The sequence below is a fragment of the Mesorhizobium sp. M0016 genome (assembly GCF_040324035.1).
Taxonomy (GTDB): domain Bacteria; phylum Pseudomonadota; class Alphaproteobacteria; order Rhizobiales; family Rhizobiaceae; genus Mesorhizobium.
Window position 1 is genome coordinate 221,227 of sequence record NZ_JAMYVM010000006.1, and the last position, 99,284, is coordinate 320,510.

The 99,284-nt window shown below is 63.0% G+C and carries 91 protein-coding genes, 3 tRNA genes and 2 pseudogenes (1 of these 96 running past the window's edge); 29 read left to right on the forward strand and 67 right to left on the reverse strand.

Translation table 11 applies throughout. The features are described 5' to 3' along the window. The 3 genes in view from NKJ88_RS11915 to NKJ88_RS11925 are tightly spaced (at most 13 nt apart) and all read left to right on the forward strand, a layout consistent with a single transcriptional unit that may run on beyond the window. Positions 1-6, forward strand: partial view of a cytochrome c oxidase subunit 3 gene (locus NKJ88_RS11915; protein WP_023688233.1) — the end only. It extends 699 nt beyond the left edge of the window; only the last 6 of its 705 coding nucleotides appear in the window; the start codon falls outside the window, past its left edge; its stop codon occupies positions 4-6. 13 nt (positions 7-19) lie between these two features. Then, entirely contained in the window at positions 20-742 is a 723-nt protein-coding gene (locus NKJ88_RS11920) for a heme-copper oxidase subunit III family protein (RefSeq protein ID WP_023667664.1), read from the forward strand. 9 nt (positions 743-751) lie between these two features. Further along, on the forward strand, positions 752-1,150 hold the full coding sequence (locus tag NKJ88_RS11925) for a cytochrome C oxidase subunit IV family protein (RefSeq protein WP_023729894.1): 399 nt from the start codon (positions 752-754) through the stop codon (positions 1,148-1,150). A 62-nt stretch (positions 1,151-1,212) separates the two neighbouring features. Here the strand turns inward: NKJ88_RS11925 and NKJ88_RS11930 are convergent, their stop codons facing one another. The 4 genes from NKJ88_RS11930 to tig all read right to left on the reverse strand — a co-directional run bounded on the left by NKJ88_RS11930 (position 1,213) and on the right by tig (position 5,413). Further along, the gene (locus tag NKJ88_RS11930) at positions 1,213-2,034 is read right to left on the reverse strand and encodes a DUF2189 domain-containing protein (RefSeq protein WP_023667666.1); all 822 of its coding nucleotides are present in this window, start codon (positions 2,032-2,034) and stop codon (positions 1,213-1,215) included. Positions 2,035-2,213: 179 nt separating this feature from the next. Next, positions 2,214-3,146 carry a heme o synthase gene (locus tag NKJ88_RS11935; protein WP_023667667.1) on the reverse strand — a complete coding sequence of 311 codons (933 nt, stop codon included), beginning with the start codon at positions 3,144-3,146 and terminating at the stop codon, positions 2,214-2,216. Between the two features lie 153 nt (positions 3,147-3,299). Then, positions 3,300-3,680, reverse strand: coding sequence for a c-type cytochrome (locus NKJ88_RS11940; RefSeq protein WP_023667668.1), 381 nt, complete (start codon positions 3,678-3,680; stop codon positions 3,300-3,302). A 260-nt stretch (positions 3,681-3,940) separates the two neighbouring features. Then, a complete protein-coding gene (gene tig / locus NKJ88_RS11945) occupies positions 3,941-5,413 on the reverse strand; it encodes a trigger factor (RefSeq protein ID WP_352444120.1) in 1,473 nt (490 codons plus the stop codon). A gap of 352 nt (positions 5,414-5,765) precedes the next feature. Between tig and NKJ88_RS11950 the strand changes: the two genes are divergently transcribed. Continuing rightward, a tRNA-Leu gene (locus tag NKJ88_RS11950) sits at positions 5,766-5,850 on the forward strand. A 101-nt stretch (positions 5,851-5,951) separates the two neighbouring features. Here NKJ88_RS11950 and NKJ88_RS11955 read toward each other — a convergent pair. The 3 genes from NKJ88_RS11955 to NKJ88_RS11965 form a co-directional block, all read right to left on the reverse strand. After that, positions 5,952-7,400 (reverse strand): aromatic amino acid lyase, encoded by a 1,449-nt coding sequence (locus NKJ88_RS11955; protein ID WP_352444121.1) that lies wholly within the window; start codon positions 7,398-7,400, stop codon positions 5,952-5,954. A gap of 75 nt (positions 7,401-7,475) precedes the next feature. Next, on the reverse strand, positions 7,476-8,057 hold the full coding sequence (locus NKJ88_RS11960) for a GDYXXLXY domain-containing protein (protein ID WP_031198171.1): 582 nt from the start codon (positions 8,055-8,057) through the stop codon (positions 7,476-7,478). Further along, positions 8,054-9,166, reverse strand: a complete 1,113-nt coding sequence (locus NKJ88_RS11965) for a DUF2157 domain-containing protein (RefSeq protein ID WP_352444122.1) — start codon at positions 9,164-9,166, stop codon at positions 8,054-8,056. Before NKJ88_RS11965 ends, NKJ88_RS11960 begins: the two co-directional genes overlap by 4 nt. A gap of 235 nt (positions 9,167-9,401) precedes the next feature. Between NKJ88_RS11965 and NKJ88_RS11970 the strand changes: the two genes are divergently transcribed. The 3 genes from NKJ88_RS11970 (at position 9,402) to trmFO (ending at position 11,641) form a co-directional block, all read left to right on the forward strand. Then, the gene (locus NKJ88_RS11970) at positions 9,402-9,542 is read left to right on the forward strand and encodes a DUF1127 domain-containing protein (protein WP_006335194.1); all 141 of its coding nucleotides are present in this window, start codon (positions 9,402-9,404) and stop codon (positions 9,540-9,542) included. 51 nt (positions 9,543-9,593) lie between these two features. Then, the gene (locus NKJ88_RS11975; protein WP_023667673.1) at positions 9,594-9,737 is read left to right on the forward strand and encodes a DUF1127 domain-containing protein; all 144 of its coding nucleotides are present in this window, start codon (positions 9,594-9,596) and stop codon (positions 9,735-9,737) included. Positions 9,738-10,228: 491 nt separating this feature from the next. Then, positions 10,229-11,641, forward strand: coding sequence for a methylenetetrahydrofolate--tRNA-(uracil(54)-C(5))-methyltransferase (FADH(2)-oxidizing) TrmFO (trmFO, locus tag NKJ88_RS11980; RefSeq protein ID WP_352444123.1), 1,413 nt, complete (start codon positions 10,229-10,231; stop codon positions 11,639-11,641). A 36-nt stretch (positions 11,642-11,677) separates the two neighbouring features. On the opposite strand, the gene NKJ88_RS11985 is transcribed toward trmFO, so the two are convergent. From NKJ88_RS11985 to yajC, 5 genes are all read right to left on the reverse strand, one after another. Continuing rightward, a complete protein-coding gene (locus tag NKJ88_RS11985; protein WP_023733694.1) occupies positions 11,678-12,496 on the reverse strand; it encodes a phytoene/squalene synthase family protein in 819 nt (272 codons plus the stop codon). Between the two features lie 25 nt (positions 12,497-12,521). Next, positions 12,522-12,911 (reverse strand): Mth938-like domain-containing protein, encoded by a 390-nt coding sequence (locus tag NKJ88_RS11990; RefSeq protein ID WP_023688226.1) that lies wholly within the window; start codon positions 12,909-12,911, stop codon positions 12,522-12,524. 11 nt (positions 12,912-12,922) lie between these two features. Beyond that, on the reverse strand, positions 12,923-15,475 hold the full coding sequence (secDF, locus tag NKJ88_RS11995) for a protein translocase subunit SecDF (protein ID WP_023667677.1): 2,553 nt from the start codon (positions 15,473-15,475) through the stop codon (positions 12,923-12,925). A gap of 217 nt (positions 15,476-15,692) precedes the next feature. Then, complete coding sequence (locus NKJ88_RS12000) at positions 15,693-16,688, reverse strand: SecDF P1 head subdomain-containing protein (RefSeq protein WP_023688225.1); 996 nt, start codon at positions 16,686-16,688, stop codon at positions 15,693-15,695. Positions 16,689-16,742: 54 nt separating this feature from the next. After that, positions 16,743-17,090: a preprotein translocase subunit YajC gene (gene yajC, locus NKJ88_RS12005; RefSeq protein ID WP_023667680.1), complete on the reverse strand. Its 348-nt coding sequence runs from the start codon at positions 17,088-17,090 to the stop codon at positions 16,743-16,745. A 271-nt stretch (positions 17,091-17,361) separates the two neighbouring features. Here yajC and NKJ88_RS12010 point away from each other — a divergent pair, with 271 nt between their 5' ends. Further along, on the forward strand, positions 17,362-18,237 hold the full coding sequence (locus tag NKJ88_RS12010; RefSeq protein ID WP_023706000.1) for an ATP-binding protein: 876 nt from the start codon (positions 17,362-17,364) through the stop codon (positions 18,235-18,237). Between the two features lie 100 nt (positions 18,238-18,337). Here NKJ88_RS12010 and NKJ88_RS12015 read toward each other — a convergent pair whose 3' ends face one another. The 13 genes from NKJ88_RS12015 to NKJ88_RS12075 form a co-directional block, all read right to left on the reverse strand. Next, positions 18,338-19,837 (reverse strand): peptidoglycan DD-metalloendopeptidase family protein, encoded by a 1,500-nt coding sequence (locus NKJ88_RS12015; protein WP_023753361.1) that lies wholly within the window; start codon positions 19,835-19,837, stop codon positions 18,338-18,340. Positions 19,838-20,161: 324 nt separating this feature from the next. Next, positions 20,162-20,815 carry a protein-L-isoaspartate(D-aspartate) O-methyltransferase gene (locus NKJ88_RS12020; protein ID WP_352444124.1) on the reverse strand — a complete coding sequence of 218 codons (654 nt, stop codon included), beginning with the start codon at positions 20,813-20,815 and terminating at the stop codon, positions 20,162-20,164. Positions 20,816-20,841: 26 nt separating this feature from the next. Then, positions 20,842-21,603 (reverse strand): 5'/3'-nucleotidase SurE, encoded by a 762-nt coding sequence (surE, locus tag NKJ88_RS12025; protein ID WP_023710683.1) that lies wholly within the window; start codon positions 21,601-21,603, stop codon positions 20,842-20,844. Next, the gene (gene serS / locus NKJ88_RS12030; protein ID WP_023706002.1) at positions 21,603-22,907 is read right to left on the reverse strand and encodes a serine--tRNA ligase; all 1,305 of its coding nucleotides are present in this window, start codon (positions 22,905-22,907) and stop codon (positions 21,603-21,605) included. Before serS ends, surE begins: the two co-directional genes overlap by 1 nt. A 109-nt stretch (positions 22,908-23,016) precedes the next feature. After that, positions 23,017-23,892 carry a twin-arginine translocase subunit TatC gene (gene tatC / locus NKJ88_RS12035; RefSeq protein WP_023688219.1) on the reverse strand — a complete coding sequence of 292 codons (876 nt, stop codon included), beginning with the start codon at positions 23,890-23,892 and terminating at the stop codon, positions 23,017-23,019. Beyond that, positions 23,889-24,626 carry a Sec-independent protein translocase protein TatB gene (gene tatB / locus NKJ88_RS12040; protein WP_027050340.1) on the reverse strand — a complete coding sequence of 246 codons (738 nt, stop codon included), beginning with the start codon at positions 24,624-24,626 and terminating at the stop codon, positions 23,889-23,891. The genes tatC and tatB overlap by 4 nt, the downstream gene beginning before the upstream one ends. Before the next feature lie 86 nt (positions 24,627-24,712). Then, the gene (locus tag NKJ88_RS12045) at positions 24,713-24,934 is read right to left on the reverse strand and encodes a twin-arginine translocase TatA/TatE family subunit (RefSeq protein ID WP_023667688.1); all 222 of its coding nucleotides are present in this window, start codon (positions 24,932-24,934) and stop codon (positions 24,713-24,715) included. A 180-nt stretch (positions 24,935-25,114) separates the two neighbouring features. Beyond that, the gene (gene scpB / locus NKJ88_RS12050; protein ID WP_023667689.1) at positions 25,115-25,882 is read right to left on the reverse strand and encodes an SMC-Scp complex subunit ScpB; all 768 of its coding nucleotides are present in this window, start codon (positions 25,880-25,882) and stop codon (positions 25,115-25,117) included. After that, complete coding sequence (locus NKJ88_RS12055) at positions 25,879-26,679, reverse strand: segregation and condensation protein A (protein ID WP_352444152.1); 801 nt, start codon at positions 26,677-26,679, stop codon at positions 25,879-25,881. The genes scpB and NKJ88_RS12055 overlap by 4 nt, the downstream gene beginning before the upstream one ends. Positions 26,680-26,853: 174 nt before the next feature. Further along, positions 26,854-27,873, reverse strand: a complete 1,020-nt coding sequence (gene nagZ, locus NKJ88_RS12060; RefSeq protein WP_023697621.1) for a beta-N-acetylhexosaminidase — start codon at positions 27,871-27,873, stop codon at positions 26,854-26,856. Between the two features lie 133 nt (positions 27,874-28,006). After that, positions 28,007-31,414 carry an SPOR domain-containing protein gene (locus NKJ88_RS12065; protein ID WP_023815401.1) on the reverse strand — a complete coding sequence of 1,136 codons (3,408 nt, stop codon included), beginning with the start codon at positions 31,412-31,414 and terminating at the stop codon, positions 28,007-28,009. 103 nt (positions 31,415-31,517) lie between these two features. Continuing rightward, positions 31,518-33,281, reverse strand: a complete 1,764-nt coding sequence (gene argS, locus NKJ88_RS12070) for an arginine--tRNA ligase (RefSeq protein ID WP_023667694.1) — start codon at positions 33,279-33,281, stop codon at positions 31,518-31,520. A gap of 62 nt (positions 33,282-33,343) precedes the next feature. Further along, on the reverse strand, positions 33,344-34,558 hold the full coding sequence (locus NKJ88_RS12075; RefSeq protein WP_023729964.1) for a deoxyguanosinetriphosphate triphosphohydrolase: 1,215 nt from the start codon (positions 34,556-34,558) through the stop codon (positions 33,344-33,346). Positions 34,559-34,634: 76 nt separating this feature from the next. Between NKJ88_RS12075 and erpA the strand changes: the two genes are divergently transcribed. The 4 genes from erpA (at position 34,635) to NKJ88_RS12095 (ending at position 36,553) form a co-directional block, all read left to right on the forward strand. Next, the gene (gene erpA, locus NKJ88_RS12080) at positions 34,635-34,982 is read left to right on the forward strand and encodes an iron-sulfur cluster insertion protein ErpA (protein ID WP_031199080.1); all 348 of its coding nucleotides are present in this window, start codon (positions 34,635-34,637) and stop codon (positions 34,980-34,982) included. Between the two features lie 4 nt (positions 34,983-34,986). Continuing rightward, positions 34,987-35,379 (forward strand): VOC family protein, encoded by a 393-nt coding sequence (locus NKJ88_RS12085; RefSeq protein WP_023691101.1) that lies wholly within the window; start codon positions 34,987-34,989, stop codon positions 35,377-35,379. Between the two features lie 8 nt (positions 35,380-35,387). Next, the gene (xth, locus tag NKJ88_RS12090) at positions 35,388-36,182 is read left to right on the forward strand and encodes an exodeoxyribonuclease III (protein WP_352444125.1); all 795 of its coding nucleotides are present in this window, start codon (positions 35,388-35,390) and stop codon (positions 36,180-36,182) included. Between the two features lie 116 nt (positions 36,183-36,298). Continuing rightward, positions 36,299-36,553 carry a hypothetical protein gene (locus NKJ88_RS12095; protein WP_245260192.1) on the forward strand — a complete coding sequence of 85 codons (255 nt, stop codon included), beginning with the start codon at positions 36,299-36,301 and terminating at the stop codon, positions 36,551-36,553. Positions 36,554-36,754: 201 nt separating this feature from the next. Here NKJ88_RS12095 and NKJ88_RS12100 read toward each other — a convergent pair whose 3' ends face one another. From NKJ88_RS12100 to NKJ88_RS12110, 3 genes are all read right to left on the reverse strand, one after another. Next, the gene (locus tag NKJ88_RS12100) at positions 36,755-37,579 is read right to left on the reverse strand and encodes a tetratricopeptide repeat protein (protein ID WP_023667701.1); all 825 of its coding nucleotides are present in this window, start codon (positions 37,577-37,579) and stop codon (positions 36,755-36,757) included. Beyond that, complete coding sequence (gene ilvD / locus NKJ88_RS12105) at positions 37,566-39,290, reverse strand: dihydroxy-acid dehydratase (RefSeq protein WP_023697625.1); 1,725 nt, start codon at positions 39,288-39,290, stop codon at positions 37,566-37,568. The genes NKJ88_RS12100 and ilvD overlap by 14 nt, the downstream gene beginning before the upstream one ends. A 292-nt stretch (positions 39,291-39,582) precedes the next feature. Beyond that, positions 39,583-40,803: an OmpP1/FadL family transporter gene (locus NKJ88_RS12110; protein ID WP_352444126.1), complete on the reverse strand. Its 1,221-nt coding sequence runs from the start codon at positions 40,801-40,803 to the stop codon at positions 39,583-39,585. Between the two features lie 148 nt (positions 40,804-40,951). Here NKJ88_RS12110 and NKJ88_RS12115 point away from each other — a divergent pair, with 148 nt between their 5' ends. Next, positions 40,952-41,212, forward strand: coding sequence for a hypothetical protein (locus NKJ88_RS12115; RefSeq protein ID WP_156937187.1), 261 nt, complete (start codon positions 40,952-40,954; stop codon positions 41,210-41,212). Here NKJ88_RS12115 and NKJ88_RS12120 read toward each other — a convergent pair. The 6 genes from NKJ88_RS12120 to NKJ88_RS12145 all read right to left on the reverse strand — a co-directional run bounded on the left by NKJ88_RS12120 (position 41,161) and on the right by NKJ88_RS12145 (position 48,455). After that, a complete protein-coding gene (locus NKJ88_RS12120; protein WP_352444127.1) occupies positions 41,161-43,944 on the reverse strand; it encodes a valine--tRNA ligase in 2,784 nt (927 codons plus the stop codon). The two genes, NKJ88_RS12115 and NKJ88_RS12120, sit on opposite strands and share 52 nt — an antisense overlap. A gap of 268 nt (positions 43,945-44,212) precedes the next feature. After that, positions 44,213-45,109, reverse strand: a complete 897-nt coding sequence (locus tag NKJ88_RS12125) for a PopZ family protein (RefSeq protein ID WP_352444128.1) — start codon at positions 45,107-45,109, stop codon at positions 44,213-44,215. A 327-nt stretch (positions 45,110-45,436) separates the two neighbouring features. Further along, positions 45,437-46,822, reverse strand: coding sequence for a TolC family outer membrane protein (locus NKJ88_RS12130; protein ID WP_023667706.1), 1,386 nt, complete (start codon positions 46,820-46,822; stop codon positions 45,437-45,439). Between the two features lie 185 nt (positions 46,823-47,007). Continuing rightward, positions 47,008-47,682, reverse strand: coding sequence for a protein-L-isoaspartate O-methyltransferase family protein (locus tag NKJ88_RS12135; protein WP_023667707.1), 675 nt, complete (start codon positions 47,680-47,682; stop codon positions 47,008-47,010). 103 nt (positions 47,683-47,785) lie between these two features. After that, positions 47,786-47,859 (reverse strand) — tRNA-Cys (locus tag NKJ88_RS12140). 335 nt (positions 47,860-48,194) lie between these two features. Further along, positions 48,195-48,455, reverse strand: coding sequence for a PGPGW domain-containing protein (locus NKJ88_RS12145; protein ID WP_023667708.1), 261 nt, complete (start codon positions 48,453-48,455; stop codon positions 48,195-48,197). A gap of 231 nt (positions 48,456-48,686) precedes the next feature. On the opposite strand from NKJ88_RS12145, the gene NKJ88_RS12150 reads away from it, so the two are divergent. The 3 genes from NKJ88_RS12150 (at position 48,687) to dhaL (ending at position 50,644) form a co-directional block, all read left to right on the forward strand. Further along, positions 48,687-48,761 (forward strand) — tRNA-Asn (locus NKJ88_RS12150). Between the two features lie 207 nt (positions 48,762-48,968). Then, a complete protein-coding gene (locus NKJ88_RS12155; protein ID WP_023688205.1) occupies positions 48,969-49,976 on the forward strand; it encodes a dihydroxyacetone kinase subunit DhaK in 1,008 nt (335 codons plus the stop codon). Between the two features lie 26 nt (positions 49,977-50,002). Beyond that, entirely contained in the window at positions 50,003-50,644 is a 642-nt protein-coding gene (gene dhaL / locus NKJ88_RS12160; RefSeq protein ID WP_023688204.1) for a dihydroxyacetone kinase subunit DhaL, read from the forward strand. A gap of 15 nt (positions 50,645-50,659) precedes the next feature. Here dhaL and derI read toward each other — a convergent pair whose 3' ends face one another. The 15 genes from derI to oiaX form a co-directional block, all read right to left on the reverse strand. Further along, positions 50,660-51,097, reverse strand: coding sequence for a D-erythrulose-4-phosphate isomerase (gene derI / locus NKJ88_RS12165; protein WP_023688203.1), 438 nt, complete (start codon positions 51,095-51,097; stop codon positions 50,660-50,662). A 26-nt stretch (positions 51,098-51,123) separates the two neighbouring features. Continuing rightward, positions 51,124-51,891: a triose-phosphate isomerase gene (locus tag NKJ88_RS12170; RefSeq protein ID WP_023688202.1), complete on the reverse strand. Its 768-nt coding sequence runs from the start codon at positions 51,889-51,891 to the stop codon at positions 51,124-51,126. Positions 51,892-51,961: 70 nt separating this feature from the next. After that, positions 51,962-52,900: a sugar phosphate isomerase/epimerase family protein gene (locus NKJ88_RS12175; protein WP_023691090.1), complete on the reverse strand. Its 939-nt coding sequence runs from the start codon at positions 52,898-52,900 to the stop codon at positions 51,962-51,964. Continuing rightward, the gene (locus NKJ88_RS12180) at positions 52,900-54,417 is read right to left on the reverse strand and encodes a glycerol-3-phosphate dehydrogenase (RefSeq protein WP_023691089.1); all 1,518 of its coding nucleotides are present in this window, start codon (positions 54,415-54,417) and stop codon (positions 52,900-52,902) included. The genes NKJ88_RS12175 and NKJ88_RS12180 overlap by 1 nt, the downstream gene beginning before the upstream one ends. Further along, a complete protein-coding gene (locus NKJ88_RS12185) occupies positions 54,414-55,973 on the reverse strand; it encodes an FGGY-family carbohydrate kinase (RefSeq protein WP_023735283.1) in 1,560 nt (519 codons plus the stop codon). Before NKJ88_RS12185 ends, NKJ88_RS12180 begins: the two co-directional genes overlap by 4 nt. 110 nt (positions 55,974-56,083) lie before the next feature. Beyond that, a complete protein-coding gene (locus tag NKJ88_RS12190; protein ID WP_084026169.1) occupies positions 56,084-57,025 on the reverse strand; it encodes a D-ribose ABC transporter substrate-binding protein in 942 nt (313 codons plus the stop codon). 38 nt (positions 57,026-57,063) lie between these two features. Further along, complete coding sequence (locus NKJ88_RS12195) at positions 57,064-58,197, reverse strand: ABC transporter permease (RefSeq protein WP_023697631.1); 1,134 nt, start codon at positions 58,195-58,197, stop codon at positions 57,064-57,066. A 25-nt stretch (positions 58,198-58,222) separates the two neighbouring features. Next, complete coding sequence (locus NKJ88_RS12200; protein WP_023697632.1) at positions 58,223-59,761, reverse strand: sugar ABC transporter ATP-binding protein; 1,539 nt, start codon at positions 59,759-59,761, stop codon at positions 58,223-58,225. Continuing rightward, entirely contained in the window at positions 59,758-60,405 is a 648-nt protein-coding gene (locus NKJ88_RS12205) for a DUF2291 domain-containing protein (RefSeq protein WP_023697633.1), read from the reverse strand. The genes NKJ88_RS12200 and NKJ88_RS12205 overlap by 4 nt, the downstream gene beginning before the upstream one ends. A 33-nt stretch (positions 60,406-60,438) precedes the next feature. Further along, positions 60,439-61,452, reverse strand: a complete 1,014-nt coding sequence (locus tag NKJ88_RS12210) for a sugar-binding transcriptional regulator (RefSeq protein WP_023697634.1) — start codon at positions 61,450-61,452, stop codon at positions 60,439-60,441. 325 nt (positions 61,453-61,777) lie between these two features. Continuing rightward, a complete protein-coding gene (locus tag NKJ88_RS12215) occupies positions 61,778-63,490 on the reverse strand; it encodes a glycerol-3-phosphate dehydrogenase/oxidase (protein ID WP_502904745.1) in 1,713 nt (570 codons plus the stop codon). Further along, on the reverse strand, positions 63,487-64,263 hold the full coding sequence (locus NKJ88_RS12220; protein WP_031249056.1) for a DeoR/GlpR family DNA-binding transcription regulator: 777 nt from the start codon (positions 64,261-64,263) through the stop codon (positions 63,487-63,489). Before NKJ88_RS12220 ends, NKJ88_RS12215 begins: the two co-directional genes overlap by 4 nt. Further along, complete coding sequence (locus tag NKJ88_RS12225; protein WP_352444134.1) at positions 64,260-65,783, reverse strand: FGGY-family carbohydrate kinase; 1,524 nt, start codon at positions 65,781-65,783, stop codon at positions 64,260-64,262. Before NKJ88_RS12225 ends, NKJ88_RS12220 begins: the two co-directional genes overlap by 4 nt. 236 nt (positions 65,784-66,019) lie before the next feature. Beyond that, a complete protein-coding gene (locus tag NKJ88_RS12230) occupies positions 66,020-67,354 on the reverse strand; it encodes a four-carbon acid sugar kinase family protein (protein ID WP_023823030.1) in 1,335 nt (444 codons plus the stop codon). A 4-nt stretch (positions 67,355-67,358) separates the two neighbouring features. Next, positions 67,359-68,609 (reverse strand): 3-oxo-isoapionate-4-phosphate decarboxylase OiaX, encoded by a 1,251-nt coding sequence (gene oiaX, locus NKJ88_RS12235; protein ID WP_023823031.1) that lies wholly within the window; start codon positions 68,607-68,609, stop codon positions 67,359-67,361. A gap of 187 nt (positions 68,610-68,796) precedes the next feature. On the opposite strand from oiaX, the gene NKJ88_RS12240 reads away from it, so the two are divergent. Continuing rightward, positions 68,797-69,510 carry a transcriptional regulator NanR gene (locus tag NKJ88_RS12240; RefSeq protein ID WP_023691079.1) on the forward strand — a complete coding sequence of 238 codons (714 nt, stop codon included), beginning with the start codon at positions 68,797-68,799 and terminating at the stop codon, positions 69,508-69,510. Between the two features lies 1 nt (position 69,511). On the opposite strand, the gene apnL is transcribed toward NKJ88_RS12240, so the two are convergent. The 9 genes from apnL to NKJ88_RS12285 all read right to left on the reverse strand — a co-directional run bounded on the left by apnL (position 69,512) and on the right by NKJ88_RS12285 (position 78,970). Further along, positions 69,512-71,350, reverse strand: a complete 1,839-nt coding sequence (apnL, locus tag NKJ88_RS12245; protein ID WP_023823032.1) for a D-apionate lactonase — start codon at positions 71,348-71,350, stop codon at positions 69,512-69,514. After that, positions 71,347-72,381, reverse strand: a complete 1,035-nt coding sequence (locus NKJ88_RS12250) for a Gfo/Idh/MocA family protein (protein ID WP_023823033.1) — start codon at positions 72,379-72,381, stop codon at positions 71,347-71,349. Before NKJ88_RS12250 ends, apnL begins: the two co-directional genes overlap by 4 nt. A 2-nt stretch (positions 72,382-72,383) precedes the next feature. Beyond that, positions 72,384-73,448 carry an ABC transporter permease gene (locus NKJ88_RS12255; protein WP_023823034.1) on the reverse strand — a complete coding sequence of 355 codons (1,065 nt, stop codon included), beginning with the start codon at positions 73,446-73,448 and terminating at the stop codon, positions 72,384-72,386. Next, on the reverse strand, positions 73,445-74,992 hold the full coding sequence (locus NKJ88_RS12260; protein WP_023823035.1) for a sugar ABC transporter ATP-binding protein: 1,548 nt from the start codon (positions 74,990-74,992) through the stop codon (positions 73,445-73,447). The genes NKJ88_RS12255 and NKJ88_RS12260 overlap by 4 nt, the downstream gene beginning before the upstream one ends. Then, positions 74,989-75,633: a DUF2291 family protein gene (locus NKJ88_RS12265; RefSeq protein ID WP_023823036.1), complete on the reverse strand. Its 645-nt coding sequence runs from the start codon at positions 75,631-75,633 to the stop codon at positions 74,989-74,991. Before NKJ88_RS12265 ends, NKJ88_RS12260 begins: the two co-directional genes overlap by 4 nt. Positions 75,634-75,724: 91 nt before the next feature. Further along, positions 75,725-76,666 carry a D-ribose ABC transporter substrate-binding protein gene (locus tag NKJ88_RS12270; protein WP_023823037.1) on the reverse strand — a complete coding sequence of 314 codons (942 nt, stop codon included), beginning with the start codon at positions 76,664-76,666 and terminating at the stop codon, positions 75,725-75,727. A 323-nt stretch (positions 76,667-76,989) separates the two neighbouring features. Beyond that, positions 76,990-77,817, reverse strand: coding sequence for a phosphogluconate dehydrogenase C-terminal domain-containing protein (locus NKJ88_RS12275; RefSeq protein WP_023823038.1), 828 nt, complete (start codon positions 77,815-77,817; stop codon positions 76,990-76,992). A 408-nt stretch (positions 77,818-78,225) separates the two neighbouring features. Further along, positions 78,226-78,606 (reverse strand): hypothetical protein, encoded by a 381-nt coding sequence (locus NKJ88_RS12280; RefSeq protein ID WP_023805419.1) that lies wholly within the window; start codon positions 78,604-78,606, stop codon positions 78,226-78,228. A 136-nt stretch (positions 78,607-78,742) separates the two neighbouring features. After that, positions 78,743-78,970: a KTSC domain-containing protein gene (locus NKJ88_RS12285; RefSeq protein ID WP_023691072.1), complete on the reverse strand. Its 228-nt coding sequence runs from the start codon at positions 78,968-78,970 to the stop codon at positions 78,743-78,745. A gap of 148 nt (positions 78,971-79,118) precedes the next feature. Here NKJ88_RS12285 and NKJ88_RS12290 point away from each other — a divergent pair, with 148 nt between their 5' ends. The 5 genes from NKJ88_RS12290 (at position 79,119) to NKJ88_RS12310 (ending at position 82,064) form a co-directional block, all read left to right on the forward strand. Next, positions 79,119-79,715 carry an alpha-ketoglutarate-dependent dioxygenase AlkB gene (locus NKJ88_RS12290; protein ID WP_023672616.1) on the forward strand — a complete coding sequence of 199 codons (597 nt, stop codon included), beginning with the start codon at positions 79,119-79,121 and terminating at the stop codon, positions 79,713-79,715. 64 nt (positions 79,716-79,779) lie between these two features. Beyond that, entirely contained in the window at positions 79,780-80,166 is a 387-nt protein-coding gene (locus NKJ88_RS12295; protein ID WP_023730737.1) for a hypothetical protein, read from the forward strand. Positions 80,167-80,243: 77 nt separating this feature from the next. Continuing rightward, the gene (locus tag NKJ88_RS12300) at positions 80,244-80,678 is read left to right on the forward strand and encodes a cupin domain-containing protein (RefSeq protein WP_023823039.1); all 435 of its coding nucleotides are present in this window, start codon (positions 80,244-80,246) and stop codon (positions 80,676-80,678) included. Between the two features lie 109 nt (positions 80,679-80,787). Further along, complete coding sequence (locus NKJ88_RS12305; protein WP_023735276.1) at positions 80,788-81,558, forward strand: copper homeostasis protein CutC; 771 nt, start codon at positions 80,788-80,790, stop codon at positions 81,556-81,558. Further along, positions 81,558-82,064, forward strand: coding sequence for a GNAT family N-acetyltransferase (locus NKJ88_RS12310; protein WP_352444157.1), 507 nt, complete (start codon positions 81,558-81,560; stop codon positions 82,062-82,064). Before NKJ88_RS12305 ends, NKJ88_RS12310 begins: the two co-directional genes overlap by 1 nt. 66 nt (positions 82,065-82,130) lie before the next feature. Here NKJ88_RS12310 and NKJ88_RS12315 read toward each other — a convergent pair whose 3' ends face one another. From NKJ88_RS12315 to NKJ88_RS12330, 4 genes are all read right to left on the reverse strand, one after another. Then, positions 82,131-83,153 (reverse strand): acyltransferase family protein, encoded by a 1,023-nt coding sequence (locus tag NKJ88_RS12315; RefSeq protein ID WP_023735274.1) that lies wholly within the window; start codon positions 83,151-83,153, stop codon positions 82,131-82,133. 288 nt (positions 83,154-83,441) lie between these two features. Further along, entirely contained in the window at positions 83,442-84,239 is a 798-nt protein-coding gene (locus tag NKJ88_RS12320; protein WP_023672622.1) for an FAD binding domain-containing protein, read from the reverse strand. A 105-nt stretch (positions 84,240-84,344) separates the two neighbouring features. Beyond that, positions 84,345-86,690, reverse strand: coding sequence for a xanthine dehydrogenase family protein molybdopterin-binding subunit (locus tag NKJ88_RS12325; protein ID WP_023707866.1), 2,346 nt, complete (start codon positions 86,688-86,690; stop codon positions 84,345-84,347). 123 nt (positions 86,691-86,813) lie between these two features. Then, positions 86,814-87,314: a (2Fe-2S)-binding protein gene (locus NKJ88_RS12330; protein WP_023681712.1), complete on the reverse strand. Its 501-nt coding sequence runs from the start codon at positions 87,312-87,314 to the stop codon at positions 86,814-86,816. A gap of 341 nt (positions 87,315-87,655) precedes the next feature. On the opposite strand from NKJ88_RS12330, the gene NKJ88_RS12335 reads away from it, so the two are divergent. Together NKJ88_RS12335 and NKJ88_RS12340 are read left to right on the forward strand one after the other, a co-directional pair. Continuing rightward, positions 87,656-88,747 carry an FIST signal transduction protein gene (locus tag NKJ88_RS12335; RefSeq protein ID WP_245260442.1) on the forward strand — a complete coding sequence of 364 codons (1,092 nt, stop codon included), beginning with the start codon at positions 87,656-87,658 and terminating at the stop codon, positions 88,745-88,747. Positions 88,748-88,750: 3 nt separating this feature from the next. Continuing rightward, positions 88,751-90,094, forward strand: a complete 1,344-nt coding sequence (locus NKJ88_RS12340; RefSeq protein ID WP_352444142.1) for a hybrid sensor histidine kinase/response regulator — start codon at positions 88,751-88,753, stop codon at positions 90,092-90,094. 123 nt (positions 90,095-90,217) lie between these two features. Here NKJ88_RS12340 and NKJ88_RS12345 read toward each other — a convergent pair whose 3' ends face one another. Further along, the gene (locus NKJ88_RS12345) at positions 90,218-90,901 is read right to left on the reverse strand and encodes a response regulator (RefSeq protein WP_023672627.1); all 684 of its coding nucleotides are present in this window, start codon (positions 90,899-90,901) and stop codon (positions 90,218-90,220) included. A 210-nt stretch (positions 90,902-91,111) separates the two neighbouring features. Between NKJ88_RS12345 and NKJ88_RS12350 the strand changes: the two genes are divergently transcribed. From NKJ88_RS12350 to NKJ88_RS12360, 3 genes are read left to right on the forward strand one after another with little or no spacing between them, the layout of a single operon-like run. Further along, positions 91,112-91,834 (forward strand): fumarylacetoacetate hydrolase family protein, encoded by a 723-nt coding sequence (locus tag NKJ88_RS12350; RefSeq protein ID WP_023746797.1) that lies wholly within the window; start codon positions 91,112-91,114, stop codon positions 91,832-91,834. Between the two features lie 4 nt (positions 91,835-91,838). After that, the gene (maiA, locus tag NKJ88_RS12355; RefSeq protein WP_023746798.1) at positions 91,839-92,489 is read left to right on the forward strand and encodes a maleylacetoacetate isomerase; all 651 of its coding nucleotides are present in this window, start codon (positions 91,839-91,841) and stop codon (positions 92,487-92,489) included. Positions 92,490-92,525: 36 nt separating this feature from the next. Continuing rightward, positions 92,526-93,566, forward strand: a complete 1,041-nt coding sequence (locus NKJ88_RS12360) for a zinc-dependent alcohol dehydrogenase family protein (protein WP_023823042.1) — start codon at positions 92,526-92,528, stop codon at positions 93,564-93,566. Between the two features lie 28 nt (positions 93,567-93,594). On the opposite strand, the gene NKJ88_RS12365 is transcribed toward NKJ88_RS12360, so the two are convergent. Further along, complete coding sequence (locus NKJ88_RS12365; protein ID WP_023823043.1) at positions 93,595-94,458, reverse strand: DMT family transporter; 864 nt, start codon at positions 94,456-94,458, stop codon at positions 93,595-93,597. A gap of 106 nt (positions 94,459-94,564) precedes the next feature. Here NKJ88_RS12365 and NKJ88_RS12370 point away from each other — a divergent pair, with 106 nt between their 5' ends. Further along, the gene (locus NKJ88_RS12370) at positions 94,565-95,983 is read left to right on the forward strand and encodes an aminotransferase-like domain-containing protein (RefSeq protein ID WP_352444146.1); all 1,419 of its coding nucleotides are present in this window, start codon (positions 94,565-94,567) and stop codon (positions 95,981-95,983) included. Positions 95,984-95,987: 4 nt separating this feature from the next. Here NKJ88_RS12370 and NKJ88_RS12375 read toward each other — a convergent pair whose 3' ends face one another. After that, positions 95,988-96,881, reverse strand: coding sequence for a LysR family transcriptional regulator (locus NKJ88_RS12375; RefSeq protein ID WP_023823045.1), 894 nt, complete (start codon positions 96,879-96,881; stop codon positions 95,988-95,990). 131 nt (positions 96,882-97,012) lie between these two features. On the opposite strand from NKJ88_RS12375, the pseudogene NKJ88_RS12380 reads away from it, so the two are divergent. Continuing rightward, positions 97,013-98,481 (forward strand): annotated as a pseudogene (locus NKJ88_RS12380) (MFS transporter). A gap of 15 nt (positions 98,482-98,496) precedes the next feature. Here the strand turns inward: NKJ88_RS12380 and NKJ88_RS12385 are convergent. Both NKJ88_RS12385 and NKJ88_RS12390 read right to left on the reverse strand, forming a co-directional pair. Beyond that, on the reverse strand, positions 98,497-98,994 hold the full coding sequence (locus NKJ88_RS12385) for a MaoC family dehydratase (protein ID WP_023681725.1): 498 nt from the start codon (positions 98,992-98,994) through the stop codon (positions 98,497-98,499). 160 nt (positions 98,995-99,154) lie between these two features. Next, a pseudogene (locus NKJ88_RS12390) lies at positions 99,155-99,284 on the reverse strand (phasin family protein); the annotation flags it as partial.

Here is a 99,284-nt window from a genome sequence, read left to right on the forward strand (position 1 = left end):
ACCTAGGAGGTCGAGGAGCATGGCAGAAACGACACTGACGCATACCGGCCAAACGGAGACGCGGCCCGCAGGCTGGCAAGGCATTGCCGCCGACTGGTCCTCGGATCAGCGCGCGTTCAAGAACGTGTCCTGGGGCAAGGCCATGATGTGGATCTTCCTGCTCAGCGACACCTTCATCTTCGGCTGCTTCCTGCTCTCCTACATGACCGCGCGCGTCTCCACACGTGTGCCGTGGCCCAATCCGAGCGAGGTCTTTGCGCTTCGCATCGGCGGTTCGGACATTCCACTGATCCTGATTGCCATCATGACCTTCGTGCTGATATCGAGCAGCGGAACGATGGCCATGGCGGTCAATTTCGGCTATCGCCGCGACCGCCGCAAAACCGCAATCCTCATGCTTCTGACGGCAGCGCTAGGAGCCACCTTCGTCGGCATGCAAGCCTTCGAATGGACCAAGTTGATCACCGAAGGGGTACGGCCGTGGGGCAATCCCTGGGGCGCGGCACAATTCGGCTCGACTTTCTTCATGATCACCGGCTTCCACGGCACGCATGTGACGATCGGGGTGATCTTCCTCATCATCGTGGCGCGAAAGGTCTGGCGTGGAGACTACGACGTCGGTCGTCCCGGCTTCTTCACCAGCCGCAGGGGTCGCTACGAGAACGTCGAAATCATGGGGCTCTACTGGCATTTCGTCGACCTGGTCTGGGTGTTCATTTTCGCATTCTTCTATCTTTGGTGAGAGGCTGACATGGCTGAAGCAACCGCAAACGGCCTCGGGCAACACGCGCTGCACTCTGATCATGCGCATGAAGGGCCATCGACCGGCGTCGCGGAGGTTCATCAGGAACATCCGATCAAGCTCTATCTGGTGGTCTGGGCATGGCTGTTCATCCTCAGCGCCTGCTCCTACATGGTCGATTATCTCGGCATCCACGGCTATCTCAGATGGTCTCTGATCCTGATCTTCATGATCCTCAAGGCCGGGCTGATCGTCGCCGTGTTCATGCACATGGCCTGGGAGCGGCTGGCCCTGACCTATGCGATCATCCTGCCGCCGCTTCTGATATTTGTGTTCGTGGCGATGATGCTCTTCGAAGCGGACTACACGCTTCTCACCCGGTTGTCCTTCTTCGGACCGGGGCCCTGACGCACAGCTTCATCTCCGGTCAAAGACCGGAGATGAAGCTTCCCATCAGCTGATCTGCAGGGTCAGAGGCCGACCCGCGTCGGGGACGATGGCGGCTCCACAACCTTTCGGTAGACATGCCAGGTGGCGTGACCCAGGATCGGCAGCACGACCGCCAGCCCGGCAAACACCGGCAGCGAGCCTATGATCAGGGCGACGGCGACAATCAGTCCCCAGACAGCCATGGGGATCGGGTTCGCCAGCACCGCTCGCACCGATGTGTGGATGGCTTCGTAGGCGCCGACGTCGCGGTCGAGCAGCAATGGGAAGGCGACAACCGTCGTGCACAACACCACCGCGGCGAAGACGAAGCCGATGGCGTGCCCCAGGACAATCAGAGACCAGCCGCGTCCGGTGGCAAATATTTCATTGATGAAGCCCGAAATCGATACAGGCGGAGCCGGGCCGAAGAGATATTCGTAGAACACCTGCGCCGCCAAAAGCCAGGCGATGAAGATTGCAACCAGCATGATCCCGACTGCGGCGATGGCTGGCAGGGCCGGAGAATTCCTGACCTCGAAAGCGTGCGTCCAGGAGGTGTCGAGCCCGGCTTCTCGTCTGCGGCTGATCTCATAGAGGCCGATCGCCGCGAATGGACCTATCAGCGCAAAGCCGGACACCAGCGGAAACAACATCGGCAACGCATTGGCGCCCGAAGTCCAGGCAGCGAGCACCACGCCGACAAGCGGATAGATCAGGCAGAGAAAGACGATGTGCGACGGTTTGACCATAAAATCGTCAACACCGCGCTTGAGCGCATCGAATAGATCGGAAACGCTGATTTTTCGGATTTTGGTGTGTTCCAGCGTTTCGCTGGCGCCTGCAATCACGTGAAAACTTGTCATGCCCGTTCCTCCAGACCAGGTCCGGCAAGGTCGCGGTTTCACGGTGCTGCCGTTCTGCATGACTGGCCACGCGAACCGCGACCTGCACCGCAATCAATATACTCCATTGACTGGAGCTTGTCGCCCGTTCTTACAAAAGGCTCCCGGAAGGCGAGGTTTCCGAACACAGCGTCATGCCGTCACCCTCCGGCTGACATGAACGCGCGTATCGCGATGGTATCGGCAAGCAGCACGGCAAAGATCGCGAAAAGATAGAAGATCGAATAGGCAAACAGCGCCTTGGCCGGCTTCATCTCCTTGTCGAGGACGACCAGGGCGTTCCAGGCATGCCAGATGAAACCCGAGCCCAATGCAGCCGAAACAATCCCATAGACCCCGCTCGTGAATCCGAACGCCCAGGGCAGCACGCCGATTGGTGCCAGGAGCAGTGAATAGGCGAAGATCTGCCTTCTGGTCGAGGCCTGGCCGGCCACGTTCGGCATCATCGGGATGCCGGCAGCGGCATAGTCGCCGGCCTTGAACAGTGCGAGCGCCCAGAAATGCGGCGGCGTCCACAGGAAAATGATCAGGAACAGGATCAGGCTTTCAATGCCGATGGCGCCGGTGGCCGCTGCCCAGCCGATCATCGGAGGAAGCGCACCCGCCGCGCCGCCGATGACGATGTTCTGCGGCGTCGAGCGCTTCAGCCACATCGTATAGATGACGACGTAGAAAAAGATGGTGAAGGCCAGCAGTGACGCGGCAAGCCAGCCCACCAGCACGCCGAGCGTCATGACCGAAAGTGCGGAAAGCACCAGGCCGAAGCCGAGGGCTTCGCCCGCCGTGACGCGGCCCGACGGAACCGGCCGCTTTGACGTGCGCGACATCAGCGCGTCGATGTCGGCGTCGTACCACATGTTGAGCGCGCCGGCCGCTCCCGCTCCAACCGCAATCGCACCTATGGCGATCACGGCGATGACCGGGTTCATCGCGCCGGGCGCCACCATCAGACCGACGAAGGCGGTAAAGACGGCAAGGGCCATGACCCGAGGCTTCAAGAGCGCAAAGAAATCACTGGCCGTCGCTTCCGAGAGGCGGACGCCGGTATCCTTAAGGCTTTCCTTGACCGACATTTGAGACGACCATCGATGGAAACCGGGCAGCCTAGAGCAATTCCAGAAAGAGCGTATGCGGTTTTCCGTCCGGAATTGCGTAAGAACAAAGAGATCGAGCGGATCGCCGTTTCCGTGAGACGGTGAAACGCTCTGGCCGGCCGACGAGCCAGGTTACGGGGAAAATTGCTTCAGATAGGCGATGACGTTGGCGACGTCCTCGTCCTTCTTGAGACCGGGAAACGCCATCTTCGTCCCTTTGACCATTGCCTTGGGGTCGTGAAGATACGTCGTCAGTGTCGGTTCATCCCATTTGACGCCGGATGTGCCGGCCGCGATCATGGCTTCGGAATATTTGAAATCCGGATGCGTGCCGGCCGTCCGGCCGATAACGCCATGCAACGAAGGGCCTATCTTGTTGGTATCTTGGTCTGCGACGTGGCAGACCTTGCATTTGGTGAAGACCTTCTCGCCCGCCGCGGCGTCCTGTGCCCGCGATGGATTGGCGATGAAAGTTGCAACGGAAACGACGGCGAAAAACGCAACCAAGCGCATGGCATTCCTCCCTGATCGTCAAATTTGCCTGAGACGGTCTGCACATGCCGGTAGCACCAGCATGCGCCCTGCACGGCAGAATAGATTCTCCGCTCCTCCCCAGATGGAATTGCGGCACTTGTGTACCACAGAATCTGGCCGGTAGGTAGAACAGGTCGACCGTACAAAGGTTCAGGTGGGCTGCGGTGGCTCAAGGCACATCCGCCACAACGAAAAAGGCCGCCTCGAGGGCGGCCTTTTCTGATCTTGTCGTCAGGCGCTTATTCGGCGTCCTTGGCGGCCTTCTTCTTCGGGGCTGCCTTCTTCTTCGGCTCTTCCGCGTCGTCGGCCTTTTCAGCCTTGTCGGCCTTCTTGGCAGCGGCCTTTTTCGCCGGCTTGGCCTTGGCTGTATCCTCTTCGTCGTCAGCCATCAGCTCTTCCTTGCTGACCTTGACGTCGGTGACCGAGATCTGGCTGAGCAGATGGTCGACGACCTTCTCCTCGAACATCGGCGCGCGCAGCGTGTTCAGGGCTTCCGGATTGCTGCGATAGAACTCGAAGGCTTCCTGCTGCTGGTTGGCCGGGTAGCGGCGCACCTGCTCGAACAGGCCGCGCTGCAGTTCCTCGTCGGAAACGGTGACGCCGGCCTTCTCGCCGATCTCGGCCAAAACCAGGCCGAGACGCACGCGGCGCTCGGCAAGCCGCAGATATTCGGCGCGTGCCTCTTCTTCCGTCGTCTCCTCGTCGGCGAAGGTACGGCCGGCGGCTTCGAGATCGCGGTTGACCTGGGTCCAGATGTTGTTGAACTCGGCATCGACGAGCTTCGACGGCGCCTCGAACGAATAGGCCGCGTCAAGCTGGTCGAGCAGCTGGCGCTTGACCTTCTGGCGGGTCATCGAACCGAACTGGTTCTCGATCTGGCCGCGCACCACGTCGCGCAGGCGCTCCAGCGATTCCAGGCCGAGATTCTTGGCCATCTCGTCGTTGATTTCCAGCGCGCCGGGCTTGGACACTTCCTTGACGGTGACGTCGAAGGTGGCTTCCTTGCCGGCCAGATGCGCTGCCTGGTAGTTTTCCGGGAAAGTGACCGTGACCTGCTTCTCGTCGCCGGCCTTGGCGCCGATCAGCTGGTCCTCGAAGCCCGGGATGAATTCCTTGGAACCCAGAACCAGCGGCTGGTCGGTGCCGGCGCCGCCGGAAAAGGCCTCGCCGTCGATCTTGCCGAGATAGTCGATCAAAACGCGGTCGCCTTCGGCGGCCTTGCCGGTCTTCGGCTCGAAGCTGCGCGCCGATTCGGCAACGCGCTGGACCTGCTCGTCGATCTCGCTGTCCGGCACTTCGAATACCTGGCGCGTCACCTTGATGTCGGAGAAATCCTTGATCTCGATCGCCGGGATGACCTCGTAGTTGAGGCGGAATTCGAAGTCGGCGCCGCCGGCCAGGATCTTCTCGGCCTCTTTCTCGTCTTCCGTCATGATCACTTCAGGCTGCATGGCGGCCTTTTCGCCGCGCCCCGTGATGATCGAACGGGTCGAATCGTTGAGGATTTCGTTGACCACTTCGGCCATGAACGACTTGCCGTAGACCTTGCGCAAATGCTGCACAGGCACCTTGCCGGGACGGAAGCCGTTGATGCGGACCTTGTTCCTGGCGTCGGACAGCCGCGCCATCAGCTTGGCTTCCATATCACCGGCCGGCACGGTGATCTTGATCTCGCGCTTGAGACCGGAGTTGAGCGTTTCGGTGACCTGCATCGTAAAACCTTTATCTTCACCAAAGAGGCTGCCACGGCGTCTTGCCGTTCACAGCCTGCCGGTACAATCTTGCCGGGAATGGCTTTTGGTACGGAACCTGGCGATTTGACCGAAATTACGGCTCAAATTGTTCCAAACTGCGTTCCAAGATGTGAATAAGTTCTTGTTTTTCCTACTTCTTATCACATTCTGCAGAAGCGGATCGGCGCGTCCCGTCACATTTGACACGCCTTTTGTCACAGGCGAGGCCAATTTTCAACCATCTTCGCGTTGCAGCGAATGACCGCCCCAACGGCAGACATTTTCGCCCCGACATTGACAGAATGATGGCTACATGGGATTGCCGACAAATGCGGATGTGGCGGAACTGGTAGACGCCCTGGATTTAGGTTCCAGTGCCGAAAGGCGTGGGGGTTCGAGTCCCTTCATCCGCACCACCCTTCGCTCTATCGAGCTTCGGGTGGCAGGCCACCCAGGAGCTTGATAAAGCGAAGGGTGTCCTCCGAAGCCGTGGCGTAGGAGGACTGGCGGCGACGGCCTACACTTCAAACACTTGACCGGTAAACCACTCCGCCAATTTCGCCAGCTCCGGCCCCAGCACCCGGTCGGCGTCGACCGGGGGCACGATCTTCCTGATATCCGCGACAAAATCCTGCAATGCCGGCGGCGCGGCGCGTTCAGTCACGTACAGGGCCTGCGAGGCGATCATGGCCAGCATCGCCATTGCCGCATCGAGGCAGCGGCCGGCCGTCGCTTCCTTGGTCCAGGCGAAGAATGCGGTGGTGGCGACGTCGTCCTGGCCGGCGCCGGCCGATTCGGTGCCCGGAATGAAGGTGCGCTGCGCCGCGAGCTTGGCCTGTTCGAGATAGCCGGTGATCGCCATCGGGACATAGCCGACATTGCCATGGCCATCGCTGTCGGCCCAATGCCGCCCGGTCATCAACAGATCGGGCAGCAGCGACACCTTGCCGTTCAGCAGCTTTGAGGCGTGGCGGTCGCAAAGCAGGCAGAGATCGGCCCAGATCGCCGCCAGATCGTCCAATGCCGGTGTCGCCATGGCATTGTGGTAGCCGCCGGTGGAGATGCAGCGTCCCAGCGGATGCGCATCGTCGGGCGGGATATAGACCGGATTGTCCGAGATCGAGGCCAGCGACACGGTCGCCGCCTGCTCGGCGCCCGCCAGCGCCCGATGCGCATGGCCGAGCACGCGCGGCACGATGCGGTAGCTGACCGGCGCCTGATAGTTGCGCCGGCCGTCGCCGGCGCCAACCAGGTATTGCCGCAACCCTTGCAAGGCGGCCGCTTCGTGCGCGTCGCCCCACAGCCCGTCGAGCGCGGCATCATAATGCTCGAGCGGCGCACGAAAGGCTTCGATCGACAGCGCAAACACCTTGTGCGCCATCGCGACGCGACGGCGTGCGGCAAGTGCTGCGTCCGCCACAAGGGCGGCAGCGCAGGGCGAGCCGTTGATCAGCGAGCCCCGCTCCTTCACTTCGAGCTCCAGGCCAGCGGTAAGCGCGGCAAACAGCGGATAGAGCGCCAGGATCTCGCCGGCGCCGCCCTGCCCCTGCGACGACACCACCGGCATCGGTCCACCGTCGAGCATCGCCGCAACGGCTAGCGCGATGCGCGGCGTGGTGGCGGCATTGCCTTCGATGAAATTGGTCAGCCGTGCCAGCACGATCGCCCTGACCACGCGCTCGGGCAACGGCTCCCCGAAGGATGTGGCGGCGGCAAAAGCCTTGATGCGCGCATGGCGGTCGCGCTCGTCAAGTTCGAGCTTGCGGCCTGCCAGCTCGCCCATGGCGGTGGTGACGCCGTAGATGACCGGCGGCGGATCGGACTCAATGAGTTTCAGGAACGAGGCGCGGCATTCGGCAATGCGTTGCAAGGCCTTGTCGCCGATTTCGACCGTGTCGTTTCTCCAGGCGACGCGCAAAACGGCATGGAGATTGATATCTTCGCGCGTCGTCACCGTAATCGGCATTGTCTTCGCCCGTCTGGTTTGCATGAGGGCGGAGCGATCGATCGTTGCCGAAATCCATGCCCTGGGTAATGTCTTCTAGTAGAGCGGTTCCTCAAACAATGTCTTGTCGCCGTCCATCAGCCCCTTGATCTGCGCCTCGCCACTGGCGGCGAGCGCGATGCGCACGCCGAATGGCCGCACCCGCATGTCGTTCTGGATCGCCATGCCCTGGCCCTCAGGTAGGTAGAAGCGGTCGATGCCGTATTGCGGTGCGATCGTGGATTCAGGATCAAGCGTCCAGCCCGGCGCGACCTGGCCGACAATATCGGCTTCGTCGGCGGTCGCTGGCGTCGGAGACTTGCCGAACCAGGCCGTGGTCGCATGCCAATAGCCGTCGGCACCCGGCTTCAGCCGGACCACGATCGGCGTGTTCTCGCTCACGAGCTGGCCGGCCGGGATGTTGGCGATCAGCTTCACCGGCAAGCGCGATATTTCATAGTCGAGGATAATATAGTCGCCGCGCAGCAGATCGCGCGGATCGACCGGCTCGACTTTCAGCAAGACCTCCTTGCCGTTGCGCAGGATCGCCGCGCGGCCGGCGATGATCCAGCTCAGGAAGCCGATCTGGACGAGCGCCAGGACCAGCGCCGAGATGACAAGTTTCTTTCCCGACATCATGCTGCCGCTCCTTCCGGGGCCTTCATGCGTTTTTCCACACGGATGATGACGAGAGCCAGGATGCCGAAAAGCACCGCGGCAGCCAGGAAGAAGCCGGCCGTGCCGAGCATCGTCTGCAAGGTCACGACGTAGATAATGGCGAGCTCGAAGGCAAAGCCGGCATAAGCAACCCAGCGCAGCCCCCTGCTCTCGCGCCCGCCCAGAACGATCGCCGCCGCAATCCCGGCCAGCGCGATAACCGAGGCGACGGCAAAGCCGTTGCTGAAGGCGTTATCATCGCCCAGTTCGATCTGGATCATCGCCAGCCCGGTGAGAAAGCCGGTCAAGGCGTGCAAAGGCAGCCGCCCGCCGAGCTGCAAGATCCAGTCGGCCGGCCCGGCGGCGAAGATGGAAACCGCAAACAGCAGCGCCGACACCGCGACCAGAGGAATAGCCAGGGCGAGCGTGTTCTGGTCCAGGCCGCGCACCGCGATATAGAAAATGACCGAAAGAATGATCAAGTGGCGTGCCGGCTGGCTACGCGTCCAGAATGAGACGACAAAAAGCACCGGCGCCATCACGACGAAGAAATCCGGAAATACGGGGCGGTCATAAAAGTCGAACGCGCGCACGAACAGCCAGGCAATGGATATGCCGACGGCAGCGACCGTCAGCGGGTTCGAGCGCAACGCCACCGCGGCAAGTGCCGTGCCGATGCCCCAGGTGACGATGGCCGAGGCCTCGTCGCCCGTGAGATGGTACATCTGGCCGATCAGCGCGATCGATCCGCCGAAGGCCGCGGCGGCCACGATCCACAGCGCCTCGCCGATCGCCGCATGGTCGCGCATCTTCAACACCGCGCCGCCGACATAGCCGGCGAGAATGACGGCAAACAGTGCCGCGACCCGCACCAGCCGCGGGATGGCGTCCCAGTTGGCGGCGACGAAGAGCAGGATCGCGGCGCCGAACAGCAGCGCCGCCATCATGGCCAATATAGTGCCGAAGCTCAGCGATTTGCGCTCGTTCGCGTCGATGTCGCACTTAAGCGCATCGGCCGTCTTCGCGTCGATCAGGCCGGCCTGCAGCCACCGCCCGATATCGGCCCTCGCCCGTGACGAATAACTCGCCATGTCGCTTCTCCCCCAGCTTGGTCTTTCTGACAGCCGATCCGCTCAAATCGTTGACGCAACGTCATTTTCCGATTCGGGTCTCTTCATGACGAAGCCGTGAACGCGCGTTAATGTTGCATTGCACAATTTGCATTGCTGCCATGCGCCAACAGCACTTTTAAATCGATATTACCCAGCCTATTTACTGTTCGTACACAAACGGAACGATCCGAAGAAAGACGAAACGAGCACTACCATGAACCTGATCCGCAACTACCGCAACTGGCGCCGCTACCGGGACACCGTCTCCGAGCTGAGCCGCCTTTCGAACCGTGAACTGACCGACCTCGGCATCAGCCGCAGCGACATCCACTACGTCGCCCGCAAGGCGGTCTAATCCTCTTCGGATCGCAAATGGTCCGAACCAGTTTTGAAAAAGAGAACGACAATGAACCTGATCCGCAACTATCGTAACTGGCGCGTTTACCGCGACACCGTTACCGAGCTGGGTCGCCTTTCGAACCGTCAGCTCCATGATCTCGGCATCGTCCGTGACGAGATCAAGATCATCGCCCGCAGGGCGACGATCTAGCCAGAATTTCGCCAGGGTCGACCTCCTCCCCGACCCTGACGGATACGGTCAGCCTTCACCTCCTCCCGAGGGTTGACCACCAAAACGGCGCCCGCCGCACCTCCTCCCGCGGCGGGCGCTGTTTCCAAACCGAACGCAGTTCGTCTCCAAAGTGAACGCAGTTCGCCTTCCAGGGATTTCGCCTCCCTCGATCCGGCGAAAAGAATTTCGTCAAAGCCGACCTCCTCCCCGGCGATGACGAATACGGCCGATCCCCACCTCCTCCCGAGGATCGGCCCCAAAAACGACACCCGCCGCACCTCCTCCCGCGGCGGGTGTTGTTGTTTTTGGGCAGGCTTTTCAATTGCGCATGCAGTCGATCGAGGCGCTTTACGCCGCCATCAGAGCGTCGCCGCGGACATAAGAAAGTCGAGCTCCGTCGTTGCACGACAATGACCCACGCTCGCACCGGCCAATTGCAAACGGCGCGCCAAGCGATTATTCCGGCGCTCATGAGCAAAAATCCTATCCACATCGTCGGCGGCGGCCTCGCCGGCTCCGAAGCCGCATGGCAGGCAGCACAAGCCGGTGTTCCCGTCATTTTGCATGAGATGCGCCCGGTGCGCGGCACCGATGCGCACAAGACCGATGGGCTTGCCGAACTTGTCTGTTCCAATTCCTTCCGCTCCGACGATGCCGAGAACAACGCCGTCGGCCTGCTGCATGCCGAAATGCGGCTGGCCGGCTCGCTGATCATGAGTGCCGGCGACGCCAACCAGGTGCCGGCCGGCGGCGCGCTGGCCGTCGATCGCGACGGCTTCTCCGACGCGGTGACGAAAAGGCTCGAAGCGCACCCGCTGATCACCATCGAGCGCGAGGAAGTGCCGGGCCTGCCGCCGGCGGAGTGGGACCAGGCGATCATCGCCACGGGACCGCTGACCGCGCCGTCGCTCGCCCAGTCGATTGCCGAGGCAACCGGCGCCGATGCGCTGGCCTTCTTCGACGCGATTGCCCCGATCATCCATTTCGACACGATCGACATGGACACCTGCTGGTTCCAGTCGCGCTATGACAAGGTTGGGCCCGGCGGCACCGGCAAGGACTACATCAATTGCCCGATGGACAAGGACCAGTATCTCGCCTTCGTACAGGCGCTGGTCGACGGCCAGAAGACCGAATTCAAGCAGTGGGAAGGCACGCCCTATTTCGACGGCTGCCTGCCGATCGAAATCATGGCCGAGCGCGGCGTTGAGACGCTGCGCTACGGGCCGATGAAGCCGATGGGGCTGACCAATGCCCACAATCCGACGGTAAAAGCCTATGCCGTGGTGCAGCTGCGCCAGGACAATGCGCTGGGCACGCTCTACAACATGGTCGGTTTCCAGACCAAGCTGAAGCATGCCGAGCAGGTGCGCGTCTTCCGCACCATTCCGGGCCTGGAAAACGCCGAGTTCGCCCGTCTCGGCGGCCTGCACCGCAACACCTACATCAATTCGCCGACCTTGCTCGACGCCTCGCTGCAGCTGAAGTCGCGGCCGGGCCTGCGCTTTGCCGGCCAGATCACCGGCTGCGAGGGCTATGTCGAGAGCGCGGCGATCGGCCTGCTCGCCGGCCGCTTCGCCGCCGCCGAGCGGCTCGGCCACGCGCCATCGCTGCCACCGCTCACCACCGCCTTCGGCGCCTTGCTCAACCACATCACCGGCGGCCACATCGTTTCCGACGACGAGCCGGGCAAACGCTCGTTCCAGCCGATGAACGTCAATTTCGGCCTGTTCCCGCCGGTGGAAGCACCGAAGACCGAAGGCAAACGCCTGCGCGGCAAGGACAAGACGGTGGCCAAGCGCCACGCGATCACCTCACGCGCGCGGGCAGATTGTCGGGAGTGGCTAGGGCTGCCGGCGCAAACATCGGAAGCTGCTGAATAGCCAAGTCTCAGAGTCCTAACGCGATTGACGTTTACGTCAACTCGCTGGCCAACCCCGCGTTGCGCGCCTGAGCAACAGCCAATGCCGGCGCAGAGCCGAAAGCCGGGCTGCGCCACCAAGCGGCGAGCGGCCATTGGCCATCTTGCCGAGATAGGCGCTGGTCAGCGCCAGCGGCAGGAACGCCGGACGCAGCGTTTCCGGAAGTGCGGACGCCCCTTGCTCGAAAGCGCGGAGATGCTCCTGCGCCAATGCAATCATCGCAGCCACCGCGCGCTGAGCGCCGGGGCCGTCGTCGCCGCCGACGAACTCTTCCGGCGATGAGCCTACCGCGGCAAGGATATCCGCCGGCACGAAGCATTGCCCGCGCCGGCGATGCAGCGGCAACAGCAGCAACAGGCCGGTCATCGCCTGGGCGCAGCCGGCCCTGCCCGCCAGTTCGGCAAAGGGCGGCGCCTGATTGGGATCGAGCACCATCGCCGCCAGCTGGATCAGCGCGGCCGCCGTCTCGCCGCAATATCCCTCGAGATCGGTGCGCGACGGCATCGGATCGTCATAGAGGTCGAAGATGCGGGCCTCGAGCATGTTGTCGAAGGCAGTTTTGGGCAGGCCATGGGCAGAAATCGTCGCCTTCAGCGCATCGGCGAGCGGGTTGCCTGTGGCTGCGGCTTCAGCAGCGATGACATCGCGCCACCATTGCAGCCTCACTTCGCCCGGCAATGCCTCGTGGATGCGGTCTCGGACAGACGCAATCTCGGCATTGAAGGCGTAAAGCGAAAACAGCGCCGCGCGCTTGTTGGCCGGTGCATAGAGTGCGCTGACATAGCGGTCATGGTCGCCGGCGCGCACCGTCTCCATGACGATGTCAGCTGTATCGGTCACGTCAGTCGACGGCGATCAGCGCCGCGGCCACGGCGCGGTCTTCGGCAAGCAGAACATTGTAGGTCCGCACCGCTGCCCCCGTCGACATCGGGTCGGAGCCAATGCCAGCCGCTTTCAGCGCCGCCCGAAGTGCTGTCGGCAAGGGCCGCAAATCCTTGCCTGTGCCGACCAGCAGGATCTCGACCTTGCCGGCCTCAGCCAGCAGCAGGTCGAAATCCGCCGCCGTCAGGGCCAGCGGATCGGCCGGCTCCCAGCCATGGATGCCGGAGGGCAGGCAAAGAAGCGAGCCGCGATGCGACATGTCGGCGAAGCGGAAGCCGCCATTGCCGTAGGCTTCGATCGGCGCCCGTCCGGGGAAATGCGCCTCGCGGATGACGATGCCTTTTGCCACCAGCGCAGCCGTCAGGTCGCCATGGCCTTGCCGCCACCAACCGGCTTCTCCTCATCGGCGCTCGCTCCCTGCGGCCTGAGCCTGAACAGGATCAGCAAGGGCGCTGCGATGAAGATCGACGAATAGGTGCCGAAGACGACGCCGAACAGCATCGCCATGGTGAACGAGCGGATCACCTCGCCGCCGAACAACACGAGCGCCAGCAGCGCCAGGATGGTCGTCACCGAAGTCAGCGTCGTTCTCGACAGCGTCTCGTTGATGGCGTTGTTCAACAATTGTGGGAGCGGCATTCGTTTGTATTTTCGCAAATCTTCTCGAACACGGTCATAGACGACGATCGTGTCGTTGAGCGAATAGCCGATAATGGTCAGGATCGCCGCCAGCGAAGACTGGTTGAACTCGAGCCCGGTGATGACGAAGAAGCCCAGCGTCATCACCACATCGTGCACCGTCGCCACGATTGCGCCGACCGCGAACTGCCATTCGAAGCGGAACCAGACATAGACCAGGATGCCGATCAGCGCGATGATCATCGCAATCGTGCCTTGCTTGGCCAGTTCGCCCGAAACGGTGGGACCCACCACCTCGACGCGGCGGAAATCGTAATTGTCCTGCAGCTCGCCGCGCACCTTGTCGATGACGGTCTGCTCGGCGTTCTCACCGCCATCCTGGGTGCCAACGCGGATCAGCACGTCATTCGGCGCGCCGAATTGCTGGACCTGCACTTCACCGATATTGAGCTCCGACAGCCGGCTTCTGATATCGCCAATATCGGCGTCGCCTTGCTTGGACTGCACCTCGATGATCGAGCCGCCCTTGAAGTCGATGCCGTAGTTGATGTCGATGGTCAGGAATCCGATAACCGACGCGATCGACAGCAGGCTGGACAGTGCGAACGTCCAGCGGCGGATGCCCATGAACGGGATTTTCGTGCCGGCCGGAACGAAGGTCACCGGCGCACGCGGCAATTCCTTCGGACGCGCACGGCGCAGCCAGATCGACACCAGCAGACGGGTGAAGGTGAAGGCGGTGAACACCGTGGTCAAAATGCCGATGGCATAGGTGATGGCGAAGCCCTTGACCGGTCCGGTGCCGAGATAGAACAGCACGACCGTGGCAATCAGCGACGTCACGTTGGAATCCACGATGGTCGCCAACGCCTTGGTGAAGCCTGTGTCGATCGACTGGATGACCGAACGGCCGGCCCGTCGCTCCTCTCGGATACGCTCATAGATCAGCACGTTGGAATCGACCGCCATGCCGATGGTCAGCACGATACCGGCAATGCCGGGCAAGGTCAGTGTCGCGCCAAGCAGCGACAAGACCCCGACGATCATCGCCACGTGCACGGCGAGCGCAATGTTGGCGAGGAAGCCGAGAAGTCCGTAGGCGACGAACATGAAGGCGACGACGAGAATGGAGCCGATGATGCCGGCGACCTTGCCGGCATGGATCGAATCCTGGCCGAGGCCCGGGCCGACGGTGCGTTCTTCGATCACGGTCAGCTTTGCCGGCAGCGCGCCGGCGCGCAGCAGCACGGCGAGGTCGTTGGCGCTTTCGGCGGTGAAATTGCCTGAGATCTGGCCGCTGCCGCCGAGGATCGGTTCGCGGATCACCGGCGCCGAAATCACCTGATTGTCGAGGATGATGGCGAACGGCTTGCCGACATTCTGCTGCGTCGCCTGGCCGAATCGTGTCGCACCGCGCGAGTTGAAGACGAACGAAACCACCGGCTCGTTGTTTCGGGAATCATAGGTTGCCGTCGCCTTGGCAAGATCTTCACCGGACACGATGACGCGATTTTCCACCAGATACGGAACCGGCGGATCGTCCTGCGAATAAAGCACCGAGGAGCCTGCCGGCGGGCGGCCGTTCAGCGCATCCTGCACCGACATCGAGGTATCGACCATCTGGAAGGTCATCTTGGCGGTCTGGCCGATGATCTCCTTCAGCCTTTGCGGATCCTGCAGGCCCGGCACCTGGACGAGTACACGGTCGTCGCCCTGCCGCTGCACGATCGGCTCGGTGGTGCCGAGTTCGTTGACGCGACGCTCGACGACTTCGATCGACTGCGCCAATGCGGCCGAGGTGCGGTATTTGATGCCGGCGTCGGTGACGGTGAATTTGAGCAGCCCGGCTTCGGAATCATCCAGGGACATCTCCTGGATGGAGCCACCGGTGAACAGGCCGGCGGCGACCGGATCGGTCAGCGGCTTAAGCGCCGCCTTGGCGGCATCGATCTGGGTTGGATCGGTGATGCGCACTTGTACGGTCCTGCCGGTGCCGCCAAGGCCGGTATAGCCCACCTTGGCATCGCGCAGCAGCGTGCGGATCTCGTCGCGCGTCGTTTCCAGCTGCGCCTTGACCAGGTCGTTCTGGTCCATCTGCAAGAGGATGTGCGAACCGCCCTGCAGATCGAGACCAAGCGTCATCTGCCGCTTCGGCACCCAGTTGGGCAATTGCGCCAATGTGCTGGCCGGGAAGAGATTTGGCGCGGCAAGGATGAATGTGACGGCCACGGCGATCCAGATCAGGATCATCTTCAGGCGCGAAAAATACAGCATATGGCGTTGTCCGTCAGGGCGTACTGGCGGATCGTTCCGCCGACAATTCGGTTATTTCTTGGCGTTCTTATTTGCCACCGGCTCGCCCTTAACCCGCACTTCGCCGATTGTCGAGCGCGCTGAGGTCAATTTGGCGCTGCCGCCGGCAGCGGTTTCGGCGTCAATCGCCTCTGTCGGTTCCATTCTAATTCTGATCACCGCCGGGCGCTATCGTGCGCTACTCGACTATTTTCAATTGTGCAGGCATCGGTCCGGAACGCAAAAGCAAGGCCAGATCATCGGCGTTCTCCTTTGTAAGGTTGCCCGATATCTGGCCGCGGCCGTTAAGAATTGGCTCGCGGACGACTGGCACCGAAAGCACTTGGTTGTCGAGGATCATCGCAAATAGCTTGCCGACATTCTGCGAGGTCGCCTGCGCAACGCGTGCCGTTGCCCTGGAATCGAAGGTGAACGAAACCGCCGGCTCATTTGTGACGGAGTTGGGAGTCGCCTGAGCATTGACAATGTCGTCACTGGAAACGATCGTTCGGCTCTCAACCAGATAGGGAACCGGTGGATCGTCCTTCGAATAAACCACCACCGAGCCAGCGGGCGTCCGGCCATTGATCGCATCAGCGACCGGCATCGACTCATCAACCCACTGAAAAGTCAGCATTCCGGTTCGGGTGAGAATTCTCCTCAGCCTTTGCAAATCCGCAACGCCCGAGGTCCGGACCAGCATACCGTCTTCGCCCTCTGGCCGCACTACTGGGTCGGCTACACCAAGATCACGCAGGCGATTCTTAATGACCACGATCGACTGCGCAAGCGCGATCGACATCCGATACTTGATACCTGTGTCTGTTACCGTGAACTTGAGCAACGCTGCTCCGGTATCATCCAGGATCACTTCCTGGACCGGACCAGCGCTGCCAAGGACAGGATCAGTCACCGCCTCCAATGCCATCTTGGCCGCGCCGACCTGAGCGGCGTCGGTGATATGCACCTGAACGGCCCGACCCGACTTAGCAAGACCAGTATAGCCGATCCTTGCATCGCGCAGCAGCGTCCTGATTTCGTCACGCGTCGCCTCCAACCGGCGATCGATCACATCGGTCGCGTCCAATCGAAGCAGCACGTCCGCGCCGGCAGCGTGAAGACTGGGCGCGTCGACGAGCATTGTGGCCATAGCAAGCCAGATCAGGATCATTTTCAGGCGCGAAAAATGGACCATACGCCGTCTTTTGTCAGAGCTCTGCCCGCGGATCGCTCCGCTTGGGAAACTGGCTTACTTCTTGGCGTTCTGGTTGGCCACCGGCTCGCCCTTGACCCGAACATCGGCGATCGTCGAGCGCAGCGCCGTCACCTTGGTGCCGCCGCCAAGGTCGATCTCAAGCTCATTGTCGTCGATCACCTTGGTCACCTTGCCGACGAAGCCGCCGCCGGTGATGACCGTGTCGCCACGGCGCACGGCCGAGATCATCTCCTGGCGCTTCTTCAACTGGGCGCGCTGCGGCCGGATGATGAGGAAATACATGATCACGAAGATCAGAACGAACGGGAGTATCATGCCGATATCCCCGAACGGACCAAGCGGAGTTCCGGTAGCTTGGGCGTATGCCGGTGTGACGAACATCAAGAACTCCTGGTTACGAAGAAGGCCGTAGGGCGGCCTCGCCAAATTTGGCCGGAATATAGTGGGTAAAGTTACCAATGCAACTGCGCGGCCGGGCTTTCAGCTGCTTTTCCGGCCGGTTGACCCGTGTTAGAGCATGCTCCCGGAATACGGGCGTGGTTTTCGCAAAAGATCATGCCCAAACAAAAGCTTGGAACCAGTTTCTATCTCGCCCGGATCAAGACGATTTCGGCCCCTACGCACGTTCGTGCGGAAACATAAAAGACGAGACATGACCGACAGCACCATCGAGGCCCTGAACCAAAAGCTCGACCGCCTGATCGAGGCGGTCACCCGCCTCGCCCCGCCGCCGGTGCCGCAAACCGATCTTGCGGTTGCCGATTGCTTCGTCTGGCAGGCCGACCCCGGCTATCTCGAGCCGGTGCGCAAGGTCAACCGCGTCGACATCGGCCTGATCCGCGGCGTCGACCGCGTGCGCGACATTCTGGTCGAAAACACGGAACGCTTCGCCGCCGGCCATGCCGCCAACAATGTGTTGTTGTGGGGTGCGCGCGGCATGGGCAAATCCTCGCTGGTCAAGGCCGTGCATGCGCAGATCAACGCCCAGGCCAAATCCGACCTGCCGCTCAAGCTGATCGAGATCCATCGCGAGGATATCGACACGCTGCCCAGGCTGATGGGCCTGCTGAAGGCGGCGCCGTTTCGCTTCATCCTGTTTTGCGACGACCTCTCCTTCGACCATGACGACACCTCCTACAAGTCGCTGAAGGCAGCCCTTGAAGGCGGCGTCGAGGGCCGCCCGGCCAATGTCATCTTCTACGCCACGTCGAACCGCCGGCACCTGTTGCCGCGCGACATGATCGACAATGAGCGCTCGACCGCCATCAACCCGTCCGAGGCGGTCGAGGAAAAGGTTTCGCTGTCCGACCGTTTCGGCCTGTGGCTCGGCTTCCACAAATGTTCGCAGGACGAATATCTCGACATGGTCAACAGCTATGCCAGCCATCACGGGCTCACTATCGACCCGGAGCAGCTGCGCGCCGACGCCCTGGAATGGGCAACGACGCGCGGCAGCCGCTCGGGCCGCGTCGCCTGGCAGTTCACCCAGGATCTGGCCGGCCGGCTCGGCAAGCCGCTGAACGACTGATTGATTTCCGTCAGGTCACTGAAAAAGCCCGCCCCTTGCGGAGCGGGCTGAGCCGGCGGGCCGGACTGGAGGTCAGACGGCCTGCAAAACGTTTATTGTTCTATTCGAGATAGCCAGAGGGGTCGACCGGGGCCGAGTTCTTGCGCACTTCGAAGTGCAGTTTCGGCGAGTCGGTGGTCCCGCTCATGCCCGACAGCGCGATTTCCTGGCCGCGCTTGACCTTTTGGCCGCGCTGCACCTCGATCGACCTGGCGTGACCATAGACGGTGACCAGCCCGTTTTCGTGGCGCACCAGAACCGTATTGCCGAATTCCTTGAGGCCGTCGCCGGCATAGATGACCACGCCGTTTTCGGCCGCCTTGACCGGCGTCCCCTCAGGCACGGCGATGTCGACACCATCCTTGCCGCCACCAAAATTGGAGATGACGCGGCCACGCACCGGCCAACGCATCTTGCCGATGCCGGTGGCATCGGGCGCAACAGCATCGTCGTCCTCGGCCTGCTGGATAACCTTGGCGTCCTTCTTCGGCGGCGTGTAGGTGGCGAGTGTCTCCGTCGGCTTTGCCGCCGGTTGGGTGGTCGCGGTCGTCACCGGATCAACTTTGGCCGGCTTGGCGCTGGCGACCGTTGCGGTGCCACCTGCCGGAACCTTCAGCGTCTGGCCGATCTTGAGCAGGCCGTCCTGCATGCCGTTCGCCTGCTTCAGCGCCACGACGCCAACGCCGGTCTTCCTGGCGATGGAGGACATGGTGTCGCCCGACTGGACCGTGTAGGTGCCCGCGCCGGCCTTTGGCGCGGCCGAGGCCGTCTGCGCCGGCTTGTCGGTCTTCGGCTTGTTCGCTGCCGAAGCGTCAACCTGCGCGGCGGACTTGCCGTCCTTGAGTTTCGGCTGCTGCGGCAGCACGGCGACCTTTTCCGGCGCTGGCGCCTTGGGGCTGTTTGCCGGCTTGCCGTCGGCAAGTTTCGGCTCTGCCCCCTTGCTTGAATAGGCATAGGCCGGGATGACCAGTTTCTGACCGGTCTTCAGCCCCTTGGTGGCGCTCAAGCCGTTGACCTTCATGATCACGTCGGCGGGCACATGATAGCGATGAGCGATGCCGGAAATGGTCTCGCCGTCGCTGACCACGATCTCGGTCGCATGCGGCGTACCAGCCGCAACTGGTTTCGGATCGGAGTCACCGGCATTCTTGAACGGCCTCGCCGGCTGGACGGTGCCGGTAGTCGTTCTGTCGACATGCGGTGCCGGTGCAAGCGCCGGCGCGGAAGCGGTACGCATCGGAGCAGCTTTGGGCGCGCTCGGCGGCGGCAGCTGCTGGACGGTGACCGGCTCCAGGCTGGAGCGGCTGACCGACTGGTTATGGCTGCCATCGACAGGTGCCGCAGCGATCGGCTCGGCCGCCACATCGCCCGGATAGGGCTGAGCGGTGCTCTGCTTGTCGATGATGGCGCGCTGATTGTTGGTCGAGGAGGTGAAGACGTCGTCGACACCGTTGAACCGCGAGACTTGGGAGCTACACCCCGCCGCCACTCCGGCTAGCATGAGGACAGCGCAGCCCCGCGACAGAGTACGCCCGTTTGCCTTCAAAACACTGAATTGCATCGCACTAACCCGCACAGACCCGGTACACACTGGTCATGATTAAAGCGCGTTAATGTTACTGGCGGGTTAACCCCATAGAATCAGACGCAAATTTTCTTAAAACATTTTCGAACGCGCCGAAGGTGCGTTGAGATTCAGGTCAGGCCGAGTCGAAAATGACAGGTTCTGAGAACCGGCCTACGCCGGCCGTAGCCTTCATAGAGCGGAGGCATTTATGACGGCTTCGACCGGCGAAGGCCGGAGCGGAGCGTACTCAAACATGTGAGCACCGGAAGCGCAGGAACCTGCCATTTGCAGGCCGGCCTCACCTGAATGTCAGCGCACCTAAATAACCGCCGCGACGCTGCGCAGGATCGGCTGCAGGCGCACGGTGCCGATATCCTCGCGCTCGAAGCGGCTGCCGACCTTGGTCAGCTTGGCCAGCACCTGCTCGCCCTCCTCCGGCCCGATCGGGGCAATGACGATGCCGCCGCTCGACAATTGGTCGAGCAGGAAGCGCGGCAGGCTGTCGAAAGCCGCCCAGGCTACGATGCGGTCGAACGGCGCTTCGTTGGCAAGCCCGCTGGAACCGTCGGCCTGGCGCACGATGACATTGCCGATGCCGAGCGCCTCGAAGCGTTGCCTGGCCTGCTCGGCCAGCGTTTTGTAGCGGTCGACGCTGACGATGCGCGCCGCGAGCCGCGACATCACCGCTGCCGTGTAGCCCGAGCCGGTGCCGATCTCCAGCACCCGGTTGCCGGGCTCTATTGCCAGGGCCGCAATCACCGCCGCCTGCAGATCGGCGCCCTCGATCGCCTCGCCGCATTCGATCGGCAGCATGCCGTCCGACCAGGCGATGGAATGGAACTGGCCGTTGAGGAAGCCGCGCCGCGGCGTCGCCTCGAAGGCTGCGATCAGCGCCTTCGGCACCGCGCCTTGGCCGCGCAGGCGCAGCAGGAAAGCGGCAAAACCCTCGCGATCGTCGAGCGGCAAGTTCATGCCAGAACCTTCTTCATGCGAACACCTTATTCAGACAGCGCCTTGGTCAGTTGGTCACGGATTTCATGCGCGGTGAGGTCAAGCTGCAGCGGCGTCACAGACACGAGCCGGTTGCGCAGAGCATGGAGATCGGTGCCCTGCTTGCCCTCGACCGGCTCGCGGCCGAAGCGCAGCCAGTAATAAGGCAGGCCGCGCCCGTCGCGGCGCTCGTCGACCCAAAGGCTGTGCACCAGCTTGCCCTGCGACGTCACGACGGTGCCGGCAACCTCGTCAGGGAGGCAGTTGGGAAAGTTGACGTTGAGCAGCACGCCGTCCGGCAGCGGCATGGCGACGAGCTTTTTCAGCAACGCCGGCGCCAGCGCCTCGGTGGTCTCATAGGGAACGACGCGGTCCTCGCCGACATAGGAATAACCCTGGCTGAGTGCGATCGAGCGGATGCCGAGCAGCGCGCCTTCCATGGCGCCGGCGACGGTGCCGGAATAGGTGACGTCGTCAGCGATGTTGGCGCCGGAATTGACACCGGACAGGATCAGGTCCGGCGCGCCAGGCAGGATCTTCTTGACGCCCATGATGACGCAGTCGGTCGGCGTGCCGCGCACGGCGTAGTGTTTCTCGCCGATCTTGCGCAGCCGGAGCGGCTCCGAGATCGACAGCGAGTGCGCGTAGCCGGACTGGTCCTGCTCCGGCGCCACGACCCAGACATCGTCCGACAGCGTGCGGGCGATGCGTTCGAGCGACGCCAGGCCCTCGGCATGAATGCCGTCATCATTGGTCAGAAGGATGCGCATTACTTCGATTCGATCTTCGCCAGACCGCCCATATAAGGCCGCAGCACTTCAGGAATGGTTACGCTGCCATCCTCATTCTGGTAGTTTTCGATGACGGCAATCAGCGCACGGCCGACAGCGGTGCCCGAACCGTTCAGCGTGTGCACAAAGCGGTTGCCGTTGCCGTCCCTGTCCTTGTAGCGGGCATCCATGCGCCTGGCCTGGAAGTCGCCGCACACTGAACAGGACGAGATCTCGCGATAGGCGTTCTGTCCAGGCAGCCAGACCTCGATGTCGTAGGTCTTGCGCGCGCCAAACCCCATGTCGCCCGTGCACAGGACCATGGTGCGGAACGGCAGCTCCAGTCGCTTCAGCACCTCTTCGGCGCACTGCGTCATCCGCTCGTGCTCGGCGAGCGAAGACTCCTGGTCGGTGACCGAGACCAGCTCGACCTTGTAGAACTGGTGCTGGCGCAACATGCCGCGCGTGTCGCGGCCGGCGGAGCCCGCTTCCGAGCGGAAGCACGGCGTCAGCGCCGTATAGCGCAGCGGCAGCTTTTCATGGGCCGTGATTTCTTCGCGCACCAGGTTGGTGAGCGGGACCTCGGCGGTTGGAATCAACCCGAGCCGGCCATCGCCATGCTGCACGAAGAACAGGTCGTCCTCGAATTTCGGCAGCTGGTTGGTCCCGAAAAGCACTTCGTCGCGCACCATCAGTGGCGGGATGACTTCTTCATAGCCATGCTCGGTCGTGTGCAGATCGAGCATGAACTGGCCGATGGCGCGCTCCATCCGCGCCAGCCCGCTCTTCAGCACGGTGAAGCGTGATCCCGACAGCTTTGCCGCCCGCTCGAAATCCATCATGCCGAGCGCTTCGCCGATCTCGAAATGCTCCTTCACCCAGTTCGGCCGGGTCGGCACCTCGCCGACGATATGCTTGACGACATTGTCGTGCTCGTCCTTGCCGACCGGCACGTCGTCGAGCGGCACATTCGGCAGCACCGCCAGCGCATCGTTCAGCGTCTTGTCGAGCTCGCGCTCGCGCGCCTCGCCATTCTGGATGAAGGTCTTGATATCGCCGACTTCGGCCTTGAGCTTTTCGGCAAGTGCCGTGTCGCCCGAACGCATGGCGTTGCCGATCTCCTTCGAGGCGGCGTTGCGGCGTTCCTGCTTGGTCTGCAGCTCGGTGACGTGCTCGCGCCGCGCTTCGTCCTTCTTGATCAGCTCATCGACCGTGGACTGCGCCTCGTCAGCCGACCACGAGCGCTTGGCCAGCGCTTCGACAAGGGCCTTCGGGTTGTCGCGAATCCATTTGATATCAAGCATGGTTGGTCGTCCTCGAGCTAAGGCCTGAGGGCGTAAACCGCATCCTTCATCGATGCAAGATGGCGGCTGTCGCGTTTTTCCGCTAACGCGGATACCCGAACGCGACGGCCTATGAAGGAGCCTGCTTTGAGGACGCGTCCGCCGCCTTTTCGGCCACGGCTTCGGCGGCTTCCTGCTTCTCGCGCGCCAGCTTCTGCTTGACCTGGTCGCGCTCGATCAGCCGGGCCGCCCAGATCGACACCTCGTAGAGCAGGATGGTCGGGATGGCCAAACCGATCTGGCTCATCGGATCAGGCGGCGTCAGGACCGCCGCGACGACGAAGGCGATGACGATCGCCCATTTGCGCTTCTCGGCCAGCGCCTTCGACGACAGCATGCCGACGCGCGTCATCAGGCTGGTCACCACCGGCAGCTGGAACACCAGGCCGAAGGAGAAGATCAGCGTCATGATCAGGCTGAGATATTCCGACACTTTCGGCAGCAGCGAAATCTGCACCTGGTCGTCGGTGCCGGCCTGCTGCATGGCGAGGAAGAACCACATCACCATCGGCGTGAAGAAGAAATAGACCAGCGACGCGCCCATCAGGAACAGGATCGGCGATGCGATCAGGAACGGCAGGAAGGCGTTGCGCTCGTTCTTGTAGAGGCCAGGCGCAATGAATTTGTAGATCTGCGTGGCGATCAGCGGAAAGGCGATGACCATGCCGCCGAACATGGCGAGCTTGACCTGGGTGAAGAAGAATTCCTGCGGCGCCGTATAGATCAGCTCGACCTTGTGCGGATCGAGCCCGGCCCATTGCGTGGCCCATTTGAACGGAACGACCAAAAGATTGAACAGCTTCTTGGCAAAGAAGAAGCAGACGAGGAAGGCGACGAAGAAACCGCCGATCGACCAGATCAGCCGCCGGCGCAGTTCGATCAGATGCTCCATCAGCGGAGCCGACGACTTCTCGATCTCGTCCTTTTCGCTGTCCGTAATGCTCACTTGGCGGCCCCCGCCGTCTTCTTGGACGCGGGCTTCGTGGCCGGCGCAGGCTTCGGCTCAGCCTTTGCGACTGCCTTCGGTGCAGCAGCGGGCTTGGTGGCGGCTTTTCCGGGTGCAGCCTTGGCGGGCGCCGCTGACGGCTTGGCAACCTTCGCCGCAGGCGCCGGCTTTGCCGGTGCTGCCTTGGCTGCCGCTGTTTTGGTTGCCGGGGCCTTTGATATCGCAGCCCCCTTGGCGCGCGCGTTTCGTGGCGCTGCCGTTGCTGCAGCCGGTGTCACCACCGCCTCGTCGGTCATCGCCGGAAGGATCGGCGCCGCCGGCGCTGTTTCCGGTCCGTTGACACCCGGCATCACCGTTGCGCCGTTCTTGAGCGGCTCGGCCGCCTGTGGTGTTTCTGCCGCCGGCGTTGAGGGGTCGACGGCGGGCTTCGGCTTCATAACCGCATCGACGCCGGAGCGAACCTCGGCTGCCGCCTGTTCGAACGGATTGAGCTGCTTGCGGATTTCGGCCGCCGGATTGAGGCCGCGCAGCGTATCGACAGACTTCTTGACGTCGTCGAGCTCGGCTTCCTTCAACGCCTCGTTGAACTGCTTCTGGAAGTCGGAGGCCATGGCACGCAGTTTCGCCGTCGTGCGGCCGAAGGTGCGCAGCATATTGGGCAAATCCTTGGGTCCGACGACCACGATCATGACGATCGCGATCACCAGCATTTCGGTCCAGCCGACTTCAAACATGGCAATCAGTTCCGACTAGTGCTTGTCGCCCAAAAGTGCGAAGCGGTTTTGGGACAACGACTTGCACAAAAGCAACAACCTTCGGCTCAGCTCTTGCTGGCCTTTTCCTTCACTGCCGAAACGGTCTCGTCGGGGCGGTGCTCGACGGTGCGCTTGTCATCGGCGGTGTCGTCGTCGGCCATGCCCTTCTTGAAACTCTTGATGCCCTTGGCCATGTCGCCCATCAGCTCGGGAATCTTGCCGCGGCCGAACACCAGCAGCACGATCACCAGCACGATCATCCAGTGCCAAATCGAAAATGAACCCATTGTAACTCTCTCTCGAATGTTTTCCCTGGCGATGATCTATGCGTTTTCGCGTTGGGATTCAAACACAACAGCGACAAAGTTTATGAAGGCGCGGCTTATGTCACGCATTTTCGGCAAAGCCGCCCGCTACCAATCGGCGCATCTACCGCAGCAATGCAGCTTTTTGACAGCGGCTTGCGGTCAATCTTCCGTGACGCGCGGCGTCAGCAGGCCGAGTTCCTCGAGATCGATGTCGGTCAACGCATCCTCGTCTTCGGTCAGCGCGTCCGGATCGGCCGGCGGCAACGGGATGGCGAAATTCGACGGCATGCGGCCGGAGAGCAGCCCTGCCCCCTTCAGTTCGTCCATGCCGGGAAGATCGCGGATCTCCTCCAGTGCGAAATGGTCGAGGAAAGTGTCTGTCGTGCCGTAGGTGACGGGACGGCCGGGCGTGCGGCGGCGGCCGCGCATGCGCACCCATTCCGTTTCGAGCAGCGTATCCAGCGTGCCCTTCGAGGTCTCGACGCCTCTGATGTCCTCGATCTCGGCGCGCGTCACCGGCTGGTGGTAGGCGATGATCGCCAGCACTTCGAGCGCCGCGCGCGACAGCTTGCGCTGCTGCACCGTGTCGCGGCTCATCAGGAAGGCGAGATCGCCGGCGGTACGGAAAGCCCAGGCATCGCCGACCCGGACCAGATTGACGCCGCGCCGCGCATAGATCTGCTGCAGCTCAGCCATGGCAGCGGCAATGCTGATGCCGTCGGGCAATCTGGCTGCGAGCTGCTTTTCGCTGACCGGCTCGGCGCTGGCGAACACGATCGCCTCGGCCATGCGTATGGCTTCGGCCATGTGCAGCCGTTCGCCAGGATTCAGAAGCAGGGTATCAGTCGGGTCCTGGGCGATAATGCCCTCCTCGGTCTCTTCTTCAACCTTGAACGGAATGACCGAAGCGTTGGCGCGTTCGCTCATGATGCCACCTCGACTGCCTTGATTGGCTGCGCGCGGCCGCGCAGATAGAGCGGCGCGAACACCTGGTCCTGCCGCATCTCGATGCTGCCTTCCCGCACCAGTTCCAGCGACGCCGCGAACGAGCTGGCGATCGCGGTACGCCGTTCGTCCGGGCTGGTCAGGTAATTGATCAGATAGCTGTTCAGCGCCGTCCAGTCGCGCAGCGAGCCGATCAGCCGGGTCAGGATATCGCGCGCATCCTTGAGCGACCACACGCCACGCCGGGCAATTGTCACATTGGTGATCGCCTGCTTCTGGCGCTGCTGCGCATAGGCGGTGAGCAAATCGTAGAGCGAGGCCGAATAGGCGTTACGCTTCTCGACGATGACCATTTCAGGCATGCCGCGTGCAAACACGTCGCGGCCGAGCCGGTTGCGGTTGACCAGCCTTGCCGAGGCGTCGCGCATGGCCTCCAGACGCTTCAGCCGGAACTGCAGCACCGCGGCCAGTTCCTCGCCGCTTTCGCCTTCCTCGCCGGGCTGCTTGGGGATGAGGAGCTTCGACTTGAGGAAGGCCAGCCACGCCGCCATCACCAGGTAGTCGGCGGCAAGCTCAAGCCTTAGCGCCCTCGCCGTCTCGACGAAGGTCAGATATTGCTCGACCAGCGCCAAGATGGAAATCCGCGACAGATCGACCTTTTGGTTGCGGGCGAGATGCAGCAAGAGGTCGAGCGGACCTTCGAACCCGGCGACGTCGACGACAAGCGACGGGTCGCCGGTGACCCGTGAATCGTCGTTCTCGGCCCACAGACGGTCCATCGGTGCGGCCTTCGCAGCCTTGCTGTCCAATGTCTCCGCCACTTGTTCCTTTACCTCTGGTTAGAGCATGATGCCGAAAAGTGTGAAGCGGTTTTCGGACGACATCATGCTCTCTCTATCTAATTTAGAGACGGATTCAGATTTCAGGTCGAACAGACCTGAAATCATCCGTCTCTAGGCCACCGCATCGAAATAGGTGGCAAACTCGGCGCGTATCTCGGTTTCGTCGGCCCGGTCGCGATCCCTTATATAGGTCAGCGCCCGCTTGGCGCGCTCCAGCGATGTCCCTTCAAGTCCCGTGGTTCGCGATGCGATGCCCGCCATCTCCTCGAAAACGCCATTGCAGTGAAGGACCAGATCGCAGCCCGCCGCAAGGATCGAGGCCGCCTTTGTCGGGAAATCCCCAGAAAGCGCCTTCATCGAGGTGTCGTCGCTCATCAACAGCCCGTCGAAGCCGATCTCGCGGCGGATGATCTCGTCGATGACCTTGCCTGAGGTGGTCGCTGGGTTGTTCGGATCGATGGCGCTGTAGACGACATGCGCCGTCATCGCCATCGGCAGATGGCTAAGCTCGCGGAAAGGGGCGAAATCATGCCGCTGCAGGTCGCTCAGCGAGGCGTCGACCACAGGCAGCTCGAAATGCGTGTCGGCGAAGGCGCGTCCATGGCCCGGAATATGCTTCATGACCGGCAACACGCCGCCGGACATCAGCCCTTCCGCGGCGGCGCGGCCAAGTTCGATGACCGGGCGCGGCTCCTTGCCATAGGCGCGCGCGCCGATGACGTCGCTGGCGCCCTCGATCGGCACGTCCAGCACCGGCAGGCAATCGGCCGAGATACCGAAGCGCAACAGGTCGAAGGCGTGCAGCCGCGCCATCAGCCAGGCAGCGCGGGTGCCGGCATCATGGTCCTTGCGCCACAATGCACCGAGCGCGCCGCCGGCGGGATAGTTCGGCGCCAGCGGCGGCCGCAGGCGCTGCACCCGGCCACCTTCCTGATCGATGAACACCGGCGCATCGGGGCGCCCGATACAGTCGCGCATTTCGGCGACCAGATCGCGGATCTGCTCCGTTTCGCCGATATTGCGCGCAAACAGGATGAAGCCCCACGGGCATTCATTGCGATAGAAACGGATTTCTTCGCGGGTCAGCGATTTCCCGGCACAGCCGAGGATCATGGATTTTGATTCGGTCATTCCACCAGTTTAGGGCTTCGCGCCGCCAAAGGGAATCTCCCCGGACGGCAAGCGCCTCAACCTCTCGCCCATCCACATGAAAAAGCCGGCGCGACCCTTGGGAACGCACCGGCTCTGATAATTGGATCCGGCCTTACCGCGACACGAAGCAGTTGCCGCCGGCAGCCTTGTAGCTGGTGCACAGATTGATCGCATCGTTGCGCGATTGCGCAGGCACCCGGACACGGTAGAAGGTGCCCTTGCCGGCGATCTCCGCCTTGACGATGTTGGCGGTGCGACCGGCGAGCACATTTCCATAGCGGCGCTGCAGGTCGGCGTAGTTGGCCTGGGCGCTTTCGACCGTCGGCTGCGAAGCGATCTGCATCGACCACGAACCGCCCGATGTCGAAGCCGTCGCCGGGATGGAGGCAACCTGGTCGGGCTTGACCTCGCCGACCACGTCGACCGGCTGGTCGGACGGGCGCTGCGGCGCTACGGCAACCGTCTGCGGCGTGTTGGCGGACTGGGTCTCAGCCTTCGGCGCAGCCGCCGGCTTTACCGGCTTGACCGGCTTGGCGGTCTCGGCACTTGCCTGGTCGCTATTTGCCTGATCGGCAGGCGCCACGGTGCCGGTCTGCTCGGCATCGGCCGAAGGGGCGACGTGCTGCGGCGCCGGGTCAAGCGGCTCAGTCGCCGCAACCTGCGGCGCGGCCGGCGTCGAGTCCTCGCGTGCCACCAACGAGCCGTCGGGCTTGACCACCATGGTCCGCACCTTGCGCGGGGCAACGGCGACCGTATCGGGGTTCTTCTCGGCTTCCTGCAGCACCTGCGCAATGCGGTCCTCGGATTTTGGCGCCGGCGCGACAGCCGCGTCGGGGTTGCCGGCAGCGTCGGGGTTGACGGCAGCTTCGGGGTTGCCGGCAGCGTCCGGGCCTGGGGCAGTATCGTCGGGCGACAGATCGACGACGCGGCTTTCAGGCTCCTGCGCCTTCACATCGACCGGCTCTTCGGTGTTGGTGACCAGCTTCTCCTGAACCGGCTCGGCCGGCTTGGTGCCCTTGGCGACCGCATCATAAACCTTGTTGTCCTGGTTCGGCACCACGGCGCCGCCCGGATTTTCGGGCTTGACCTTGATCGGCCTGTTGTCGGCTTTGACAATGACCGGCGCATCGCTGCCGCCCTTGCCGCCGAACGACAAGGCGAAGGCGCCAAGGCCGCCGGCAATCGCAACCGCAGCAACGACGCCCGCGACCAGCAGGCCGCTCCTGCGCGGCCGTGCGGCTTCCTGCTCGGCGAGGCCCGGCACCGCCATTGCCTCGTCCAGATCCGGATCGTAGTCGAGTTCGTCGACCGCGAAATCGTCGGCCTGCGAAACCGGCTGGCTGCCGGGCAGATCGTCCATGTCGAAGCCGCCGGCGGCATCGGCGTGGTGAGCTTGCGTGGCTGCAAGCACTTCGGCTGGCCGCGCCGCATAGGCGCGCTGGTCGAGCTCGTGGCCCGAACCGAAGCCGGAACTGTAGGAATCGTCATCATAGCCGGCACTGCGTGCGGCAGTGGGCGGCGCCACTTCCACCGCGTTCATCTCGTTGAGCATGCCGGCGAATTCGGCGTCGATGTCGTCATAGGCGGCGGGCTCGTCTTGCTCGAAGCTGAGTTCTGGAATGTCGAGGTCGTCGGCAATCGCCACGACACGCTCCGGCACATCGACCGTCTCGACATCCGGCATCTCGTCATAGGCCTGAGGCGGCGCCTGGCGCGACGGCGTCGGCGCCACATAGGCAGCAGCGGCAACCGGCTGGTCGCGATAGCTTGGCGCTGCCGCTGGCGGCATGGACGGCTTTTCTGCAAAAGAAGCTTGCGGCTGCGCTGCAAAAGAAGGTTGCGGCTGCGCTGCAAAGGAAGGCTGGGCCGGGGTGGGAGTCACGCGGCTCCACGAACGCGCCGGCTCCGGCGGCGTCGAGCGCCAATCGCCAGCGACCGGTGCTGCCGTGTCCTTACCGAGATCGATGCCCTTGGCGAGCGCCGCATCGAAGGCATGATCATCGAACTCGATCTCGGGCTCATGGCCCTCGAGTTCGCCGGCAAGCAGATCGTCGAAATCGGCATCGTCCGCCTGGGCCTCCTGAGGAGCCGGCGCGTGTTCGTCCAGGTCCCAGTCGAGATTATCGACCGGAGCGACCGGCGTTGCGACGGACCGCTGCACCGGGGCAACCGACTCATAAGTCCTGGTGGGCTCGATGGCGGCAGCCCTGGTGGGCTCGGTGACGAGCGGAATCGGCGCGACTGGCGCCGGGCGTGGTGTGGTCATGGCGCCAAGCAGCGCGTTGAGTTCATCTTCCAACGTCCGTTCGTCAGCGACCGGAGCGGCCGGGGTCGCCATATTGGTAGGCGCCACATAGGCTGGTGCGACCGGAGCTAGCTGAACCGGAGCGGGTGCGGTCTCGGCTACCGGCTCGTGATCGGCAAGCGCATCATCGATGCTCAGATCGAAATCGTCGAATGCTTCGTGCGCAGTCTCATGAGAGGGGCTGGCCTCCACGGTCCAGGCCGGCGTCTCGTCCACTTCCGGCGCATCCATCTCAACCGGCGCGCTGACCTGCAGATCGCTCTCTTCCGGATCCTCGGCCTCAACAGGCTGAGCCTCGAAAGCCTGCGGCTCGAAATGCTCGGCCGCAAAATCCTGGGCTGCAAAATCCTGGGCCGCAAAGTCCATGTCGACATCGGCCATCGCGTCATCGAAATGACCCGCAAAATCCTCGTCGGCAACAGTGTGGTCGGCGACTCCGACGACCGGCGCCTCGGCTACTGGCGCGGCATACTGGTCCTGCGCCGGCGCAGGACCGTCCAGCGTCAGCTCGTCTTCCAGCGACATCGAGACGGCATTGTCGAAATCATCGTCGAACGCGACATCGTCGGCGGGCGCAGCAGCAACCTGGGCGACATCTGCGGCATGGGCGACGGTCGCATCGTCATCGAGCAGCAACCCCTGCTCGAGCGAAGCGGCAAGGTCGTCGTCCATCGGCAGGTCGTCTTCGAGCGGCGATACGTTTTCCAGCGAGCTGGCCACGGCATTGTCGAAATCATCGTCGAATGCAGCTTCGTCGAATGCGGGCTCGGCAAACGAAGGTTCGGCAAACGAGGGTTCAACGGGAGCAGCCGCAGCCTGCGGGGCAGCGCCGAAATCCAGATCGGCGGCATCGTCGAAGACGAAATCATATTCCAGCGAAGCAGCCAGCGCATCGTCCATCGCGGCATCGGTGGTTTCGAAAGCCGGCTCGCGAATCTCGGCAGCAGGTTCGTAGGGCTCAGCGGCAGGCTGGTGAACCTCGGGAGCTGGCTGGCTGGCCTCCATGGAACCGACTTCATCGCCGAATTCGCCCATCAACTCCTTCTCGAGGTCGATGTCGAAATCGCCCTCGTCCGCAGCCGTCTCGACGGCTGGCGCCTGCGGCTTGACCGGCTGGCGCGGATCGAAACCCATGATCCTGGTCAGTTCAGCGAACGGATCATCTTCGGCGATGTCGTTGTTGTCGGCTACTCTCAGCTGGGTTCTGTCTGCCATTATTGTTCCCGAACTCGCACTCATTCGGACGCCATGGACGTCGCGTAGGGTTGGCCCTTACCAGCGCAATGTGGGCAAATGGTGACAGGTGTTTTAGTTAAACCTAACGCATCTCAGTGGGCGCATCAGCCCCAATCAGCGTCAGGCCGGAGGTCAAAACATCCGAAACAGCCTGCACCAGCCCTAGTCTGGCATGAGTCAATTGTCGGTCGTTAACCTTAACAAAACGTAAGTCGGCATTCTCGGTGCCCCGATTCCAGTGTCCATGGAAGCTGGAAGCCAGATCGTAGAGGTAGAATGCCAGCCGGTGCGGCTCCAGCGCAAGGGCCGCAGATTCGACCAGCCGGGGATATTCAGCCAGCTTCCGGATCAGGCCGATCTCGCCCTCATCGGTGAGCGACGCCGAGGCCGCGGCCAGGCTGTTGCGGTCGAAATTGGCCTCGCCCAGTTGCTCGCTCGCCTGCCGGAACACCGAATGACAGCGCGCCGAAGCGTACTGCACGTAGAACACGGGATTGTCCTTGGACTGTTCGGTGACCTTGGCGAAATCGAAGTCGAGCGGCGCATCGCTCTTGCGGTAGAGCATCATGAAGCGGATCGCATCGCGGCCCACCTCCTCCACCGCTTCGCGCAAGGTCACGAAGTCGCCCGACCGCTTCGACATCCGAATCGGTTCGCCATCGCGAAACAGCTTCACCAGATTGCACAGCAGCACCGTGAGTTGCAGCTTCAGATCATCGCCTGCAATCGCCCGCGCCAGCGCTTCCAGCCGCTTGACGTAGCCGCCATGGTCGGCGCCCAGCACATAGATCAGGCCGACGAAACCGCGGTCGACCTTGTCCTTGAGATAGGCGACGTCGGCGGCGAAATAGGTGAACGAGCCGTCGGACTTGACCAGCGCCCGGTCCATGTCGTCGCCGACCGCCGTCGAGCGAAACAGCGTCTGCTCGCGGTCTTCCCAGTCGTCCGGCTTCTCGCCCTTGGGCGGCGGTAGCTTGCCCTTGTAGATATGGCCTTTCAGCGTCAGATCGTTGATCGCCGAGCGGATTTTTTTGGCATTGTCGGCATGCAGCGTGCGCTCGGAGAAGAAAACGTCGTGATGCACATTGAGCAACGCCAGATCCTCGCGGATCATCACCATCATGGCGTCGATCGTGCGGTCCTTGACGATTGCCAGCGACTCATCGTCGGGCATCTGCAAGAGCTTGCGGCCAAATTCGGCAGCCAGCGCCTGACCGACCGGCACAAGGTAATCGCCGGGATAGAGGCCGGCCGGTATCTCGCCAATGTCGTCGCCCAGCGCTTCGCGGTAGCGCAGGAAGGCCGAACGCCCGAGCACGTCGATCTGCGCGCCGGCGTCGTTGATGATGTATTCCTTGGTGACGTCATAGCCGGCGAAGGCCATCAGATTGGCGAGCGTGTCGCCGACAACCGCGCCCCGGCAATGGCCGACATGCATCGGCCCGGTCGGATTGGCCGAGACATATTCGACATTAGTCTTCTTGCCGCCACCAATGGTCGAGCGGCCGTAGTTTTGCCCCTCGCCGAGCACCGCGGTCAGATGTGCCTGCCAGAAAGCGTCCTTGAGCCGGAGATTGACGAAGCCCGGACCGGCGACGTCGGCTTCGGCAACATCGGCGTCGCTGCGCAGCACTTCCACCAGCCGCTCGGCCAGCGCCCGCGGGTTGTGCCCTGTCGGCTTGGCCAGTACCATCGCCGCATTGGTGGCGAGATCGCCATGGCTGGCGTCGCGCGGCGGCTCGACGGCGATGCGCGACAGGTCGGGCGAAACGCCATTACTGTCTTTCAAATCAAGCGCTTCGACGGCTTTTGTGATTCGCGCGCTGAAATCGGCGAAGATGTTCATGGGTCTTGCTCTGGCAGACTGTGCAGGGGAACCGGCTCATTGGCCGGCAAATCGCGCCCGCCCTAGCTTAAATCGGGCGTATGGTCAAACAGACGGCGGTGTTCCTTCAAGGCGTAGGTATCCGTCATCCCCGCCAGGAAATCGGCGACGCTGCGCGCCTTGATGCGGTCCTCCGCCCGGTCGAGCCCCTCCCGCCAGCCGTCCGGCATGGCGCGCGGATCGGCGAAATAGACATCGAACAGGTCGCGCACGATCTGCTCGGCCTCAATGCGAACGCGCATCACCTCGTCATGCCGGTAGAGATGCTTGTAAAGAAAGGTCTTCAAATCCTTCTCGGTCGCCGCCATGTCTGCGGAAAAGGTCACCATCGTCTCGCCCGCCGCCCGCACCGCTTCGGCGCTGTCAGGCTTGATGCGCTCCAGATTGGCGGTGGTGGAAACAATGACGTCCTCGACCATCATCGTGATCTGCCGGCGCATCAGCTCATGGCCGGTGCGCACATCGTCCAGGCCCGGATAGCGCGCGCGCACGCTTGCCAGGATCGATCCCGGCAGCGCCACCGTTTCCAGCATGTCCAAGGTCAGGAAGCCGGAGCGCAGGCCGTCGTCGATGTCATGGGTGTTGTAGGCGATATCGTCGGCGATCGCAGCACATTGCGCCTCGATGCCGGCGAAATGGTCGAGTTCGAGGTCGTGCAACTCGGAATAGTCGCGGATCGCCTGCGGCACCGGGCCTTTGAGCCCTTTTCCCTTGGCGTCGGTCAGCGGGCCATTGTGCTTCACCAGGCCTTCCAGCGTTTCCCAGGTCAGGTTCAGCCCGTCGAACTCGGCATAGCGCCGCTCCAGCCGCGTCACCACGCGCAGCGACTGCGCATTGTGGTCGAAGCCGCCCCATTGGGCCATCCGCTCGTTCAGCGCGTCCTCGCCGGTATGGCCGAACGGCGTGTGACCGAAATCGTGCACCAAGGCGACCGCCTCGGCCAGATCCTCGTCGCCGCGCAGCGCTCGCGCCAGAGCCCGCGCAATCTGCGCCACCTCGATCGAATGCGTCAGCCGGGTGCGGTAGTGATCTCCTTCATGGGCGACGAACACCTGCGTCTTGTGCTTCAGGCGGCGGAAGGCAGTCGAATGAATGATACGGTCACGGTCGCGCTGGAATGGCGTGCGAGTCGGGCTCTCGACCTCGTCATAGAGCCGCCCGCGCGACCTGGCTGGGTCGCTGGCATAGGCCGCGCGCGGCCGATAGCCGAACCCAATGTCGCCAAGCTCATTTGTCATGGCTGATGCCGCCGCAGTTGACTTGCCCCTTCCCGCTTCATACCTATCAAGTGAAACTGAAAGCAAGGTGACGCCCATGGGCGCTGATGCCAAGACTGCCATGAAAGTCGAGATGACCGAGTCCGCCGCCAGGCGGATCGCGAAAATCGTCTCTGGCGAGGCCGGCAAGACGGCGCTGCGCGTCTCCGTAGAGGGCGGCGGCTGCTCCGGCTTTTCCTACAAGTTCGACCTGGTCAATACGCGCAACGACGACGACGTCGCCATCGAAAAGGACGGCGCCACCGTGCTGATCGACGATTTGTCGCTGGTCTATATGGGCGGCTCGGTGATCGACTTCGTCGACGATCTGATGGGCCAATCGTTCCAGATCCGCAACCCCAATGCAGTCGCCTCCTGCGGCTGCGGCACCAGTTTCTCCATCTAGGCAGATGTCCGGCGTCGGCGCGGTCCGTCAGGTCGCACTGTCGGCCGGGCGCGATCTCGACGTGACGCTGGCCTTCTGGCGCGATGTGCTCGGCCTCAACGTTCACGCCCGCTACGATCCGCCGGGCATCGCCTTCATCATGGCCGGTGATATCAGGTTGCTGTTCACCGATGGCGTTCCGGCCGGCACCGTCTATCTCGATATAGCCGGGCTCGAAGCCTTCCACGCCGAGGCGAAAGCGTCCGGCGTTCCCTTCACCGCACCGCCGGCGCTCGTCCACAACGACACCGAAGGCACGTTCGGAACGGCGGGGGAAAGCGAGTGGATGGCCTTTCTAAAGGACCCGGCAGGCAATACGATCGGGCTTGTCGAACGTCTTTCGCCCGAACATCCCTGAGGCCGCCCATGAAAATCGTTACCTGGAACATAAACGGCATTCGCGCCCGCATCGGCAACCTCACCCACTGGCTGAGCGAAAGCCAGCCCGACATCGTCTGCCTGCAGGAGATCAAGTCGGTCGACGAGCAGTTCCCGCGCGCCGAGATCGAGGCGCTTGGCTACAACGTGGAAACCCATGGCCAGAAGGGCTTTAACGGCGTCGCCCTACTGTCGAAACTTCCGTTCGACGAGGCTATCAGAGGCCTGCCCGGTGATGACGCCGACGAGCAGGCGCGCTTCATCGAGGGCGTGTTCTCGACCGACCAGGGCGCGCTGCGCGTCGCCTCGCTCTATCTGCCCAACGGCAATCCCATCGATGACGAGAAGAAATTTCCTTACAAGCTGGCCTGGATGGAGCGGCTGCATCGCTGGGCCGAGCAGCGGCTGCTTCTGGAGGAGGCGCTGGTGCTGGCCGGCGACTACAATGTCATCCCCGAGCCGGTCGATGCGCGCTTCCCCGAGAACTGGCTTGGCGATGCGCTGTTCCAGCCGCAGACCCGGCAGGCCTTCCGGCGACTGAAGAATCTCGGCTTTACCGAGGCGGTGCGCGCCGTCACCGATGCCGCCGACGTCTACACCTTCTGGGATTACCAGGCCGGCGCCTGGCAGAAGAACAACGGCATCCGCATCGACCATCTGCTGTTGTCACCCGAAGCGGCCAACCGCTTTTCCTCGGCCTCGATCGAAAAGCATGTGCGCGCCTGGGAAAAGCCTTCCGACCACGTGCCGGTGGCGATCGATCTGGCGCTGCTGCCGGCTTGATATCAGCCGAAACCCTGATGTCGCCACAATCGCGCCATTCAGTCAGAGATCAGCATGGCGGCTGGGGTTCCATGGCACTACGATTCCTCCTTTGTCCAATCGGCCTGGCATTTGCCATGGCCTCCCCTGCAGCGGCACTTGCCGACCAGCAGTGCCTGGCCAATGGCAAGTCCTACCAGGTCGGCCAGGTCACCTGCCTGACGGTTTCAGACAAGAGCCATATGGCCCGCTGCGACCTGGTGCTCAACAACACCTCATGGACCAAGATCGGCGACAGCTGCCCCGACAGCACGATGAAGCCGCATCTGCACGTCACGCCGATCTCGATGCCGGTACACAGAGCGGCGCCGGCGGAACTCACCGAGAACTGATGGATGTGAGCTAATCTCCCCCCTTGAGGGGGAGATGGCCGGCAAGCCAGAGGGGGGCGCGAAGAAACGCGACCTTTCGGTCAAACAAGCTCACCCTCTCAGTCCAACCCGGGCAAACTTTAGTCAACTGAAATGCCAGCGGGACAGCGCCCCCCTCTGCCCTGCCGGGCATCTCCCCCTCAAGGGGGGAGATTGGCAATTTCACTGGTCGCCGCCGCCCTTGGTCAGGATGTCGTCGGCAAGCGAAATGGCAGTGCGACGGTCGGCTTCGCCGGCGGCGGCAAATGCCTCTTCCTGCATGCCGCGGATCCACGGCTGGTCGCTCGGCGAGGCGCGTTCGAGCGCGGCGGTCATCATGGCCAGCCCGCGCACGATCTTGCCGCTCTGGAACAGAAGATTGCCGAGCGTCGCCTGGGCGCCGGCATGGCCTTTTTCGGCGGCGAGCTGGAACCAGCGGCCGGCCTGCTTGACGCTGGCCTTGACGCCGCCCTCGCCCTTCAAAAACATCTGGCCCATCTCGAACTGAGCGTTCGGGTTGCGGTAATTGGCGGCCGCGCGCATGTAATATTCCTGCGCCGCGACCTCGTTTTCCTCGACCGGGCTGCCGGGGATGCCTGTCCGGAGATAGTCGCCCAGCGCCACCAGCGCGTCGGAGACATAGCTTTCCTCCGGCGATCCCGGCTCGACATCCTGATCGACGATCTCGGAGAAGAATTTGAAGGCCGCATAGTCGTCGCGCGTCACGCCGTCGCCTTCGGCGTACATGCGCGCGAGCTTCCAGGTGGCGCCGATCTGGCCGTTCTCGGCGGCGTATTTATAGGCCTCGACCGCCTGTTCCTTATGGCCGCTCTTGTAGGCGGAGAAGCCGAACTGGAACACGGCCCATGGGCTCGATTGCGGCTTCACGCCGGTCTTGTCGTCGAACACCTTGTCGTCGAAGGCCATGGCCTGGCCCACGGCGCCAAAGATCGCAACAGCGACCAGTGCCGGAAGGACAGACGACCTCAACAACTCAGATATCCGCATAGCAATGTGTTTCTTTGGCACCGCCCGGATGGGTGACCGCGCCGTCGCGGGCAGGCCCTACCGTCTGTGCGTATTTCCAGATCGCGCCCGACTGATAGTCGGTCGTGCGCGCCTTCCAGGCCTTCGCCCGCGTTGCCAGTTCGGCCTCGGACAAATCGACCGCGATCGTGCCTTTGGTTGCATCGATCGAGATCACATCGCCGTCTTTCAAGAGCCCGATCGGGCCGCCAACGGCAGCTTCGGGCCCGACATGGCCGATGCAGAAACCGCGCGTCGCGCCCGAAAAACGACCGTCGGTGATGAGGGCGACCTTGCCGCCCATGCCCTGGCCGTAGAGCGCCGCAGTCGTCGACAGCATCTCGCGCATGCCCGGGCCGCCGCGCGGACCTTCGTAACGGATGACGAGAACCTCGCCTTCCCGGTAGTTGCGGTGCGTGACCGCCTCGAAACATTCCTCTTCCGAATCGAAACAGCGTGCCGGACCTGAGAATTTCAGCTCCGTCATGCCCGCGACCTTCACGATCGCGCCTTCGGGGGCAAGGTTGCCCTTCAAGCCCACGACACCGCCGGTTTGGGTGATTGGACGGTTGGCGGGACGGACCACATCCTGGCTATCATTCCAGGCAACATGCTCCATGTTTTCGGCCAAAGTACGGCCAGTCACGGTCATGCAGTCGCCATGGAGATAGCCGTGGTCGAGCAGCGTCTTCATCAACAGCGGAATGCCGCCGGCCTCGAACATGTCCTTGGCGACATATTTGCCGCCCGGCTTGAGGTCGGCGATGTAGGGCGTCTTCTCGAAAATCGCGGCAACGTCGAACAGGTCGAACTTGATGCCTGCCTCATGCGCGATCGCCGGCAGGTGCAAAGCCGCATTGGTCGAGCCGCCGGTGGCCGAAACCACGGTCGCCGCATTCTCCAGCGCCTTCAGCGTGACGACGTCGCGCGGCCGGATGTTCTTGGCGATCAGCTCCATGATCTTTTCGCCGGAGGCGAAATTGAAGCGGTCGCGCATCTCGTAAGGCGCCGGCGCACCGCAGGAGTACGGCAGCGCCAGGCCGATCGCCTCGGCGACGGTGGCCATGGTGTTGGCTGTGAACTGGGCCCCGCAGGAGCCGGCGGACGGACACGCCGCCTGCTCGATCTCCAGCAGTTCGGCATCGCTGACCGTGCCGACCGAATGCTGGCCGACTGCTTCGAACACGTCCTGCACAGTGATCTGGCGGCCGCGATAGGAGCCCGGCAGGATCGAGCCGCCATAGATGAAGATCGACGGCACGTTGAGCCGCACCATGGCCATCATCATGCCGGGCAGCGACTTGTCGCAGCCGGCAAGGCCGACCAGCGCATCGTAGCAATGGCCCCGCATGGTGAGTTCGACCGAATCGGCAATGACATCGCGCGACACCAGCGACGACTTCATGCCCTGGTGCCCCATGGCGATGCCGTCGGTGACGGTGATGGTGCAGAATTCGCGCGGCGTGCCGTTGGCTGCGGCGACGCCCTTCTTGACCACTTGCGCCTGGCGCATCAGCGAGATGTTGCAAGGCGCCGCCTCGTTCCAGCAGGAGGCGACGCCGACCAGCGGCTGTGCGATCTCGGCGGCAGACAGGCCCATGGCATAGAGATACGAACGGTGCGGCGCACGCGCCGGACCGACGGTCACATGGCGGCTCGGCAGCTTGGCCTTGGAAATGACTCTGGCGTCCATACTCTTCCTTGCCGCGGGCGGTGCGGCCTGCCCCATCGCCGAGCCTTCTGGCGCGTGTCCCGAGACAAATTCGAGGTGCGCCGGGTTTATGGCGGGAAATAGGCAATTTGGTCTGGCGGAGTTGTAGCGCGGGGGTTGTTCAGAAACTGTTGCCAAAACGTCACAATCGCGAGAGGCGACGCCAGTGCGGCGTATCTGCAACGCTGGCGCGCCCGCCAGCGCAGGGCCAACTCTGTCCGAAAAACGTAAAAGGCCGGGCAACGCCCGGCCTTTTACCTGTATTTTCAGAAGCTTAGAACCTAATTTTAACACCGCCCGAAATGGCCGTGATCAGATCGTTGCCAAAGTCGTAGGTTGCGTCTGCACCAACGACTTTGCCGTTCTCGCCAATCATTATGCCGGAGTGACCGCTGGTCAGCACGCCGATTGCACCGCCCAACCGAACCTCGATGTTGGGCTGTGGCGTATAAGCGACGCCGCCACCCAGCGTCCAGGTATCGGACTGCGAACCATAGCCATGCGAGGTGCCGCGATCCCAGGAAATCTGGGCCGCACCGCTCCACTGATCGTTGAACTTGTGGCCGACGCCACCTGAAACGGTCCAGCCGTCGCGATACATCAGGTCAAGCGAGGTGACCTCTCCCGGACCATTGGTGTAGCAAAGTGACGATGGAGCAATCGTCGGGCAGATCGGAACGCTCTGCAGCACACTCCAGTTCACCCACTTGATCGAACCGAAGGCTAGCCATCCTGGAGCGATACCCGACTGCAATTTCAACTCCACGGTATCAGGCATGTACTGCGTTGAGCCGTAGATCGGGATAACGCCTTGGCCGACACTGGTGAGATCGAGTTCACCTGAGAGATTGTCGAGCTTGACTTTCGAATTGTAGACGAGGCTCGCGCGCAACGCGATGTCGGGGATTTCGTAGGCAACGCCGGCGCGCCATCCCCAGCCGTTAGCCTCCAGATCGACACGACCTGTCAATACCGGGAAAACGCTTACCAAGCTTTCTTTGAAGCCCCCTATGTCCTGGTAAAACAACCCGCCGATAAAACGAAGCTGGCCCTTACCAGCATCAAATTTATATGAGCATGTACCGGCGTAGTTGTTGCTCTTGATATCGGTTTCCGTGTTGGAAAGCGCACCGTTCCATATACCAGGTGCTGTATGCGCACCCCAAGGCTGCGAATAGTCGAACATGCAGTCGACGCCCTGCACAACCTGAACCTTCATTCCTATGTGCGGTATCCAGTAACCCTCGGCTCCGTCGGCCGTCGTGCCAAGACCTAGGTTGGCGCCGTTCGGACCGGCCGCATTCTTGAACTTGCGATCCGGCATGACATAGGTCGCTTCAGCTTCCGTCGCAAACGGCGCTGGGTCGAAAAGCAGGTCGATGTCGTAGCCACCACGCTCCAGACCGCCGGCACGCGCCGGATGCATCGCGGAACCAATCAAAGCCAGCGAAAAACACCCCGCCCCCAGCAGTGTTTTCAAACGCAAATTGTTCATGGATGTCCTCCCCGAAATACAGTGCATCAAGCTAGAACCAATTCGGGTTAACGGTGCAATAATGAATTCACATAGCGTACATGTACACTCTTGCGGACCGCATTTCGAACACAGTGGCGGCTTGGCCGGTAGGTTCGAAAATGACCATTTGGGCGGCAGACTGGGGAACAAATCAGAAAAAACCGCTCAAAACGGCACCAAAACCGGCTATTTTGCCGGCATTCGGCCCCATTGTTACATTATGGCAACAATGGGGTCGAAACTTTCCGTTTACGTCAATATTAACGCAACGGAACGCCTATTTTTCGAGCAAAAGAACCTTCGCGAAGCGCTGCAAGCGTCTCGCGAATCCGGCGCTCAACCGGCGTCGCGCACCCTGGTCAGCGCCACCGAAAGCTTCTCCTGCTGATCACGGTATTCCGCGAGTTTTTCGCGCTCGGCTGCGACGATCTCTTCCGGCGCGCTGGCGACGAATCTCTCGTTGGACAGCTTCTTGTGCAACCGCGCGATCTCCTCGGTCACCTTGGCCAGTTCCTTCTGCAGCCGCGCCGCCTCGGCGGAGAGATCGATCAGGCTGCCGAGCGGCAGGCAGATCGTCGCCTCGTTGAGCACGATCTGGGCCGAGCCCTTGGGTGCGGCGTCCTGCAGCGAGATGTCGCCGGCCCGCGCCAGCCGCTGGATGGCGGAAGAATGGCGTTCCAGCCTCTGGTGGGTCTCGGCGCTGGCGCCGACCACCACCAGCGGCGCGATCGCCGCCGGCGGCACGTTCATTTCCGAGCGCACCGAGCGGATGCCGGAGACCAGATCGACCAGCCAATTGATGTCGGCGGCGGCGTCTGCGTCCTCGAAATCGGGTGATGGCCAGGCGGCGTGGCAAAGCAGCGTACCACGCGTCCTGCCCTCGCCTGCCGTCTGCGCCCACAATTCCTCGGTCATGAACGGCATCATCGGGTGCAGCAGCTTGTAGATCTCGTCGAGCACGAAAGCGACGCAGGCGCGGCTTTCGGCCTTGGCCGCTTCGTCGGATCCCATGAACACCGGCTTCAAGAGTTCCAGATACCAGTCGCAGAAGAGGTTCCAGACGAAACGGTAGGCAGCGCCCGCCGCTTCGTTGAAGCGGTAAGAGGTGATGCCCTCGGTGATCGCGTGCGACGCCCTGGTCAGCTCGGTCAGGATCCAGCGGTTGACCGGCAGCCTGGCGTCGTTCAGCCAGAAATCATCGTTGCGCGCGACCTCGTTCATCTCGGCAAAGCGTGTCGCGTTCCACAGCTTGGTGCCGAAATTGCGGTAGCCGGCGATGCGCGCCGGATCGAGTTTCACGTCGCGCCCCTGCGCCGCCATCACCGTCAGCGTGAAGCGCAGTGCATCGGCGCCAAACTCGTCGATTAGGTCGAGCGGATCGATGACGTTGCCTTTCGACTTCGACATCTTCTGCCCGTTCTTGTCGCGCACCAGCGCATGCACATAGACGGTGTGGAACGGCTCCTCGTGCATGAAATGCAGGCCCATCATCATCATCCGGGCGACCCAGAAGAAGATGATGTCGAAACCGGTCACCAGCACGTCGGTCTGGTAATAGGTCTTCAGCTCCGGCGTGTGATCCGGCCAGCCCAGTGTCGAGAACGGCCACAGTGCGGACGAGAACCAGGTGTCGAGCACATCCTCGTCGCGGCTCAGGATTTCGCCCGGCTTGAAGGTCTCGAGCTTGTCCTCGACCCAGGCCTTCCACGGGCCTTCCAGCGCCAGATAATATTCAATCGCGGCGCCCAGCGCCTCTTCCTCGGTCTTCTCGACGAAGACGCGGCCGTCCGGCCCGTACCAGGCCGGGATCTGATGACCCCACCACAGCTGGCGTGAAATACACCAGGGCTGGATGTTCTCCATCCAGTCGAAATAGGTCTTTTCCCAGTTCTTCGGCACGAAGTTGGTACGGCCTTCACGCACCGATGCGATCGCCGGCTTGGCGAGCTCGGCGGCGTTTGCATACCACTGCTCGGTCAGAAACGGCTCGATCGGCACGCCGCCGCGGTCGCCATGCGGCACGGCGTGGCGGTGCGGCTCGATCTTGTCGAGGAAGCCGCCGGTCTCCATCAGCTCGACGATTTTCTTGCGCGCGACGAAACGGTCGAGACCGTCGAGCTCGTCCCAGACGGCCTGACGCTCCGGCGTCACGTCGAGCCCGGCGAGAAAATCCTCATTATTCCTGAGCGTTATTGCCGCCTCGATGGTCAGGATGTTGATCGCCGGCAGCTTGTGGCGCTTGCCGACCTCGAAATCGTTGAAGTCGTGCGCCGGCGTGATCTTGACCGCGCCGGAACCCTTTTCCGGGTCGGAATACTCGTCAGCCACAACCGGGATTTTCCGGCCGACGATCGGCAGCACGACATTTTTCCCGACCAGATGCCGGTAGCGCTCGTCGTCCGGGTGCACGGCGACCGCCGTATCGCCAAGCATCGTCTCGGGCCGTGTCGTCGCCACGGTAATGAAGGTCGCCGAATTTTCCGGATCGAAAGTCTCGCCTTCGATTGGATAGCGGAAGTGCCAGAGATTGCCGTTGATCTCCTGGGGCTCGACCTCCAGGTCGGAGATCGCCGTCAACAGCTTCGGGTCCCAGTTCACAAGGCGCTTGTCCTTGTAGATCAGCCCTTCCTTGTAGAGGCTGACGAATACTTCGAGCACGGCCTTGGACAGGCCTTCATCCATGGTAAAACGTTCACGCGACCAGTCGGCCGAGGCGCCGAGCCGCTTCAGCTGGTTGAAGATGGCGCCGCCGGACTCGGCCTTCCACTCCCAGACCTTCTCGATGAACTGCTCGCGGGTGAGATCGCGGCGATGGATCTGCTCCTCCATCAGCTGGCGCTCGACCACCATCTGGGTGGCGATGCCGGCATGGTCCATGCCCGGCTGCCACAGCACGTTCTTGCCGCGCATGCGCTCGAAGCGCACGAGTATGTCCTGTAGCGTGTTGTTGAGCGCGTGGCCCATATGCAGCGAGCCGGTGACGTTGGGCGGCGGGATGACGATGGTGAAGGCCTCCGCCCCCTCCTCGGCACCTGCGCCGGCGCGAAATGCGTCCGCCTCTTCCCAGATTTTGGCGATCTTGGGCTCGACGGTCTTGGCGTCGTAGGTCTTTTCAAGCATGGGAAAGTGGTCCGCGCGGTCGGGAGTTTTGCTGACCCGGTGTAAATCGGAAGGTTTTGGCCAAGTCAACCGCGAGGGCTGCCTCAGTCCTTCAACGCAAATAGGCGGGGCCTTGGTCATTTCAACGGGAAGGCCATGCCTGCACCTTCATCGTCAGCGATCCCGACGGGAAGCTGATCGCATTCGCGACATCAGCCGGACGCTGGCCTGCAGCGAGAAAGCGCAGCCCGAAGGCGGCGCTTTAATCCGGAACGGGCTGTGGTGATGACTATTGCGCGCCGCGCGCGACGCGCTCGATTTCTTCGCGTACCAGGCGCTCGACCAGCGTCGGCAGGTTGTTGTCCAGCCAGTCCTGCAACATCGGCCGCAGCATCTCCTCGGCCATCTCGTCGAAGGTCTTCTTGCTGCGGCTGGCGAAGGCGTCGGAGAGTTCGCCGAAGGCCGCTGCGACCTGCCGTCCCGTATGTTCCGAAACGATCGCCGGCCGAACCGGAGTTGCGTCGGCCGGGCGCGCGTGCTCGCCGCGCGAAGGACGAGGCTCGAAAGCCGGCTCGGCAGCGAGATCGTCTTCGAAAGCCTCGACCTCCGCGATTGCTGCCTGCCGATTTTCAGTCTCTGGCTGCCTGATCTCCGGCTGCCTGATCTCGGGCCGCCGTACTGTGTCAGCCGGTTTTGCCTGATTGCCAACGGCCGCGATTTCGCGGCGCCAATCCGTGACGATCGAGTCGGTGGTTTCCGCCTTTGCCCGCACTGCAGCTTCTGCCCTGACGGCGGGAGCTGGCTCACTGGCTATCCTGGCGCTTACTTCCGCCAATGTCATCGGAGCATGCGCGGGTGGCGCGGCGGTCGTGGCATTTGCCGCAATGGCAGGCTTCACTGGCGACGGGCCGGAGCGCGGCTCCAGCCGCGCAACCACCGGCTCGGCCAGTTGGGCCTGCACCTCGGCCAGCGTCACCGGCTTCTTGCTTTCGGTCGAGCTGTGCAATTCGCTGCGGAAGGCCTCAACATCCGAAACAGGCCCGGCGGCCGGCACAAGGTCCTGGCGCAACTCATCGGCGTCGCCCGGCAGCTTGCGGCCGGTGTCGCTGTCTTCGATGATCCTCCTGATGGAAGCCAGTATTTCTTCCATGGAAGGTTCGCGCTGTGCGCTGCTTGCCGTCGCCATCGTCACATCCGCCGCCCCCGCGCATGATCCCGAAAATCGATCTTCGATTTTCGAAGAGGATCAGGCGCAAATCAAAATTCTACAGCGTCCTTTGCGCATCCATCGGACGCGTGGCGCTGTAGTGACCCGTTCCTGGATTCCTGTCCGGCAAAGCCGGATACGAATCATGGCGACAGCGTAGCCGACGGATCGCCATCCGAGAATCCCCAATCTCGGAAGACGCCGGATTTCAACAATTTAGGCTACAAAAGACAAACGCCGCGCATCCATGGGAAGCGCGGCGTGAAATGCTTCAACCCTGGCGGGACTTGAGCCGCCCAGGTGGGCTCAACGACCGTCCGGCGTACGCAGCCCGATCCATTTGTCCTTTACGGCTCTGTAGTGCTCTTCAGGCTTGTACTTCACCACATTCAACGCCAGGCGATCGGCCGACAGGCGGCCCATTGCCGAAAGGATGGCGTAGCTCGCTACAACCACATCGCGCTCGGAGCTGGCGAGGTCGATCTTTGCCGAGATGACGGCGTTCTGGGCGTTCAACACGTCGAGCGTGGTGCGCTGTCCGACATTGCGCTCCTCGATGACGCCGTTGAGCGCCAACTGTGCGGCCGCGATCACCTGCCGATTAGCGTCGACGCTTTCCCGCGCTGCGATGTATTGCGTCCATGCCGAGGTCACGGCCTGGCGCACCGAGTCACGGCTGACATCCACCTCGATGCGAGCCTGGCTGAGCGATTCCTTCGACTGACGAACGAGTGCGGAGGTACGGCCGCCCGAATAGATCGGAACGGTCAGCGTCGCGCCGACGGTTGCGGCATTGGAGTCGCCGTCCGAATTCCCCGCGCCAGGTACAGTATTTTGATAGGCATGGGAAAGGCCGGCACTGGCAGTCAACTGCGGCAGCAACGCACCTTCCTGCGTCTTTACATCAAATCCCGCTGCATCGACGGAATGTAGGGCGGCCAGGATGGCCGGATGCTCGTTCGATGCAATACCGATCGCCGCCTCGAGACTCCTCGGCAACAGCTTCGCCAACGGCGACGCGGCCTTGAGCTTGCCCGGCTCGTCACCGACGATCTGATGATAGGTTGCCGCACTGGCCAGAGCCTGCGCACGGGCGGCACTCAATTGCGCCACCGCGGCCGAACGCGACGCGTCGGCCTGCGCCACATCGGTGCGCGTGCCCTCGCCGACCTCGAAGCGCGAGCGTGCCGCGCGCGCCTGCTCGGTCAGGAACTGCAGATTCTGTTCGGTCAGCACCGCCACCTGGCGGTCGCGAATCACGTCCATATAGGCGCTCGCCGCGTTGAACAGCGTGTTCTCTTCGGTGTTGCGCAGGCCCTCGACCGAGGCCCTCACCTGTGCAGCGGCCGACGCGACCCTGTTCTTGGTCTGGAAGCCGTCGAACAGCGTCTGATCAATCCGAACGCCGAAGCTGCCGGTGGTCAATGCCAGGCTCGCGTTCCTGCCGTTCAGGTGCCTGGAGGTGTAATCGATATCAGCCGAACCAGTGATCACCGGGCGATAGCCCGACTTGGCGATCGCCACGCCCTCATCGGTGACGCGCACGCCGGCACGGGCCGAATTCAGCGAGGAATTGTTCTGGTAGGCCTTGGAAAGCGCGCCGAGAATGGTTTCCGCCGAGGCGGCTATCGGCGAAAGCGCTGTCGCGGAAATGAGGACAGTAACAAACAAACTCTTGGCTAAGGACGGCACTTTATATCCCTCATTCGTTTTGCACGGGAACCACGCCACGCCAGCCCATCCCTAGGGATCGGCCAGCGCCGCGTCGATGTATCGTTCCCCCGCTGACAGCCTCCCGAAACCCCGGTTAACCAATCAGCAACGATTGTTCAATCGCAAGCCAACATGACAGAGTCTTTGCTGCAAGGCAAAATCACTTAGAACTCGAAGGCATGAATGCGTTCAAACCCGGGTAGTGGCTTAATTGCCGCATTAAATGCCCGTCTTCCGGTTACAACCCCCCCTGCATTGAAAAAGAGCCGGGCTACGCCCGCATTGCCCTGCCCTTCCACAGCCACCAGCCGGCCGCCTTCGGCAAGCTGGTCAAGCAGCGCCGCAGGCACTTTCTCGACGCTGCCGCCGATGAGAATCACATTGTAGGGCGCCTTGGCGGCATGACCTTGCGGCAGTGGGCCGGTGACCACGGTGACGTTATCGCAGCCCTGCGCCGAAAGCGCCGCTTTGGCTGCTTCCGCCAGTGTGGTATCGCTTTCCAGCGCCACGACGGATTTGGCCAGCCTGGACAGCAGCGCCGCGGAATAACCGGTGCCGCAGCCGACATCGAGCACCGAATCGCCGGCGTCGATCTCGGCCAACTGCAAAAGCTTGGCCAGTGGCGACGGCTCCATGAGGTAGCGCGCACCGCTGCCATCGGCGCCGTCGGAGATGCGGATATCCTCGTCGATATAGGCGAGAGCCTGTTGGCCGGCCCCGACAAAGGCCTCGCGCGGCACGGCAAGCATGGCATCGAGCAATGCTGCGTCGGTCACATCGGTGGTGCGGACCTGGCCGTCGACCATCTTGACGCGAAGTTCGGAGAAATCAGCGCTCATGTCCCAACCAATCCGTCAAAAGCCAATGCGCTGAATGCGCTTGTCGCGCCGACACTGCGGCGCATTCGAACTCAAGCCCCCGGCATGCGGGAGTTGAAGCGATTGGAGGCCTCGCCCGGAATCGAACCGGGGTGCAAGGATTTGCAGTCCTCTGCGTAACCACTCCGCCACGAGGCCTCATCGCTCCCGGCGAGCGAACTCAATATGGTGGCAGCGAAAGGTCGTCAAGCGTCCGCGCGGCATTCCGGCGCGCTTTCCTCATCAGCCGCCGCAACGTGGTTCCCGAGCGATTTCAGCGCTTGGCGCACCGGCATATTGGCCGCTCCTCAAGCATGGCTGCGCGACCGGCGAAACTCGAACCCGCAGCTTTACGCAGCGGGTGCAAACTGGCTTTCACCGTAAACGCGCGGCTGACACCAGGGGCTGCCGTTCTCAAGGAGATATTCGAGGGGAAGGTCTGCGGGGGGGTGGAAGCGAAGCGTCCACTGAACCGGGACCGCGCGCCATCGCTTTCAATTTGGCCGGCGACGCCGTTCCCACCAGACGACGAACCGGCGCCGCAGGCGGCGCACCGCGGCAAATTCGTAGGAAAGCACCAAAAGGCCGAGCGGAATCATCCAGAAGCCGAGAATCGGCAGGAAACCGAGAAGGCCGAAAAACACCAGCATGATACCGATGGCGATCCTCAGCCCGCGCGAGCGCGGCATGGTGAACTCGCGCCCGAACACCGAGATTTTCCGCGCCGGTGCCTGGTTTTCGTCTGCTGCAGTCATGTCGAAAGTCGATCCGGTTGCCTTCGATAAAGCCATATGCGCTAAAGGCTGCAATCGCCTTTCAGGTTCCGCCGACCAAGGTCCGACGGCGCCCAAGACGGCTCATATGTGGTGTCATCCGGCGATTGCCAGAAACCATTGGGTGAAAATGCGCTAAAAAATGCGAAATGCTTCTTTGCAAAGCCGAAAAGGGTTTGCTATAGGCTGCGCCACTCACATGAGAGCCTCTATTCCCCGGTAGCTCAGTGGTAGAGCAACCGGCTGTTAACCGGTTGGTCGCTGGTTCGAATCCGGCCCGGGGAGCCACCGCCTTTTCTAAGCCGTGGTGCGATCTTGTACACTACAGCGCCATTGTCCGCGCACTTCGGTCCGCTTAGCTTCTGCCAGAACGGCTGGTAACAGCTACGAAGCCGATCGAGGCAGTTTGGTGGGCATCGCGCCCCTGCCCTCGCCCGAAGGCAGCCTGATAACGCCCGGTATCACCTATGAAAATACCAAATCGGGAGGACGTTGGTGCAAACCAAGAAGATCATCAATGACGGCAATCGGGCCGTCGACGAGATGCTGGAAGGCATCCTGGCTGCGCATCCCCGCCATCTCAAAGCCGTTGACGGAAGCCCGCGCTCGATCATCGCCCGCGATGGACCGCGCCAAGGCAAGGTAGGCCTCGTCATTGGTGGCGGCTCGGGCCACGAGCCGAGTTTTCTCGGCTTCGTCGGCAAGGGGCTGGCCGACGCGGCGGCGATCGGCAATGTCTTCGCCTCTCCGCCGCCCGACCCGATCCTCGAATGCGCCAAGGCGGCGAGCGGCGGCGCCGGTGTGCTGTTCATGTACGGCAACTATGCCGGCGACGTCATGAATTTCGACATGGCGGCCGAGATGGCCGCGATGGACGACATCGAGGTGCGCACGGTGCTGAGCACCGACGACGTCGCTTCCGCGCCCGTTGGCGACAGGCACAAGCGGCGCGGTGTCGCAGGGAACTTCTTCATCTTCAAGGCGGCAGGCGCCGCTTGCGACCGCATGTTGTCTTTCGATGAATGCCAACGCATTGCCGGGAAAGCCAACGACCACACCTTTACCATGGGCGTCGCATTGGCGCCCTGTTCGTTGCCGCAAACCCGCCGGCCGAATTTCGAAATCGGACCCGACGAGATGGAGATCGGCATGGGCATCCATGGCGAACCCGGCATCGCACGCGGAAAACTCAAAACGGCCGACGAGATCACTGACGAAATGCTGGACAGGATTCTCGCCGAGATGGCGCCGGCACGCGGCGAGAAGGTCGCCGTGCTGGTCAATTCGCTGGGTTCGACGCCGCTGATGGAACTCTACATCATGAACCGGCGCGTGAAGCAGAGGCTTGACGATATCGGTGTATCCATTCACGCAAGCTGGGTCGGCAATTACTGCACCTCGCTCGAAATGGCCGGCGCTTCGATTACGCTGCACCACCTCGACGACGAGTTGCAAACGATGCTCGACCACCCTTGCGACTGCGCCATGTTCCGCGCCGGGTAAACTTGGTGAACGGCAAGGAACAAGAGATGACGACAATCGACACCACCCGCCTTGCCGCGATGTTCGCGGCCATCGCCGACGCCATGTCAGCCGACCGGGATCGGTTGTGCGCGCTTGACGGGGTGATCGGCGATGCCGACCACGGCATTGCCATGGAGCTTGGATTTTCCGCGGCACGCGATGCGGTGGCCGCATTGGATACCGGCACCACCGATCCGACCATCTTGCTGAACACGGCGGCGAAGTCGTTCCTCAATGCCGTCGGCGCCTCCTCGGGCCCGCTCTATGCCACGGCATTCATGCGCGGCGCGGCCGCCGTCAAGGGCAAGGCGACGCTCGACGACGCCGACGCGGTCGCTATGTTCCAAGCGATGGCCAGAGGCATTCAGGATCGCGGCAAGGCCGAGCCTGGCGAAAAGACGATGATCGATGCGTGGGCGCCGGCCGCGAGGGCTGCGGGCGAGGCACTGGCCGCCGGCAAGGGGCTGGCCGGCAGCCTCGCGGCTGCAGCCGAGGCGGCAAAGGCCGGCGCGGAGGCGACCAAGGCGATGATCGCCACCAAGGGCCGGGCCTCCCGCCTCGGCGAACGCTCGCTTGGCCATATGGATCCAGGCGCGGCGTCCGCCGTAACCGTCATCGAGGCGATGCGGATCGCCTTGACCGGCTAGGTCGGGAGCGAATCCTCAGCGCTTCGCGTCGAGCCTGTCGACAGCCTGCACATTGGCGGCAGAGGGACCGTTCGGATCGAACTCCGAGGCCAGCCAGGCGTCGGCGATCGATTTGGCCAGTTCGGGGCCGATGACGCGCGCACCCATGGTGATGATCTGGGCATTGTTGGATTTCGCAGCGCGTTCCGCCGAATAGGTGTCGTGGGTTAGCGCGGCACGGATTCCGGGCACCTTGTTGGCCGAGATGCTGACGCCGATGCCGGTGCCGCAAAACAGGATGGCGCGGTCGTAATTGCCGTCGACAATTTCGTGGCCGACCGCAGCGGCAATATCGGCGTAGAATCCGGCCTGGCTGAGATCGACGACCTGCAGTTCTGGCTTGGTGGCGAGATGCTTGGCGATGACATCGAGCAGCGGCTTGCCGGCGCTGTCGGCTCCGAGTGCGATCTTCATGGCAATTAACTCCTTCGTTTTCGTGGTCAGCGCGCGATGGCGGCCGACGCCTTTTTGAGAATGTCGATATAGCCTTCCGCTTGCCATGCCGAGCGGCCGATGAACAGCCCATCGATATGCGGCTGGCCGATCAGTTCGGCCGCGTTGCCGGGATTGACGCTGCCGCCGTAGAGCACAAGCGGGGCGGTCGGCAACCGGGTTGCTGCGATCTGCTTGATCAGCGCCTGCTGCTTGTCGGCATAGTCGGCGCTGGCCGGGATGCCGTTTTCGCCGATCGCCCACACCGGTTCATAGGCAAACAGAATTTCCGCCGACAACTCATTGTTTGTGAGACCCTGCAGCGCGCCCAGAACCTGCGCGGTCAGGATTTCATCAGCGCGGCCGCCCTCGCGCTCGGCCAGCGTCTCGCCGACACAGATCAGCGGCACAAAGCCGTGCCTGACCGCCGCCGCCGTTTTCAGTCCTACGGTCCTGTCCGTCTCACCAAAATGCTCGCGGCGTTCGCTATGGCCGAGTTCGATCAGGTCGAGCCCGCAATCCCTCAGCATCACCGGCGAAATCTCGCCCGTCCAGGCACCGGCGTCGGCCCAATGCATGTTCTGGGCGCCAACCTTGACGCGGGTGTTGGCGAGCGCCGCCTTGACCTGCCGCACCGCGGTGAAGGGCGGAATGACGAAAGGCTGTATCGCCGGATCGAAGCCGGGCACGAAGGCAGCCAATGCCTCGGCGAACTGCAGCGCCTCCGCCAGCGTCTTGTTCATTTTCCAGCTCGTGCCGACCCAATATGGGGCCATTCTTCTCTCCTTCGATCCGAAATTCGGATGTTTCCGGCCAGCGCGCCGGCCTACGGGCCGGCGCTTTCCCTCAAGCGCGAGGCTTGAGACTTTCGCGGCCGCTGTCGATGTAAGGCGCCCAGAAATCCACCGACTCACGGATCATTGCAATAACCTGATGATCGACCGGTTCCCTCTCCCGGAAGGAAAGTTCAAGGCAGATTTCATTGTCGGTTCCGCCACCCGCCCGCACGGCGTCGAGCAGCTTCTGCGGGATGATGCGGCCATCCTTGTTGTAGGCGGCGGTGAACGGCCAGTGCCCGCCCTTGTTCATCGACGATTGCTTGATGTGGATGATCGGCGATTGCAACGGGAACGCTTTCGCCCAGGCATAGGGATCAGTGTCGTCAGGATTGGGCGAGGTCACGTCGCCATGGTCGATGTCGACCATCATCTGCATCGGGATCGGCAGCTTGGCCGCATCGATGGCGCCCTGCAATTCGACGCAGCTTTCGATCGTGTGGCCAAACTCGCGGCCGACCGACATCGGTTCCCAGAAAAGGTAGGTCAGGCCCGCCGCTTTGGCGTGCTCGGCCACTTCGCGCCAGCATTCGAGCGCGATGCCGAGAAGCGCCGCGCGCCGCTGCGGATCGTCAAAATCCTTGTAGGTGAATATGGCGAACTGCGTGCCCATGCCCGACGCGCCGAGTTCGGCGGAGATGTCGGCGAAGGTCTTGAACCAATCGACATAATAGCGGCGCACATCCGCGTCCGGATGGCCGAAATGATTGAGCCGGCCATAGGGACCGGTCATACCCGAAGTGATCCGCACGCCGGTCCGCGCCAGGGCGCTGTTGAACAGGCGAACGAACTTGGCGATCGTTGCCGCCGGCCAGCCCGGATTGACGAATTCATGCGTCAGTTGCACGTCGCGGATGCCGATGCCATAGGCAATGGCGTCGATCAGATCGTCGGGATCGGCGAAGCGATTGACCAGCGGGTTGGTGTTCAGCGAAAGCGTGAAGGCCATCAGTTCACCGCCGCCATTGTCTTTGTGCACCAGTCTTCGAATGTTTTCCGCTCGGCCGCATTGATATGCAGCCCGTGTTTGGTCCGGCGTTCGAGAACGTCGGCGGCGGTCATCGCCCATTCGGTCTCGAACAGGAAGACAGCTTCGAGCTCATAGAAATCCGGGCCGAAACGACGGCCGAGATCGGCTTCGCCTTTTACGCCTTTCAGCAAGGCGCGCGTGCGCGTGCCGTAGCTGCGGGCATAGTGCTTCACCAGCGACGGGCTAAGCCACGAAAACTCGGCGTGCAGATCGCCCAGGAACTGCTCGAAATCCGCGTTGGGCAGGTCGCCTCCCGGCAGGGGAATTTTGGCTGTCCAGGCCTTCTTCATGGTCGGAAAGAAGGGCTGGATCTTTTCCAGCGCATGTTCGGACAGTTTGCGGAAGGTGGTGATCTTGCCGCCGAACACAGAAAGCAGCGGCGCGCCACCGTTCGGGGCGTCGAGTTCGAAGATGTAGTCGCGCGTCACCGCGCTCGGGTTGTCGGCATTGTCGTCATAGAGCGGCCGCACGCCCGAGAAACTGTAGACCACGTCTTGCGCGGTCAGCTGCCGCTTGAAGTAGCGATTGACCACCTTGATCAGATAATTGATCTCGCTTGCCTCGGCGGCCACTTCTTCGGGCCGACCTTCATAAGGAATGTCGGTGGTGCCGATCAGCGCCAGATCGTTCTCATACGGGTTGACGAAGATCACCCGCTTGTCGTTGTTCTGGATGAGATAGGCCTGCCGTCCCTCCCAGAATTTCGGCACGACGATATGGCTTCCTTTCACCAAGCGAACGTTGCGGGTGGAATTCTGTCCAGCGACGCGGCTGACGATGTCATTCACCCATGGCCCGGCCGCGTTGACCAACCCGCGTGCGCGGGCCCTCGTCACAGCACCCGTGCGGCCATCCTGCATGTCGATCGACCACAGGCCGCCTTCGCGCCTGGCAGCAATACAGGCCGTGCGCGTGAAGACTTTTGCGCCACGCTGACTGGCGTCGAGCGCATTGAGCAACACCAGCCGTGCATCATCGACCCAGCAGTCCGAATATTCGAAGCCTCGTTTGAATTCATCCTTGATCGGCGCTCCTTCCGGCGCGGTTCTCAAATTCAGCGTCCTCGTTCCCGGCAGGCGCTTGCGGCCGCCAAGATGGTCGTAGAGAAACAGCCCGAGCCGGACCAGCCATGCCGGCCTGTCTTCGGGGCTGTGCGGCAGCACGAAGCGCATCGGCCAGATGATGTGCGGCGCCGCCTCAAGCAGCACCTCGCGCTCGATCAGCGCCTCGCGCACCAGCCGGAACTCGTAGTACTCGAGATAGCGCAGGCCCCCATGCACCAGCTTGCCGGAACGCGAGCTGGTGCCTTGCGCCAGATCGTCCTTCTCGCACAGGATGACCGACAGCCCGCGACCCGCGGCATCGCGCGCTATACCGGCGCCGTTGACGCCACCGCCGATCACGAAGAGATCGACAATATCCGTTGTATCGCTCAAGACTTAGCTCCTGTGCGGTGCGCCATCGATTTCCACACCGGATGCAGCGCCTGACGCGCCGCGACAAAGGACGGAAACAGCGCATCGTAGGTTTGCGAAAGCGCCTCGTCATAGGCGTCGCATTCGCCCAGCAGCGGCGTCACCCACTCGGCGCAGCAAACATCCATCGAGCGATAGACGCCAAGCCCGACCGCGGCCATCATCGCCGCACCCGCGGCGCCGGCTTCCTGGCGGCTGCTGGTCCTGACTTGCGCGCGGGTCGCCGCAGCGATGATACGGCGCAGCGACGGGCTGCGCGCGGCGCCGCCAGACAGGCGGATCTCGCTGGGCATGCTGCCCATCGCCTGGTAGCAATCGCGTGCCGCAAACGCCAATCCCTCGAGAACCGCGCGCGCCAGATCGCCAAAACCGTGCTTGACGGAAAGCCCGATGAAGCCGGCGCGCGCGTCTGGATCGACGAACGGTCCGCGTTCGCCGGCCAGCGAGATGTAGGGCTGATAGACCAGCGATCCGGGCTCCGATCCTTCGACCCAGGCATCGAGCGCTTTCAGCAATTCGTCGCGCGAAGGTTTTACACCGCTGGCGGTCAGCACGTCGCGCGCCAGTCCAAGCAGCCAGTCGATGTTGAGCGTCGCCGCCATATTGGATTGCAGTTGCGCATAGGCGCCGGGAACCGGCATGGCGATCGTGTAGCCTGATGCGTTGTCGTTGAGGATGACATCGTCGGCTGTGCGCGCCAGGCGCGTGTGGATGCCGGTCGAGCCGATGACCGTGCAGCCGACATTACCGCTTGGATCATAGAGGCCGGCGCCAAGCGCGGTGCTGACCATGTCGACGTAGCCCAGCACCACCGGCGTGCCCGCAAGCAGGCCGGTCTCGCCTGCTGCCGACACAGAAAGCGGATGATGATCGGTCGTGCCTTCGAGCATGGGCGGCAACAGGCGGCGGTGCGACGTCAGATCCAGAATGTCGAGCACCTCGTCGGAATAGCTGCGCGAGCGAAAATCGCCGAAGGTGAAGGTGCCTTCCGAAGGATCTGTGGCGCGCTCGCCGGTCATCTTGAAATAGAGCCAGTCCTTGCAGTGAAAGGCAGTGGCGGCGCGCTCCAGAATTTCCGGGCTGTTCCTCTTCAGCCAGCTGAGCTGAGCTCCCTGCTGGCAGGCGTTGAGCCCGGTGCCGGTGATCTCGAACCGCGTGCGATCCCGGGGATCGCCGCGCATCTCGTCCACCAGATGGCCGGCGCGGGCATCGAGCCAGAGCCACGCGCGCCCGACCGGCATGCCGTCGCGATCGATCAGCCAGGTGCCGTCGCCCTGCCCGGTGATCGCGACAGAAGCGGCTCGCCGCGCGAGGTCGGGAATTTTCGTCGCCAGATCGCGAACCGTCAGCGCCATGTCGCGCCAGGTTTGATCAAGGTCCTGCTCGGCGCCGCCGCCTTGCAGCGTGACGAAGCTGTTGCTCACCGACGCCATGGCAAGCTGCCGCCCCGACAGATCGAAAGCGACCGATTTGATCACGGACGTTCCCGCGTCGATCCCGATCAGCAGGTCTTTCATGCCGCAAGTTCCGGATGTTTATGAAGGCAATTCACAAGGAGCAGTCTTTGTTGTCTCGAACCCATGGAAGAGCCAGGGAGTGTCCGCGAAGGACACCCCCTGAGCAGGTTTTACTCCGACAGCACGAAGGGTGCGGTGTACTTGTCCACATTGTCCTTGGTGATGAGAAGGCAATCGAACAGCTGCTTCTCGCTGGTGGCGCCGGTAGCGCCCGACTTGATGAACGAGTCGGCCTGCTGCACAGCCTTCGCCGAGAAGATGGCCACCGGCTGAAGCACGGTGTACTGCAGTTCGCCGGACTTGATCGCCGCAACCGCATCCGGGGAGCCGTCGAAGCCGCCGACCTTGATGCCGGCGAGCTTGCCGGCTTCCTTCAGTGCCGCAACCGCACCAAGCGCCATTTCATCGTTGCCGCTGATCACGGCGATGATGTCGGGATTGGCCTGCAACATGCTCTGCATCTTGTCGTGGCCCTGGGTGCGATCCCAGTTGGCGACCTGCGAAGCAGCCTTTTCGAGATCCGGATACTGGCTCAGCACGGTCGCGTAGCCGTTCGAGCGCGTGGCCGCGTTGTTGTCCGACGGGGCGCCGAGCAGTTCGACATATTTGCCCTTTTCACCGACCGCCTGCACCCACTGCTGGGCGCCGAGGGCTGCACCCTGCGCGTTGTTGGAGACGAGCTGTCCCTTGGCAAGGCCTTCCTGGTTGATCTCGGCATTGACGAGGAAAACCGGGATGTTGGCGGCAATCGCCTTCTTCACCGCGCCGACCGAACCATCGGCATTGGCCGGGTCGAGGATGATCGCCACCGACTTGTTGGTGATGGCGGTATCGATCAGATTGCTTTCCGTATTGGTATCCCCCTTATGGGCAGCGACATTCGCCGTATAGCCGAGCTTTTCGGCTTCGGCCTTGGCGACGTTGCCTTCGGTCAGCCAGTAGGGGTTGGCCGGATCGTTGACGATGATCGAGATCAGGCCAGCGGCCGATGCGGCTGCGCTAAACCCGACCATCATCGCGGCGGCAAGCAAACTTCTAAGCACGATTTTCATGTACATTCCTCCAATGATTTACGCGGTATTGCTGCCAGTCAGCTGGCAGTCTTCCCTTGGGCAGGATTGGCCGGTTCGGCCTTCCCCCGTTTCTGAGAAGTCGGTTGGCCGCCCGTCGAAGTTGGAAGCTTGCTACGGCGGCGATACTGAACGGCGTTGAGGAGCACGGCGAGCACGATGACCGCGCCGGTGAACACTGTCTGCCAGTAGGATGAGATGCCGATGATCACCAGACCGTCGGACAGGAAGCCGATGACGAAGGCCCCGAGCAGGGTGCCGCGAATATTGCCGCGGCCGCCGGTCAGTGCGGCGCCGCCGATGACGACGGCGGCGATGGCCGTCAATTCGTAGGTGGTGCCCGCGGTCGGCCCGGCCGAGGTCAACTGCGAGGACAGGATCAGGCCGGCAATGGCGGCACAGATGCCTGAAAGCACATATACCGAAATCTGCACGGTCTTGACCGGAACGCCGGAGAGTTCGGCGGCGCGCTCATTACCGCCCGAGGCGTAGAGCCAGCGCCCGAACGCGGTGCGGTTCAAGACGATGCTGCCGATCAGCGCGATGACCGCCAGCACCACCACGCCGGTCGGCACGCCGAACAGACGGTTGAAGCCAAGCGCGTCGAAACCGGTGTTGCCCAGCTCCGGCTTGCCGCCGAGATTGTTGTAGGTCAGGCCGCTGGTCATCAGCAGCGCCAAGCCGCGCGCCATGTACATGACGCCGAGCGTGGCGACGAAGGCCGGAACCTTGAACCGCGCGATCAGCACGCCGTTGATCAGCCCGACGGCCGCGCCCAGCATGCAGGCCAGCACCGCGACCACCCAGACGGGCGGATAGAGAACGACGCCCAGCCAGGTCAGCGTCACGCCCTGCATCAGAAACCCGGCGACGACGCCGGCAAGCCCGAGTGTCGAGCCGACCGACAGGTCGATGCCGCCATTGAGAATGACGAGCAGCATGCCGACGGCGAGAATCCCGAAGATGGCGACATGCGAGGCCATGGTCAGGAAATTCGCCACCGAGAGGTAGTAGGGCGACAGGATCGAGAAGACGACGATGATAACGATCAGGGCAAAGAAGGCCCGGCCTTCGAGCAGCAGCTTGGCCACGTCGAAGCCCTCGCCGCCCGCATTGGGGCTGGACTGTTTGCTGGCCTGGCTGACATCGCTCATGGGTCGGGGCTCCGAAATTCTATGGTCAGGCGACCACGGCTTCGCCGGAGGCGGCCATGATCTGCTCTTTGGTGGCGTTGGCGCCAAATTCGGCTGAAATCTTGCCGCGCCGCATCACGACGATGCGATGGGCGATGCTGAGGCACTCATTGACCTCCGAAGTCGAGAAGACGACCGCCAAGCCTTGCGCGGCGCGCTCGCTGAGCAAGCGAAAGACTTCGGCCTTGGCGCCGACATCGATGCCGCGGCTCGGCTCGTCGAGAAGGATGACCTTGGGATCTGTCGTCAGCATCTTGCCGATGACGACCTTCTGCTGGTTGCCGCCCGACAGCGATCCGATCATGGCGTTGCCGCCCGCGGTCTTGATGGTCACCTTGCGGATCGAATCATCGATCAGTGCGCGTTCCCTCGGCCGGGAGAGGAACAGGCCTTTCGCGAACGCCTCGATGCTGGCAAGCGACAGATTGCGGCCGACCGTCATGGTCTGAACCAGGCCGTCGCGCTGGCGATCCTCGGGCACCAGCACCAGACCTCTGGCGATACGCTGCGCAATGGTCAGCCCCGAGACGTCCTCGCCTTCGAGCAGCGCCCGCCCGCCCGCCATGGGCACACGGCCGGCGACGGCCTCCAGCAATTCCGTGCGGCCCGCGCCCATCAGCCCATAGATGCAGACGATCTCGCCCGCTTTGACATCCAGCGACAGATGATCGACCACATATCCTGAACCCGAAGCGTCGGTGACGCTGACATCCTCGATCGACAGCGCCACCGCGCCGAACTCGTGGCCGGTCGGCGGCGAGCCGAGATCGAAATTCTCGCCCACCATGTTGCGGACGATCCATTCGAGGTCGATGTCCTTGGCCTCGGCCGTCGCCGTGATCGCCCCGTCACGCAGCACGACGGCGTAGTCGGTGATCTGCAGCGCCTCTTCGAGGTGATGCGAGATGTAGACGATGGAGACGCCGCGGCTGGTCAGGTCGCGGATCACCTTGAACAGCACCTCCACCTCGGTCGCGCTCAGCGCGGAGGTCGGCTCGTCCATGATCAGGATGCGGGAATCGACCGACAGCGCGCGTGCGATCTCGACGATCTGTTGCTGCCCCAGGCGCAGGTCCTCGACCAGGGTCATCGGATCGATGTCTTCTTCGAGGTCGGCCATCAGCGCCCGCGCCTGGCGCGCCTCCTCGGCGAAGTCGAGGCCGGTTCTGGTGCGCAGTTCGCGGCCCATGAAGATGTTGTCGCGAACGCTCAGATTCGGCGCCAGGCTGAGCTCCTGGTGGATGATCGAAATGCCGCGATCGCGCGCGTCTGAAGACGAGGCAAAGCTGACGAGATTGCCGTCGAGCACGATGTCGCCGGATGTCGGCGTCACCACGCCGGACAGGATCTTCATCAGCGTCGATTTGCCGGCGCCATTCTCTCCGAACAGGGTGGTGACCTTGCCGCGATGGATGTCGAAGTTGACGCCCTTGAGCGCGTGAACGCCGCCATACGACATGACGACATTGCGCGCCGAAAGCACGGCATCGCCAGTCGCGGGTTCTGTGCCGGCAGCCATTGTCATTTGACGTCCAGCCTCACCGGTGTGACCAGCCAGCTCTTCGGATTGACCAGCTTGAAGACGCCGACCACCGCTATTGTCTTGCCGGTCAAGGCGCTGGTGTCGACTTTCGCCAGCACCTCCTTCTTCATCTCGTTGTTCAGCGCCGAGCCGGCGTCCTGATACTCGATCTGGTTGGTGAACTGACCAAAGGTGATCTTGCCGGTGGCGTCGCGAAGCTCGGTGCCGTTGATCGCCGGCCCAGTCTGTACGCGGACGGTCAACGTGTCCGGCAAACCGTCGACGGCGACCTTGTAGATGCCCGATTTTCCCTCGCCGACGACGCCGGTGAACTTGACCGAGATGACCGGTCCGACTCCCGCCGGCACGCCATATTCCTTTTCGGCCGTCGCCCTGTCCTTGGCGATCGCCGTCGCCACCGTCGCGGCGTCCGCGGCACGCGCTTCGACATCGGCTTGCACCTTGGGGAATTCAGATTTCCCGTAGTCGGCCGCCGAAAACACGGCGTTGCGAACATCGCCGGCAGAGCCGATCTTGATCACCTTGGTGTCGAGCGCCATGGCGCCGAGCAGAACCAGAGCCGCGGCGCCGGCAAGGACCCGGCGCAGGCCGGGCGAAGCTTGCCGGGCGGTGGCCTTCGCGCTCATGATGCAACCACCAGCGGTGCGGATTGTCCGTTGTCACGCATTCGAAGTTCCTCCGTTCACGCGGCGCTTCGCGGCCCCGGCTGCATCGTCGAGCTCGACCAGCGCGCGGGCCGTGCATTCGTCGGTGATCAGGCCGCTGAGATAACGGCTTTCGAGTACTGCCTTGATGGCGCGTACCTTCACCTTGCCGCCGGCGACGGCAACGATCCTGCGGCCCTTCAACTGGTCTCGCGGAAGCGCCAGGATTCTTTCCGACAGCGCTGTTTCGACCGGGCGCCCCTTGTCGTCGAAGAAATGCGCCAGCAACTCGCCAACGCCGCCGTCCCGTTTGACATCGTCGATTTCGGACGGCTCGATCATGCCTGTGGCAACCAGCGACGCCTCCCGCTCGGCCGTGCCTATTCCGACGAACATCAGGTCGGAGCGGCTAGCGAGAGCGAAGACATCGCTGATGCCGCGCTGACCAAGCAGCACCTCGCGGTCCTCGGCGGTGTTGGCGACAAAAGGCACCGGCATGACAAAGGCCTGCGCGCCGGTCCGCTCTGCCAGGCGATGCATGACGTCGTGCGGGTTGGCGGCGAATTTGCGCGTCACGCCGCCAAGCAGCGAGACGAAACGGATGTGAGCAGCAGTTGCGCGCGTCAGATATTCGACGCTGGCGGCAAGCGTGCGGCCATGGCCGACGCCGATCAGCATGTCTTCGCCGCGATCGATTTCGCGCTTCAGGAACTGGGCGCCGGCAATGCCCAGCCCCTTGAGCGGCAGTTCGTCCTGATCGAGATCGGGAACCACCTCGCAATAGTGGAGCCCATAGGCGGCGATCAGGCGCTGTTCCAGGTCGACGCATTCGGCGACGTCGCCGTCGATGAAGACCCTGACCAGACCTTCCTGGTTGGCCTTGGTGATCAGCCTATGCGCCTTGAGGCTGGTCAGGCCAAGCCGCTTGGCCACCTGGGCCTGGGTCAGACCACCGGCATAGTGCAGCCAGGCCGCGCGCGTGGCGAGGCTGGATTCATGGTCGCGGTTTGCGCTTCCGCCGGAATTCAAGCCATCCCCTCCCCAGGGTGATAATATTATCTTTGTGTGCAAAAATTTTCATACCTTTGCACCGCTGTCAATCCCTCCGCAGATGGTTGCCTCAGCCGACGTTCGGCAGCCAACGCGAGCCTATTAGAAGGTAAGCATACAATATGACCATACGGTAGTGTTAATTTAACGTCAATTTGTGTTACCGTATCCAGTGACGGCATGAGCCCGTAGGCGCCGGCAAATCCCAATCCGGGTGCAAAATGGGAAGGTTGATGCACAGGGCGCAACAAGGGCAAATCGATCGGATTGCCTCAGGAAAAGCTAGGCGTCGGCGATCAAGCGATCAGTCCAGCCGCATCAGGTTCCTGCCTTCGAGCTCGACAACAGCGGCTTCGACCTCCCGCGTGAGGCGCTCGGTGCTCCACCCCAACGCCCGCCCCGCGATCGCGGCAATCTCCTGCAGGTCGCGGCTCGTCAGCGAGCCGCCTATCGCCAACGTGCTGCGGCGCATAACGACATCGGCCAGATGTTCGACGAACTCGTTGCGCGCGATGTAGTCGATTTCCGCCTTGCCGTAGCCGCCGGAGTCCGGCAGGCAACCCTCATCATCCGACCCGTGCCTGGCGATCTCAACGGCTCTGGTCCCGTAGCGCGACAGCAATTGATCAAGGCGCCCTTCCCCGGCGCCCGTTGCCTGCTGTGCCTCAGCCAGCCAGTCCGCGCGCGCGGCGGCATTGGCCGGAAAATCCCGCCCACCGCCGATCGGCATCGACTGAGTCGACATCTTGCGGCTGCGCTGCAAGCGCTTGAGTACGGTATCAGTGACTTCCTCGGCAAAGCCGCGGAACGTCGTCCATTTGCCGCCGACCAGCGAAATGACTGCAAAGGGCCTGTTGCCGTCCGGCTCGGCAACGGGCGCCGAATGATCGCGGCTGATCAGTCCGGGCGTCGCTGCTTCAGACGTCGGCAGCGGCCGGATGCCGCTATAGGCGTAGACGATCTGGTCGCGCTCGAACGCCATGCCCGGCAGCAGCGTTCGCACGCTGTCGAGCAGATAGTCGACTTCTTCGGGTTCGCAGCGGACCGCGTCCGGATTGTCGGCCTTGATGTCGGTCGAGCCGACCAGCGCCAGGCCGAGATAGTCGTAGACCAGGCAGATGCGGCCGCCATCGGCCTCGAAATAGAGCATGCGCCCGGCGAGGCTTTTGACCAGTTCGTCATGCCTTAAAAGGATATGCGAGCCCTTGGTGCCGCCGATCATCTTCGATGGAGCACCAAGCAGCGCGTTGACGTCGTCGATCCACGGACCGGCGGCGTTCACCACCAGCTTCGGCCGCACCGAAAAGGCCGCGCCGTTTTCCGGCTGGAAGGTGAGCACGCCATTGGCTGAAGCCGCCAGTGTCGTGTAGTTGGCACCGGCAGACGCCGCGTGAGCCTGCAAGCCGTCGAGGATCAGTTCCAGCACCAGCCTTTCCGGGTGACTTATCTTGGCGTCGTAGTAGGTGCCGGTGGCGACGATCGCCGGATTGAGCGCCGGCATCTCAACAAGCGCCTGCCGCCGCCCGACCATGCGGTGGCGCGGCATGACCTGGTTTCGTGAACCGTAGAAATCGTAGATCATCAAGCCGATCTTGATCAGTATGGCGCCGCGGCTGCGCGGCGCGCTGGTCGAGCCGAACAGCGTTCGCAACGCCGCGAGCATGCCCTTGCTCCACGAGAAGATCGGGATGACGGTCGGCAGCGGGCTGACATAGTGCGGCGCGTTTTGAAGAAGCAGATTGCGTTCGAGCGTCGACTGCGCCACCAGCCCGAACTCGCCGGTCTCGAGATATTTCAAGCCGCCGTGGATGAGCCTCGACGGCGCGGCACTGGTGCCCGAGCCGAAATCCGCCTTTTCGACGATCAGGCAGCTGACACCTTGCGCGCACAGATCGCGAAACAGCCCAGCCCCGTTGATGCCGGCGCCAAGAATGACGACGTCGACTTCGCCGGTCCCGGCCATCGCGGCGAGACGCCCGGCGGGATTGTCCGCCGCTGCTCCATCTGTTGGGTTCATGGCGCCTTCGTCTTGACGATGCGCAGTTTCACCCCGGCTCGCTCGAGGCTCTGCGCCTGCGCATCGCCGAGGCCCTCGGTCACCAGCACGGCGTCGAAACTGGTCAAATCGTCGAAGACATGCAGCGCGATCCGGTCGAACTTTGCGTGGTCGACCAAAAGGACGCGCTTCACGGAGGCGGTCATCATCGCCTGCTTGACCCGCACGACATTCGGATCCTGGATGAAAGCAGTGGTTCCGGTGACGGCCGAAGCCGAACAGATCAGCACATTGGCGCGCAACTGCGCCACGGCGTTCTCGCAGACAATGCCGATATAGGCATTGTAAGTGGGATGATACTGGCCGCCGAGGCAGATGAAATCTATATCGTCCACATTGATCAATTGGCCCGCCGTCGAGACGCTGTTGGAAATGACGGTCAGCGGCTTGACGTCGAGCAGCAGCGTCGCGACCGCGTTTGCCGTCGATGAATCGTCCAGCATCACCACCTGGCCGGCCTCGATATAATCCAGTGCCGCCCGCGCCAGTGCATCCTTCTCGGCTCGATTGACGGTCACCCGGTAGCGGAAAGCGCTCTCGTAGAGGCCGGAAGGCTGGACCGTCACCGCACCGTGCAGCTTGCGCAGCACGCCCTGCTGCGCCAGCCGGTCGATATGCCGGTGGATGGTCATGCGCGACACGCCGAAATGCTCGACCAGATCATCGATGCGCACCTGGCCGAGCTTGATCACATAATCGGCGATCTCTTCGCGTCGTTCGTCGGCCTTGATCATGCGTTTACCCCCGCCAGCCTTTCGATATCAGGCCAATGCCACTTCAGCTGCTCGGCTATGCGGCAGTAGAGCGAAAACCGCTCATTGAACACAGCACTGGAGGCGGGCACGGTTTGGTACGTCCGCGCCGTCATGCCGATCTGCCTTGCACCCTCTTGCGGCGTCTTGAACAAGCCGACCGCGGCACCTGCGCAAAGTGCTGCGCCGAGGGCCGCGGTCTCATCCGTCGAGGTGACGGTGACCGGGGCGTTCAGCACGTCGGCAAACATCTGGACGAAAGCAGGATTACGCGAGCCGCCCCCGGTCAGGCGGATCTCGCTGACGGCAAAGCCGTCGCGCAAGGCCTCGACATGGGTGCGGTGATTGAAGGCGATGCCTTCCAGAACCGCCTTCAGCATGTCGCCGCGATTGTGCCAGCCATGCAGGCCGACAAAGCTGCCGCTGGCCAAATCGCCATAGGGAGAGCCGAACAGATAGGGATGAAACAGGATGGTCGAAGGCTTCTTCAACGCCGCATCGATCTCTCCCGCCAGCAATTCGTGGAGGGAGCCGCGATCCGCGTTTGTTCTGTCTTGCTCCAAGCGACAGAAGGTGTCGAGAAACCAGTCGTAGTTCGCTGTCGAGGCCGGCGAGATCGACATGTTGTTCCAACGGCCCGCATCGATGGCGTTACGGCAGAACCAACGTCGGTCGACGCGCGGTTGCGAAGAGACGACTTCATTGATGGAATAGGTGCCGGCGACGATGGCGAGCACGCCCTCCTCATGGCCGCCCATGCCAAGCGCCGAGGCGGCCACGTCGTGCAGGCCGCAGGCGACCGGTGTTCCCTTGCGAAGGCCGGTCCTTTCGGCGGCATCGGCGGTGACTTGACCGGCGATTTCAGCGGAATGCGCCACCGGCGGCAGCGCGTCGAACAGATCCTCCAACCCGAAGATGCGCAGCGCTTCAGGCGCATAGGCTTGCGTGCGGAAATCCGTGAATGAGGTGCTTGCCTCCGTGCGGTCGGTGCCGATCGTGCCGCTCAGGCAAAAGCGCAGCCAGTCCTTGCAGGCCAGCACATGGCCGATGCGGCCATAGCGATCAGGATCGTTCTGCTTGAGCCATGCCAGCAGCGCCGACGGCGCCGAAACATGCGGCGTCTGGCCTGTCGTCGCCAGCGCATCGGTGAAAACGGTACCGGCGGACCACCTGTCGACAATGTCGCCGGCGCGGCTGTCGAGCGACAGGATGCCTGGTCCCAAAGGCTGACGATCATGATCGAGCAGATAGAGACCATCGCCATGCGCGGTCGCCGCCACCGCCTTGATGTCTTCCGCCGGCCTGCCGGAGAGCGCGATCGCCTCCTTGATGGCGTCGGCGGTTGCTTGCCACAGGCCTGACATGTCGCGCTCCACCCAGCGCGCGTGGGGCATCGATTGCGGCACCCGGCGACGGGCCACGGACAATTGCGTGCCGTCGGCATCGAAGATGACCGCCTTGGTGACCGTGAGGCCGTTATCGATTCCGAGCAGGCTGGGCATGATCACCGCCTCTTTCAGCAATTGGCGATTGCTACAGGGCGATCCTGCAGTCTGATGCAAGGGCGAAACACATGGCGACAACCCCGATAGAGCAAGGCGGATAAATGGCAAAAGTACCTTGCCCCGACAAAACACCCATATCTTTATGTGAATTTAACGTCAACATGCGCGACAAAAACCGCTACGGCGCCGTTAGAGGGCATGAATGGATCTCGCGGTTGCCAGGCGACGCATAATCAGCTGCTAAGGCCGTCACGGATGGCGCTGAAATAGCGGTCGGTTCCAACCTGCCCGCCCTTGAGTGCCACCTCCAGCCCATCGATCGCCTTGACGCGCGAGTGAGCGACGCAAAGCGGCGAGCCCGGCGACGCCGGCAACGGCATCCGCACGGTCAGCGCATCGACACCCATCTGGCCGAGCGCGTGGCTCGACGTATCGCCGCCGGCAACGACCACGCGCTGCAACTTCTGCTCGATGGTCAGCGCGCGAAGCAGTTCGCCGAGGCCCCGCCCGAGCTTGTGGCGGGCGCCTTCCTGGCGGTCGATTTCGCCCCCCCTATCGGCCGCGGGTCCAAGGGCCGTGTAGAGAACGACGCTGCGCCCGGCTTCCAGACTGGCGCGACCGGCTGCCGTCGCGCGTGCGATCGCATCTCCGGAAGCTTGGGAGATCAGTTCGACGGGATCGACCTCGATGCCATCGAAGCCGTCGGTCAAAGCGTGCCGGATCTGTCGTTCGGTCGTCGGCGAACAACTGCCCGAGACGACCGCGATCCGGTCGGCGGCACCCGGCGGTGAAAATTTTGGTTCAGCTCTGACCGTCCCGTTCGACACCCATTCGGCCAGCAGCGCATATTCGATCCCGGACGAGCCGACGACGAACGAAGCGCCCGGCTTGCGGGCGCGCCATATCTCCTTGCCGGCAAGCGTCTGCGTCTCGAGGCTGTCGACATCGACAAGTACGATGTCGGTGCCCTCAGCGAGCAAGCGGTCGAAGGCTTTTGAGCGCGACGCCGACTGCAACGTCGCGAGATCGACCAGCCCCGACGTGAGCTCCGTCTGCCGCGACAGATGGATCAGCAGGTCGGATTCATCCATCGGCGTCGTCGGGTGGCGGCTCATCACCGGATGGCGGTCGATGCGGAAATACTTGTCACGATAGGCGGCGAACAGATGGCCGAAGGCAGTGTAACGCTTGAGCTGCGGCGCCCCGACCAGCAGCGGCACGCTGTCCTGAGCGAAAACCGAGCGGCCGATCTCGATGGCGCGACCGATGCTGCCGATCGTCGGACTGGAATCGAAGGTCGAGCAGACCTTGTAGTGACAGATCGCGGCATTCAGCGCCTTCAGCCAGGCGAAAGCGTCGGTGAGATGCGTGTCCATCCATTGCGGGGTTTCGCTGCGGCTGGTGCCGGCCAGGCCAATGGCTCGGCAATGTGCGAACTGCGCAAGCATGGCCGCGTCCGGCTGGCGCATGAACAGCACGGTCGGCACGCCGCCGAGTTCGAGCGCTTCCATGACGTCGGTCGAACCGGTGAGGTCATCGCCATAATAGCTGAGAAGCAGATCTTGCATCGCTTCAGGCCGCTTTGCCGTCGCCGAACTTTTCGATCGACCGCGCCAGTTCGGGATGGCTCAAGGCGAACTCCGCCAGCGGAATGCCGTCGACCGCCGCCTGCCAGGCTTGCTGCACGGCACGCACCCCGGCGCCCGGTCCATCCGGATGGCTGACGATGCCGCCGCCGCACAGATAGAGCAGATCGACGGTCCGGCCGGTCCGTTCATAGGTCTCGGGCGCTTGCCCGCCCCATTGGCCGGAGCCCGCCACAGGCAAGGCGCAATCCTCAGGCGCAAAAATCGGCGTCGTCACCGCCTTGAAGGACTCGACGAAAGACGCGTCCGGCTCCCAGTATTTCGATTGGATGCCGTTGATCTGGAACTGGTCGACGCCGAGCAGCCGCCAGAACTGTTGCCAGACCTTGAAGTTCATACCGAGGCCGGGATGGCGGGTGAGGATGTCCCAGCCGTTGCGATGAGCGTGAAGCACCAGGCTGGAGCGTTTTCTCAAAAAAGCCAGGCCACCGAAACCGACGGAGTTGATGTTGACCACCGCGCAATTTCCGCCGGCCTTGGCCACCAGATCGTGATTGCGCATCATCTCGTCCGGGTCGGCATGCGAGATGCCGAAGGCATACATCACCTTCTTGCCGGTCCTCTGCTCGTGGTCGAGGATCAGCGGCATGATTGCCTTTACCCGCTCCGCCAGCGGCGAATAGGCTGGGCTCATCAGCTTCTCATCGTCCTTGATGAAATCGACACCGGCGGCGATCAGCTCGCCCACCATCGCGGCGGTCTCGGGGGGCCGCAGCCCCAGCGCCGGCTTGACGATGGTGCCGATGATCGGCCGATCCGTGACACCTGTCAGCCTGCGGCTGCCGGCGACGCCGAATTGCGGACCTGGATGCGCGCCGCGGAATTGCTCCGGCAGCTTCATGTCGACAACGCGAATGCCGGTTAGGCCCTTGATCGAATAGGCGCCGCCGATGGCAATGGTCATCAGAGCCGACAGGTCGTGGCCGATGGCATCGAATGGAAAGGCGATGTCGACATCCGCGCGCTTGAACGGCCCGTTACCGGCCTCGGGAATGGAGGGGCGAAGTGCGTCCGGCAGGTGCCGAATGGCCAGGACACGCGCGGCCACCCGGGCTTTCAGTTCCTCGGTCTCGCCGGGCAGCGCGACGAAGGTTCCAGTCGACTGGTCGCTGGCGATCTTGGCTGCCAGCGTCTCGATGCTGCCTGATGTCTCGATCCGGTAGGTGAGCGTGATCATGGTTCGTTGTCTGAGGCCGCAGGGGGGTCGAAAAGAGTTCCTTCATCGTCGAAATCTGGTATAATGAGTACATAAGCTTTGCAAGTGATATCCTGTCTTGCGGCTATGGCCGATGGCGGCGACGGCCATTCCGGGAACAGCTGCGGCAGTGCTAGATAGACACAGGTCAAGGGAGTGATTCGCGACGATGAACCGTTCGGAGCCGATCGTCCGGCGCAAACTTTCCGACGAAGTGTTTTTGCGGCTGAAGCGCCTGATCACCAGCGGAGAATTGACGCCGGGCGACGACATGCCGTCGGAGCGCGAGTTGATGGAGCGCTTCGAGGTCGGCCGTCCCGCGATCCGCGAGGCGATGCAGGCGCTGAGCAATATGGGCCTCGTCGCGATCTCGCATGGGGAACGCGCCAAGGTGCTGCAACTGACCGCGAAGTCGATCATCAAGCAGGTCGATGGCGCAGCCAAGATCATCCTGTCGTCGTCGAAGGACACGCTGGAACACCTGAAAACCGCGCGCATCTTCTTCGAGCGCGGCATGGTCAGGGAAGCCGCCGAAAACGCCACCGCCGAGGACGTTCAGCGGCTACGCGCCACCGTTGCCGAACAGCGCGGTTTTCGCGGCGATTCCGAGGCCTTTATCTCCGCCGACATGAAGTTTCATACCCAGATCGCGGCGATCTCCGGCAACCCGATCTATGTCGCCGTGAGCGAAGCGATGCTCGGTTGGCTGAAGGAATATCACACCGAAATGCTGATCTGGACCGGCAAGGAACAGTTCACGCTGACCGAGCATGAAGAGATCATCGGCCGCATCGAGAAGAAGGATGCCGACGGCGCCGAGAAGGCGATGATCAAGCATCTCGAGCGCTCGCGCGCGCTTTATGTGATGAACTCCGGCAACTGATTCAGCCGATCCGCGTGATCGCGTAAGGGGTCATCACCAGTTGGCCTCGGCCAAACGCTGAGATGTCGACCGTCACGTCGTTCGCCGTCAGGTTCGCCAGCCACGCCACGGTCTTGCCCGAAGCGGAGCGGCCGGCCAGCGCCAGCACCTTCGTCTGATCGCTCGTCCTTGCCGCCACATGCGCAAGGCCGGCCAGTTCGCAAAGCCCCTTGATGGCACCGAAGATCGGCCGAGGCGATCCTTCCGCGACGGGTTCGCCGGATGCTGCGAGCACGCCGAAGGGCCCGGCGAAGCCGGACAGCGTGAGCAGTTCCAGCCCAGCCGGCGCCACGCGCGCGGCATAGCCGATCGCCCATGCGGCTGCGAAGAGGCCGGCATGGCGAGGGTCGTGATCGGCCATGGCGATGCGCTGTCCCCCGGGATTGCCCTTGGTCGCGCCGCCATAGGGGTTCTGGCGCATGGCGATCGTCGACGGACCGATGCGGTAAGGCTTTGCCCCGAAGATCGCCCGCGCCGACGCGGTGATGAAGGGCAGCGCCTCCAGTGACTGCATGACGCTGAGATCGTCGGCGGCGTGCACGATCGGGCACGTGCAGTGGGTGACGAAATCGAGCAGGCCCCCCGGCACGCGCTTGCGGTTGAGCTCGGTGAAATAGCTGAACATGCCGCCACCAAGCCGGATATCGGGAAAGGCGCGCCGCGCCGCGTCATAGACGTCTTCGAGCGGCGGACAGTCCGGCCACGCACTGCCCGGCGGTGTCGACTGCCGGTCAACCGAAGGCGAGACGGCAATGGCCGAAAGCTTCAACCCGGCTTGACGCACCATGTCGGCAACGCCTGACAGCTCGGCATCGAGGTCGCCCGCGCAGGCAACGACGCATTCCAGCGTCGTCTGCACCGGATAGGCGGCGGTGAGCCTTGCATAAGACTGCAATGCTTCGAGACCGTGGCCGCGCGTCGGATCGTAGTGGAAGACAAGTTGCTGCGGGCCGAGCTCGGTCAATGTCGAAAGATTTGCGAGCGCTGCTTCGACCTCGTCCGGGTAGATGATCACGCCGAGATCCGGCAGCCTCTGCCCGGTCTCGCCGAGTTCGACGCTGACCGGTTCGGCGGCAGATGCTGCGGCCGGCATTCCCCCCTCGCCGGTGATGCGAAGGCTGACCGTCTGGCTTACAGTTTGGCCGGCCGGCAGCACATAGGGCCAAGGCAGCGCCAGTGGCCGCACATAGGTCTTGTAGGACGCGTCCGACCAGTTGCGCTGGTCCTCCATCTCGAAAGTGTCGCCCTCCATCCGGCATTCGGCAGTGATGCCCGGCCGGACCTCATGGGTGATCGCGCGCAAATCCCTGAAAGGCTGCCAGGGATCGATCAACAGCGGCAGTTTCGTCGCCACCACGCTGCCGTCGGTATGCTCGACCGTGACCGGGCTGCCGGCGAGGCCGGCGATCGGATGCAGGACGCAAAAACCGCAGCGATTGGTCTCGAAATCGCTTTCAGGGACCGCGCTGACGTCGAACACTAGGTGACCGTTGGCGGAGCCCTTGATCGTAGCGCGAAAGTCGAGCCGGCTTCCGCCCGGTGCTAAGCAAGTTGCGGAGTAGCTGACGGAGAAGCTGTCGGCGTCCTGATCGACGGCAAGGTCCGTCAGCGCCGGTTCATAGGTGCCCCAGTCGCGGTCGCGCACGATGTAGGCGATGGCGCGCAGCACTTCGATGCCGCCGTAACGGATGGTGCGCAGGCTGCCGTTGACAAAGTCGGCGCTGAGCAAGCCCGCACTCAGCCTAACCGGCTCGGCCTCGACCACGCGTGTGCCGTATAGGAGGAAGGCGTCGGCTGTCATGTCAGCAAGCCATCCAGGTGGACAGGTTCGTGGCTCGCGGCGCCCAGATAGGCCGCCTCGACCAGCGCGAATGTCTTGAGATTGTCGGCGCCCGAGGTCGTCGGCTCGGTTCCCTTTGCCAGGCAGTCGACCCAGTGTTGCTGGATGGCGACGACGCTCTCCTGGATGTTGTGCCATGGGCGCGATGCCCAGGCGAGTACGGGCGGCGAAACGTCGGTGATCTTCGTGCCGCTCCTGCCGGTGACGGTGAGCCGATATCCCTGCGCCAAGCGGATCGTGCCGTCGCTGCCGTCGATCTCGATCAGCGTTTCGGGAAACGGTTCGGTGGCGAGCTTCGTCGCGTAGCTACAGTCGACCACTGACGTCGCCCCGCTCTTGTGGTCCATCAGCATCGTCGCGACATCTTCGCCCGCGATGCCGGGGTTGATGCGCGCGGTTCGCGTCGTGATCGTCGACACGTCGCCCAGTAGAAAACGGGCGATGTCGAGACTGTGGATACCGAGGTCCTCGATGATGAAGCGCTTTCCCTTGGCGAGATAGGGCTGGCCGGAAAACACGTCATAGGCAGAGCGGAAGGAGATGCGCCCGAAGAACGGCGTGCCGATCTCGCCGCTGTCGAGCACGGCACGCACCGCCTGGATCGCCGACTGCCAGCGAAAATTCTCATGCACCATCAGCGGTACGCCGGCTTCCACGCAGGCCCTCACCATCGCCTTGGCGTCGGCAAGCGTCGGCGCGAACGGCTTTTGGCAAATCACCGGCACACGGTGCAGCGCCGCCATCTCGACCAGCGGACGATGGCTGGGAACGGTAGTGGCGATATCGACGAAGTCGAGGCATTCGCTTGCAAACATCTCTGCCGCGTCGGTGTAGCGCTTCGCAATGCCGAACTGGTCGCCGATGATGCGCAGCCGCTCCGGGTCGCGGTCGCAAATGGCGACCATGGCGGCGCCTTCAATGTCGCGCCAGGCATGCATCTGGTTGATGGCAAAGAAGCCGCAGCCGATGAGCCCTCCCCGCAACTCCGCCATGCTCAGCCTGCCTTTGCCATCTGCATCAGCGTCACCCGGCTCTGCAGCCGGCGCTGCGCCTGGTCGACGACAACGGCGACGATGATGACAAGGCCCTTGATCACCATCTGCCAGAAGGAACTCACGCCCATCATCACCAACCCGTCCGAAAGAATGCCGATGACGAAGGCGCCGACAATGGTGCCGCCGATCGTGCCGCGCCCACCCGACATCGAGGTGCCGCCGAGCACCGCCGCCGCAATGGCGTTGAGCTCGAAACTTTCGCCTGTTGCCGGGTGCGAGGCCATCAATTCGGACGAGATGATCAGGCCGACGATCGCCGCGCAGAAGCCGGAGAACATGTAGACGAACATTTTCACCATGTTGACACGAACGCCCGAAATTCGCGACGCCCGTTCATTGCCGCCGACGGCGAAGATGTGGCGGCCGAGCGGGGTGTATTTGGCGAGGTAGGCCGCCGCCAGCGCAACGACGATCAGTATCCAGATCGCCACCGGCAGGCCGAGCAGCCGCCCGGCGCCGAGGAAACCAAACCCGGTGGTGCCAAGCTCCGGCTTGCCGACGAGGTTGGGGAAGGTGCGGCCGTCCGACGACAGCAACGCCAGGCCGCGCGCGACATAGAGCACGCCGAGCGTGGCGATGAACGGCGCGACGTTCAGCCTGGTGATCAGCAGTCCGTTGACGGCGCCGATCAATATGCCAACCGCCAGCGTGATCAGCGCGATCTCGACGACGTTGAAATAGATGGTGTAGCCGAATTGCAGGTCGATGCCGTTGAGCACGAAATAGCCGGCGACCATGCCGCACAGGCCGACGATCGAGCCGACTGAGAGATCGATGCCGCCGGTGATGATGACGAAGGTCATGCCCATGGCGAGGAAGGCGTTCAGCGCCACATGTTTCGACATCAGGATCAGGTTGGCGGTCGACAGGAAATTCGGCGCCGCGATCGAGAAGAAGACCAAGACGGCGATCAGCGCGATGAAGGTCCTCGCCTTCATCAGCGTCAGCAGCAGCGAGCCGCTCGAGACGGAGGGGGCAGCCGCCTTGGCCGGGATGTCAGTCATGGGTTCTCCGTGTGCGGGGCCGGTCCGTGGCCAAGTGCCGAGGCGGCGACAAGGGCTGCCTCCGTCGCCTCGGCGCGATCGAACATGCCGGTCAGTTTTCCGTTGCTCATCACCGCGATGCGATCGGACAGCGCCATCACCTCATCGAGATCGGAGGTGGCGAACAGAATGCCGAGCCCGTCTCGCGACAGTTTGCGCATGGTGCGAAAGACGTCGGCCTTGGCGCCGACATCGATGCCGCGGCTGGGCTCGTCCATCAGCAGCACCTTCGGCCCGGTGAGCAGCGCCTTGCCGATTACCACCTTTTGCTGGTTGCCGCCCGACAGCGATGAGACCTCCTGCGCCGGGTCGGCGACCTTGATCGCCAGTTCCCGCACCATCTGCGTCACCGCCTGCTTCTCTTGGCCGCCGCGAATGTGAAACAGGCGGACAAAACGCGACAGGCTGGCCAGTGTCAGATTGCTGGCGACGGAGAGGATCGACACCAGCCCTTCGCGTTGGCGGTCTTCGGGGATCAGCGCCAGCCCGCGCCGGATACGCCGCGTCGTGTCGCGCTCCTTGACCTTTTTGCCGGCGATGAAGATCGCGCCGGTAGCCTGGCCATGGCGGCCCATGATGCAGTCGAACAGCTCGCTCCGCCCGGCGCCCATCAGGCCGTATATGCCGAGGATCTCGCCGGCGCTCAGCGACAGCGAGACGTGATCGACCGCCAGCCCGCCGGTGGCGCGCGGCAGGCAGATGTCCTCGGCGCGGAATATTTCTTCGCCGGGAACATGGCCGTCGGCCTTGGCGAAATCCTTGGCGTCGGAGCCGATCATCTGCCGCACGATCCACCGCGTGTCGACGTTTTTCATCTCTTCCTGGCCGGTGATGTGTCCATCGCGCAGCACCGTGATGTAGTCGCCGATGCGGATCAGCTCTTCCAGCCGGTGCGAGATGTAGACGATCGCCACGCCGCGCGCCTTGAGGTCGGCGATCACCTTGAACAGGATCTCGACTTCCGCCGCACTGAGCGCCGAGGTCGGCTCGTCCATGATCAGGATGCGCGCATCGAGCGAAACCGCCTTGGCGATCTCGACCAGCTGCTGCTGGCCGATGCGCAGATCCTCGACCAGCATGTCCGGTCGGATCCCGGCCTGCAGGCGTTCGAGAAATTGCGCCGCACGGCGCTCCTGTTCCTTGCGGTCGATCTTGCGGAACCGGTTGGTGATCTCGCGCGTGGCGAAGATGTTCTCGGCGACGGTCATATTGCCAAACAGGTTCAGCTCCTGGAACACCATGCCGATGCCGCGGTTCACCGCGTCGCCCGAGGACGAGAAGGAGACCTCCTCCCCTTCCAGGAGGATCCGGCCGAGCGTCGGCTGTTCGACGCCGGCGATAATCTTCATCAGCGTCGATTTGCCGGCGCCGTTTTCGCCGACCAGCACATTGACCGCCCCCTTGCGTACCTCGAAATTCGCGCGCTTGACCGCGACGGTGCCGGAATAGACCTTCGAGACGTCTTCCAGCTTCAAGACGACATCGTGAGCAACCGCAGCGCTCATGGCTTCGGCCCGATTTCTGCCTCCGCCGGCGTCACCAGCGGCAGGTCCTGGCCGTTTTCGAGCGTATAGGCGCCGAGGACCTTGGCGGTCCGGCCTTCCAGCGCGTCACGCGGCAGTTTGGCAAGCACGGCCTTGACGGCATAGGCGTTGAACGCCTTGCCGAACTGGGCGAAGTCGATCTGGTTGGTAAAATCGTTGAACTGGATGAAATCGAGACTGTCGCGCAGCGCGGTTCCGCGCATCGCCGGTCCGATCTGTACCCGCGCATCGGCCTTGCCGTCGCCGTCGACATCGACATCCATGGTCGCTGCCCGCGACTGCGTGTTGGCGGCGATGATCTTGCCCTCGACGCGAACCGCGAAGGTCCATGGCGAATTCGCCTGCTTCTTCGGATTGCCATATTTGGCGCCAGCGGAAGCAGGATCGGTTTTCGCCAGAGCGTGGACCTCGGCAAACGGCCCGGCCTTCTGCTGGAGGTAAGGCACGACCTTCGCCGCCCAGATCTCCTCGACCATCTTGTCCGGATTGAAGACGGCGGCATTGCCGCTGCCCCCCGAAGGGGTCGGGAGGATCTTGCAGGCGGTCAAGCTGATGCCGAGTATCACGGCAAGGATCGGCCAGGTCGGCTTGTTGTTCAGCATGATGGCTTGTTGAGCATGTGATCAATACCCACGGAAAATGCCGACGAGGGACGACCCTTGGGTCGCCCCTCGCTGTTCATGTCACGCCGGCTCAGTTGGTCAGCGCAAACGTTTCCAACTTGGCAGCATTGTCACCATTGACCAGGACGCAGTCCATCAGCTGCTTTTCCTTGGCCGGCGACTTCTTGTTCTTGATGAAGTCGTTGGCCTGCTCGACCGCCATCTGCGCCTGCGCATAGGCCGGCTGCAGGACGGTTGCCTTGATGCCGCCCGCGGTGATGGAGTCGCGCACGTCATTGGATCCGTCGAAGCCGACGACGATGACGTCCTTGCGGTTTGCCGCGACCAGCGCCGCATAGGCGCCCATCGCCATCGTGTCATTGCCGGAGATGACGCCCTTGATGTCAGGGTTGGCCTGCAGGATCGATTCCATCTTGGCGTAAGCCTCGGTCTGGCTCCAGTTGGCCGATTGCTGGGCGACCATCTTCAGGTCCGGATAGTCGTCGATGACGTCATGATAGCCCTTCGAGCGGATGCCGGCATTTGTGTCGGATTCCTTGCCGACCAGCTCGACGAAATTGCCCTTCTCGCCCATCAGCTTGACGAATTCCTGCGCACCGAGCTGGGCGCCCTGGTAGTTGTTGGAGACGATCTGCGCCACGGCGACGCCGGTGGCGTTGATCTCGCGATCGATCAGGAACGACGGCACGCCCGCGTCCTTGGCCTTCTGCACGGCAGCGACGGTGGCGTCGGCGCCGGCATTGTCGAGGATGATCGCCTTGGCGCCGCGACCGATCGCCGTGTCGATCAATTCGGACTGCTTGTTGGCATCGTCGTCATGGACGAGCACCAGCGCTTCGTAGCCGAGTTCCTTGGCCTTGGCTTCGGCGCCGACGGCTTCCGCCTTGAAGAACGGATTGTCATGCGAGGGCGTGATGATGGCAATGAGGTCGGCCGCATAGGCGGGCACCGCCGTGCCAAGCGCCAGCATGCCGGCGAACGCCGCAAGTGTCATTCTGCGTGTGAGTTTCATGATGTCCTCCCGTTTGAAAAATTGCCTTGATCAATCAAGGCCTCTGCATTCGAATTCGTCGCGCAAAGCGGGCCGCCGATCGGTTCAGGCTGAATGCCAGTGCGGGCTTCCCAAACGATCGCTGCTCCCTCGCCGTCCCTCCACTCGCCCAGGCTTCGTACTTCCCGCGAACCCTTGCCCAAGCCATCAACAGCTAAGCCAACTGGTATGATGAGTCAATCACTAATTGAGGTGACATGTGCCCACTGAGCAAAAACAATGTGTGTCATGGCGGGTGTGTCGAGCCACCGAGGCGCTCCGGCAAGCCCCCGACTCGGCCTTTCTCAGGTAATGCGCCGAATGCTCGCGGCGATCTCTTCCGGCTCGAACACCCGCTTCCAGTCGTCGCGCATCAGCACCGGCTTACCGAATTCGATCGCCTTGTTGCAGGCGTCGGAGAACACACCCTTGGTCTCGCCGAAAATGACGGCGCCGAGCACGTTCATATGGCCGAGCAGGAAATCGAGCGCCGCCTGTTGGTCGACGCCACGCGCGACGACCTCGTCGACGGCTTCCTTCATGACGACAAGCAGTGATGCGCACACCGTCTCCGATAAACCGGGCTCCAGCAGCGCCATCTGCTCGACGGTGACACGGTGCGAGCGCATGACCGGCGCCCAGATGATTTTCGCGACCGCCTCGCCCTTGGCGTAATCCGCTTCCGGTCCCTGCATCAGCGCGCTGACCATATGCTGCTTGGCCTTGACGCCGCCAAAATAGTCCTTCTTGGCCGCCATGTCGGTCTCGTCGTTGAAGATCGGCGGATGACAGGGATGGGTGACGAAATAGGTCAGGTCCGGCCGGTTGGGCAGATGGCCGGCGAAGGGTGCGGCCGCATCGAGCACTATCACCATTGTGCCTGTCGCCAGTTTGCTCTCGATATCAGCCGCCACCTTGCCGATATGCGTGTCGGGAACGGCCAGGATGACGATATCCGCCCCGTCGAGCGCCGCATCGGCACTTACCGCGTCAAGGCCCAGTCCGGTCTTCAGCCGCTCTCGGCCGGCCTCGCTGACCTCGACATGGCGTACCGTGTAGGGCGATCCGCGAAAATTGGTCGACAGTCGGTAGCCCATTTTGCCGCCGGCACCGAGCAGCGCAATCGTCGTCATCTATCCCTACTCCCGCTTTAAACGACGGCCGCGCCGATCGTCATGTTATTAACTGGTATAATCACCTTACCACGAATTGAGGAGTTGAACAGGGCTTTGATGAGCGGCTATACGGCGCCCGTTTGGATTCCGTCCGCACGATTTCCGCGGTGGCGGCCGAGAATTCAACCAAGCCAGAGCGCCGTTGCCTTTCCAGACGTTCGATTCCCGCGTTAGAAGCCTCCAGGTCCATTTTCGCGGGGGCTCGGTCGCGAGGTGACGGTGGGAGCAAGGCGAAGCGCGTCCGCGCGGTCCGGTCGCGTTTTCGGGCCGTGAGTTCTCGCGGCGATTTGGCGAAGGGCTATAGAGAGCGCTTCGCGGGGGTTCCGGCGAGCCAAATCACTTCTAGTCGATCATGCCGACAATTATTTACCGGTAGCTTCCCGGGTCCTTGGCTTTCTCCGCCCGACAGCTGTCCGTGCGTTGCGCCGCCGTGCGGAAAGCGCCTTCATAAAACCTGATGGCTCTCTTGAATTTGGGGGGATTGGGCATCAGGTGTTTATCTTGCACATCGTACAAGATGTATATCGCCGTTATTTTGGATTTTCCGTCTGGAGTCAGCTGCAGCGCCGGGCATCGCGTCGTAACGGCGATGACGTTAGCTGACCATGTTACGACCAATTTCAACTGGGCGTCGGACAGCCCGGCCAGATAGTTGATGTTTTTTTGATAGGCAGGGTCGATGTGTTGTCGATTATCTTTTGCAGACGCAGCGGAAGACAGGACACCTACCACGCCGAGTATAATCAATATGCATTTCAAAAGCTGCCTCCCCCAATGTTATGGCCATCTCGACCACGGCATTGTCCGTCCCCACAAAGCAGGTTGAAACAAGTCAATTCGAAAAGCAATTGGGGTTCGCGACCTTATACGGATCACCGCACCTTCAGAACCCGGTTGCTCGCGGACGCCCTTCTTCAACCAAGTGAAACCGGTAGCGGTCGCGCACGAACTCGTTGAAAAATTGCCCTTTCGAGAAGGCGGCCCGGAACGCCGCATAGGTCTCGGGCTCGACCTCTTCATAGTCGTAGCGGGCTCCGCTCGGGACGAACCAGACCGAGAGGATTTTCGTCGACGGGTCGTAATGGGTGTTGCGGATGGCGGTGGACGGCATGTCGAAATCCTGCTTCGTCCCCAAATCTTTCGCCCCAAATCCTGCTTCGAACATGCGTAATGCCGCAACGATGCGGAGGTTCCGACAGGGAGGCGCACCACAACGCCGAATCTTGCCCGGGTGGCGAGGCTTCCTATCTCTCCGTCAGATGGCACAGACGAAATCCAGTACAACAGCGTATGCCAGCCAGGGCGATCTCTTCGGCGCGGCCGACACGCTGCCGGAAGGATTTTCTTACCGGCCTAGCCTGATCACAACGGACGAAGAGGCGGAACTGGTCCGTCACCTCAATGAACTGTCCTTCAAGCCGTTCGATTTCCACGGCCACCTTGCCAACCGGCAGGTCGCCGGCTTCGGCTGGCGCTACGACTACGACCGGCGCCAGGTCGTCGAAGCGCCGCCCATCCCAAAATTCCTGCTGCCGCTTCGCGACAAGGTCGCGGATTTTGCCGGCAGGCAGGCCACGGAATTCGCGCAAGTGCTCATCAACGAGTATCGGCCGGGCGCGGGCATAGGTTGGCATCGCGACAAGCCGCATTTCGATCTCGTCGCCGGCGTCTCGCTGCTGGCGCCCTGCAGCTTTCGGCTGCGCCGAAAAAACGGCTCGAAATGGGATCGCAAGACGATCGAGGTTCAGCCGAGATCTGTCTATCTCATTGACGGCCCGGCGCGCCACGAGTGGGAGCACAGCATTCCGCCGGTCGCCGGGCACCGCTATTCGATCACGCTGCGCACTCTGAAATAGGCCACACTCCAAGCCACGCAGCAGCCGCTCTGGAAGACCGAGCGCAGTTGTGCTTCGATCGCACATGAGCGTGGATCGCAGCAGAGTTTTGGTTACCCGCGTGGCGCTCTTTCTGTGGGCATGCCTGTCCTGCGTTCTGGCTCTGCAGTGGCTCGTCGACCTTGGCATGGTCGGCTTTCCCGACGGATACATAACGCCCTATGCCCGAGCAACGAGCACGCTGTTGCATGTCCTTGTCTGGGCATGCCTGGCTCAAAGTCTCTACTTCGCTTGCCGAGCCTTGTTTGGCAAACGCTTCGAGCCTGCTCCTCTCTTCCTGCAAATCCTGATCGCCGCCGCACTGACTGTCGTGCCGGTATTCATCGTAAAACACTGTCCGCGGTCCCAGGTATGCAGCAACATCTATGAAGCGCTCACGAATACGATGATGGACGACGGCACCGGCGGATGACGTTGTGTCTCCAGTAACTGACGAGAGATAGAAGTTTGGCGTCGCGCCGCGCGGTGGCGGTAGAACCTGGAGGAACCATGCGAAAGATTCTGGCATCGATGCTGCTGTTCGCGGCAGCGCTATCTGCAAACCCCGCTCGGGCGCTGGACAGTACCATCCCGCCGGTTGTCGTCACACCGCTTGCCGATCGCAGCCAGACGGCGTCCGGCCAGCCGATCGTGCTGCCGCAGAAAAACGTCCAGGTCCTGGTTTCAGCCTATGACATTGCGGTCGGCGCCACTCTGCCGGTGCACAAGCACCCGTTTGCCCGCTACGCCTATGTCGAGGCCGGGACACTCAAAGTGACGAATGTCGAGACCGGCAACAGCAACACCTACAAGACGGGCGATTTCATCATCGAGATGATCGGCCAGTGGCACCAGGCCACCAACATCGGCGACGGCCCGGTCAAGCTGCTGGTCATCGACCAGGTCGAACAAGGCGCCAAGAACACGGTGCTGCAGAAACAATAGATCTCTCGCTACGGACCTAGGCAGGGTTGCCGGGCTGGCCCAAGCAGCGACTGGCTGTTCCGGCTTCCCCGCCAACCGAGCCGATGCTAGGGCTGGCCGTCATGCAATCATGAAGGATCGCCCCTTGGCCGGAAATGCTCGCCCCCTGATCGAAATCTGCGTCGAAGGCATCGATGGACTGCTGGCTGCGCAGGCCGCCGGCGCCGACCGGGTCGAGCTCTGCGCCAGCCTGGTCGAAGGCGGCATCACGCCCAGCCTCGGCACGGTGCGCGCCGCACTCGAGAGCGCGACCATTCCCTTCCATGTCATCGTGCGGCCGCGCGGCGGCGATTTCCTCTACAGCGAGGCCGAATACAGCTCGATGCTCGCCGATGTCGCAGCGCTTCGTGACCTCGGCGTCGCCGGCGTCGTTGTCGGTTGCCTCGATGCCGACGGCACCATCGATGAAACCCGCATGGGCGCGCTGGTCGATGCCGCCGGTCCGCTCGCCGTTACCTGCCACCGCGCCTTCGACATGACGCGCGACCCGGCCGAGGCGCTGGAAGCGCTAATCCGCTGCAAGGTCGGCCGCGTGCTGACCAGCGGCCAGAGGGACACCGCGGTGGAAGGCGCCGGCCTGTTGGCGGATCTCGTCCGCCAGGCCGACGGCCGCATCATCATCCTCGGCTGCGGCGCGCTGGACCCCGAAAACATCGCCGGGGTGCTGGCATCAACCGGGCTGACGGAACTGCATTTCGCCGCGCTCAAGGACGTACCGAGCGCCATGGCCTACCGCAACCCGCAAGTCGGCATGGGCGGCACCGATCTCGACCGCGAGTATCGCACCACAGTCACCGATGGGGCGCTGGTTGCCGCGACGATTGCGGCGGCCAGAGCATGATGAGCGAAGCCGTGAGTGGGCCGTCGCCGATCAGCCGTGTCTCGCCTCAGGACGAAGCGGCCATCCTCGCACTCAACAACGAGCACGCCGCCGAACTGTCATGGCTCGAGCCCGAACGGCTGTCCTTCCTGCTTGGCGAAGCGTTTTACGTCAGGCGCATCGGCGCGCTCGAAGCCTTCATCATGACCTTCGACCAGGATGCGCGCTACGACAGCCCGAATTTCCTCTGGTTCCGCGAGCACTATCCACGCTTCGTCTATGTCGACCGCGTCGTCGTCGCGGCGCAAGCGCGCGGCCGCGGCCATGCCCGCCGGCTCTACGAGGATCTGTTCGGGGAAGTCGCACGCGCGGGCCACAGCATCGTCACGTGCGAGGTGAATGCCGAACCGCCCAATCCGGCTTCGGACGCCTTCCATGCCGCGCTTGGCTTCGCCGAGGTCGGCGACGCGGTGATCCATGGCGGCAAGAAGACCGTGCGCTACTACCTCAGGCAGATTGCGGGCTGACGCATCGCTGGCTGATGATCGGCAAGCAGATCGCCACGGCAGCATAAGATTAGGAGTCCGTAGCCCTCACCAATTCCGGTTCAGCCAGGCCCGCGCGGGCTTCTCGACCAGATAGTAGCTGCATAATGCACAGGCGAAGACAGCCGCCAGCATCGGGATCGGTGCACTGCCCTGCTCGGCGACGAATTTGTAGAAGGGCTGTTGCCAGAGATAGAGCGAGTACGACCATAGCCCGATCATCACCATCGGCCTGGATGAAAGCAGGCCGGTAAGATGCCAGTTGCTGGTGTCCAGCGTATTGACGGCAAGCGCCAGCAACGGCACCGCCAGTAGGTAATGGATCGGCGTCGGCACCGGATCGAGGAACAGCAATATAGCCGCCGCCGCCGACACGAGGCTGACATAGGGGCTCGTCAGGAATGCCGGCAGCCGGTCATCGTGCTTGAGCAGGCAGATCGATGCCGACAGCAGGATCGAGGCGATATGCACATCGGTGCGCCAATAGCTGTGCTCGTAATCCATGCCGAGTGCCCAGTACGAAATGGCGCCATTGGCCATCGCCAGCAGCGACAGCGTCACCAGCAGCCGAACGACATTACCCCGCCCGGTCACCACCACGCTGATCAGCGCCAGGATGATGTAGGCATGCTCTTCCACGCATAGCGACCAGATGTGGTCGAGCGCGCCGGCGCGGGTGATGAGAATTCCGGCATAGTTGTAGGTGAATGTCAGCGCCGTCAGCGCCGCCTTCCATTTGAAGCCGATAAAGGTGCCGGAGAGCCCGATCATGGCTGATGTCACGAACACCAGCAGCGCGGGATAGATGCGCGAAAAGCGGCGCTTGAAGAATTTTTTCAGCGGAAAGCGTTCGATGAACAGGATCTCGCCCATCAGCCGGCCTGAGAGCACGAAGAAGAACTCGACGCCGAGCACGCCGAGATTGATCCCGGGAACGGGGAAGAAATGGCCGATCAGCACCAGTGCGATCGAAAGCCCGCGCCAACCATCGAGATAGGCCAGTCTTGCTCTGGCTGCTTTGTCGGCTGTGGCCCGCGGCAGGGCAACAGACGCTGCGGAGATGTCGGCCATGCCGATCCTCTACGACGCAAGATCTTGGCGCAGCTCACACCGCCGCGCGCAGAATCCACCCCGTGTTCCGCCAAGCTATACATATTGCAGTGCAATATCAGATTGTGCAAGTGCGAGAATGGGGCTGGGCAGTCCCTTGGGAAGTATGCGCCTGTTCTTGCACGGGAATTACCTGAAACAACGGATTTGCGCGTGGCAGCGAACCCGCAAGGACTGGGCAGTTACAGCCCGCCACAGACGAACAAAGGGGCCGCGATGGCCCCTTTCCTTGTCAGTAGCTTTATGATGTCAGGCGTTGGCTGCCGCCACCGCGCGCTTGGCCATCACGGCGATCAAATTGGCACGGTATTCGGCCGAAGCGTGGAGGTCGGTCATCAAATTCTTCGCCGGCACTTTCACGCCGTCGAGCGCCGATGCGGCAAAATTCTTCGCCAGTGCTGCTTCGATCTCCTTCGAGCGGAACACACCGTCATCGCCGGCGCCGGTAACGGCAACGCTGACCCCGTCCTTGCCCTTTGCCACGAACACGCCGACGATCGCATAGCGCGAGGCCGGGTTGCGGAATTTTTCGTAAGCAGCCTTGGCCGGCGCGGTAAAACTCACCGCGGTGATGATCTCGCCTTCTTTCAGCGCCGTTTCGAACAGGCCGGTGAAGAATTTCGCGGCTGAAATCTCGCGCTTGTTGGTGACGATGGTGGCGCCCAGCGCCAAGAGCGCCGCCGGATAATCGGCGGCTGGGTCGTTGTTGGCGACCGAGCCGCCGATCGTGCCCTTGTGGCGCACCGCCGGATCGCCAATCAGCGACGCAAGGTGGGCAAGCGCCGGACAGGCCTTCCGCAGCTTCTCGTCATTGGCGACGTCGTAATGGGTTGTGGCGGCGCCGATGGTGACGGTCTTGCCCGACACCTTGACGCCTTGCAGCTCCTTGATCCGCGACAGGTCGATCAGGTCGGACGGTGCGGCGAGCCGCGTCTTCATCGCCGGGATCAGCGTCATGCCGCCTGACAAAAGCCTGGCGTCGCCGCTCTTCACCAGCTTGGCGGCGTCGGCGACCGAGGCGGCGCGGTGGTAGTTGACTGCGTACATGGGATCCTCCCCTGAAGTGGTTAGGCAGTAGTGAGTAGTGAGTAGGGAATAGGGACGCTGTCATCTCCGGTAATGCCCATTCCCTACTCACTACTCCCTACTCACTCATTTCTTCGCCCTAATCGCCGCCCACACCGTTGACGGCGAGGCTGGCATGGCGATGTCCACAATCCCCAAAGCGTCGGTGATGGCGTTGATGACCGCCGGCGGCGAGCCGATGGCGCCGGCCTCGCCACAGCCCTTGATGCCGAGCGGATTGCTCGGACACGGCGTGTTCGAGGTCGACACCTTGAATGACGGCAGGTCGTCCGCGCGCGGCATGGTGTAGTCCATGTAGCTCGCCGTTAGCAGCTGCCCGCTATCGTCATAGTGCGCGCCTTCCAGCAGCGCCTGGCCGATGCCCTGGGCGATGCCGCCATGCACCTGACCCTCGACGATCATCGGGTTGATGATGTTGCCGAAATCGTCCGCCGCGACGAACTGGACGATCTCGGTCGTGCCGGTTTCCGGATCGATCTCGACCTCGCAGATGTAGCAGCCCGCCGGGAAAGTGAAGTTCGCCGGATCGTAGAAGGCTGTTTCCTTCAGTCCCGGCTCCATGCCTGCCGGCAGATTGTGAGCGGTGTAGGCGGCAAGCGCCACCTGGAACCAGGGCAGGCTCTTGTCGGTGCCGGCAACCTTGACCTCGCCATTCTCGATGACGATGTCGCCCTCGTCGGCCTCGAGCAGATGGGCGGCGATTTTCTTGGCCTTGGCCTCGACCTTGTCGAGCGCCTTGGCAATTGCCGACATGCCGACCGCGCCCGAGCGCGAGCCGTAGGTGCCCATGCCCATCTGCACCTTGTCGGTGTCGCCATGGACGATCGACACCGAGTCGAGCGGCACGCCGAAGCGCTGGGTGACCAGTTGCGCGAAGGTCGTCTCATGGCCCTGGCCGTGGCTGTGCGAGCCGGTCAGCACCTCGATCGTGCCGACGGCATTGACCCGCACCTCGGCCGATTCCCACAGACCGACGCCGGCGCCGAGCGAACCGACGGCCGCCGACGGCGCGATGCCGCAGGCCTCGATATAGCAGCTCATGCCGATGCCGCGCAGCCTGCCCTGGCTGGCGGCCGCCGCTTTGCGCTTGGCAAAGCCGGCATAGTCGGACGCCTGTGTCGCCGCATCGAGTGAAGCTCCATAGTCGCCGGCGTCATAGTTCATGATGACCGGCGTCTGATGCGGAAACTCGGTGATGAAATTGGCGCGCCGAAGCTCCGCCGGAGACACGCCGAGTTCGCGTGCGGCGGTCTCCATTGTGCGTTCGAGCAAATAGGTCGCTTCCGGCCGCCCTGCCCCACGATAGGCATCGACGGGTGCCGTGTTGGTGTAGACGGTGCGCACATTGGCGTGGATCGTCGGGATGTTGTACTGGCCCGACAGCAGCGTCGCGTAGAGATAGGTCGGCACGCAAGACGAGAACAGCGACATGTAGGCGCCGAGATTGGCGATGGTGTCGACTTTGAAGCCGGTGATCTTGTTGTTCTTGTCGAACGCCATTTCGACCGTCGAGACATGGTCGCGGCCATGTGCGTCGGTGAGAAAGCTTTCGGTACGGTCGGCAACCCATTTGACCGGCACGCCGGTCTTCTTCGACGCCCACAGGCAGACGATCTCTTCGGGATAGATGTAGATCTTCGAGCCGAAGCCGCCGCCGACATCGGGCGCAATGACGCGCAGCTTGTTTTCCGGCGCGACATTGTAGAAGGCGCTCATCACTAGCCGCGCGACATGCGGGTTCTGCGACGTCGTCCAGCAGGTAAAATGGTCCTCGGCCTTGTCGTAATGGCCAAGCGCAGCGCGCGGCTCCATGGCGTTGGGAACCAGCCGGTTGTTGACGATCTTCATGCGGGTGACATGGGCCGCCGCCTGGATCGCCGCGTCGGTCGCCTTGGCATCGCCGATCTCCCAGTCGAAGATAAGATTGTCCTCGGCTTCGGCATGGACCTGCGGCGCACCTTTTTGCAGCGCCTTAGTGGCATCGACCACCGCCTTCAATTCCTTGTAGGTGATCTCGACCGCTTCGGCCGCGTCGCGGGCCTGGCCCTTGGTTTCCGCCACCACGATGACGACCGCGTCGCCGACATAGCGCACCTTGTCGACGGCCAGCGGCGACCACGCGCCCATCTTCATCGGCGAGCCGTCCTTGGAATGGATCATCCAGCCGCAGATCAGGTTGCCGATGCCGTCGGCCTTGAGCTCCTTGCCGGTCAAGACGCCGATGACGCCGGGCATCGCCTGCGCTCGTCTGACGTCGATCTTCTTGATCTGAGCATGCGCGTGCGGGCTGCGCACGAAAGCGGCATGCTTCATGCCGGAAACCACCATGTCGTCGACATAGCGGCCGGCGCCGGTGATGAAGCGTTTGTCTTCCTTGCGCACGACCCGAGCGCCGATGCCTTCAATGCCCATAGGAATTCCTCCGGAATAGCGAATAGTGAGTGGCGAATAGTGATTAGTGAGTAGGGAATTGTGCTCGGAGCGGTTCGGCTAAACCGACTACTCGCTACTCCCTATTCGCTACTCGCTTCTTTCTTACGCTGCCTGTTTCGCCCTGCCCTTCGGCACCTTCGCCATAGTCTGCGATGCGGCGAGGATCGCCTTGACGATGTTGTGGTAGCCGGTGCAGCGGCAGATGTTGCCTTCGAGCTCGGCGCGCACCGTCGCCTCATCGAGGCCTTCGGGATGGCGCGCGATCATGTCGGTCGCGGTCATGATCATGCCCGGCGTGCAGAAGCCACATTGCAGCCCATGATGTTCCTTGAACGCGGCCTGCATCGGATGCAGGTCGCCGCCATTGGCAAGCCCTTCGATCGTCACCACGGTCGACCCGGAGGCCTGCACGGCCAGCATCGAACAGGACTTCACCGCCTTGCCGTCGACATGCACGACGCAGGCGCCGCATTGAGAGGTGTCACAACCGACATGCGTTCCGGTGAGACCAAGATTTTCGCGCAGGAAATGAACCAGAAGCGTTCGGTCCTCGGCAGCGCCGCTGATCCGTTTTCCGTTCACGACAAACGAAACGTCCGACATGCATCCTCCCTGGGTATGACCTTGGTAGTCATGCTGCCGATGCGGCTTTGGCGCTCGGCCATGCGCTATTGGTACACTGCACAAAGCGCAAAAAACACACGGCGCTCATTGTACTTTCGGTCATGGAGAAAACGAAAATCATGGGCCTGTCCGCCCCATTGCCAAAGAGCGAATAGGGGGCAACAATGCCCTCGACGCCAGCGCGCCGAGAGACATAAAACGGGCGCGCGCAGGAAGCGTCGGAGGATATCGGGAGGAAGCCTCTGGCCAGTTCACGGACGAGCTATGCATCCGGTCTGTCGGCGCTCACCACCGACGAGCCCGACGCCGATGCATTCGCCCTGGCGGTCGCCGTCGAGGCCGCAGCCATCGATGCCGGCTTTGCCCTGCTGTTCTTCTCCCAGAGCCTGTTTGACGCGAGCGTCCTTTCGCAAGGGCTGAAGACCCACGCGCCGACGCTGGCCTACGCCGCCTGCTCGACCGCCGGCGAGATTACCCCCCAGGGCCTGGAGGAAGGCCATGTGCTGGCGCTGCTCTTTCCCTCCGCGTCGTTTTCGGCGGTCAGCACCATGGTCGACAATCTCTCCTCGTCGGGCATGGACAGGATCACTGATGAAGTCGAGGCCCTGCGGCGCCTACTGCGCGGGCGCCTCGGCTGTTGCCATACCAAAAGCACCTTCGCGCTCTGCTTCATCGACGGCCTGTCCTTTGCCGAGGAAGCGGTGACCTCGGCCATCCATTGGGGGCTGGACGACATCCCGCTGCTCGGCGGTTCGGCGGGCGACGACCTCAAATTCGAAACCACCAGTCTGATTTCGAACGGCAAGGTGGCGTCAGACAGCGCCATCATCGTGTTGATTGCTACCGAAATTCCCTTCCACGTCTTCAAGACCGACAATTTCATCCCCACCGACGAAAAGCTGGTGGTGACGGCATCCGACCCGGACCACCGCACCGTGCGCGAGTTCAACGCCACCAATGCGGCCGAGGAATATGCAGCCTCGGTCGGCATCGTTGCGCAGAACCTGACGCCGCTGAGCTTCGCCTCTCACCCCGTTGTGGTGAAGGTGGGCGGCGAATACTACTGCCGCTCGATCCAGAAGATGCATCCCGACGGCTCGCTGTCGTTCTTCTGCGCCATCGACGACGGCGTCGTGCTGTCCATCGCCCAGCCCAAGGACATGGTGGAATCGACGCGCGCCGCACTGCGCGACGTCGAGGAGCGGCTCGGCGGCATCGACATGATCCTCGGCTTCGATTGCGTGCTGCGCCGGCTCGACGCCCGCAACCGCCAGGTGTTCCGCGACATTTCGGAGCTTTACCGGGTCAACAATGTCATCGGCTTCGGCACCTATGGCGAACAGTATCGTTCGATGCACCTCAACCAGACTTTCACCGGCATCGCCTTCGGCGAACGCCAGGCGGCGGAATAGCCCATGCCGCTCAGGGACATCGACGACGTCGACAGGCTGAAGAAGATCAACGCCGCTCTGGTCAGCCGCGTCGAGCGCTCGATGGACCAGCAGGGCAATGCCTTCTCGCTGTTCCAGACTGCAATTTCACTGGAAAACCGGGTGCGCATGCGCACCGAGGAACTGCACTCGACCTTGCGCCGGCTGGAACAGTCGAACATCGACCTCAGCGCCGCCAAGGAAAACGCCGAGCTGGCGAACCTGTCCAAGACCAGGTTCCTGGCCGCCGCCAGCCATGACGTGCTGCAGCCGCTGAACGCCGCCCACCTCTCGGTCTCGGCACTGGCCGAAGTGCAGACCAGCGACGAGGGCAAGAAACTCGTCCGTCAGGTCGAGCGCTCGCTGGAGACGATGGAAGACCTGTTGCGCACGCTGCTCGACATTTCCAAGCTCGACGCCGGCGTGGTCCAGCCCGACATTGGCGACGTCAATCTGGAGACGTTGTTTTCGTCGCTGCGCTCGGATTTCAAGCCGGTTGCCAAGCTGAACGGGCTGACACTGAAATTCCGCCCGGTCAGCGCCGTGGTGCGTTCGGACCGCACGCTTTTGCGCCGCATCCTGCAGAACATCCTGTCCAATGCGCTGCGCTATACCCGCTCGGGCGGCGTGCTGGTCGGCACCAGGCATCGCGGCGACACCATCCGCATCGATGTCGCCGACACCGGCTGCGGCATTCCCGACGACCAGCGCGAGGCGGTGTTCGAGGAATTCCATCGCGGCTCCGCCATTCCGGCCGATACCGGAATTTCCGGCGGCGGGCTGGGGCTGGGCCTTGCCATCGTGCGGCGCATGGCCGCCGCGCTCGGCCACCCCGTGACGTTTTCGTCGAAAGTCGGGCGCGGCACCATCTTCCACATCGATGTGCCGGTCGGCATCGGCGCCAGCGCCGACGCCATCGCCAGCCTTGCCGAGATGGAGCGGCCGCGCGGCTACGGCCTGTTCGGCACCAAGGTGCTGCTGGTCGAAAACGACGCCGATGTGTTGCAGGCGATGACCTTCCTGCTCGAGCGCTGGCAGTGCCTGGTGCGTGCCGCGACCTCGACCGAGGATGCGCTCAGCCTGCTCGGCGACACCGACTGGGTGCCCGACATCGTCATTGCCGACCAGCATCTCGACGACGGCGACCTCGGCACCGCAACAATAGCCGAAGTGCGCGATTATCTCGGCCGCGCCGTGCCGGCGCTGATCGTCACCGCCGACGGATCGGAGGCCGTCGCCAAAGCCGCCCGCGCCGCCGGCATCGAACTGATGCGCAAGCCGCTGAAACCGGCGCAGCTAAGGGCGCTGCTGGCGCATCTGCTGGCTTGAGCCCCATACCCTCCCCTTGATGGGGAGGGTCGGCGCGCAACGCCGGGGCGGGGTGCAGCGCCAAGGTCCCCCACCCCGCTCCGCTTCGCGGATCGACCCTCCCAACAAGGGGGAGGGTAAAGATCAAAACCCGGCCTGATCGCGAAACAGCTCCGCATTGTCCAGCTTCGACACCTCGATCACCGCTTGCGTGCGGCTGTAGACGTTGAGCTTGCGCAGGATCTCCGAGACATGCGCCTTGACCGTGGTCTCGCCGACCTGCAGCTCGTAGGCGATCTGCTTGTTGAGCAGGCCTTGGCGCAGCATCTGCAGCACGCGCAGCTGCTGCGGCGTCAGTTTGGCCAGCCGCTGCACCATGTCGGCGCGGTCGGCGCTGTCGGCGTCGGGCGGCTGTCCCTCATAGGTCTCCGGCACATAGATCGCGCCCTCCATCACCGAGCGGATTGCGGCCGCAAGATCGCTCTTGCGCGCCGATTTCGGGATGAAGCCGGCAGCGCCATAGGACAACGCCTCGGAGATGATCTTCGGCTCCTCATAGCCCGAGACGACGACCACCGGCAGCCGCGGATGGCGGGTCCTCAGCTGCAGCAACCCGTCAAAGCCATGCACATCGGGCATGTTGAGATCGAGCAGCGCCAGATCGAACGGTTTTATCCCACCCAGGAGATCGAGCGCTTCGGCAATCGAGCGCGCCTCCACCGTGTCGACTTCCGGGTACGCCATCTGCACGGCGCTGTGCAGCGCCTCGCGAAACAGCGGATGGTCGTCGATGATCAGAAACCGGGCGCGATCGTTGATTGCGGTCATGGTGTTTGTTTCAGTTCTCCGTGGGCACGATACTCCCGCTGGTATGGCCAGCTTATTGGCAAATAGTCTATCGCCATCTTAACCCCCGGAGGCGAAGCCGACTTTATCCGACAATCAAGGCGCAGCTCGTGCTTTTGCGGACGCTGATGCCTTGCCCGGGGGTTCAAATCGGTCAAATGTGCCGTCAAGATCCCAAGCAGAGACCCGCGCATGACAGACTTCGTCCTTCCCCTGCCCGCAACACCATCGGTCGCCGTCGCCGGCTCGGCCGAGCGTTTTGCGGTGCGCCGCATCTTCTGCGTCGGCCGCAACTACGCCGCCCACGCCCGCGAACTCGGCAATGACGAGCGCGACCCGCCGTTCTTTTTCACCAAGCCGGCCGATGCGGTGGTCGATTCCGGCACCACGATCCCCTACCCGCCCTTGACCAAGAACCTGCACCACGAGATCGAGCTGGTCGCGGCGATCGGCAAGGCCGGCTTCCGCATTCCTCGCGCGCAGGCGCTCGACCATGTCTGGGGCTACGGCGTCGGTATCGACCTCACCCGCCGCGACCTGCAGGACGAGGCCAAGAAAGCAGCCCGGCCCTGGGACTGGTCGAAGGCCTTCGACCGCTCGGCGCCCTGCGGCCCGTTGGTATCAGCCGCCAAATCCGGCCACCCGCAAAAGGGCCGCATCTGGCTCGCCGTCGACGGCACGGTGAAACAGGAGGGCGACCTCGCCGAATTGATCTGGCCGATCGCCGATATCGTTTCGATCTGCAGCAGTGCGGTTGTACTACAACCGGGCGACCTGATCTTCACCGGCACGCCGGCCGGCGTCGGCGCGGTGGCGCCGGGACAGACGATGACCGGCGGTGTCGACGGCATCGGCACCATCGAGATCACTGTCGGCCAAGATTCGATCGGCCAAAATTCCACCGGCAAGCCGTGATCCGATGAGCGACCTCGTCCTCCACAACTACTACCGCTCCTCCACTTCCTACCGCGTCCGCATTGCGCTCGAGATGAAGGGGCTGGGCTACGATTACGTGCCGCATCATCTGCGTCATGGCGACCATCTGGAGCCGGCTTACCTGGCGGTCAATCCGCAGGGGCTGGTGCCGGCGCTGATCCTGGGCGACGGCACGCTTTTGACGCAGTCGCTGGCGATCATCGAATATCTCGACGAGACCCACCCCGAACCGCCGCTGCTGCCGAAGGACGCGCTCGGCCGGGCGCGCGTGCGAATGCTGGCGCAGATGATCGCCTGCGACATCCACCCGGTGAACAATCTGCGCGTGCTGACCTCGCTGCGCACTTTGTTCGGCGCCGGCGACCAGGATGTCATCCACTGGTTTCGCCACTGGGTGAACGAAGGGTTCCAGCCGCTTGAAAAGATTCTGGCTTCATCGGATGAGACCGGCACATTTTGCCATGGCGACGCACCGGGCCTCGCCGACATCTGCCTGGTCGCCCAGATCGCCAGCAACGCCCGCTTCGGAGTCGACCTGACACCCTACCCCGAGATCTCGCGCATCCACGCCGCCTGCATGGCGCTGCCGGCCTTTCAGAAGGCAGCGCCGGAGAATCAGATAGATGCCGAATAGGCTCACAATGCCGGAGCAGAGCACGGAGAGTTGCCGATGAAAGCCGTCGTCTTCGAAAAATTCGGCGAAGCGCCGAGAATCCAGACCGTGCCGGATCCTAAACCGGCCGCCGACGGCGTCGTCATCAAGGTCGAGGCGACCGGGCTCTGCCGCAGCGACTGGCATGGCTGGATGGGCCATGACGATGGCATCACACTGCCGCATGTGCCGGGCCATGAACTGGCCGGCATCGTCGTCGCCGTCGGCAAGCAGGTGACCCGCTGGAAGGCCGGCGAACGCGTCACCGTGCCGTTTTGCGTCGGCTGCGGCCGCTGTTTCGAATGCAATTCGGGCAATCATCAGGTCTGCGAGCACCAGACGCAGCCGGGTTTCACCGCCTGGGGATCGTTTGCCGAATATGTCGCCATCGAGCATGCCGACACCAATCTCGTACGCCTGCCCGAGGAGATGGAGTTCGCCACCGCCGCCAGCCTCGGCTGCCGCTTCGTCACCTCGTTTCGCGCCATTGTCGACCAGGGCCGGGTGACGCCGGGGGAATGGGTGGCGGTGCATGGCTGCGGCGGCGTCGGCCTGTCGGCGATCATGATCGCCAGTTCCATGGGCGCCAATGTCATCGCCATTGACCTCACCGACGAGAAACTGGACTTCGCCAAAAAGATCGGCGCCGTGGCGACCATCAACGCCGCGACCACGCCGAACGTGGTCAAGGCGGTCAAGCAAATCACCAATGGCGGCGCGCATATGTCGATGGACGCGCTCGGCCACCCCACGACATCCTTCAACTCGATTGCCAATCTGCGCCGGCGCGGCCGCCACGTGCAGGTCGGCCTGATGCTGGGCGAACATGCGCGCCCGCAAGTGCCGATGGACAAGGTGATCGCCTTCGAGCTCGAAATCCTCGGCAGCCACGGCATGCAGGCCTACCGCTACCCCGCCATGATGGAGATGATCCGTACCGGCAAGCTCAAGCCCGAACTGCTGGTCGGCAACAAGATCAGCCTTGATGAGGCGCCTGCGGCGCTGATGGCAATGGGCGGGTTCGAGGGGATTGGCATTGGGGTGGTGACGAAGTTCTAGGGCGGAGTCGCCCTCCACCACCAAACTCCTAGCGTGCAAATTTCTTCGCCCCGAACACGCAAGCCACCACGCCGAGCGTCACGACCACCATCAGCGGGCTGACCTGCTCGTGCAGCAGCGACGCTGCCAGCGCCAGGCCGAAAAAGGGCTGCAGCAACTGCAACTGCCCGACGGCAGCGATGCCGCCTTGGGCGAGGCCGCGGTACCAGAACACGAAGCCGATCAGCATGCTGAACAGCGAGACATAGGCGAGACCCATCCAGGCGTGAGAGCCGATGCCGGCGAAGGACGACGGCAGCGTCGCAAAGGTCAGAACCAGCATGATCGGCAGCGAGATCGCCAGCGCCCAGCAGATCACCTGCCAGCCGCCCAGCCTGCGCGACAATGCCGCCCCCTCGGCATAGCCCAGGCCGCAGACGATGATGGCGGCCAGCATCAGGCCGTCGCCGACAGGTGAGGCCGTCACGCCTTGCATCAGGGCAAAACCGGCGACCAGCGCGCTGCCGATGCAGGAAAACAGCCAGAAGGCCGGGCGCGGACGCTCGCCACCGCGCAGCACGCCGAAGATCGCGGTGGCCAGCGGCAGCAGGCCGACGAAGATGATAGAGTGGGCAGAGGTGACGTGCTTGAGCGCCAGAGCGGTGAGCAAGGGAAAGCCGACAACCACCCCAAGGGCGACGATCACCAGCGACAGAAAATCGCTGCGCGCCGGGCGCTTCTGCTGGAACAGGACGAGCATCGCGAGACCAAGCAGCCCGGCAATCGCGGCGCGGGCCGAGGTCAGGAATGTCGGATCGAACTCCGCCACTGCGACGCGCGTCGCCGGCAGCGAGCCTGAGAAGATCAGCACGCCGACGAATCCGTTCAGCCAGCCGCTCGCGGTCTTGTCCATTCCAGGCTCCATTGCTTTCGACCTCTATCGGGCAAGTGCCTATGGTGCAGCCAGAGACAATGCAGTACAATTCCGCAAAACTGTAATGGCAGGTCGAGCAGTACGGATGAAGGAACTCGCTTTGGAAGCGGACGGCGCGCGCACCGTTCTCGCGATCACTCTGGTCGAAACTGTGATGGCGACCATCCGCCAGCGGATATCGGCGCGCAGCCTGACGCCGGGCGCGCGGCTGCCCTCGATCCGCGCCTTCGCCAAGGCCATGCAGGTGTCGAAATCCACCGTCGTCGAAGCTTATGAACGGCTTGCCGCCGAAGGCGCGATTCGCTCCCGGCCGGGTTCGGGTTTTTATGCCCCCGGATCGCTGGCGCCACTGTCGCTGGCCGAGATTGGACCCCGGCTCGATCGCGCCATCGATCCGCTGTGGGTCTCGCGCCAGTCGCTGGAAGCCGGCGACGAGATGCTGAAACCAGGCTGCGGCTGGATGCCGGCCTCGTGGATGCCGCAGTCGGCCTTGCGCCGGGCGCTGCGCACCGTGGCGCGCGCCGACGATGTCGACCTAGCCGATTACGGCACGCCGCTCGGCCTGCCGCCGCTCAGGCAATTGCTCGCGCGGCGCATGGCCGGCCACGGCATCGAGGTCGCGCCCGAACAGATCATGCTGACCGAATCGGGCACGCAGGCCATCGATCTTCTGTGCCGCTTCCTGATCGAACCGGGCGATACCGTGCTGCTCGACGACCCCTGCTATTTCAATTTTCACGCGCTGCTGCGCGCCCACCGCGCCAAGGTCGTCAGCGTGCCCTACACGCCATCGGGGCCTGATATCGAGCTGTTCGCGCAGGCGCTCGCCGAGCACAGGCCGCGCCTCTACATCACCAATTCCGCCATCCACAACCCGACCGGCGCGATCCTGTCGCCGGTCACCGCGCACCGGCTGCTGAAGCTCGCCGACCAGTCGGACCTGACCATCATCGAGGACGATATCTTCGCCGATTTCGAGCACAGCCCCGCGCCCCGGCTGGCGGCGTTCGACGGCCTCAACCGCGTCGTCCATATCGGCAGCTTCTCCAAGACGCTATCGGCATCGGTTCGCTGCGGCTTCATCGCGGCACCACGCGACTGGATCGAGCAACTTACCGACCTCAAGATCGCCACCACCTTCGGCGGCGGCCGGCTGGCGGCCGAACTGGTGCTGACGCTGCTTAGGGACGGCAGCTACCGCAAGCACATGGAATTGCTGCGCGCGCGGCTTTCCCGCGCCATGGGCGAGACGGGCGCGCGCCTGAAGGCCATCGGCATCACGCCCTGGATCGACCAACCGGCCGGCTTGTTCCTGTGGTGCAGCCTGCCGGATGGCGTGGACGCGGCTGAAATGGCACGCCGCGCGCTGGCCGACAACATCGTGCTGGCGCCCGGCAACGCATTCAGCCTGTCGGGAACCGCCAGCCGGTTCCTGCGCTTCAACGTTGCCCAATGCCAAGACGAGCGGATTTTCAGGGTGCTCAAGGCGGCAATGGCGCGCTGAGCGCTCAGCGGGAGGCCGCGCAGACCTCCCGAACGCAATCTCGCAGCCAGCGTTGCGCCGGATCGGCATCGAGCCGTGGATGCCAGAGCATCGAGATGGTGACCTCCACCGTGGCGACCGGCAGCGGAAAGCTGACCATGCCGGCGCGTGCGCCTTGCGTGTGCCGTTCGGGCACGCTGGCAATAAGGTCCGAAGCGCGCGCCATGGAGAGTGCAGCCGAAAAGCCGGAGACCATGCACGCCACGGTTCGCTGCAGGCCGAGCAGCGCCAAAGTCTGATCGATCGGCCCTCTTTCCCGACCCCGCCGTGAAACGCTGATGTGGTGGCCGCCCGCGTAGCGTTCAGGCGTTACCGCGCCTTCACTCAAAGGGTGGCCGGCTCGCACAGCACCGACGAAGCGGTCGCGAAACAGCGCCTGTATCAGCACTTCAGGTCCGGCCTCGCCGGCAACGCCGATTTCGAGGTCGATGTCGGCGTCGCGCAACGAGGCGACATCCTTGTCGGCTTTAGGCGCAAAGCGCAGCCGCACGCCCGGCGCCTCGGCCTGGATGCGGGCGACAAGACGCGGCCCGAATTCCTCGACGAACCCTTCATTGGTGCGCAGCGTGAAAATCTGTTCCAGCTTTGCGAGATCGAGAGGCCTGGCAGGGCGCAGCAACGTTTCTGCTTCCTGGACGACATGGCCGGCCTGCTGCCGCAATGCCTCCGCGCGCGGCGTCGGGACCAGGCCGCGGCCGGCGCGGACCAGCAGCGGATCGCCGGTCGCTTCCCGCAGCCGCGCCAGCGTGCGGCTCATCGCCGAAGGGCTGAGCCGCAGCCGGGTTGCCGCGCGCGCCACGCTGCCTTCGGCGAGCAAAACGTCGAGCGCGAACAGCAGATTGAGATCGGGCGATGCCATCGGCGGATTGTAGCACATGCCATGGCGTTTGGCGCACGAATAAGATGCAAATGCTGCGCCTTCCGCCATTCCACCCTGACGACTAGATCTCCGACAGGTCCGGTTGCGGGACTGACAAGGAGGAAATCGCCATGGCAATTGCTGAGCAGAACGAGTGCGCATCGGCGCCGCAGAACACCCGGTCCGCAGGCCTGGCCCACTCTCCTGTCTTGGCATTGGCCAGCCTGTCGCTCGCCACGCTGCTGTCGTCGCTTGGAACCAGCATTGCCAGCGTCGGACTGCCTTCCCTCATGCAGGCGTTCGGTGCGCCGTTCCAGTCCGTGCAATGGGTGGTTCTCGCCTATCTGCTCGCCATCACGGCCCTGATCGTCAGCGCCGGTCGGCTGGCCGATATGCTCGGCCGCCGGCCGTTGCTGCTCGGCGGCATCGCGCTGTTCACACTGGCCTCGGTGCTCTGCGGCCTGGCGCCGACGCTCTGGCTGCTGATTGCGGCGCGCGCCGTACAAGGACTGGGTGCCGCGCTGATGATGGCGTTGACGCTGGCCTTTGTCGCGGAGACCGTGACCAAGGAGAGAACCGGCAGCGCCATGGGCCTGCTCGGCGCCATGTCGGCGATCGGCACGACGCTCGGACCCTCGCTCGGCGGCTTGCTGATCGCCGGCTTTGGCTGGCGGGCGATCTTCCTCGTCAATGTGCCGCTCGGCCTCCTGACCTTTGCCCTCGCCTCGCTGGCCTGCCTGCCCGCGGCAAGGCTGCGGGCGTTCAAGGCGGGTTCGACGCGATCGGGACGGTCTTGCTAGGCCTGACGCTCGCCGCCTATGCACTGGCCATGACGCTCGGCCACGGCCATTTCGGCGCCCTCAACACCGGCCTGCTGGTTGCCGCCGGCATCGGCGTCGTTCTGTTCGGCGTCGCGCAGAAGAGGGCGAAGAATCCCTTGATCCGGCTTGCCCGGTTGTACGACATCCGGCTCAGCGCCAGCCTCGCCACGAACCTCGTTGTCGCCACAGTGATGATGGCGACCCTGGTGGTCGCTCCGTTCTATTTGTCGCGAGGGCTGGGGCTCAATGCTGCGATGGTCGGCATGGTCCTGTCGACAGGTCCGCTGGTCTCCGCGCTCTCGGCACTTATCGCCGGCCGCCTCACCGATCGCTTCGGTACCAACAGGATGATGATCGCCGGACTATTCGGCCTGGTCAACGGCACCTTGCTTTTGTCGCTCGCCGCAACAAAACTCGGCATTGCCAGCTATATCGTGCCGATCGCCGTCACCTGCTTCGGGTACGCCCTGTTCCAGACATCCAACAATGCCGCCGTCATGAGCGGTGTCGCTGCCGGCGAGCGCGGCGTGGTGTCCGGCCTGCTCAATCTGTCGCGCAATCTCGGCCTGATCACCGGCGCATCGCTTATGGGCGCCATTTTTGCGGCTGCCTCGACGGGAGAACGGCAAAGCCAGGACATGCTGACCTCAGCGGCAGCCGCGCACGGCATGCAGGTTACCTTTCAGACGGCAACGGTCCTGGCGGTGGCTGCGCTGTTGCTGGCACTGCTCTCGACCCGCGCCGGCGGCAGGCTGTCGGTGCGGCAACAGCCATCATGACCGAAGATAGGGAGCTTACGCTCCCGCCCGCTTGCGCCGCTCATAAAGCATGACCAGCGTTTCGGCGGTCAGCGCCGGCCTCTGTTCGCCCTCGATCTCGACCGTATTGGCGGCCTTCATCAGATACTGGCCCGGCCCCTTGTCCTCCACCGACAACAGCGTCGTGCGCAGCCGGATGCGTGCGCCGACCCTGACGGGCGCCAGGAACCGCACCTTGTCGAAGCCGTAATTGAAGGCGGCTTGCGTGTTTTCGGGGACGATGCCCATGCCCAGCGCCAGCGCGCCGATGATCGACAGCGTCAGATAGCCATGCGCGATCGTGGTGCGAAATGGGCTCTGCCGCTTCGCCCGCTCCGGATCGACGTGGATCCACTGATGGTCGCCTGTGCATTCGGCAAACTGGTTGATGCGGTTCTGGTCGACGGTCGTCCATTCCGACACGCCGAGCTCCTGCCCGGCCATCGCCCTTAACTGCTCGAAGGTCGGCGGCGTTTTCGGCCGTAGTTCCGTCATTCCTGCTTTCCCGGTGGCTCCCAGTGCCTCGGACCACGAACGGACGGCTCCTGTCAATTCGCCCGTTGCGATTCCGTTCCGCCATTTTCCGCCAAACAGCGTCCCTCGTCCATGCTCATGCGCCGCAACCGGCCCGCTCCTCTCATGGTTGCGTTGAGAGTCACTTCTTGTCATAGCCCGAGCGGATTTCCTCCATCGCTTCCTTGATGCGGCTGCGCAGGATTTCGATCGATTCGGTGCCGGATTTCTTGACCAGCTCGGCCACTTCGCCGGCATTTTTCAGGGCGGCT

Bases quoted from the DNA above. Each gene is read 5' to 3' on its own strand.
- NKJ88_RS11920 (WP_023667664.1), top strand. From the start codon at position 20: ATGGCAGAAACGACACTGACGCATACCGGCCAAACGGAGACGCGGCCC.
- NKJ88_RS11925 (WP_023729894.1), top strand. From the start codon at position 752: ATGGCTGAAGCAACCGCAAACGGCCTCGGGCAACACGCGCTGCACTCT.
- NKJ88_RS11930 (WP_023667666.1), bottom strand. From the start codon at position 2,034: ATGACAAGTTTTCACGTGATTGCAGGCGCCAGCGAAACGCTGGAACAC.
- NKJ88_RS11935 (WP_023667667.1), bottom strand. From the start codon at position 3,146: ATGTCGGTCAAGGAAAGCCTTAAGGATACCGGCGTCCGCCTCTCGGAA.
- NKJ88_RS11940 (WP_023667668.1), bottom strand. From the start codon at position 3,680: ATGCGCTTGGTTGCGTTTTTCGCCGTCGTTTCCGTTGCAACTTTCATC.
- tig (WP_352444120.1), bottom strand. From the start codon at position 5,413: ATGCAGGTCACCGAAACGCTCAACTCCGGTCTCAAGCGCGAGATCAAG.
- NKJ88_RS11955 (WP_352444121.1), bottom strand. From the start codon at position 7,400: ATGCCGATTACGGTGACGACGCGCGAAGATATCAATCTCCATGCCGTT.
- NKJ88_RS11960 (WP_031198171.1), bottom strand. From the start codon at position 8,057: ATGATGTCGGGAAAGAAACTTGTCATCTCGGCGCTGGTCCTGGCGCTC.
- NKJ88_RS11965 (WP_352444122.1), bottom strand. From the start codon at position 9,166: ATGGCGAGTTATTCGTCACGGGCGAGGGCCGATATCGGGCGGTGGCTG.
- NKJ88_RS11970 (WP_006335194.1), top strand. From the start codon at position 9,402: ATGAACCTGATCCGCAACTACCGCAACTGGCGCCGCTACCGGGACACC.
- NKJ88_RS11975 (WP_023667673.1), top strand. From the start codon at position 9,594: ATGAACCTGATCCGCAACTATCGTAACTGGCGCGTTTACCGCGACACC.
- trmFO (WP_352444123.1), top strand. From the start codon at position 10,229: ATGAGCAAAAATCCTATCCACATCGTCGGCGGCGGCCTCGCCGGCTCC.
- NKJ88_RS11985 (WP_023733694.1), bottom strand. From the start codon at position 12,496: ATGGAGACGGTGCGCGCCGGCGACCATGACCGCTATGTCAGCGCACTC.
- secDF (WP_023667677.1), bottom strand. From the start codon at position 15,475: ATGCTGTATTTTTCGCGCCTGAAGATGATCCTGATCTGGATCGCCGTG.
- NKJ88_RS12000 (WP_023688225.1), bottom strand. From the start codon at position 16,688: ATGGTCCATTTTTCGCGCCTGAAAATGATCCTGATCTGGCTTGCTATG.
- yajC (WP_023667680.1), bottom strand. From the start codon at position 17,090: ATGTTCGTCACACCGGCATACGCCCAAGCTACCGGAACTCCGCTTGGT.
- NKJ88_RS12010 (WP_023706000.1), top strand. From the start codon at position 17,362: ATGACCGACAGCACCATCGAGGCCCTGAACCAAAAGCTCGACCGCCTG.
- NKJ88_RS12015 (WP_023753361.1), bottom strand. From the start codon at position 19,837: ATGCAATTCAGTGTTTTGAAGGCAAACGGGCGTACTCTGTCGCGGGGC.
- NKJ88_RS12020 (WP_352444124.1), bottom strand. From the start codon at position 20,815: ATGAACTTGCCGCTCGACGATCGCGAGGGTTTTGCCGCTTTCCTGCTG.
- surE (WP_023710683.1), bottom strand. From the start codon at position 21,603: ATGCGCATCCTTCTGACCAATGATGACGGCATTCATGCCGAGGGCCTG.
- serS (WP_023706002.1), bottom strand. From the start codon at position 22,907: ATGCTTGATATCAAATGGATTCGCGACAACCCGAAGGCCCTTGTCGAA.
- tatB (WP_027050340.1), bottom strand. From the start codon at position 24,626: ATGTTTGAAGTCGGCTGGACCGAAATGCTGGTGATCGCGATCGTCATG.
- NKJ88_RS12045 (WP_023667688.1), bottom strand. From the start codon at position 24,934: ATGGGTTCATTTTCGATTTGGCACTGGATGATCGTGCTGGTGATCGTG.
- scpB (WP_023667689.1), bottom strand. From the start codon at position 25,882: ATGAGCGAACGCGCCAACGCTTCGGTCATTCCGTTCAAGGTTGAAGAA.
- NKJ88_RS12055 (WP_352444152.1), bottom strand. From the start codon at position 26,679: ATGGACCGTCTGTGGGCCGAGAACGACGATTCACGGGTCACCGGCGAC.
- nagZ (WP_023697621.1), bottom strand. From the start codon at position 27,873: ATGACCGAATCAAAATCCATGATCCTCGGCTGTGCCGGGAAATCGCTG.
- NKJ88_RS12065 (WP_023815401.1), bottom strand. From the start codon at position 31,414: ATGGCAGACAGAACCCAGCTGAGAGTAGCCGACAACAACGACATCGCC.
- argS (WP_023667694.1), bottom strand. From the start codon at position 33,281: ATGAACATCTTCGCCGATTTCAGCGCGCGAATCACAAAAGCCGTCGAA.
- NKJ88_RS12075 (WP_023729964.1), bottom strand. From the start codon at position 34,558: ATGACAAATGAGCTTGGCGACATTGGGTTCGGCTATCGGCCGCGCGCG.
- erpA (WP_031199080.1), top strand. From the start codon at position 34,635: ATGGGCGCTGATGCCAAGACTGCCATGAAAGTCGAGATGACCGAGTCC.
- NKJ88_RS12085 (WP_023691101.1), top strand. From the start codon at position 34,987: ATGTCCGGCGTCGGCGCGGTCCGTCAGGTCGCACTGTCGGCCGGGCGC.
- xth (WP_352444125.1), top strand. From the start codon at position 35,388: ATGAAAATCGTTACCTGGAACATAAACGGCATTCGCGCCCGCATCGGC.
- NKJ88_RS12095 (WP_245260192.1), top strand. From the start codon at position 36,299: ATGGCCTCCCCTGCAGCGGCACTTGCCGACCAGCAGTGCCTGGCCAAT.
- NKJ88_RS12100 (WP_023667701.1), bottom strand. From the start codon at position 37,579: ATGCGGATATCTGAGTTGTTGAGGTCGTCTGTCCTTCCGGCACTGGTC.
- ilvD (WP_023697625.1), bottom strand. From the start codon at position 39,290: ATGGACGCCAGAGTCATTTCCAAGGCCAAGCTGCCGAGCCGCCATGTG.
- NKJ88_RS12110 (WP_352444126.1), bottom strand. From the start codon at position 40,803: ATGAACAATTTGCGTTTGAAAACACTGCTGGGGGCGGGGTGTTTTTCG.
- NKJ88_RS12120 (WP_352444127.1), bottom strand. From the start codon at position 43,944: ATGCTTGAAAAGACCTACGACGCCAAGACCGTCGAGCCCAAGATCGCC.
- NKJ88_RS12125 (WP_352444128.1), bottom strand. From the start codon at position 45,109: ATGGCGACGGCAAGCAGCGCACAGCGCGAACCTTCCATGGAAGAAATA.
- NKJ88_RS12135 (WP_023667707.1), bottom strand. From the start codon at position 47,682: ATGAGCGCTGATTTCTCCGAACTTCGCGTCAAGATGGTCGACGGCCAG.
- NKJ88_RS12145 (WP_023667708.1), bottom strand. From the start codon at position 48,455: ATGACTGCAGCAGACGAAAACCAGGCACCGGCGCGGAAAATCTCGGTG.
- dhaL (WP_023688204.1), top strand. From the start codon at position 50,003: ATGACGACAATCGACACCACCCGCCTTGCCGCGATGTTCGCGGCCATC.
- derI (WP_023688203.1), bottom strand. From the start codon at position 51,097: ATGAAGATCGCACTCGGAGCCGACAGCGCCGGCAAGCCGCTGCTCGAT.
- NKJ88_RS12170 (WP_023688202.1), bottom strand. From the start codon at position 51,891: ATGGCCCCATATTGGGTCGGCACGAGCTGGAAAATGAACAAGACGCTG.
- NKJ88_RS12175 (WP_023691090.1), bottom strand. From the start codon at position 52,900: ATGGCCTTCACGCTTTCGCTGAACACCAACCCGCTGGTCAATCGCTTC.
- NKJ88_RS12185 (WP_023735283.1), bottom strand. From the start codon at position 55,973: ATGAAAGACCTGCTGATCGGGATCGACGCGGGAACGTCCGTGATCAAA.
- NKJ88_RS12190 (WP_084026169.1), bottom strand. From the start codon at position 57,025: ATGAAAATCGTGCTTAGAAGTTTGCTTGCCGCCGCGATGATGGTCGGG.
- NKJ88_RS12195 (WP_023697631.1), bottom strand. From the start codon at position 58,197: ATGAGCGATGTCAGCCAGGCCAGCAAACAGTCCAGCCCCAATGCGGGC.
- NKJ88_RS12200 (WP_023697632.1), bottom strand. From the start codon at position 59,761: ATGACAATGGCTGCCGGCACAGAACCCGCGACTGGCGATGCCGTGCTT.
- NKJ88_RS12205 (WP_023697633.1), bottom strand. From the start codon at position 60,405: ATGAGCGCGAAGGCCACCGCCCGGCAAGCTTCGCCCGGCCTGCGCCGG.
- NKJ88_RS12215 (WP_502904745.1), bottom strand. From the start codon at position 63,490: ATGAACCCAACAGATGGAGCAGCGGCGGACAATCCCGCCGGGCGTCTC.
- NKJ88_RS12220 (WP_031249056.1), bottom strand. From the start codon at position 64,263: ATGATCAAGGCCGACGAACGACGCGAAGAGATCGCCGATTATGTGATC.
- NKJ88_RS12225 (WP_352444134.1), bottom strand. From the start codon at position 65,783: ATGCCCAGCCTGCTCGGAATCGATAACGGCCTCACGGTCACCAAGGCG.
- NKJ88_RS12230 (WP_023823030.1), bottom strand. From the start codon at position 67,354: ATGCAAGATCTGCTTCTCAGCTATTATGGCGATGACCTCACCGGTTCG.
- oiaX (WP_023823031.1), bottom strand. From the start codon at position 68,609: ATGATCACGCTCACCTACCGGATCGAGACATCAGGCAGCATCGAGACG.
- NKJ88_RS12240 (WP_023691079.1), top strand. From the start codon at position 68,797: ATGAACCGTTCGGAGCCGATCGTCCGGCGCAAACTTTCCGACGAAGTG.
- apnL (WP_023823032.1), bottom strand. From the start codon at position 71,350: ATGACAGCCGACGCCTTCCTCCTATACGGCACACGCGTGGTCGAGGCC.
- NKJ88_RS12250 (WP_023823033.1), bottom strand. From the start codon at position 72,381: ATGGCGGAGTTGCGGGGAGGGCTCATCGGCTGCGGCTTCTTTGCCATC.
- NKJ88_RS12255 (WP_023823034.1), bottom strand. From the start codon at position 73,448: ATGACTGACATCCCGGCCAAGGCGGCTGCCCCCTCCGTCTCGAGCGGC.
- NKJ88_RS12260 (WP_023823035.1), bottom strand. From the start codon at position 74,992: ATGAGCGCTGCGGTTGCTCACGATGTCGTCTTGAAGCTGGAAGACGTC.
- NKJ88_RS12265 (WP_023823036.1), bottom strand. From the start codon at position 75,633: ATGCTGAACAACAAGCCGACCTGGCCGATCCTTGCCGTGATACTCGGC.
- NKJ88_RS12270 (WP_023823037.1), bottom strand. From the start codon at position 76,666: ATGAAACTCACACGCAGAATGACACTTGCGGCGTTCGCCGGCATGCTG.
- NKJ88_RS12275 (WP_023823038.1), bottom strand. From the start codon at position 77,817: ATGACGACGATTGCGCTGCTCGGTGCCGGCGGCAAAATGGGCTACCGA.
- NKJ88_RS12285 (WP_023691072.1), bottom strand. From the start codon at position 78,970: ATGCCGTCCACCGCCATCCGCAACACCCATTACGACCCGTCGACGAAA.
- NKJ88_RS12290 (WP_023672616.1), top strand. From the start codon at position 79,119: ATGGCACAGACGAAATCCAGTACAACAGCGTATGCCAGCCAGGGCGAT.
- NKJ88_RS12295 (WP_023730737.1), top strand. From the start codon at position 79,780: ATGAGCGTGGATCGCAGCAGAGTTTTGGTTACCCGCGTGGCGCTCTTT.
- NKJ88_RS12300 (WP_023823039.1), top strand. From the start codon at position 80,244: ATGCGAAAGATTCTGGCATCGATGCTGCTGTTCGCGGCAGCGCTATCT.
- NKJ88_RS12305 (WP_023735276.1), top strand. From the start codon at position 80,788: ATGAAGGATCGCCCCTTGGCCGGAAATGCTCGCCCCCTGATCGAAATC.
- NKJ88_RS12310 (WP_352444157.1), top strand. From the start codon at position 81,558: ATGAGCGAAGCCGTGAGTGGGCCGTCGCCGATCAGCCGTGTCTCGCCT.
- NKJ88_RS12315 (WP_023735274.1), bottom strand. From the start codon at position 83,153: ATGGCCGACATCTCCGCAGCGTCTGTTGCCCTGCCGCGGGCCACAGCC.
- NKJ88_RS12320 (WP_023672622.1), bottom strand. From the start codon at position 84,239: ATGTACGCAGTCAACTACCACCGCGCCGCCTCGGTCGCCGACGCCGCC.
- NKJ88_RS12325 (WP_023707866.1), bottom strand. From the start codon at position 86,690: ATGGGCATTGAAGGCATCGGCGCTCGGGTCGTGCGCAAGGAAGACAAA.
- NKJ88_RS12330 (WP_023681712.1), bottom strand. From the start codon at position 87,314: ATGTCGGACGTTTCGTTTGTCGTGAACGGAAAACGGATCAGCGGCGCT.
- NKJ88_RS12340 (WP_352444142.1), top strand. From the start codon at position 88,751: ATGCCGCTCAGGGACATCGACGACGTCGACAGGCTGAAGAAGATCAAC.
- NKJ88_RS12345 (WP_023672627.1), bottom strand. From the start codon at position 90,901: ATGACCGCAATCAACGATCGCGCCCGGTTTCTGATCATCGACGACCAT.
- NKJ88_RS12350 (WP_023746797.1), top strand. From the start codon at position 91,112: ATGACAGACTTCGTCCTTCCCCTGCCCGCAACACCATCGGTCGCCGTC.
- maiA (WP_023746798.1), top strand. From the start codon at position 91,839: ATGAGCGACCTCGTCCTCCACAACTACTACCGCTCCTCCACTTCCTAC.
- NKJ88_RS12360 (WP_023823042.1), top strand. From the start codon at position 92,526: ATGAAAGCCGTCGTCTTCGAAAAATTCGGCGAAGCGCCGAGAATCCAG.
- NKJ88_RS12365 (WP_023823043.1), bottom strand. From the start codon at position 94,458: ATGGACAAGACCGCGAGCGGCTGGCTGAACGGATTCGTCGGCGTGCTG.
- NKJ88_RS12370 (WP_352444146.1), top strand. From the start codon at position 94,565: ATGAAGGAACTCGCTTTGGAAGCGGACGGCGCGCGCACCGTTCTCGCG.
- NKJ88_RS12375 (WP_023823045.1), bottom strand. From the start codon at position 96,881: ATGGCATCGCCCGATCTCAATCTGCTGTTCGCGCTCGACGTTTTGCTC.
- NKJ88_RS12385 (WP_023681725.1), bottom strand. From the start codon at position 98,994: ATGACGGAACTACGGCCGAAAACGCCGCCGACCTTCGAGCAGTTAAGG.